Origin of the sequence: Algoriphagus jejuensis (assembly GCF_039523455.1) — a bacterium.
Classification (GTDB): Bacteria; Bacteroidota; Bacteroidia; order Cytophagales; family Cyclobacteriaceae; genus Algoriphagus; species Algoriphagus jejuensis.
The window spans coordinates 55,775-171,117 of sequence record NZ_BAAAFI010000048.1 but is presented as its reverse complement, the minus strand read 5'-3'; the positions used below and the strand labels follow the sequence as shown (position 1 = coordinate 171,117).

104 protein-coding genes, 1 tRNA gene, 1 other RNA gene, 1 pseudogene and 1 riboswitch (2 of these 108 running past the window's edge) are annotated in these 115,343 nt (G+C 46.3%); of the genes and pseudogenes, 58 read left to right on the top strand and 49 right to left on the bottom strand.

What is annotated here, in order from left to right:
- The 3 genes from ABD031_RS20815 to ABD031_RS20805 all read left to right on the top strand — a co-directional run.
- Positions 1–443: the 3' end of an ABC transporter permease gene (locus ABD031_RS20815; RefSeq protein WP_343854793.1), read on the top strand. The gene continues 2,170 nt to the left of window position 1, outside the view; the window shows 443 of its 2,613 coding nt (coding positions 2,171–2,613); the start codon falls outside the window, past its left edge; the stop codon is at positions 441–443.
- Between the two features lie 170 nt (positions 444–613).
- Positions 614–853, top strand: a complete 240-nt coding sequence (locus tag ABD031_RS20810) for a hypothetical protein (protein ID WP_343854792.1) — start codon at positions 614–616, stop codon at positions 851–853.
- Between the two features lie 380 nt (positions 854–1,233).
- Entirely contained in the window at positions 1,234–1,821 is a 588-nt protein-coding gene (locus tag ABD031_RS20805) for a hypothetical protein (RefSeq protein ID WP_343854791.1), read from the top strand.
- 78 nt (positions 1,822–1,899) lie between these two features.
- Here the strand turns inward: ABD031_RS20805 and ABD031_RS20800 are convergent, their stop codons facing one another.
- The 8 genes from ABD031_RS20800 to ABD031_RS20765 form a co-directional block, all read right to left on the bottom strand.
- A complete protein-coding gene (locus ABD031_RS20800) occupies positions 1,900–2,544 on the bottom strand; it encodes a DUF2306 domain-containing protein (protein WP_343854790.1) in 645 nt (214 codons plus the stop codon).
- Positions 2,545–2,821: 277 nt separating this feature from the next.
- The gene (locus ABD031_RS20795) at positions 2,822–3,733 is read right to left on the bottom strand and encodes a helix-turn-helix domain-containing protein (protein WP_343854788.1); all 912 of its coding nucleotides are present in this window, start codon (positions 3,731–3,733) and stop codon (positions 2,822–2,824) included.
- 1 nt (position 3,734) lies between these two features.
- Positions 3,735–4,247 carry a hypothetical protein gene (locus tag ABD031_RS20790; protein WP_343854787.1) on the bottom strand — a complete coding sequence of 171 codons (513 nt, stop codon included), beginning with the start codon at positions 4,245–4,247 and terminating at the stop codon, positions 3,735–3,737.
- Between the two features lie 26 nt (positions 4,248–4,273).
- Entirely contained in the window at positions 4,274–5,224 is a 951-nt protein-coding gene (locus ABD031_RS20785) for an SDR family oxidoreductase (RefSeq protein WP_343854786.1), read from the bottom strand.
- A 246-nt stretch (positions 5,225–5,470) separates the two neighbouring features.
- Positions 5,471–6,145 carry a hypothetical protein gene (locus ABD031_RS20780; protein WP_343854785.1) on the bottom strand — a complete coding sequence of 225 codons (675 nt, stop codon included), beginning with the start codon at positions 6,143–6,145 and terminating at the stop codon, positions 5,471–5,473.
- A 454-nt stretch (positions 6,146–6,599) separates the two neighbouring features.
- On the bottom strand, positions 6,600–7,037 hold the full coding sequence (locus tag ABD031_RS20775) for a response regulator transcription factor (RefSeq protein WP_343854784.1): 438 nt from the start codon (positions 7,035–7,037) through the stop codon (positions 6,600–6,602).
- Positions 7,038–7,222: 185 nt separating this feature from the next.
- Positions 7,223–8,494: a peptidase MATCAP family protein gene (locus tag ABD031_RS20770; RefSeq protein ID WP_343854783.1), complete on the bottom strand. Its 1,272-nt coding sequence runs from the start codon at positions 8,492–8,494 to the stop codon at positions 7,223–7,225.
- A gap of 287 nt (positions 8,495–8,781) precedes the next feature.
- Positions 8,782–11,196, bottom strand: a complete 2,415-nt coding sequence (locus tag ABD031_RS20765) for an ABC transporter permease (RefSeq protein ID WP_343854782.1) — start codon at positions 11,194–11,196, stop codon at positions 8,782–8,784.
- A 443-nt stretch (positions 11,197–11,639) separates the two neighbouring features.
- Here ABD031_RS20765 and ABD031_RS20760 point away from each other — a divergent pair, with 443 nt between their 5' ends.
- From ABD031_RS20760 to ABD031_RS20735, 6 genes are all read left to right on the top strand, one after another.
- Positions 11,640–13,520 (top strand): 7TM diverse intracellular signaling domain-containing protein, encoded by a 1,881-nt coding sequence (locus ABD031_RS20760; protein ID WP_343854781.1) that lies wholly within the window; start codon positions 11,640–11,642, stop codon positions 13,518–13,520.
- A 303-nt stretch (positions 13,521–13,823) separates the two neighbouring features.
- Complete coding sequence (locus ABD031_RS20755) at positions 13,824–16,916, top strand: SusC/RagA family TonB-linked outer membrane protein (protein WP_343854780.1); 3,093 nt, start codon at positions 13,824–13,826, stop codon at positions 16,914–16,916.
- 21 nt (positions 16,917–16,937) lie between these two features.
- Positions 16,938–18,467 carry a RagB/SusD family nutrient uptake outer membrane protein gene (locus ABD031_RS20750; protein ID WP_343854779.1) on the top strand — a complete coding sequence of 510 codons (1,530 nt, stop codon included), beginning with the start codon at positions 16,938–16,940 and terminating at the stop codon, positions 18,465–18,467.
- Positions 18,468–18,581: 114 nt separating this feature from the next.
- Positions 18,582–19,676 carry a LamG domain-containing protein gene (locus tag ABD031_RS20745; RefSeq protein WP_343854778.1) on the top strand — a complete coding sequence of 365 codons (1,095 nt, stop codon included), beginning with the start codon at positions 18,582–18,584 and terminating at the stop codon, positions 19,674–19,676.
- 84 nt (positions 19,677–19,760) lie between these two features.
- A complete protein-coding gene (locus tag ABD031_RS20740; RefSeq protein WP_343854777.1) occupies positions 19,761–21,713 on the top strand; it encodes a glucoamylase family protein in 1,953 nt (650 codons plus the stop codon).
- 60 nt (positions 21,714–21,773) lie between these two features.
- Positions 21,774–23,363, top strand: a complete 1,590-nt coding sequence (locus ABD031_RS20735; RefSeq protein ID WP_343854776.1) for a glucoamylase family protein — start codon at positions 21,774–21,776, stop codon at positions 23,361–23,363.
- 154 nt (positions 23,364–23,517) lie between these two features.
- On the opposite strand, the gene ABD031_RS20730 is transcribed toward ABD031_RS20735, so the two are convergent.
- Complete coding sequence (locus tag ABD031_RS20730) at positions 23,518–24,294, bottom strand: class I SAM-dependent methyltransferase (protein ID WP_343854775.1); 777 nt, start codon at positions 24,292–24,294, stop codon at positions 23,518–23,520.
- Between the two features lie 60 nt (positions 24,295–24,354).
- Between ABD031_RS20730 and ABD031_RS20725 the strand changes: the two genes are divergently transcribed.
- Complete coding sequence (locus ABD031_RS20725; protein ID WP_343854774.1) at positions 24,355–25,590, top strand: GWxTD domain-containing protein; 1,236 nt, start codon at positions 24,355–24,357, stop codon at positions 25,588–25,590.
- The gene (gene rlmB / locus ABD031_RS20720; RefSeq protein WP_343854773.1) at positions 25,563–26,339 is read left to right on the top strand and encodes a 23S rRNA (guanosine(2251)-2'-O)-methyltransferase RlmB; all 777 of its coding nucleotides are present in this window, start codon (positions 25,563–25,565) and stop codon (positions 26,337–26,339) included. Before ABD031_RS20725 ends, rlmB begins: the two co-directional genes overlap by 28 nt.
- A gap of 60 nt (positions 26,340–26,399) precedes the next feature.
- Here the strand turns inward: rlmB and ABD031_RS20715 are convergent, their stop codons facing one another.
- Both ABD031_RS20715 and ABD031_RS20710 read right to left on the bottom strand, forming a co-directional pair.
- Positions 26,400–27,476, bottom strand: a complete 1,077-nt coding sequence (locus tag ABD031_RS20715) for a mannose-1-phosphate guanylyltransferase (protein WP_343854772.1) — start codon at positions 27,474–27,476, stop codon at positions 26,400–26,402.
- A 5-nt stretch (positions 27,477–27,481) separates the two neighbouring features.
- Positions 27,482–28,450 (bottom strand): KpsF/GutQ family sugar-phosphate isomerase, encoded by a 969-nt coding sequence (locus ABD031_RS20710; RefSeq protein ID WP_343854771.1) that lies wholly within the window; start codon positions 28,448–28,450, stop codon positions 27,482–27,484.
- 97 nt (positions 28,451–28,547) lie between these two features.
- On the opposite strand from ABD031_RS20710, the gene recQ reads away from it, so the two are divergent.
- The 4 genes from recQ to ABD031_RS20690 are packed head-to-tail and all read left to right on the top strand — an operon-like array spanning position 28,548 to position 34,061.
- On the top strand, positions 28,548–30,725 hold the full coding sequence (gene recQ, locus ABD031_RS20705; RefSeq protein WP_343854770.1) for a DNA helicase RecQ: 2,178 nt from the start codon (positions 28,548–28,550) through the stop codon (positions 30,723–30,725).
- 15 nt (positions 30,726–30,740) lie between these two features.
- On the top strand, positions 30,741–32,030 hold the full coding sequence (purD, locus tag ABD031_RS20700) for a phosphoribosylamine--glycine ligase (RefSeq protein WP_343854769.1): 1,290 nt from the start codon (positions 30,741–30,743) through the stop codon (positions 32,028–32,030).
- Positions 32,031–32,071: 41 nt separating this feature from the next.
- Positions 32,072–33,613 carry a PSP1 domain-containing protein gene (locus ABD031_RS20695; protein WP_425542811.1) on the top strand — a complete coding sequence of 514 codons (1,542 nt, stop codon included), beginning with the start codon at positions 32,072–32,074 and terminating at the stop codon, positions 33,611–33,613.
- Positions 33,606–34,061, top strand: coding sequence for a gliding motility lipoprotein GldH (locus ABD031_RS20690; RefSeq protein ID WP_343854768.1), 456 nt, complete (start codon positions 33,606–33,608; stop codon positions 34,059–34,061). The genes ABD031_RS20695 and ABD031_RS20690 overlap by 8 nt, the downstream gene beginning before the upstream one ends.
- Positions 34,062–34,072: 11 nt before the next feature.
- On the opposite strand, the gene ABD031_RS20685 is transcribed toward ABD031_RS20690, so the two are convergent.
- Positions 34,073–34,933 carry a nitrogen regulation protein NR(II) gene (locus ABD031_RS20685; protein WP_343854767.1) on the bottom strand — a complete coding sequence of 287 codons (861 nt, stop codon included), beginning with the start codon at positions 34,931–34,933 and terminating at the stop codon, positions 34,073–34,075.
- 479 nt (positions 34,934–35,412) lie between these two features.
- Positions 35,413–35,667 (bottom strand): hypothetical protein, encoded by a 255-nt coding sequence (locus ABD031_RS20680; RefSeq protein ID WP_343854766.1) that lies wholly within the window; start codon positions 35,665–35,667, stop codon positions 35,413–35,415.
- A 326-nt stretch (positions 35,668–35,993) separates the two neighbouring features.
- On the opposite strand from ABD031_RS20680, the gene ABD031_RS20675 reads away from it, so the two are divergent.
- Positions 35,994–37,769, top strand: a complete 1,776-nt coding sequence (locus ABD031_RS20675; protein ID WP_343854764.1) for a sensor histidine kinase — start codon at positions 35,994–35,996, stop codon at positions 37,767–37,769.
- Here ABD031_RS20675 and ABD031_RS20670 read toward each other — a convergent pair.
- Positions 37,766–38,794 (bottom strand): acyl-CoA reductase, encoded by a 1,029-nt coding sequence (locus ABD031_RS20670; protein WP_343854761.1) that lies wholly within the window; start codon positions 38,792–38,794, stop codon positions 37,766–37,768. The genes ABD031_RS20675 and ABD031_RS20670 overlap by 4 nt on opposite strands.
- A gap of 117 nt (positions 38,795–38,911) precedes the next feature.
- Here ABD031_RS20670 and ABD031_RS20665 point away from each other — a divergent pair, with 117 nt between their 5' ends.
- The 5 genes from ABD031_RS20665 to cas6 all read left to right on the top strand — a co-directional run bounded on the left by ABD031_RS20665 (position 38,912) and on the right by cas6 (position 43,039).
- Positions 38,912–39,259 carry a 4Fe-4S dicluster domain-containing protein gene (locus ABD031_RS20665; protein WP_343854760.1) on the top strand — a complete coding sequence of 116 codons (348 nt, stop codon included), beginning with the start codon at positions 38,912–38,914 and terminating at the stop codon, positions 39,257–39,259.
- A 181-nt stretch (positions 39,260–39,440) separates the two neighbouring features.
- Positions 39,441–39,770: a DUF3276 family protein gene (locus ABD031_RS20660; protein ID WP_343854759.1), complete on the top strand. Its 330-nt coding sequence runs from the start codon at positions 39,441–39,443 to the stop codon at positions 39,768–39,770.
- 82 nt (positions 39,771–39,852) lie between these two features.
- Entirely contained in the window at positions 39,853–40,947 is a 1,095-nt protein-coding gene (locus tag ABD031_RS20655) for an AI-2E family transporter (RefSeq protein ID WP_343854757.1), read from the top strand.
- Positions 40,947–42,044: a redox-regulated ATPase YchF gene (ychF, locus tag ABD031_RS20650; protein WP_343854756.1), complete on the top strand. Its 1,098-nt coding sequence runs from the start codon at positions 40,947–40,949 to the stop codon at positions 42,042–42,044. Before ABD031_RS20655 ends, ychF begins: the two co-directional genes overlap by 1 nt.
- Before the next feature lie 98 nt (positions 42,045–42,142).
- Complete coding sequence (gene cas6 / locus ABD031_RS20645; protein ID WP_343854753.1) at positions 42,143–43,039, top strand: CRISPR-associated endoribonuclease Cas6; 897 nt, start codon at positions 42,143–42,145, stop codon at positions 43,037–43,039.
- Between the two features lie 36 nt (positions 43,040–43,075).
- Here cas6 and ABD031_RS20640 read toward each other — a convergent pair whose 3' ends face one another.
- Positions 43,076–44,350: a type IX secretion system plug protein gene (locus ABD031_RS20640; protein ID WP_343854752.1), complete on the bottom strand. Its 1,275-nt coding sequence runs from the start codon at positions 44,348–44,350 to the stop codon at positions 43,076–43,078.
- 37 nt (positions 44,351–44,387) lie between these two features.
- Positions 44,388–46,313 carry an ABC-F family ATP-binding cassette domain-containing protein gene (locus tag ABD031_RS20635; protein ID WP_343854751.1) on the bottom strand — a complete coding sequence of 642 codons (1,926 nt, stop codon included), beginning with the start codon at positions 46,311–46,313 and terminating at the stop codon, positions 44,388–44,390.
- A 93-nt stretch (positions 46,314–46,406) separates the two neighbouring features.
- On the opposite strand from ABD031_RS20635, the gene ABD031_RS20630 reads away from it, so the two are divergent.
- On the top strand, positions 46,407–47,585 hold the full coding sequence (locus ABD031_RS20630; protein WP_343854750.1) for a PQQ-dependent sugar dehydrogenase: 1,179 nt from the start codon (positions 46,407–46,409) through the stop codon (positions 47,583–47,585).
- A gap of 31 nt (positions 47,586–47,616) precedes the next feature.
- Here ABD031_RS20630 and ABD031_RS20625 read toward each other — a convergent pair whose 3' ends face one another.
- The 4 genes from ABD031_RS20625 to ABD031_RS20610 all read right to left on the bottom strand — a co-directional run bounded on the left by ABD031_RS20625 (position 47,617) and on the right by ABD031_RS20610 (position 52,080).
- Positions 47,617–48,936: an ABC1 kinase family protein gene (locus ABD031_RS20625; RefSeq protein WP_343854748.1), complete on the bottom strand. Its 1,320-nt coding sequence runs from the start codon at positions 48,934–48,936 to the stop codon at positions 47,617–47,619.
- 2 nt (positions 48,937–48,938) lie between these two features.
- A complete protein-coding gene (locus ABD031_RS20620) occupies positions 48,939–49,604 on the bottom strand; it encodes a TetR family transcriptional regulator C-terminal domain-containing protein (protein WP_343854747.1) in 666 nt (221 codons plus the stop codon).
- Positions 49,605–49,714: 110 nt separating this feature from the next.
- The gene (gene hslV / locus ABD031_RS20615) at positions 49,715–50,257 is read right to left on the bottom strand and encodes an ATP-dependent protease subunit HslV (RefSeq protein ID WP_343854745.1); all 543 of its coding nucleotides are present in this window, start codon (positions 50,255–50,257) and stop codon (positions 49,715–49,717) included.
- Between the two features lie 173 nt (positions 50,258–50,430).
- Positions 50,431–52,080, bottom strand: coding sequence for a pyruvate dehydrogenase complex dihydrolipoamide acetyltransferase (locus ABD031_RS20610; protein WP_343854743.1), 1,650 nt, complete (start codon positions 52,078–52,080; stop codon positions 50,431–50,433).
- Between the two features lie 110 nt (positions 52,081–52,190).
- On the opposite strand from ABD031_RS20610, the gene ABD031_RS20605 reads away from it, so the two are divergent.
- The 5 genes from ABD031_RS20605 (at position 52,191) to ABD031_RS20585 (ending at position 57,210) form a co-directional block, all read left to right on the top strand.
- Positions 52,191–53,150: a YheT family hydrolase gene (locus tag ABD031_RS20605; RefSeq protein WP_343854741.1), complete on the top strand. Its 960-nt coding sequence runs from the start codon at positions 52,191–52,193 to the stop codon at positions 53,148–53,150.
- A 30-nt stretch (positions 53,151–53,180) separates the two neighbouring features.
- On the top strand, positions 53,181–53,879 hold the full coding sequence (locus ABD031_RS20600) for an SOS response-associated peptidase (RefSeq protein ID WP_343854740.1): 699 nt from the start codon (positions 53,181–53,183) through the stop codon (positions 53,877–53,879).
- Positions 53,880–53,981: 102 nt separating this feature from the next.
- Positions 53,982–54,980, top strand: a complete 999-nt coding sequence (locus ABD031_RS20595) for a 3-oxoacyl-ACP synthase III family protein (RefSeq protein WP_343854739.1) — start codon at positions 53,982–53,984, stop codon at positions 54,978–54,980.
- A gap of 3 nt (positions 54,981–54,983) precedes the next feature.
- Positions 54,984–55,559, top strand: coding sequence for a hypothetical protein (locus ABD031_RS20590; protein WP_343854737.1), 576 nt, complete (start codon positions 54,984–54,986; stop codon positions 55,557–55,559).
- 106 nt (positions 55,560–55,665) lie between these two features.
- Positions 55,666–57,210, top strand: coding sequence for a toxin-antitoxin system YwqK family antitoxin (locus ABD031_RS20585; protein WP_343854736.1), 1,545 nt, complete (start codon positions 55,666–55,668; stop codon positions 57,208–57,210).
- A gap of 320 nt (positions 57,211–57,530) precedes the next feature.
- On the opposite strand, the gene ABD031_RS20580 is transcribed toward ABD031_RS20585, so the two are convergent.
- Complete coding sequence (locus ABD031_RS20580) at positions 57,531–58,052, bottom strand: cupin domain-containing protein (RefSeq protein ID WP_343854735.1); 522 nt, start codon at positions 58,050–58,052, stop codon at positions 57,531–57,533.
- Positions 58,053–58,254: 202 nt separating this feature from the next.
- Here ABD031_RS20580 and ABD031_RS20575 point away from each other — a divergent pair, with 202 nt between their 5' ends.
- Complete coding sequence (locus ABD031_RS20575) at positions 58,255–59,502, top strand: ROK family transcriptional regulator (RefSeq protein WP_343854734.1); 1,248 nt, start codon at positions 58,255–58,257, stop codon at positions 59,500–59,502.
- A 43-nt stretch (positions 59,503–59,545) separates the two neighbouring features.
- Positions 59,546–60,958, top strand: coding sequence for a sulfatase family protein (locus ABD031_RS20570; protein ID WP_343854732.1), 1,413 nt, complete (start codon positions 59,546–59,548; stop codon positions 60,956–60,958).
- 63 nt (positions 60,959–61,021) lie between these two features.
- Here ABD031_RS20570 and ABD031_RS20565 read toward each other — a convergent pair whose 3' ends face one another.
- Together ABD031_RS20565 and ABD031_RS20560 are read right to left on the bottom strand one after the other, a co-directional pair.
- Positions 61,022–61,906: an ROK family protein gene (locus tag ABD031_RS20565; RefSeq protein WP_343854731.1), complete on the bottom strand. Its 885-nt coding sequence runs from the start codon at positions 61,904–61,906 to the stop codon at positions 61,022–61,024.
- 161 nt (positions 61,907–62,067) lie between these two features.
- On the bottom strand, positions 62,068–62,199 hold the full coding sequence (locus tag ABD031_RS20560) for a hypothetical protein (protein ID WP_343854730.1): 132 nt from the start codon (positions 62,197–62,199) through the stop codon (positions 62,068–62,070).
- Between the two features lie 141 nt (positions 62,200–62,340).
- On the opposite strand from ABD031_RS20560, the pseudogene ABD031_RS22435 reads away from it, so the two are divergent.
- Positions 62,341–62,571 (top strand): annotated as a pseudogene (locus tag ABD031_RS22435) (hypothetical protein); the annotation flags it as partial.
- Here the strand turns inward: ABD031_RS22435 and ABD031_RS22430 are convergent.
- On the bottom strand, positions 62,464–62,751 hold the full coding sequence (locus ABD031_RS22430) for a hypothetical protein (RefSeq protein WP_425542814.1): 288 nt from the start codon (positions 62,749–62,751) through the stop codon (positions 62,464–62,466). The pseudogene ABD031_RS22435 and the gene ABD031_RS22430 overlap by 108 nt on opposite strands.
- A 12-nt stretch (positions 62,752–62,763) precedes the next feature.
- On the opposite strand from ABD031_RS22430, the gene ABD031_RS22425 reads away from it, so the two are divergent.
- Positions 62,764–62,982, top strand: coding sequence for a pentapeptide repeat-containing protein (locus ABD031_RS22425; protein ID WP_425542813.1), 219 nt, complete (start codon positions 62,764–62,766; stop codon positions 62,980–62,982).
- Positions 62,983–63,208: 226 nt separating this feature from the next.
- Here ABD031_RS22425 and ABD031_RS20550 read toward each other — a convergent pair whose 3' ends face one another.
- The gene (locus tag ABD031_RS20550) at positions 63,209–63,637 is read right to left on the bottom strand and encodes a hypothetical protein (protein WP_343854727.1); all 429 of its coding nucleotides are present in this window, start codon (positions 63,635–63,637) and stop codon (positions 63,209–63,211) included.
- Positions 63,638–64,082: 445 nt separating this feature from the next.
- Positions 64,083–65,723 carry a M28 family metallopeptidase gene (locus tag ABD031_RS20545; RefSeq protein WP_343854726.1) on the bottom strand — a complete coding sequence of 547 codons (1,641 nt, stop codon included), beginning with the start codon at positions 65,721–65,723 and terminating at the stop codon, positions 64,083–64,085.
- Between the two features lie 136 nt (positions 65,724–65,859).
- On the opposite strand from ABD031_RS20545, the gene ffs reads away from it, so the two are divergent.
- The 5 genes from ffs (at position 65,860) to ABD031_RS20520 (ending at position 69,195) form a co-directional block, all read left to right on the top strand.
- An RNA gene (gene ffs / locus ABD031_RS20540) (signal recognition particle sRNA small type) lies at positions 65,860–65,946 on the top strand.
- A gap of 139 nt (positions 65,947–66,085) precedes the next feature.
- A complete protein-coding gene (gene fsa, locus ABD031_RS20535; RefSeq protein ID WP_343854724.1) occupies positions 66,086–66,745 on the top strand; it encodes a fructose-6-phosphate aldolase in 660 nt (219 codons plus the stop codon).
- A 56-nt stretch (positions 66,746–66,801) separates the two neighbouring features.
- A complete protein-coding gene (locus tag ABD031_RS20530; RefSeq protein ID WP_343854723.1) occupies positions 66,802–67,005 on the top strand; it encodes a fructose-6-phosphate aldolase in 204 nt (67 codons plus the stop codon).
- Between the two features lie 3 nt (positions 67,006–67,008).
- The gene (locus tag ABD031_RS20525; protein ID WP_343854722.1) at positions 67,009–67,719 is read left to right on the top strand and encodes a cell division ATP-binding protein FtsE; all 711 of its coding nucleotides are present in this window, start codon (positions 67,009–67,011) and stop codon (positions 67,717–67,719) included.
- Between the two features lie 78 nt (positions 67,720–67,797).
- Complete coding sequence (locus ABD031_RS20520) at positions 67,798–69,195, top strand: S41 family peptidase (protein WP_343854721.1); 1,398 nt, start codon at positions 67,798–67,800, stop codon at positions 69,193–69,195.
- 306 nt (positions 69,196–69,501) lie between these two features.
- Here the strand turns inward: ABD031_RS20520 and ABD031_RS20515 are convergent, their stop codons facing one another.
- The 5 genes from ABD031_RS20515 to ABD031_RS20495 all read right to left on the bottom strand — a co-directional run bounded on the left by ABD031_RS20515 (position 69,502) and on the right by ABD031_RS20495 (position 74,199).
- Positions 69,502–70,926 (bottom strand): purple acid phosphatase family protein, encoded by a 1,425-nt coding sequence (locus ABD031_RS20515; RefSeq protein ID WP_343854719.1) that lies wholly within the window; start codon positions 70,924–70,926, stop codon positions 69,502–69,504.
- Between the two features lie 188 nt (positions 70,927–71,114).
- Complete coding sequence (locus ABD031_RS20510; protein WP_343854718.1) at positions 71,115–71,822, bottom strand: tetratricopeptide repeat protein; 708 nt, start codon at positions 71,820–71,822, stop codon at positions 71,115–71,117.
- 3 nt (positions 71,823–71,825) lie between these two features.
- Positions 71,826–73,274 carry a CCA tRNA nucleotidyltransferase gene (locus ABD031_RS20505; RefSeq protein WP_343854716.1) on the bottom strand — a complete coding sequence of 483 codons (1,449 nt, stop codon included), beginning with the start codon at positions 73,272–73,274 and terminating at the stop codon, positions 71,826–71,828.
- Positions 73,271–73,744: a hypothetical protein gene (locus ABD031_RS20500; protein WP_343854715.1), complete on the bottom strand. Its 474-nt coding sequence runs from the start codon at positions 73,742–73,744 to the stop codon at positions 73,271–73,273. Before ABD031_RS20500 ends, ABD031_RS20505 begins: the two co-directional genes overlap by 4 nt.
- 119 nt (positions 73,745–73,863) lie before the next feature.
- Entirely contained in the window at positions 73,864–74,199 is a 336-nt protein-coding gene (locus ABD031_RS20495; RefSeq protein ID WP_343854712.1) for a DUF6249 domain-containing protein, read from the bottom strand.
- Between the two features lie 109 nt (positions 74,200–74,308).
- On the opposite strand from ABD031_RS20495, the gene ABD031_RS20490 reads away from it, so the two are divergent.
- The gene (locus ABD031_RS20490) at positions 74,309–74,884 is read left to right on the top strand and encodes an RNA polymerase sigma factor (protein WP_343854710.1); all 576 of its coding nucleotides are present in this window, start codon (positions 74,309–74,311) and stop codon (positions 74,882–74,884) included.
- On the top strand, positions 74,881–75,297 hold the full coding sequence (locus tag ABD031_RS20485; protein ID WP_343854708.1) for a hypothetical protein: 417 nt from the start codon (positions 74,881–74,883) through the stop codon (positions 75,295–75,297). Before ABD031_RS20490 ends, ABD031_RS20485 begins: the two co-directional genes overlap by 4 nt.
- A gap of 52 nt (positions 75,298–75,349) precedes the next feature.
- On the opposite strand, the gene ABD031_RS20480 is transcribed toward ABD031_RS20485, so the two are convergent.
- Both ABD031_RS20480 and ABD031_RS20475 read right to left on the bottom strand, forming a co-directional pair.
- Entirely contained in the window at positions 75,350–75,754 is a 405-nt protein-coding gene (locus ABD031_RS20480) for a hypothetical protein (protein ID WP_343854706.1), read from the bottom strand.
- A gap of 123 nt (positions 75,755–75,877) precedes the next feature.
- The gene (locus ABD031_RS20475) at positions 75,878–76,651 is read right to left on the bottom strand and encodes a hypothetical protein (RefSeq protein WP_343854704.1); all 774 of its coding nucleotides are present in this window, start codon (positions 76,649–76,651) and stop codon (positions 75,878–75,880) included.
- 325 nt (positions 76,652–76,976) lie between these two features.
- Here ABD031_RS20475 and pyrG point away from each other — a divergent pair, with 325 nt between their 5' ends.
- The 7 genes from pyrG (at position 76,977) to lepB (ending at position 84,756) form a co-directional block, all read left to right on the top strand.
- A complete protein-coding gene (pyrG, locus tag ABD031_RS20470) occupies positions 76,977–78,596 on the top strand; it encodes a CTP synthase (protein WP_343854703.1) in 1,620 nt (539 codons plus the stop codon).
- 40 nt (positions 78,597–78,636) lie between these two features.
- Positions 78,637–80,427 carry a membrane protein insertase YidC gene (yidC, locus tag ABD031_RS20465; RefSeq protein ID WP_343854701.1) on the top strand — a complete coding sequence of 597 codons (1,791 nt, stop codon included), beginning with the start codon at positions 78,637–78,639 and terminating at the stop codon, positions 80,425–80,427.
- Between the two features lie 200 nt (positions 80,428–80,627).
- On the top strand, positions 80,628–81,410 hold the full coding sequence (locus tag ABD031_RS20460) for a ParA family protein (RefSeq protein WP_343854699.1): 783 nt from the start codon (positions 80,628–80,630) through the stop codon (positions 81,408–81,410).
- A gap of 2 nt (positions 81,411–81,412) precedes the next feature.
- Positions 81,413–82,321, top strand: a complete 909-nt coding sequence (locus ABD031_RS20455; protein ID WP_343854698.1) for a ParB/RepB/Spo0J family partition protein — start codon at positions 81,413–81,415, stop codon at positions 82,319–82,321.
- A 3-nt stretch (positions 82,322–82,324) separates the two neighbouring features.
- Positions 82,325–82,942, top strand: coding sequence for a DUF5683 domain-containing protein (locus ABD031_RS20450; RefSeq protein WP_343854696.1), 618 nt, complete (start codon positions 82,325–82,327; stop codon positions 82,940–82,942).
- A complete protein-coding gene (gene dapB / locus ABD031_RS20445) occupies positions 82,942–83,664 on the top strand; it encodes a 4-hydroxy-tetrahydrodipicolinate reductase (RefSeq protein WP_343854695.1) in 723 nt (240 codons plus the stop codon). The genes ABD031_RS20450 and dapB overlap by 1 nt, the downstream gene beginning before the upstream one ends.
- A gap of 15 nt (positions 83,665–83,679) precedes the next feature.
- The gene (lepB, locus tag ABD031_RS20440; protein WP_343854693.1) at positions 83,680–84,756 is read left to right on the top strand and encodes a signal peptidase I; all 1,077 of its coding nucleotides are present in this window, start codon (positions 83,680–83,682) and stop codon (positions 84,754–84,756) included.
- Between the two features lie 34 nt (positions 84,757–84,790).
- On the opposite strand, the gene ung is transcribed toward lepB, so the two are convergent.
- Positions 84,791–85,453: a uracil-DNA glycosylase gene (gene ung / locus ABD031_RS20435; RefSeq protein WP_343854692.1), complete on the bottom strand. Its 663-nt coding sequence runs from the start codon at positions 85,451–85,453 to the stop codon at positions 84,791–84,793.
- Between the two features lie 65 nt (positions 85,454–85,518).
- On the opposite strand from ung, the gene apaG reads away from it, so the two are divergent.
- Both apaG and ABD031_RS20425 read left to right on the top strand, forming a co-directional pair.
- Entirely contained in the window at positions 85,519–85,905 is a 387-nt protein-coding gene (apaG, locus tag ABD031_RS20430) for a Co2+/Mg2+ efflux protein ApaG (RefSeq protein ID WP_343854690.1), read from the top strand.
- 166 nt (positions 85,906–86,071) lie between these two features.
- Positions 86,072–86,686: an O-methyltransferase gene (locus ABD031_RS20425; RefSeq protein WP_343854689.1), complete on the top strand. Its 615-nt coding sequence runs from the start codon at positions 86,072–86,074 to the stop codon at positions 86,684–86,686.
- Here the strand turns inward: ABD031_RS20425 and ABD031_RS20420 are convergent.
- Complete coding sequence (locus tag ABD031_RS20420) at positions 86,675–87,292, bottom strand: class I SAM-dependent methyltransferase (RefSeq protein ID WP_343854687.1); 618 nt, start codon at positions 87,290–87,292, stop codon at positions 86,675–86,677. The two genes, ABD031_RS20425 and ABD031_RS20420, sit on opposite strands and share 12 nt — an antisense overlap.
- Positions 87,293–87,294: 2 nt before the next feature.
- On the opposite strand from ABD031_RS20420, the gene ABD031_RS20415 reads away from it, so the two are divergent.
- The 4 genes from ABD031_RS20415 (at position 87,295) to rplI (ending at position 89,478) form a co-directional block, all read left to right on the top strand.
- Positions 87,295–88,224, top strand: coding sequence for a hypothetical protein (locus ABD031_RS20415; RefSeq protein WP_343854684.1), 930 nt, complete (start codon positions 87,295–87,297; stop codon positions 88,222–88,224).
- A 151-nt stretch (positions 88,225–88,375) separates the two neighbouring features.
- Positions 88,376–88,747, top strand: a complete 372-nt coding sequence (gene rpsF / locus ABD031_RS20410; RefSeq protein WP_343854682.1) for a 30S ribosomal protein S6 — start codon at positions 88,376–88,378, stop codon at positions 88,745–88,747.
- The gene (gene rpsR, locus ABD031_RS20405; RefSeq protein ID WP_343854680.1) at positions 88,744–88,995 is read left to right on the top strand and encodes a 30S ribosomal protein S18; all 252 of its coding nucleotides are present in this window, start codon (positions 88,744–88,746) and stop codon (positions 88,993–88,995) included. The genes rpsF and rpsR overlap by 4 nt, the downstream gene beginning before the upstream one ends.
- A 39-nt stretch (positions 88,996–89,034) precedes the next feature.
- Entirely contained in the window at positions 89,035–89,478 is a 444-nt protein-coding gene (gene rplI / locus ABD031_RS20400) for a 50S ribosomal protein L9 (RefSeq protein ID WP_343854678.1), read from the top strand.
- A 54-nt stretch (positions 89,479–89,532) separates the two neighbouring features.
- Here rplI and ABD031_RS20395 read toward each other — a convergent pair whose 3' ends face one another.
- Positions 89,533–89,775, bottom strand: coding sequence for a hypothetical protein (locus ABD031_RS20395; RefSeq protein ID WP_343854676.1), 243 nt, complete (start codon positions 89,773–89,775; stop codon positions 89,533–89,535).
- 518 nt (positions 89,776–90,293) lie between these two features.
- On the opposite strand from ABD031_RS20395, the gene ABD031_RS20390 reads away from it, so the two are divergent.
- Positions 90,294–90,366: transfer RNA gene (locus ABD031_RS20390), tRNA-Gln, on the top strand.
- Between the two features lie 46 nt (positions 90,367–90,412).
- On the opposite strand, the gene ABD031_RS20385 is transcribed toward ABD031_RS20390, so the two are convergent.
- From ABD031_RS20385 to ABD031_RS20370, 4 genes are all read right to left on the bottom strand, one after another.
- Complete coding sequence (locus tag ABD031_RS20385) at positions 90,413–91,150, bottom strand: EcsC family protein (RefSeq protein WP_343854674.1); 738 nt, start codon at positions 91,148–91,150, stop codon at positions 90,413–90,415.
- Positions 91,151–91,261: 111 nt separating this feature from the next.
- The gene (locus ABD031_RS20380; protein ID WP_343854672.1) at positions 91,262–91,432 is read right to left on the bottom strand and encodes a hypothetical protein; all 171 of its coding nucleotides are present in this window, start codon (positions 91,430–91,432) and stop codon (positions 91,262–91,264) included.
- 36 nt (positions 91,433–91,468) lie between these two features.
- The gene (locus ABD031_RS20375) at positions 91,469–91,801 is read right to left on the bottom strand and encodes a hypothetical protein (RefSeq protein ID WP_343854670.1); all 333 of its coding nucleotides are present in this window, start codon (positions 91,799–91,801) and stop codon (positions 91,469–91,471) included.
- 184 nt (positions 91,802–91,985) lie between these two features.
- Complete coding sequence (locus ABD031_RS20370) at positions 91,986–94,703, bottom strand: M14 family metallopeptidase (RefSeq protein ID WP_343854667.1); 2,718 nt, start codon at positions 94,701–94,703, stop codon at positions 91,986–91,988.
- A gap of 267 nt (positions 94,704–94,970) precedes the next feature.
- Between ABD031_RS20370 and ABD031_RS20365 the strand changes: the two genes are divergently transcribed.
- The 4 genes from ABD031_RS20365 (at position 94,971) to ABD031_RS20350 (ending at position 98,575) form a co-directional block, all read left to right on the top strand.
- Entirely contained in the window at positions 94,971–95,897 is a 927-nt protein-coding gene (locus ABD031_RS20365) for a ribose-phosphate pyrophosphokinase (protein WP_343854665.1), read from the top strand.
- 28 nt (positions 95,898–95,925) lie between these two features.
- Positions 95,926–96,498, top strand: a complete 573-nt coding sequence (locus ABD031_RS20360) for a 50S ribosomal protein L25/general stress protein Ctc (protein WP_343854664.1) — start codon at positions 95,926–95,928, stop codon at positions 96,496–96,498.
- Positions 96,499–96,582: 84 nt separating this feature from the next.
- Positions 96,583–97,143 (top strand): aminoacyl-tRNA hydrolase, encoded by a 561-nt coding sequence (gene pth / locus ABD031_RS20355; protein ID WP_343854662.1) that lies wholly within the window; start codon positions 96,583–96,585, stop codon positions 97,141–97,143.
- 61 nt (positions 97,144–97,204) lie between these two features.
- Positions 97,205–97,308, top strand: a riboswitch (SAM riboswitch).
- 97 nt (positions 97,309–97,405) lie between these two features.
- Positions 97,406–98,575 (top strand): trans-sulfuration enzyme family protein, encoded by a 1,170-nt coding sequence (locus ABD031_RS20350; protein WP_343854661.1) that lies wholly within the window; start codon positions 97,406–97,408, stop codon positions 98,573–98,575.
- Positions 98,576–98,629: 54 nt separating this feature from the next.
- Here the strand turns inward: ABD031_RS20350 and ABD031_RS20345 are convergent, their stop codons facing one another.
- The 4 genes from ABD031_RS20345 to ABD031_RS20330 form a co-directional block, all read right to left on the bottom strand.
- The gene (locus ABD031_RS20345) at positions 98,630–99,088 is read right to left on the bottom strand and encodes a CBS domain-containing protein (protein WP_343854660.1); all 459 of its coding nucleotides are present in this window, start codon (positions 99,086–99,088) and stop codon (positions 98,630–98,632) included.
- Positions 99,089–99,398: 310 nt separating this feature from the next.
- Positions 99,399–100,937, bottom strand: coding sequence for an FG-GAP repeat domain-containing protein (locus ABD031_RS20340; RefSeq protein WP_343854658.1), 1,539 nt, complete (start codon positions 100,935–100,937; stop codon positions 99,399–99,401).
- A gap of 7 nt (positions 100,938–100,944) precedes the next feature.
- The gene (locus ABD031_RS20335) at positions 100,945–101,682 is read right to left on the bottom strand and encodes a copper homeostasis protein CutC (RefSeq protein WP_343854657.1); all 738 of its coding nucleotides are present in this window, start codon (positions 101,680–101,682) and stop codon (positions 100,945–100,947) included.
- On the bottom strand, positions 101,679–102,665 hold the full coding sequence (locus tag ABD031_RS20330; RefSeq protein ID WP_343854656.1) for an isoaspartyl peptidase/L-asparaginase family protein: 987 nt from the start codon (positions 102,663–102,665) through the stop codon (positions 101,679–101,681). The genes ABD031_RS20335 and ABD031_RS20330 overlap by 4 nt, the downstream gene beginning before the upstream one ends.
- A gap of 84 nt (positions 102,666–102,749) precedes the next feature.
- On the opposite strand from ABD031_RS20330, the gene ABD031_RS20325 reads away from it, so the two are divergent.
- Positions 102,750–103,511, top strand: coding sequence for a creatininase family protein (locus tag ABD031_RS20325; RefSeq protein ID WP_343854654.1), 762 nt, complete (start codon positions 102,750–102,752; stop codon positions 103,509–103,511).
- Here ABD031_RS20325 and ABD031_RS20320 read toward each other — a convergent pair whose 3' ends face one another.
- The 4 genes from ABD031_RS20320 to ABD031_RS20305 form a co-directional block, all read right to left on the bottom strand.
- Positions 103,512–107,036, bottom strand: a complete 3,525-nt coding sequence (locus ABD031_RS20320; protein ID WP_343854653.1) for a VCBS repeat-containing protein — start codon at positions 107,034–107,036, stop codon at positions 103,512–103,514.
- Between the two features lie 131 nt (positions 107,037–107,167).
- A complete protein-coding gene (locus ABD031_RS20315) occupies positions 107,168–108,889 on the bottom strand; it encodes a RagB/SusD family nutrient uptake outer membrane protein (protein ID WP_343854652.1) in 1,722 nt (573 codons plus the stop codon).
- Between the two features lie 51 nt (positions 108,890–108,940).
- The gene (locus ABD031_RS20310; RefSeq protein ID WP_343854650.1) at positions 108,941–112,222 is read right to left on the bottom strand and encodes a SusC/RagA family TonB-linked outer membrane protein; all 3,282 of its coding nucleotides are present in this window, start codon (positions 112,220–112,222) and stop codon (positions 108,941–108,943) included.
- 475 nt (positions 112,223–112,697) lie between these two features.
- Positions 112,698–114,404, bottom strand: a complete 1,707-nt coding sequence (locus ABD031_RS20305; RefSeq protein ID WP_343854649.1) for a tetratricopeptide repeat protein — start codon at positions 114,402–114,404, stop codon at positions 112,698–112,700.
- A gap of 138 nt (positions 114,405–114,542) precedes the next feature.
- Between ABD031_RS20305 and ABD031_RS20300 the strand changes: the two genes are divergently transcribed.
- Positions 114,543–114,761: a PspC family transcriptional regulator gene (locus tag ABD031_RS20300; RefSeq protein ID WP_343854648.1), complete on the top strand. Its 219-nt coding sequence runs from the start codon at positions 114,543–114,545 to the stop codon at positions 114,759–114,761.
- On the opposite strand, the gene ABD031_RS20295 is transcribed toward ABD031_RS20300, so the two are convergent.
- Positions 114,758–115,343 carry the 3' portion of a glycosyltransferase family 2 protein gene (locus tag ABD031_RS20295; protein WP_343854646.1) on the bottom strand. 416 nt of this gene lie beyond the right edge of the window, so 586 of the gene's 1,002 nt are visible here — the last part of the coding sequence; its start codon lies off the right edge, out of view; it ends in the stop codon at positions 114,758–114,760. The genes ABD031_RS20300 and ABD031_RS20295 overlap by 4 nt on opposite strands.

Here is a 115,343-nt window from a genome sequence, read left to right as displayed (position 1 = left end):
TGTTTGAATATTCCTTTGTGGATGATGAAATCGCCCAGTTTTATACCGCTGAGGACACCTTGCTGAGAGGTATCCAGTTCTTTTCCTTCATCGCCATTTTCATAGGTTGTCTCGGTCTTTATGGTTTGATTTCCTTTATGGTATCCCAGAAGACCAAGGAAGTCGGCGTACGCAAAGTGATGGGAGGTGGAATCGCCCACATCATCTGGCTATTCGGTCAGGAGTTTGTGCGTCTGATCTTGATCGCTTTTCTGATTGCCGCACCGATTGGCTGGTGGTTTATGAGTCGGTGGTTGCAGGATTTTGAGTTCAAGATCCAGCTCGACCTTTGGACGTTTACGATGGCTATCGGCGCTTCATTGGTGATTGCGGCGGTGACGGTTGGTTATCAGGTGATCCGTGCCGCGGTGGTCAATCCTGCGGTGAGTTTGAAGACTGAGTAGGGCTGGCAAATACTTGCGAATCTGTCTCAAGTTCATTTGCTAACCTATTGATACGCAATCACGCCAACTGGCTCGGGAAACGGATTGGTCACACGGAACGGCAGGAAGTCCCAAAGAACCGTCGTGAACTATCAACTTAAAGACCAATATATACTCGCTGTTGCGATTTTTTGGGACTCGGATGGGATCAGATTGCCGTGGGTTGGAAAGTTGCCAATGAAACTGAAGAATTTGAAATAAAGCGCTTTCTTTCAAAAAGAAGTTTATTCACAGAATTCGAGGAGTTTTGGATCGACAAAAACGGGATGGCTTGCGAAGATCTCCAAGCCGCTGATCTCGATGGAGACGGCAAGCCGGAAGCTCATTGCCTCAGGCCGCTCTACCAAGAATGTGAAGATCTACTGGAATAAGAATTAACTGCCATGCCGTTTCGATTCTTATCGGACGAAAAGTGTACGACATCGAACAGCTAAATCAACGACTTGAAGTCGCTCCAATTATTTTCCGACTATTTTCGAAATTAAATTTCCTTAACAATGACGAGTCGATGCAACCTACGATTGCGGCAAATTCCTCAAAAAGTGTCCGCTGGCAGCACAAGCGAACAACAGAGTGACCGACTATTGTACAGGTTTGGTTAAATATCGATAAAATTTTCAGAATCAAATTCCGCAGACTTTTTAAAAAGTTAACAATTATCACGTAATCCGAAATTACAATTCCTTCCTAATCTTCCGATTGGTACGAGCTTCGCAAAGAGACATGCTAAACTCTAAACCAGCAAATGATTATGAAAACTCTATTCACAGTAGCACTCGCAAGCGCATTATCTTTTGGCGCATTCTCAGTACAGGCAAGCGACGACCTGAAAGAACTCTCAACTGTAAACACCAACTATAAAAATGTAAAGATCACGCTGAAAGAGGGAGTCGGCAACGCCAAAGTCTCCATTCTCACTCCTGAAGGCAAGCTTCTGAGCAGCAGAAAGGTGAACGTGCAAGACGGAAATGTGGTCGTCCCTTACAACCTGACCAATCTGCCTGCGGGAGAATACCAAGTGAAGATCGTCACCAATGAGGACGAAGTCTCCTACACCGTAGAAACGATGGATCAGCCGATTCCGGCTTCAGAATTGCCCCTGATGGCCTACGGAAAAAGCTTGGATGAAAACACCGTAAGACTGGCAGTGATCGGCCTGTTGGAGCCTGGCGTACAAGTGAGAATCTTTGCTTCAGAGACAGGGAAAATGATCCACGAAGAGCGAATCGATCAGCCTGAAGGATTCACCAAAAACTTCTCCTTCGACGGAATGTCATCCGACGAAGTCTACATGGAAGTATCAGATGCAAAGGGAAGAACGAAAACGTTGTTTTTCTAATCCGCTACGGACAAGTCCCTCCCAAACTAAACCAACACTTTCAAGCCCTGTTCCTCGGATCAGGGCTTTTTTTGGATTCTAGATGTTTCTGTTTGGCTGCGAAATCGATCTTCTCCTCCGTCTCACGAGCCAAAAAGCTACCAGCATATTGGGAACCCAGCACAACCATGCGACGATGTGATAAGCGGGTAAAAACTCGCCCCGGTGTAAAGCGATTAAGATAGGAAGCCAGATTCTCAATGTCACCGCAGCAAAGGCTGCGGCATAGCTAAAGATCATCCAGTCTTCGTGGGCTTCGTAATCCTGCTTTTTGGCAGTGACCCAGCCCATCATTGTCGTGCAAAACCAGATGATGCCCAAGCTGACAAACCCCAGTATGCTTACTAAACCGCCTGTCGCAAAAAATCCGATGTAAATCCCCGCCAAACTGCTGAAAAACACTGCGGTCACGTAAGCCATGCCGATCCGCTTGTGAAGTTTTCGCCTCCTATCCCGAAAGCCTTTGTCAAATTGAATCCAGCCGATCAGCAACGCAAAGCCCCCGAGCAGGATATGTGTATAGAAGGTGGCATTCCATACCGGATCGGCCAGAAGCACTTCGGACTTTGATCCCAGCAAGCCAAACCTCCGGTCGATCATGAAGTAGATCGCCGGATAGAGTCCGATGGCGATGCCAAACATTGCGAAGATCCACCAGCCAGCTTTTTTTACAATCGCATTCAAAGTCAATCGATTTAATCAGAAAAGTAACGAGCTCGAAATCTAAGACTTTTCCCTGAGCTAAATCTTCCAACTATTCAGATTGGGTGCAGCTGATTCGCACAGGACCCAGACTTTGGGTAAAAAGCGTGCGATTCGAAATTGCTTTTATGCTAGGGATCCGTCAATAAAATGATATTCGTACTCGCTGTAATCCCGTATCCGCCGAGAAAGATCATCTGCTGATGGATATTGCTAAGACGTTTTGGCTATGAGCGGCAGCGTCCTCCAGCGCACGGTATTAATTCATCCTATATTTCTCCCTGTACTCTGTAGGGCTGATGCCTTCTTTCTTTTTGAATAATCTTGAGAAATAAGGCGGGTATTCAAAGCCCAATTCGTAAGCTACTTCGGCGACGGTTTTGTGGGGGTTCAATAAGGCATTCTTGGCCTCATCAATCAAATACAGCTGCAAATGCTCAGTGGAGGATTTGCCCGTTTCTTTTTTCAGCGTATCACTCAGGTAGCGCTGAGAAACAGACAGGCTTTCGGCAAGTTGCTCGATACTGGGAATCCCTTTTACTTGCAAATACCCCGAGGCAAAATACTCGTCTAAGTGCTGATTAAACTGTTCTAGTAGCTCATTGGAAAGCTCTTTTCGGTTGGAGAACTGTCTTTCGTAAAAGCGATTGGCATACTTCAAAAGCGTACCTAATTGAGAGATGATGATGTCTTTGCTAAACTCATCATGATTGTTTTGGTACTCCACGTCGATGCTTTCCACTATTGCTTCCATCTGCTTTTCTTCTTTGGGCGAAAGGTGCAAGGCTTCGTTGGCCGAGTAGGAAAAGAACCCGTACTTTTTGATCTGATGCACCAGTTCGGTTCCTTTTAGAAAATCCTCATGAAAGTTGATGGAAAAGCCTTTTTGCTCGAACACCACACTAGAATCCCACTGCAAGACTTGCCTAGGCGCAATGAAAAACAGCGCCCCGTTGGTAAAATCATATTTGGTTCGTCCGTAGCTCAAATCCCCCTTGACAATCTTCTTAAAGCTGATGGTGTAGCAATCATTGGTGATGGGCGGTGAGCTCTCTTTGGGGCAAGGCAAAAAACCATCGCCTGTGGCCGAAAACACGCTCAACATGGGGTGTTCCGGGCGAGGAAGTTCCAGGTAATCCAAGTAAGCCGACAAGGTTTTGAAATGCTGCATCTTATTTTTTCATGTCGTTTTCTACAGATAACAAGTGCTGATGGTAGGCATCAATCCGGGCGTGGGCTGTGCCGTCAATCAACAAAATAACCACCAACATGGCGATGCTTGTAATCATGCTTGCACGCCAAATCGGGGAATTGACCAAGAAGATGACTAGCGCACAGGCCGCGATGATTAAAGGAATCGCTGTGAAAACAATGTTTTTATATTCCGTTAAGGTAGCTTCTGCACGTGCCAATTCCGATGCTACAAACGCCGAAGCATCGGCATTGTACATCGTTTCAAATTGTGTAATTCTTGATTTATTGGTGAAAAACAATCCCAGACCAATAATCAACAATAATGCACCTGCGACTAAGGTGGGGATGATGTAGGCCTTGGCCATTTCGGTTTTTCCCAATTGCCAGAAGCCTAAGCTTGCGGCCATAAATACCCCTCCGAACAGCATGAAGAAGGGAGTGGAAAAAAGTTCGGCTTTTGCCCAATCTGTGGCTGCTTTTAATATGTCCATGACTTTGTGTTTTACGGTTTTTGAATTTAGAGATTCCATTTCAAGCCTGTTTCCTTTTCTGAAACTTTCCAGAGCTTCTCTGCGACTGGTTTATCCTTTGCGTGTGGCTCTAAGTTACATTCTCCCACCGGGCCAGTCCAGTAATTCCGTCCGGTAGGACCATAAAAACCAGCTTGATCTAGCTCAGGTTCTGTGGCACACATCAACTCTGGGTAGGATCCTTTTTCAGGCGATTGCACCAGTGGGGAAAGCTTCATGAGTTGCCAGATGAACCGTGTCATCAAACTTCCGCTGGTTTTGATCAGCGAAGTAGCGGAAGCGCCCGGGTGGCAGGCATATACTTTAATATCGGTCCTGCCAGCCTTCTTCAATTTGTTTTGCAATTCATAGACAGTCATGATCTGGGCTAATTTGCTCTGGCTGTAAGCATCATTGGCAGTGTAGTCCTTGTCCCAATTCATATCGTCAAACTTGATGGTTTTGATTCCCATCTTGTAGCCTTCGCTACCAACTACCACGATACGTCCTTTGGATTTTTCAATCAGTGGAAAAAGCAATCCCTGTAGCGTAAAGTGGCCGTAGTGGTTCACACCAAGCTGGCTTTCATAGCCGTCAACCGTTAGTTTCTGATTGGGAACCTGGGCAATGGCACCATTACAAATCAATGCATCGATACGGTTCACCTTCTCCAAGATCTCCGCTGCAGCTTTTCGTACAGAAGCCTGTTCTGCCAAATCCAGAAGGACAAATGACACCTCAATTGAATTCCCAATCTCCTTCTTTAGAGTTGCAATGACATCATTGGATTTTTTCGCGTTGCGGTTTAGCATTACCACTTTTGCGCCTTTGGACAGCAATATCCGCGCAGCTTCTAAACCTGTGCCGCTGGTAGTGCCTGTGATCAGGTAGGTTTTACCGTTGAGTGATCCGATTCGCTCGGGTGTCCATCCTTGTGATCCGAAATTGCTGGTATTCATCTGGTCTTATTTTTAATTTGAAAGAATAAGACAAAGGTCGATACCTCACCGGGTTTCAACCTTATACACAATTTCGTATGAGGTATACTTTTTGGTTTTCTTAAGATACCCATAACGGTTGAGGAAAGCGCAGTGCGGCTCGTCTGGCAATCCACGGTACGCCCACCCTATAGTTTCTCAGGAGCAAAAATGCCCGGCTTTATACACTCAGTCAGCATTCCTCTTACTTGATCTTGCCGGTAGGCTTTAAATCTCCTGAACAAGAATCGATATAGTCTCGGTTTCAATGGTTACTCTAGGCTGTGAGCCCTTGTCAAACGTACTGTCCAGATCGCCTTCAAATACCCACTTTTTAACCAACCCCTTTTTGGTAAAATCGGTAGTGAAGTTTGCCAATCCCTTTTGCCTAAGCTTGAGAGCCTTTCCGCCACCACCGGGGACACCATTTATCATATCCCATTCAGCATACACTGTATAGGGTTCAAATATCAGGTGGAGTCCTTCGTCCCCCCGATACATAAAATGACCGCTGTCCGTTGTTCCGGTTAAGATCTTCACTATTTTTTTTTGGGCGTCTTTCGTATCAAAGATTACGAAAGCGTCTGTTCCACTTACTTCAGTACTATCTTGGTGAGGTTCTTTTGCTCTAAAATACAACTCCAGGTATAGCTGGGTTTGGTCATCAGAAATCTTCAAAGTTGCCGTGGAAGATAAGTCACAGTCTCCGTCAAAATTATTGTCTCCTTCTTTTAAAGGTGGGAAATAGGTATGCTGTACGGAAAGTATTTCCTGTTGATCAACACGTAGTGCCGGTTTAATTTCAGGTCTTCTGATAGAATCATTTTCATCTCGATTTTTGCATGCGTTCCAAATGAAACAAAAAAAGCAGATTAAGAGTAAATTGAAAATTTTCGTATTCATTGCGAAAAAAACTATCAAATAACTTATCTATTGACGAAAAAATGTTTGCGGAGGGCGGGATTAAATAGCATTTTACTTAACCTACGCATAAGGATTGTAGAAGGCACAAAAGCCTAAACTACGCACATTAGCCCGCCTTTTCGCAAACATAATGTTAATCAACGTTTGATTTAATTACTCTTTCTTTTTTGAAGACGTAAAGCCCCACACACATCAATGAGCTACATATGAATACCAATGGTATCCAAGGCATATCTGCCCATAGCCAACGAACTTCGATTTCATTACCTCTGAATGGTAAACAGAGAACCATCAGAAACATTGCGATGTACAACAAATTGTTTTTCATACTATTTAAATTTTAAGTAAAAACTGATGCAAACAAAGCCGTTTAAATCAATTTGAACAAACAATTTGGGGTTGAAAAAGGGTTGATTACATCAATTGACTATGATTACCAAGTCTTTGCTTTAGACTTCAATTCACTTCTGCTTTTGATGTTCAGTTTTTTATAAATTTGATTAATATGTGATTTGAGCGTACTCTGTTCTATAAAAAGTTCAGTCATTATTTCTTTGTTTGTCTTCCCTGAAACAATTAAATTATACACCTCTTTTTGCCTCTCCGACAACTCATCAAGTAGAACTTCGATTTCCTCGTTTTTATTCTTAGATTGCTCCCTAATTTGGCTTAAGAGGCTTGAAATTCTTCTACTATTGATTTGAAAATAGGCCGCACCTAAGAACAAACTAACTAGCACCATTAAAAAAATAAGAACCGGGTAATTGTGCAACACTAAACTAATCTTCCCATCACTCCCCCTAATTGAAATAGCAATAGACAGTAACACAAGGGCAATCCCAAGAAGATACTTTTGATATTTGTATAGCATATCTTTTTATTCAAATGTCAGCTAACCTTTGGCTATACGCAATTGTGTATATTTCTCAAATATCCCGGCTTAGTCTCCCCCTATGCCCAGTCGAATTGTCGAACATCGACAAGTACCGCTCGCTCCTTTTATTTTTCCAACCTACCAATTCAGTTTCAAAAAAACGGTGACCCAGCAAGCTTCCATCAACCGTTCAGATTTCTCATTTCATCTTCCAGATCAATGGCTCGTTCCAGTGTCACATTGTCCAGTTTGATATTGGCAACGAAAGCGGAATAAGCCATCGTCGCTGCAAGCCGTCTCAAATCTGTAGCCCAGCCGGGCATATAGGTCGGAGGAAGGAGCCAGCCGTTTTGAAACAAAGGCGCCAGACGAACTGCATCTGCCATAGTCAAGCGTCCGGCAAAAAGGTTTCGCACCAAGTCAGGCCGGTTGTCCCGAATCGCTACCCGTAGAAAAGTATGTACTTCAAATAAGCCTTGGAGATAGACGGCATCTTTGGTAAAGACAACTTTATCCTTTACCGCACCACCGCGAAAAATCCGTTGAGCCGATCTGACCGATTCGATTTCCGACTGCCCGGCATCGAGAAAGAACTTAAACAGATCTATAAAATCTGCACCATCCAAGGCCATCTTCACGGCGATAACCCGAAGCGCTATGCGCCGCAGTCGGGTAATATCGATGGAATTGGTGATCAGCTCGGCCATCACCGCAATGCCTTCCTGCGTGCGGGTAGTCCGCGGCGCTCCGAGACCCAGGGACTTTAGGTTAATTTGCTTTTTCCCATTGAGTTGCGTCGCTGTGTGTACATAGGCCTCATGGTAAAGTAGCTGATCCTTGTCTAGCTCTGAGAAGATTGCGCTTCCTCTGATTCTGATGCGTGTCGCACCGGCGAGCGCTTTGGAGGACATATTCGGATCCAGCACAACTTCTACGGCATCGTGCTCAAAAAACTCATCTACCTCAGCTTTCAACCAACCCGCAAAATCAACAGCTGAAATATCAGTTTCAAGTGGCTGAATGTCTGCATTGCCTACCAATTTATCCGTTACGTCCAAAAAGAATTTGGCTCCATCCACCGCAGTGATTCCCTGCAACTTATACACGGCATCGGGCCTACCATAGATTTTGGTGGAGTAGGCCGTAAACTCCGGCGTGCCGACGTTCAGCAGCATATGTCCGGCATCGGCATAACTCTGGGCAGTATCCGCCAGGAACTTCTCCACCGGATCTTGCTGATCACATTGCTGCACAATCTCTTCCAGTACGGAAACGCTTTTTGTCACATCTGGCGCCTGAATCTTTATTTCTGGTAACTGCGGGCTCCCTTTTTTCCAACCTTCAAGAAATTTATCCTCCGCCTCCGCTGGCCAGGTCAGTGCACTCAGCACTTTGATTTTTTTGCTGGAACTGACGATTGCACTGTCCAGTTTTTGAATTTTTGCTTCATTCATAGCGCCAAGCTTGTTGAGGTAGGATTGGCACTAAAGGTATTGGATTTCCACCAAATAAAAGGAGTAGAAATCACGCGAATCTGGGCTTGGATTTGATTACTTCGAGGTGTCTTTTGTCGGAGAGTTCTCAGAGGAAAATCAGATTAATGGTACGCTATTTTCCTCGTTCCTTGGTTCCCGCACGGATTTCTTGGCTCTTCATTCTTGGCTCCGCTTCTCCGCCCTGCCTGCCGGACAGGCAGCTACGAGCATCTTGATACTTGATATTGGCATCTTGGTACTTTCAATCACTCGTCCTTCAGGCTATCCACCGGATTGGCAATCGCCGCTCTGACGGCTTTTGAGCCGACAGTCAAGATCGTCAGCAGCAAGGACGCCAGCATTACCATGGCAAAAAGACCGACCGAAATCTGTGTTTGGTAGGCAAAAGTCTCCAACCACTCTTTCATCATGAAATAAGCCAGCGGAATCGCGATCCCAAAGGCCAGCAACACCATTATTAAAAACTCCCTGGAAAGCATAAACGTGATCTGGGAGACCGAGGCGCCCAACACCTTACGAATTCCGATTTCCTTCACTTTCTGACCAATCATAAATGAAACCAGTCCATACAATCCAATACAGGAAATCAAGATGGCCAAGCCAGCAAAAATCTTATAGACCAGCGCAAGTTTTTGCTCCGACTCATAAAACTCCGCAATCGACTCATCCAGAAATTGTGCGGTAAAGATCTGCTCGGGATAGTGCTGCTCAAATTTCCCCTGAATCGCAGTGAGCGTAGCTTTATCCGCGGTCTTGTCCAAGCGGACCGCCACTTGCCCGTAGTAGGGCTTAATGGTAGTAATCAACAATTGCTTCATTTCCTCTCTAAGAGAATTTACCGTGAAATCTTTGACTACCCCAGAGATCGGCACCCAACTTCGTCCGCCTAATCGGATCAACTTGCCGACAGCCTCCTCAGGAGTCGTCAGAAGCTTTTTGGCCATCGTTTCATTGATCACCACGTTTCGTATCGTGTCACTCGCAGGATAACCTCTGCCTGCAACAAATTCCATTTCATAGAGAGCAAAGTAATCTTCGTCTGCGAGCTTAAGGAAAGCCGGAAAAGGAAGATCCTCGCTTTTCTGATCAAAATAAAAGTTCGAAGCTGAGTTGTTGTCGGACGATGGCACGTCTGAAGCCTTGCTCGCTGCCATCACGCCGGGGATTCGGAGCAATTCCTGTTTGAAAGTCTCCATGTGATTGGTCTCTCGAGAATCAGCGGGCACCTCCATGTAGTAGATCGCCTCTTTGTTGAATCCAAGGTCCGTTTCCTGCACCAAATTCATCTGTCGTACGGCGATTAAAGTCCCAATCATCAGGATCTGCGCGATGGCAAACTGTAGCACCACCAAACCTCTACGGATGGGAACACCGCCGATCTCCGCACCCTGAAACTTGTTTTTCAAAGCCTGAATCGGTCTGAATCTGGAAATAACCATAGCTGGATAAAAGCCCGAAAGTAGCGTAAGCACCAGGATCAGCGCTACCATAAAGCCCATGATCACCGGCTGAAAGAAGCTGATATCAGCAGGCACATCCGCGATCTTGTCCAAGGATGGCAGCAGCAGATTTGCCAAAACCAAAGCCATCCCCGCAGAGATCATGACAGACAAAAAAGTCTCCCCGAGCGACTGAAACGCAATCTGTGATCTGGAGCTGCCCATGACCTTGCGGACCCCGATTTCCTTGCTTTTGCCTACCGCTAGCGAAGTGGTCAGATTCACAAAGTTGATCGAGGCCATAATCAGGATAAAAATCCCCACGAGGATCAAGGTCTGAATGGTTGACTTGCGTACTAACCGCCCGCTCAGTGGCTCCAAGTCAGAACTAAAGTGAATGTCCGCCAAGGGTTGCATCCCGTGTGATTTGACGGTATTGCCCCTGCCCTCAAAATGTTTTTTAGAAAAGCCATCCAATTGACTTTGTGCCGAGGCCATGTCAGTGTCCGGATTGGTCAGCACATACACTTGAAAATTGCTTCCTGTACTGCCCCATTCCTTCAGGTCAAAGTCAAATTCATCAGGATGGGATCTGATGGACTCGTAGGAAGCCATGAGGTCAAAGTCAAAATTGCTGTTGCCTGGAATATCCTCGACCACCGCTCCGACAAGCAACGATACACCATTGGTCAACTCGATGGTTTTCCCCACTGAGTTTTCCCAGCTCCCAAAATATTTATCTCCTTCTGTTCTGGTCAATACAACTTGATCCGGCTGATCCAACACATTTGCATCTCCAGCTAAAAAATCCACCTCAAACAAATCGCCGTATTCTGAAGTGGAGAAAAACAGAGATTCAGCTTTGTACTTTTCGGGGGTTTGGGAATCTTCTGCTTTACGGATATTGACCTGCACCTCTCCCATCACCATCACAGGAACTACCTTGTCAAAACTGAGTTTTTCCGCCATCAGCGCATCCGGAAAGGGGTTGGCGACTCCAGGATTGGTTTCCAAGCCATCTTCAATCTTGTCTTGGGTGTAGATTCGATACACAGAATCGTAATTCGGCTGAAAGGAATCGTAGCTTAATTCATACGCCACCACCACAAAAAGTAACAAGGCCGCCGTGATCCCGATCGTCAGCCCAACAATATTGATCACCCCAACCCATTTGCTTCGGGTCAGGCCTCTCCAGGCGATTTTAAAGTAGTTTTTGAGCATATTTTCTTTTGAATGGAAGATTGAAGAAGACAAATCCCACCCCCCTTGACTATAAGCCGCATTCAAATACGGGTTAAAAATAAAGGGGGAGTCGGATCTGTTCCTGACTTGCGCTTGTTATTTAAGGTCTAGGTCTTGGTTCTTGTTTCTGCGCTTTTGATTCCAGCGGCTTCTTACGCCCTATACCTTCATCCTATTCCATGCCAGTCAAAAACGCAAAAAAAGCAGGCCCTCGTTGCACAAAGACTCATTTGGCTCTAAACATTTCGGACAGTTTCGTCCGCCAGTGGGCAAAACGATCGTAGCTGAGGCGCCGGCCCTTCTTTGTATATCATAAACCTGGTTCTTAAATAATACGTCTTGTGTCTTGGTACATGATGCTAGCGTCATGGCAGTCCTTTTCGGTAACTTTGCCGCTACTAAACCAACAAACCCAACTAATCATGAGCAGGAAGTATTGTGCGATTGGTTTCCTTCTTTTTTTCACCACCTCGGCCCTTTCACTCGCCCAGCGGATCTCCGGATCATCGACGTTTCGGATTGAAGACGATCTGGAGGAAAGGATCTTTGCAATCGATCAGCTGGAGTTTTTCGAGGATACGACTAATCTGCTTGACTTTGACGACATCCTCCAAACTAGATTTCAGGACAATTTCAAGATCCGCCCGGAGTTTGACAAAAGCAATTTCAACATCGATCACACCTATTGGGTCAAGCTTTCGATTGAAAATAACCCCAATAGCTCCAAGAAATGGCTCATCGAATTTTACGACCAGAGCATTGATTTCCTCACCGCTTACCTGCCTGACCGGGATGGAAACTATCAGAAAACTCAGCTCGGAGATGCTCTTCCTTTTGAGGTCCGGTCTTTCAAGCACAAAAACTTCGAACTGATCATCGCAAACGAGACACAAGGCATTTCCAATTACTATTTCAAGATCAGATCCTCCCAAAAGGCAGACATCAGGATTGCTGTCCGGTCCGTGAACCGCTTTGTCTATTATGCCCTCAGCGAGTACTTCGCCTATGGTATTTTCTATGGAATGATCGCAATCCTGGCACTGTACAATCTGTTGATCTATTCCGCCATCCGCGAAGTCAAATACCTTTTTTACACCTTTTATCTGGTCAGCGTAGGCATTTACGCGATGTGTGTGGACGGCATCGCTTTTCAATATCTGTGGCCAAACAGTCCGGCGTTAAACCAAGTCGCCAACGGGGTTTTTAGCTACTCCATCGTCCTCTGGGCCATTCTTTTCTCCATCAAATTCCTAAACACAAGAAACCGCTCCTACACCATCCATCTGATCCTTTTGGGCATGCTTGCTTTGAAAACCCTATTGTTTTTAGGCGGTTTTTGGGTGGATCAAAAGCTCTTTGAGATCAAATATTACGATGTCATTCCCTTCTTTTTCATCTTTGCTGCCAGTATACACATTTGGAGCAAAGGCTATAAAGTCGCTCGATTTTTTGTGATAGCGTATGGGGTTTTGTTTATCGGGGTGGCTATCAAAGCCCTGGTTAATTCTGCGGTCATTCCCCATCATACGCTGCTTTACTATAGCCTTCATATCGCGTTTCTGATGGAGATGCTCCTACTGACCTTTGCTCTGGCAGATCGGGTGAGAATCCTCAAAGACAACCGTGACCGAGCGATGCAGCGAACGATCCGACAGATCGAGACCAATGCCGAGCTGAAAGAAAAAGTCAACCGGGAGCTGGAACAAAAAGTGAGTGAAAGAACACGCGAGCTGGCAGAGAAAAACCAACTGCTAGAGGACTATGCGATGCAGGTGAGCGAACGTGACGAGGAAATCAAGCGAATCAACTCCTTGCTCGACAAGGACAATTACAAACTGAAAAGCAGCATCAGGGAATCCTTCCAGGCCCGACTCAGCAACAAGCTACTCACCCTGGAGGAGTTCAGAAAGATATTTCCGGATCAGTCTGCCTGCCTGCGGTACTTGGAGGAGTTCAAATGGGGTCAGGGTTTTGAATGCCGTTATTGCGGCAATCTAAAAAGTGCGAAAGGCCCTAAGCTTTTTACCAAACGCTGCAGCAAGTGCGGCCATATCGACTCGGTCACCGCTGGCACGATTTTCCAAGGCATCAAATTCCCGCTGGACAAAGCGTTTTTTATCGCCTACAACACAATCACCCAGCATGAAAAGAAAACGCTTGATCAGTTGGCCGAGCAGCTTGAACTAAGGAAAAATACCGTGTGGGCATTCCGAAAAAAAGTCACTCAAAGCCTGCAAGAATCTGAAATCCTACAACCCAAATGGAATGATCTGTTAGTAATTCAGGATTTCTCAATTAGTTGATACCGCAGTGGATCGTGCCTGCTACAGCGCAAAAATCAAACTAGGAATGCTCTTTTTCCAGACTTAGTATTTATGCGGGATGAAAAAGCCAAAAAACGACTTTTAGCATGAATTAAGCCACTTTTTACCGAGACTAATCAGGGAAATTTGGGGTTCTAAATTTTTGTTAAAACCAAATTTTTACAGCCTTAGTAATATCGAAATAATCCTCAACTCTATTCTCTTTTCTACATTCAATCTTCGCTCTCGGAAAAGCCGGAGACTACCACAAATTCTTTTAGTCAAACCCAAAATTTCTTTCGTATGAAGATGCCTTTACCATCGAGTAAGGAGGCATGGATGTCGGAGATTCGTTCTCTGGCAAAATTATCCATGATGACGGCCCTGCTGATCTGGTCCGTTTCACTTACGGCATTCGCCCAATCCGCTGAGGTCAGCGGCAAGATTCTCGACCCGACGGGCTTTGGCCTCCCGGGAGTCACTATCCTTGAAAAAGGAACCAACAACGGAACCGTTACAGATGTGGACGGGAATTACAAAATCTCTGTCAGTTCACCCGAAGCTATCTTGGTCTTTTCCTTCATAGGATACGAGACACAAGAGATCCCGGTAGGAAACCAGACCACCTTGGATCTGACCTTGCAGGAATCGATCGGTTCACTGGATGAGGTCTTGGTAATCGGCTACGGAACCCAAAAGGAAAGAGACCTCACTTCTTCGATCTCCACATTAAAAACCGAGGACATCGTCAAAACCCCCGCGCCGAATGCCATGCAATCCCTGCAGGGCCGAGTGGCTGGTGTGCAGATCGTCAGTAACGGTGCACCGGGTGCTTCTCCTACGGTCAGAGTAAGGGGAGTTGGATCCTTTGAAGGAAATGCAGCGCCGCTTTATGTGGTCGACGGGATGTTTTTTGACAACATCGACTTCCTCAACCCCAATGACATCGAAAACATCTCTGTCTTGAAGGACGCCTCAGCCGCTGCGATCTACGGGGTACGTGCTTCCAACGGGGTAATCTTGGTCACCACCAAGTCAGGAGCTTATGAGCAAACGCCAGAAATAGTATACGACGGTTACTTTGGGATGCAGGTCCCGCAGAATGTATTGAAGATGGCCAACACGCAGCAGTTTGCCCAATACATCCGAGAAACAGGCTCCGCACCGGACATCGCCTTTTTGGAAAATGCGATCCAACGCTATGGACGAAGCCGAGTTGACCCAACTATCCCGGACGTCAACACCGACTGGTACTCGGAGATCATGAGTCCAGCGTCCATCCAAAATCACAGTCTAACCTTTAACGGCGGATCTGCAAAAACCCGATACTCAATCAGCGGAAGCTATTTCTCTCAGGACGGCTTGCAGAATGAAATCCGAAACGAATTCAAACGTCTCAACCTTCGGACAAAAATAGACACTGATGTAAAAGACTGGCTGACTGTCGGCGGGAATTTCAACTTTTCGGTATCCAGACAATATGTGGGTGAAGACGCGGCTTGGTTCAGAGCCTACTTTGCGGTGCCTACTATACCGGTCTACGACCCGCTTAACACCGCCGCAAATCCGGAGATGCTTTCCAATGCCCAGCAAGTGGGTTACAGAGGAAGCCAAAATCCATTTTATCCACTCCTCTACACCGACAACAGAAACAACGTCGCAAAGGTAACGGGTAACATTTACGCAGATATCAACTTGATCCCCAACAAGCTGGAATTTAGAACTTCCTACAACTACAGCCTGAGCATGGTCAATTCCCGAAACGTGAATTTCGCCTACAACGATGGAGTAACAGAATCCCCTTCCGCTCTGAGGAGACAAAATGAGGCTCGATTTAACCAAATCATCGACAACTACTTCACCTATAACAACAATTGGGGAGATCATATCCTGACCGTTACTGCGGGACAGTCGTTTCGAAGTGAATACGGGGAAGTGCTCTTTGCCAGAGGCACCGGACTCAGCCCCAATCCCACCTGGGAAAACGAGGAATTCTGGTACCTGTCCAACGCTCAAAACCTGGATCTCAATGGGATCGGCGATGTCAACGACAATACCATCAATTCACAACTGAATTACCTTTCCTTCTTTGGCCGGGTTGCTTACAACTATGACGAGCGATACCTCCTTTACGGTACTTATCGCCGGGACGGAAACAATAAATTCCAGCAGAAATGGGGGGATTTCTTCACCCTGGGTGCCGGCTGGGTGATTTCCGAAGAGGAGTTTTTCGGAGTTGACGCCATCAATTTCCTCAAATTCCGTGCGTCATGGGGACAACTCGGAAACGACGGAATCCGGCCCTCTATCGGCGCTCCCACATTGGAAGAAACCAGCACTGCTTTGGGAGATATCCGCTACATCGGCAGAAGACTCAATCCTACCTTTGATCTGATCGACCGATGGGAGACTACTGTCGAAAAGAACTTTGGATTGAATGCCAAGCTATTGGAAAACAGGTTGTCCATTGATGCGGATTACTTCATCCGGGACACCAAAAACCTCGCGGTTAGCATTATCCCTCCGGTATTTAGATCTACTGAAAGACGAAGTGTCGGGGAAATAAGAAATCAGGGCTTTGAGTTGAACCTCACCTGGGCAGATGACATCAACGATGACTTCTCCTACTTCATCGGCGGAAATTTCGCCACCCTGAAAAATACCGTGCAAAGCCTTGGCGGACCACCAAGCTTGGACGCTGGTTCCGCAGAATTCAGACAGCGCTCAATCGTAGGCGAGCCTTATCAAGCCTTCTTCGGCTACGAAGCGACAGGCGTTTTTCAGAATGAGGAAATGATCCAAAGCAGCGGCTACACGGCAGAGTTTATCGATGAGCGAAATTTGGTGCCTGGCGATCTGATCTTCAAGGATCAAAATGGAGATGGGGTCATCAACGACCAAGACAGGGTTGTCCTAGGTTCATTTCTTCCAAAACTGACCTATGGAGCCAACCTCGGATTCTCTTGGAGAGATCTGGAATTCTCTACGCTGATTCAGGGCCAGTCTGGCCACAAGATCCTTAACAGAAAGCGCGGTGAGATCATCTTCACCAACGATACCAATATCGATGCGGATCTGGCGACCAATCTGTGGCGAGGAGAAGGAACTTCGGATAACTATCCTTCGGCAGCTGGACTGAGAAAAGGCTGGAATCAGAATTTCAGCACCTATTTCGTGGAAGACGGCTCGTATTTCCGGATCCAAAACGTTCAGTTAGCATACACCTTCCGGGATATTTTTGAAGGAAAAGTTCCTGTCCGACTGACTTTCACGGCTGAGCGCCCGCTGACGGTATTCAGCTACAACGGCTTCAGTCCGGAAGTTGCAAATGGCATCGACCGCCAAACCTATCCGATTCCGGCGGTTTACACGCTAGGTCTGAATGTCAAGTTTTAATCCCAAAACAACCGAGAACTCATGAGATTATTCAAAAAACTATCGATACTGGCACTGACATCGGCATTTTTACTTCCGATGGGCTGTTCCGGACTTCTGGACGAGCCACTCCAAAACGTCCAAAAAGTCGAAGAGACGGACTACACCGAGACCGAAAACATGATGTTGCTGGTCTATGGCTCCTATGCTCAGCTCAATGACCTGCAATGGGAGTCTTTCCCAACCATCTCCCTGCGTGGCGATGATGTGAACCCGGCGGGAGACCAACAACCGTTGATCCAAACGGATCTCTACGCATACGACCGAAACTTCTGGCTTTATAATTCTACCTGGCTCAACCTCTACTCCGACATCATCTATTGGCACGGTGCGATGGAGGAGCTCATGAAGTATCAGGAAGCGGGAGCAAACCCCGCCCTGACCAACCAGTACATCGCCGAGATGAAAGTCATGAGATCCTTCGAGCTGCTGCTGCTCGCCCGACTCTGGAGTGATATCTTGATCCCGACCAGCTCCCAGCCCAGAGAGCTTTACAGCGTGGAGTTGTCCACCTTCGACGAAGTGATGCAGCACATCTCTGACCAGATGGACGAGGCAATCCCCAACCTCGCAGCGGTACGCCCTAACCAACGAACCGATGTCCCCGGAGGCATCTCCCGATACACGGCACTCGCTGTCAAGGCCATGGCCAATCTCGAAATCAAAAACTTCCAGGCCGTGGCAGATGCAACGGGAGAGATCATCGCTGATGGAAACTTTTCCCTTCAGGATGATTACTACCAATTGTTCAAAATCCCCGGAAAACTGAGCGGAGAAAACCTCATGGAGCTCCAATACTCCGACTACGGCACTGCCACTGGAACCGTGAACAGATACCTCTGGGACTTTTTTGGCCCGGCTAGCTGGACACCTGATGTATCCGGCGCAGGCGGTGGATGGGGATTCTGGGAGCCAACCGCCACGTATGTTAAATTCATGCTGGACCGAGGTGAGCGGGAAAGACTGGAAGCCACCGTGCTTTTCACTCCTGACGGCATCGCCCAGATCAAATCTGATCCTGCCTATGCCACCCTCCCATCTTGGATTAGCAACACATCCAAAGACGGAGATGTGTTTAACAACCACCCGAGATACAAGTTTCTCAGTGGAAAATTCTACCTACCGTCTAACCAACTTACCCCTGGACGGTTCAGCTATGGAGAAAACAAAAACATGCCCGTCATCCGGTACTCAGAAGTACTGCTGATGCATGCTGAGGCACTCACCAGTGGAGCGACGAGCTCTGTGATGACAGCCGATGTGGCAGTGAACACGGTTAGAAATCGTGTCGGACTTGGAGCTCTTTCTGGAGTGACTCTGGATCAGGTCTTGGATGAGAAATATGCCGAATTCGCGACGGAGTGGGGAATCCGATTCTTTGACTTGGTTCGCCATGGGAAAACCGCGCCTCTCAGCTACGAAGGTAGGACCTACACGGATGCAGATCGATTCCTCCCATATCCGCTTCCGCAGGAGGATATCCTGCCACAGCTAAAAGCGGATCAACCTTGATTAACACAAACAGTCAAACCCAAAAGCAATGAAATCGAGCATAGTGAAGAACATCAGACACTTGGATGCCCCGGTTGCTATCGGGATGACTTCTAAAAAACAAAATACAAACAGATGAAACTTAATTCATATTTAACACTGGCAGGCTTGCTTCTCTTAAGTTTCGCCTGCAAGGACAGCTACATCGACGAGATTACGCCGGTTGCAGCAGGTCCCGACGAGACTTCGCCCGAAGTCACCGTTTCCTTCCCTTCGGAGGGCACCATGATCCGTGTCACCGAGGATGTGACTGCCATCGACATCAAGTTTGAAGTCAGGGACGATATCGAGATTGGTGATATCAAAGTCCAGATGGACGGCACGGAGATTGGTGCTTACTCGGATTTCAAAGACTATCGCCGAGCGGTGATTACGCTCCCCTATGATCAGCTCGACAACGGAGAACATGCCTTGAAAGTAATCGCAACCGATCTCTCTGGCAAAACCACGGAGCAAACCGTAAACTTCCAAAAGGCAGAGCCCTATCAGCCCAAATACGAAGGAGAGATCTTCTATGCGCCATTTGATGCGGAGAATCTCGAGCTGATAACTCTTACCGAAGCTACTGCAGTAGGAAGTCCTGGATTTACCCAAGACCGCGTATCCGGCACCAATGCCTATGCCGGAGCGACCGGAGCGTACCTAACGTTCCCGACTACAGGGTTGCTGAACGGAGAATTTAGCGCCGCGTTTTGGTACAAGATCAACGCAAGTCCAGACCGCTCGGGAATCCTGGTGATCGGTCCGCCTGACCCTGCAAAACCCAACGCAATGAACAACCGAACCTCCGGCTTCCGAGTGTTCCGTGAGGGCTCTGCCACCCGACAGGTGATCAAGCTCAATGTCGGCAACGGTACGGCGGACTCCTGGTTTGACGGAGGAGACGCGGCCGCGATCAATCCAGGGGTTGACACAGACTGGATCCACATCGCCTTTACCATCTCCAGCACCGAGGCGGTGGTGTATATCGATGGCGAAGTCGCCAAGCAAGGAGCCTTTACCGGCGTAAGCTGGGCAGGCTGCGACATCCTCTCGGTCATGTCTGGTGCGCCTAGATTTGCGGAGTGGGGACACCTCTCTGACAGGAGCTACATGGACGAATTGAGGATATTCAACAAAGCCTTGAGCCAAGAAGAGATCCAAACTATCATAGCCGACGAACAGCCCTAATCATTCATCAGCCGGAGTTGTCAAAGTTGTATTTCCTGTCCGGAAAAATAACAGTGACAGCTTCGGCTTCCTGACCTTTTCAAAATGAGAACATTACTTTTTTGCCTGGGATTTTTATTGATGTTCACGGCATGCAAGGAGGAAGAAAAACCAGAATTAATACTATTGGAAGCCTCGGCAGGCGAATTTGAAATCCCCTTGGATGGCAGCCCTGCAGACGATATTCCCATAGATCGGACGATCAGCTTAAGGTTTTCAGAAAATCTCGATCCCGAGACCATTTCCGGATCTGTGATTTTAAGAGCAAACGGTCAACTGTTTCAAGTCAATACGAATCTAGTTTCAGGTAAAACCCTCACAGTCCAAGCCCAAGGCGGATTTCAAAGTGGACAAACCCATCAATTGGAAATTCTCAGTTCCTTAAAATCTTCTTCAGGGGTCACCTATGGTGGCAAGACACTTTCTTTTAAAACTTTGAGCGGCGCGCTAGCTATCAATACCTTCACACTCAGTGGTGGAGAGTCACTCGCTAACGGTAGAATTCAAAATGTAAGTTTACCATTTGAAGCCCGGGTGGCTTTTAACTTCCCTCTGAATCCAGGTACCATCCAAGCGGCTCTTCAGCTCGCTGGCCCCACCACTCCAGCTTTGACTTTTGAATTGATAGAAAACCAAAAAGTCCTCCAAATCCGATCCGCCACTCCGTTGACAGACCTTTCGCGATACAGTCTTTCCATCGCAAAAACGCTCTCGGGAGCAAACGGAGAATCTTTCTCCGGATGGCAGCAGGAATTTTACACCGCCATCGATTCCAATCCCAAGTTTGCCCTGATCTCCGATGAGGAGCTGCTGACCAAAGTTCAGGAACAAACCTTTCGCTACTTCTGGGATTTTGCCCACCCTGCCAGTGGCATGGCAAGAGAAAGAAATACATCTGGTAATACAGTCACCACAGGCGGCAGCGGGTTTGGTTTGATGGCGCTGATCGTGGGTGTAGAGCGAGGCTTTATTACCCGAACCCAAGCCGTGGAGCGATGGGTTCAGATCATCGGATTTTTGGAAAATGCGGATCGTTTTCACGGGGCTTGGCCACACTGGCTCAATGGAGAAACGGGCGCTACCATACCTTTCAGTGCCAAAGACAATGGCGGAGATTTAGTAGAGACCGCACTTATAGTACAGGGATTGCTGGCGGTGCAAGCCTATTTAAATCCTGACAATTCGGTAGAAAAAACTTTGATCGATCAGATCATCACCCTTTGGCACGAAGTAGAATGGGACTGGTACACCAAAAATGACAGCGGCGGGCTCTTTTGGCACTGGTCACCAAACTACGCCTGGGAGATGAACCTGCCCGTCAGCGGCTACAACGAAGCGTTGATTGTATACGTCTTGGCAGCCAGCTCACCCACTCATCCCATCGACAAAACCACCTACGCTCAAGGTTGGGCAAGGAATGGCGCTATCCGAAACGGGAACAGTTTCTACGGGCAAACACTGCCGCTCGGAGTTGACTACGGAGGACCTTTATTCTTTGCACACTATTCCTTTTTGGGACTTGATCCGCGAAAACTCCAAGACCAATATGCCAACTATTGGGAGCAAAACGTCCAGCACTCGCGGATCAATCAAGCCCATGCCATAGCCAATCCGCGAAGCTTTGTAGCCTATTCGGATAATAACTGGGGTTTCACCGCGAGTGACAACAGTAATGGATACAATGCCCATTCCCCGACCAACGATCTTGGTGTCATCACTCCAACCGCCGCACTTTCATCCTTCCCCTATACTCCGGGTGAGTCGATGAAGGCGTTAAAGTTTTTCTACTATTCACTGGGAGAAAGAGTCTGGGGAGAACATGGATTTTATGATGCTTTCAACATCACCGAAAGCTGGTATGCAGACTCTTATCTGGCCATCGATCAGGGTCCAATTGTGATTATGATAGAAAATCACCGAACAGGTCTCCTTTGGAATCTTTTCATGAAGAATCCCGAAATCAAGGCCGGGCTGGACAATCTTGGTTTCACATATTAACCCCGAAAGGATCTCCAAATATCCCGAGACATTTTCATCCCTTTTAAAACCCAATGAACCATGAAAATAAAGTCAAAAAACCCATCTATTCCGGTTTTCGCACTGAGTCTCCTATTCTTTTGGGCTTGCTCCAAACCGAACGCGGACCAACCTAGCCCTGTGATAGCCAAAGGCTATGCCCGCCACGTCGAGCTTCAATGGCCCAAACAAGCCGGCATTAGTTCCTATGAAATCTGGGTCAGCACCGAAAAGAATAACTTCGCCAGACGGGCGACCGTCGAGGACACTCTTTATATGGACTTTGTCAATGATCTTGGCAAAAACCTTACGCTCCAGTACAAGGTCGTAGGAATAGACGGAACTGGAGGCTCCTCAGATCTGGGTGTGACGCAGGCTACCACTCGTGAATTTTCAGATGAAGAGCTCATCAACATGGTGGAATTCTACACCTTCCGATATTTCTACCAAGGTGCTGAACCCAATTCAGGCATGGCTCCAGAGCGGATTCACATCGATGGAGAATACCCCCAAAACGATCAACTAGTGGTGACCACCGGAGGAACTGGTTTTGGCATCTTTGGGCTGTTGGCAGGAATAGAGCGCAATTGGATCAGCCGTCAGGAAGGTGCGAACCATTTTGAAAAGATGGTTAATTTCCTCGAAACCGCAGACCGCTTCCACGGCGTGTGGCCCCATTGGCTGTACGGCGACACAGGAAAGGTAAAGCCCTTCAGCCCCAACGACAACGGAGGGGATCTCGTCGAGTCGGCGTTTTTGATGCAGGGTCTACTGGCGGTGCGGGAATTTTATAAAAATGGCTCTGAACAGGAAAAGGCGATTGCCGTCAAGATAGACCAACTTTGGAAAGAGATGGAATGGGATTGGTATACCCAGGGCGGCAAAGACGCGCTCTACTGGCACTGGTCTCCAGACAAAGAATGGCAGATGAACTTCGCCCTGGAAGGCTACAATGAGTGCCTCATTACCTACGTACTAGCAGCATCCTCTCCCACTCACACCATCCCCACAAGTGCCTATCATAAGGGCTGGGCAAGAAGCGGCGGGATCAATACGGATGTGGAAGCATTCGGATACCAGCTGAAGCTCAAACACAACGGTTCGGAAGCCATGGGCGGACCGCTCTTTTGGTCACACTATTCCTACTTGGGTCTAAATCCGAAAGGCCTCAAAGATCGCTATGCCGACTATTGGGAGGAAAACCGCAACCACACGCTGATCAACCGCGCCTGGTGTATAGAAAACGAAGGCGGCCACAAGGGATACGGGGAAGACCTTTGGGGTCTGACTGCCTCGTACTCCGTGAAAGGCTATGCAGCACATCGACCTGACGAGGACCTTGGGGTAATCTCCCCCACTGCCGCCCTTTCCTCGATGCCCTACACTCCCGAAGAAAGTCTCAAAGTCCTCAAAAATCTCTACTACAACTATGGAGAAAAAGTCTTCGGTCGCTACGGTTTCTACGATGCGATGAGCCCGGAGGCGGATTTCTACCCTAAAAGATACCTGGCTATCGATCAAGGCCCGATAGTGGCCATGATCGAAAACCACCGCACCGCATTGGGTTGGAAGCTTTTCATGGGCGCGCCGGAGATTCAAGATGGATTGGAAAAGCTAGGGTTTGAAAGGTAGTCGACGAGATGTCGAAGGAGCTCAACACTCAGTAATGACAGGTATTGATATAAGGCGAAGAGTTGGTGGATCTTGTAAACGGGCAGAGGTTAGTGGTAAATAAACCCCCAATATCCCCAAGGTCTCTGCCTTATTGGCCCTGTGCCCCTGCGCATTACTTTTTCCAAAGCACATAAAACAAATCCAATCCATCTACGGGATTCTCCACCAAAGGGAAATCCTCGTGGGTGATCTCTACAACGGAGTCCCCTTGTTGTTTGTGTAGTTTGTTTCTGTTGAGTCGGTTGAGGATCTCATAGGGCATTCTCAAGACCGCCGCCGGCAACTTGTGCTGCAAGCCGAGCACATCGAAACGCATGATCTTGTTCACCGACTTGCGGTTGGCTTCGTGGTAGGCCCATACCTTCTCATTTCCACCCACTCCCTTAGCCTCCACTTTGTCAAAAATGGAAGCCGAAAGGTCTATCAGCTGCTGCGGCGTATACTCGCGCTCGTGCCAGGGGTTTCGAGAAAGGGTGTGGTTGATATTGGGTGTGGATATGATCGCCTTTCCTCCGGGCTTTAGCATTCGGTAGATTTCCTTAAGAAAGAGGTGGTCGTTGGCGATGTGCTCAATCACCTGAAAACTCACAATCGTGTCCACCGAATTGTCGGCAAATCCTACAAAGGGCGGAATCACCGCCTGACGAAAATCCACGCCAGGAAACTTGGCTTGCAACATCGAGATGACCTCACCGATCTTGTCCAGGCCGACATAGCTTTTTGCCAGCGGCAACAATTCTTCCACTCCTCTGCCCTCTCCACATCCCACTTCCAGCAAATCCCCTGATATCCAGGGCTTGGCAGCAATGTAGGCTTTGAGTAGCCGCTGATGGATGGGATTGTCGCTGATTAACTTATCGGAGGCGATTTCCGTAGTGTAGGTAGCCATTCGGAATTTTAGTATTTTGGCAAAAGTAAGTCTAATTTTTAAAACCGAGATGAAGACCCAATGAATCGAATTACCACACCGTACCTCTTTTTTTTGTTCGCCTTCCTTAGCATCCCCTTTATTTCTCTTGCGCAAAAAACGCTTTCGTCCACCGATCAAGCGCTTCGCTATTCGCTATACTCTCGTTTGGGGTTGAAAATTTTCCCAATAAAAACTGGCAACGTAAATTTCAAGGTCCAGTATGTAATTGAGAAAATTGAGGAAAATCCTGACTTTTCCAATTTTGCGTTCAGCTATTCCATTCTAAGCTCCTACGATCAGGAAATCACCCCCGAGCAAACCGTCGTCTTTACTCAGGATGATCTCAAAGCCGATACCGAACGGCATTGGCTCTTTGAAAACACCGTAGAAATCCCCGTCGATCAGGATACAGCCATAGCTGTATTAACCGTCTTAGATACCCGGCAGGGCGATGAGTACGTCTACCATATCGATCTCAAAAGTCCCTATGTACTTGACCAGCCCGATTTTGGAGCTTACTACGCCAACGAAGTACCTTTTGATCAGACCTACCTAAACAAAGAGGAATCGCTGCTTTTCAAAACGGTCAACACACCATCCATCCAGGCCTTCTATTATCCGATGGTTTTTGACGTCCCCTTTCCTCCCATGGAGACGCGTCCCGCAGACATTCCAAAGGAGCTAAACATCATCAAGATGGGGGACTTTCTTGCGGACGTACCAAAGCAGCTTGTCGACGAGGGGTACTATTTTTTCCAAACAGATACCACTGCATCCACAGGAGTTTTGTTAAAAACCGCCCACGAGTCTTTCCCGAAAGTTAAAGACTGGGAAGAAATGGTACAGATGGTTACCTACATCTCCACCCGCAAAGAGCACGAAGCGTTGCTCCTGGCTGAGGACAAAAAAAAGGCGTTGGACGAATACTGGATATCGCTGACGCGAAATCCCGAGATCGCCAAGGAGCTTATCCGCAACTATTTCCGGATGATTGAGTTTGCCAACATTCTGTTCACCGATTTCAAAGAGGGTTGGAAGACCGACCGGGGAATGGTCTATGTCGTGATGGGCCCGCCACAGGAAGTGAATTTCTATCTCGACCGGGAAGTTTGGTCATACGCAGGCATGGACGAGAGCTCGAAAATTAGGTTTACCTTTGCCCGGGCTAAGACCATACTCAGTCCACATTTCTACACCCTGAACCGTTCCCGTGCCTACCAGCCTGTTTGGTTCAAAAACATTTCCCAATGGAGAAGCGGAAGGATGGCTTTCTGATCGAAAAGACAGCCACTGACAAAGATTTTATATTCGGTACCCGCGCGGTGATGGAATCCATCAATGCAGGCAAAGACATCGATAAAGTATTGGTTCAAAAAGAATTGAACAATGACCTGATCAAGGAATTGCTCAAACTCTGTAAGGAAGTAAAAATCCCTGTAGTCCGAGTGCCAGACGGAAAGCTGAACCGGATCACCCGAAAAAATCACCAAGGCGTCATCGCCCAGATGTCCTCCATCGAATATGCCTCTCTGGACAATGTGATCGACAACTGCTTTGCAGTCGGCAAGTCACCCCTGATCTTGGTACTAGACCATATCACTGACGTGAGAAACTTCGGAGCCATCGCCAGAACAGCGGAATGCGCCGGAGTAGATGCGATCGTGATCCCGGAAAAAGGTAGCGCACAGATCAACTCTGATGCGATCAAAACCTCCGTCGGAGCTTTGAATTTCCTTCCCGTCGCACGTGTCAGAAATCTATTTTACGCCTGTCGCGATCTGCAAAAAATGGGATTGACGCTCGTAGCTATTACCGAAAAGACCGAAAAGGTGATGTACGAAGCGGATTTTGCGTCTCCCGTCGCATTAGTGATGGGCTCAGAGGAAGATGGCATTTCTCAGGAAATCATGGGCATTGTCGATGACCGGGTCAAAATCCCGATGGCGGGGAATATTGAAAGCTTGAACGTGTCAGTATCTGCTGGCGTGGCGATCTACGAAGCGATAAGACAAAGAAAAAAGTAGCAGATCAGTAGCAAGTCCCTAGTATCAAGTAGCAAGAGAGGCTAGCCTAGCGGGAGGATTTCAGATGAAGTCCTCCCCTTTCTTTTTGGCGTTTGCCACAAAGTCTCGGAACTTTTTCTCACCGTCAAGCTTGCAGATCAACAGCACATTTTCCGACTCATTGATCAGGTAGTGATCGAGACCTTCCACGACAACCAGCTTCTTACTATCCACTTTGACATAGCTGTTTTTGGTATCGTAAAGCAGTACATTTCCATCCACGACATTATTGTGTTCGTCCTTTTCGCGCAAATCATGGAGCCCGTGCCAAGATCCAAGATCCGACCAACCGTAGTCCCCTAAGATGACATAGACGTTGTCGGATTTTTCCATGATCCCTAAGTCGAGTGAGACATTCTTCACCAATGAATATGCCTTGAAGACAAATTCCCGCTCTGTGGATTTTCCGAAGTGATTTTTACCTTCTTCAAAAGTCTCAGCGACATCAGGTAAATTTTCACTCAATGCTTCTAAAAGGCTGCCCACTTTCCAAACAAACATCCCCGAGTTCCAAGCGAAATCGCCGCTTTCCAGAAATGTCTTGGCAAGCTTAAGGTTAGGTTTTTCGGTGAAGGTCTTGACCTTCAACGCAGAGTCGCCATTTTCACTTTCGAGGTATTGGATATAGCCGAAACCGGTGTCCGCACGATTGGGCCTAATTCCCATGGTGACCAGTCTTCCCTTCACCTGCGCAGCCTCCACAGCTTTCTCGATTGTTGCTATGAACCGATCTTCTTTCAAGATCAACTGATCTGCCGGAGTGACAATCAAGGTCGCTTCGCGATCAAAAGAGTGAATTCTATAGGCAGCATAGGCTGCACATGCCGCGGTATTTCTTCGAAGTGGCTCGGTAAGAATCTGCTCGGGCTTTAGATCCGGCAGCTGCTCTTTGACCAGTTCCAGATACGCGTGATTAGTCACGACAAAGAACCGGTCAGGTTTGGCGATCGCCAAAAACCTATCATAGGTCATTTGGAGAAGTGTGCGTCCGGTACCCAAAATGTCCAAAAATTGCTTCGGGCGATTAGTTCTGCTATAGGGCCAAAATCTGGAACCTATTCCTCCAGCCAAAATCACAATATAGGGTCTATGTTGCATGAGGGTTAAACTATACCTTCTTTCATCAAATCATGAATATGGACAAAACCTGCGATTTTCCCCTCATCCAAAGCGACTAATTGAGTGATATTATGATTGCGCATCAGATTCAGGGCACGAATGGCAAATTCATCTTTAGAAATGGTTTTCGGCTGCACGGTCATGATATCCTTGGCTTTGAGTGTCTGAATGTCCAGAGTTTTCTCCAGCATTCTTCGCAGGTCTCCGTCTGTGATAATCCCCGTCAAATTTCCTTCAGCGTCATTTACCGCCGTGGCACCGAGGCGTTTTCCAGAGATTTCCACGATGACTGCCCGGAGATCGGCAGCCTCACTGACCACCGGAATCACGTCTTTTGAGATCACGTCTCCCACCTTTAAATATAGCTGCTTTCCAAGCGATCCTCCCGGATGATACTTGGCAAAGTCATCAGAGGTAAAGCCTCTCGCCTCCAAGAGACAAACCGCCAACGCATCGCCCAAGGCCATGTGTGCGGTGGTACTTGTGGTCGGTGCAAGATTATGCGGACAGGCTTCCTCCCCTATGGTCGCATTGAGTACAAAATCAGCCTCCTCAGCCAAGTATGACTTGGTATTGGACACCAGAGCAACCAAGACCGATCCCAGTTTTTTCAGCAAGGGAACCAGCACTTTGATCTCCGGAGTATTGCCTGATTTTGATATACATACGACCACATCATCCGCCTGAATCATCCCCAGATCCCCGTGAATCGCATCAGCAGCATGCATGAAAAGTGCGGGAGTACCGGTGGAATTCAAGGTGGCAACAATCTTATTGGCGACGATGGCGCTCTTGCCTACACCTGTGATGACAACCCTTCCGGTGGAGTCAAGAATTTTTTCCACACAGGCCTCAAAATCGCCGTCTATGCAATCGATTAGATTTAAGATAGCGTTTGCCTCATTTTGCAAAACACGCGTGGCTGTATTTCTAATATTTTTAGCTAAATTCAATTTTACCTGTGTTAATCACTAATTTTGGACAAAGGTATAAATCTAATCGTTCATTCCTGATTTCAGGCATTTATCACCTACTAAGCCGCTTCTTCTCGTGGAGGAAAAAGTCAAAGCAGATCTTAAGAAAATCTTCGGTTTCAGCCAGTTCCGCGGAAACCAAGAACGCATCGTAGATAACCTGCTCAACCGTCGAAATACCTTTGTGATCATGCCGACCGGCGCGGGCAAGTCGCTCTGCTACCAACTCCCAGCCGTAGTCACAGAGGGGACAGCCATTGTCATATCCCCGCTGATTGCCCTGATGAAAAATCAAGTCGACCAGCTGAATGCGGTAGGCGTCAATGCTCATTTCCTCAATTCCACACTCACGAAGTCCGAAGCAACCCGGGTGAAAAATGAGGTATTGGCAAAGCGAACCAAACTCCTATACGTAGCACCGGAATCGCTTACCAAAGAAGAAAACATCATCTTCCTTAAGTCCGCCCTGCTGAGTTTTGTGGCAATCGACGAAGCACACTGTATCTCCGAATGGGGACATGACTTCCGTCCAGAGTACCGAAAAATCAAGACCATTGTCGCCCAGATAGCTCCCAATTTACCTATCATAGCGTTGACAGCTACTGCCACTCCCAAGGTGCAGCAAGATATCCAACGCAACCTTCAGATGGAGGAGGCCGATTTATTCAAGTCTTCATTCAACCGAACGAACCTGTTTTATGAGGTTCGTCCTAAGGTGAAAAATGAATCCAAGACCTCTCTGATCAAGTTCATCAAGCAGCACAAAGGCAAGTCTGGAATCATCTATTGCCTCAGTAGAAAAAAGGTAGAGGAGATTGCCGGCCTATTGCGGGTCAACCAAATCAATGCTGCTCCCTATCACGCCGGATTGGACTCTGCCGTGCGCATCAAAACCCAAGATGACTTCCTGAATGAAGAACTGGATGTCATCGTGGCGACGATCGCCTTTGGCATGGGCATCGACAAACCCGACGTGCGGTATGTGATCCACTACGATGTCCCAAAATCCATCGAAGGATACTATCAGGAAACCGGACGTGCCGGACGAGATGGATTGGAAGGCCATTGCCTGATGTTCTACCGCTACGAAGACATTGTTAAGCTCGAAAAATTCAACAAAGACAAGCCGGTCACCGAGCGGGAAAACGCGAAGATTCTCCTCCAAGAGATGGCGGCATATTCCGAAACCGGAGTTTGCCGACGGAAATTTATCCTGAACTATTTCGGAGAAACCCTCAATGAGGATTGTGGATTTTGTGATAACTGCAAGCGGGAACGAGAGACGTTTGAGGGAATGGATGACCTCTTGGTTACCCTGGAAGCAGTCAAAGAAACCGGTGAGCGATTCAGTCTGGAGCACCTGGTCAAGGTCATCCTCGGAGAGATGGACGACTACGTGCAGAGTTACAAGCATGACCTTCTGCCGGTCTTCGGCAAAGGCAAAAACGAATCTGCCAAGCATTGGACCTCTGTGATTCGCCAGGCGATGATCACTGCCCTGCTCGAAAAGGACATCGAAAACTACGGCATCCTTAGGCTAACTCCGAAAGGGACTGATTTCAAGGATGCGCCTTATTCTGTGGCTTTGTTCAAGGATCACGACTTCGAAAAACTCTCCGAATCCGAAACAGTAGAGCTCCAGATCAGCACAGGCCCCGCCTATGACGAGAAACTCTTTGAATTACTCAAGTCTGAGCGAAAGCGCGTAGCCAAGACCAAAAACCTTCCTCCGTATATTATCTTCCAGGATCCCTCACTGGAAGAAATGGCAACCGTATACCCTACCACAAGGGAAGAACTTGCACAAATAATTGGTGTAGGAATGGGAAAAGTTGTCAAATTTGGGGCACCGTTCCTGAAGCTGATCACTGCCTATGTGGAGGAAAATGAAATCGAAACTGCAACTGAGGTAGTTGTAAAAACCGCAGGAGCGCGATCCAAGGTGAAAATTTCGATTATCCAGCAGATTGACCGCAAGATCGACCTGGATGAGATTGCCGAAAACCTCAACATACCATTGAATGAACTGCTTCAGGAAATTGAGCAGATCATCTATAGTGGAACTAAACTAAATATCGACTACTACATTCAGCACATCATGGATGACGAGCGGGAAGACACCCTCCATGATTACTTTATGAATGCGGAAACCGATCACATCAAGTCGGCACTGGAAGAACTCGGCGACGAGGACTTTGCAGAAGATGAACTCAGGGTCTACCGGATCAAGTTCATCTCCGAACATGCCAATTAAAAACGAAACGAGTCAATGAATATACTCTTATTGGGTAGCGGAGGCAGAGAGCATGCCTTTGCTTGGAAGATCCTACAAAGCCCGGAATGCTCGCGGCTTTATGTCGCGCCCGGGAATGCCGGCACCGCCGAAATCGCTCAAAACGTCCCTCTTTCTATTATTGATTTCAAAGGCATCCACCAATTCATTCTGGATCAAGCTATTGATTTGGTCGTAGTCGGGCCGGAAGAGCCACTCGTCAAAGGTCTCGTGGACTTTCTCCAATCTCAGCCAGACACTTCCTCCCTTCCTATCGTCGGCCCTTCGCAATTGGGTGCGACATTGGAAGGCAGCAAGGATTTTTCGAAGCGATTCATGCAGCGGCATGGAGTGCCCACTGCTGCCTATGAGACCTTCTCGGCAGATCAGATCGAGGCAGGTTTGGCTTATTTGGAAAGACAAAATCTCCCCATTGTACTCAAGGCCGATGGACTGGCTGCCGGGAAAGGCGTCTTGATCTGTGAAACCTTAACTGATGCCAAAACCTCCCTGAAGGAAATGCTACTTGACGCCAAATTTGGGGATGCGTCTTCCAAGGTTGTCGTAGAAGAATTTCTCTCGGGAATAGAACTGTCGATCTTTGTGGCGACAGACGGCAAAAGCTACAAGATTTTGCCGGAGGCAAAAGATTATAAACGTATCGGAGAAGGTGACACGGGACTTAATACCGGTGGAATGGGCGCTGTGAGTCCTGTAGTTTTCGCAGACCATGCATTCATTCAAAAGGTCGAAGAGCGAATCGTAAAGCCAACCATTGCCGGATTGGAAAAAGACAATATCGACTACAAAGGATTCCTCTTCATCGGCTTGATGAATAAGGACGGTGATCCCTCCGTGATCGAATACAACGTCCGAATGGGCGATCCTGAAACTGAGGCCGTGCTACCTCGGATTCAAAGTGACTTCCTCGGCCTTCTCAATGGTATCGCCACGGGCACACTTGCCGAATATCAGCTGAAGATTTCCCCGGAATATGCCACCACTGTAGTCATGGTCAGCGGTGGATATCCCGGATCCTATGACAAAGGCTTTCCGATTTCGTTGCCTTCCTCGGCAGAAAACAGCGTAATTTTTCACGCCGGGACTGTGCAGAACTCCGCCGGTGAGATTGTCAATCAAGGAGGCCGAGTGATCGCAGTGACAGGATTTGGCAAAGAGCTGCAGGACGCAGTAGACAATGCTTTTGCAACGGTTGAAAAAATAAGCTGGAACAAAGCTTACTACCGCCGGGATATCGGTCAGGATATCCTGAATTTGACGAACTAAACCCAACAGACTAAACGAGGCGAAAGCCCTGCATATATATTATGGCTGGATGTACTACCTGCTCCACCTCCTCAGGAGGTACCGGAGGCTGCCAAAGCAACGGCAGCTGCGGCACGAGCGATTGCAATAAAATGAACTCCTTCGACTGGCTCTCCCACATGGGAATTCCTCAGGTCGACAATTTTGACATCGTAGAAGTAAAATTCAAAGGGGGTAGGAAAGAATATTTCCGAAATGTCGACTACTTAACCCTCCACACTGGTGACCCTGTCGTGGTTGATGTCCCAAACGGGCATCACATCGGGTATGTATCCCTTCAGGGGGAATTGGTTCGCCTGCAAATGCAAAAGCGTAAGGTTCGAGACGATGACAACATTACCCGAATCTATCGCGTAGCGACTCAAAAAGACATGGAGAAGTGGGAAGAAGCCCGAAACCGGGAAATCCCAACACTCTACCGCTGCAAGCAAATCGTAGATGAATATCGCCTTCAGATGAAAATGTCTGACGTCGAATACCAATCCGACAACTCGAAAGCAACATTCTATTACTCTGCCGAAGATCGGGTCGACTTCCGTGAGCTCATCAAGGCCCTGGCTGGGGAGTTTAAGATTCGTGTAGAAATGCGCCAAATATCGCTTCGTCAAGAAGCAGGAAGACTAGGTGGCATCGGTGTCTGCGGACGTGAGCTGTGTTGCTCTACTTGGCTGGTAGATTTCAAAAACGTGACCACCTCGGCGGCCAGATATCAAAATCTCTCTCTGAATCCAGGCAAACTCAGCGGACAATGCGGACGCCTGAAGTGCTGTCTCAACTATGAGCTAGACACCTACATGGATGCCATTAAGGACATCCCCCAGGTCGAAAAACCGCTCCAGACCGAGTCGGGGCCAGCAAAACTTCAGAAGACGGACATCTTTCGTAAGCTGATGTGGTTCAGCTACAATCACGATAACGACTGGCACAGCATCACTTGCGAGCGAGTGCGGGAGATCCAAACCCTGAACGAGCAAGGGATCAAGGTATTCAATTTGCAAGTGGACAAATCAACTGACCTTGAAGATCTGGCCGCACAGTCTACGAGAGAACTTGAGCTTTTGGATAAAAAGTTTGCCAAAAACAAAAAGAAGAAAAAACCAAGGAATCGGCCATCGGGCGATTCACAGGCATCAGATGCGACTCCCAGATCAGCTGCCCAGCAGCCAAAGTCTGCTTCTCCAAGATCCCAAGGACCTCGACCTCAAGGCCAACGTCCTCAAAACAGACAGAACCAGCCCCCGGCCAATACTCCTCCAAAAACTCGGGATGATCAGGTTCCGGCAAGACCGGAAGCGAGAGAGGGCAACGATGCCAAAAAACGCAGAAACAAAAGCAGGAATCGTCCTAGACCAGCGCAAAATCAAAAATCTGGGCCCAAACCTGAAAACCAACCTGCTGCGTCAAAGCCGGAACGAAAGACAAACCAGCCCGCTGCCCCTAAATCTGAAACTAAAGCAAGCCAGCCTAACGAGAACAAGACTGACAATAAACGAAGATTTCCCCCTAGGAGAAACCAGGGGCCAAACAACGGCGGAAATGACTAAATGGAGGGGTTTGATAGGGATCCTTTTCTTGGCTCTGAGTTTTTCCTGTTCGGGAGATCGGGTATTCGAGGAATTCTATGCCTTTGATTCCCATTCATGGCATGAGAAAGACACCGCAGTTTTTATGTTGAATGAAATGACTGAAAAGACCGGACAGAAACTCATCGGCATTAAATACAGCGAAGAGTACCCCTTTTCCAATTGCTATATCCGGGTGATCAGCAGCGATACCACAGGCATGGTTTTGGACAATGTATTGATCAATGTCCCCCTCTTCAATTCTAAGTCGGGACAGCCGATGGGCAGCGGATTTGGTAACACCTTCACAAGATACGATACCCTTCCCTTTGAGCTTTCTGAGCAAACGAGCGAAGTGCGGTTTATTCAATACATGAGGCAAGAGCATCTACCGGGCTTGGATGCCGTCGGACTTAAAATCCTAAAATAAAAATGAGTGCCTCATTCGAAGGTGCTCATTTTTTTTGCGTGTTGTCGAATCGTGCGATCTAACTCTTTTGTCAACGGCTTGAGGTAACCGAACAAGTTCTGATTTTCTTCGTCCAACTGCTTGGCGTCGATCAAATCCAGTAGGCCAATTATGGATGAAAGTGGCCCTCTTAAAATATGAGAGGGGCTTAATGCCAAATCTCTCAGACGCTCATTTTCGCGGCTAGTCTTGAAAACCTGCGATTTGACCTCGCTCACATCAAAGACCTGAATCAAAATACCCGATGAGGATCCAGCGCCCTCTGGCAAGGGCCTAACGGACGCACTCCAATACTCAAATACCCGACTGGGCTTCAACAGCTTGAGCTCCAAGTCACTTCCCAATCCCTTTTTTGCATCTTCAATCGCCCTTAAGAGTTTTGAAAAGCGATTGGGTTGAGTGGGAAAAGTCAGGGAAAACCCTTCGGAGTAGGCTCGTCCCTTCCAGATACGCCCCAAGGTCTTCGCCGCCTCATTTTGCTGGCACAGCTTCCCTGCTTTGTCCAAAACGAATACTGCTCCCGGTAAAGCAGAAAATACGTTTTCGGGAATTAATGCCCTACTCTCTTGAACTTGAGCGGGTGTTTTCCTCGGTACCAAACACAACTGATATCCCTCAGGTATGGCGGTCACTTTAAACTTTCTATCCAAGATAATCTCTCCGAACCCCAAGACATTTATCAGATTGGTCCAAGGCAGCTTCTGCTCCAAATGCTGCAATTCTACTCCGAACCCAATTACCCCGGACAGATCCATTTCCAGATCAGTCACGACAGAGAATCCCCACCAAACTCTGGCTTGTTTTTCGCCGTCCGATGCCGGATGGTTGAGCATCAAATGCTGCGTCAATTTAGGAGCGCTTAACACCGACTCTAGTGAATAAATGAAATCCGCTGTGGACGCAGTAGTCAAAAAATCACAAAAATCGGTGCCTGTCACCTTTGGATTGAGCTCAGCAAAACACCGGTTGTGCTTTAATACCTTACCCTCAACACTAAGTATAACAAGGTGGAAAAGATCGGACTCCATCAAGAAACCCGGAATCAGATTCTCAAGAGATTTAGTACTAATCAAAACGCTAGACGGGAATCACAGGGTGAATTTCCAAATTTCACAAAAAATTTTAATGTAAAAAAAATGGTACTGTCTAAAACTAGTCGCAATTTTCAGTGAAAATCAACACACTATTCCACAACCACCATTAAAATGGAGGTCTTAAAATAAAAAATGCTTTTCAATCCAAAAACTGCCTTAAAAGCGGTTTAGGAAATAACCAAGGTTTTTGAAAACCTGAGTGAGTCGCCCGTCCAATTCTAGGCTGGATGCAATCTCACTTGCGAAAAACTAGGGTAATTAACTTCTTTAACCATCAAAATCAGGGCATTTGCCAAATCCTGCTTGCAGATCGACACTCTGTATTTCCACTCGTCGCGTGTAGTCAACTCGACCTCTGACGAACCAAAAAGTCGCTGAATCTCCTCTAACACCTCTGAATAGATGAATACGCTGCCCCACTTGCCCTCGTTCTCTTCTATCAAAAAATCACATATAGAAGTCTGAATTATCATAGCGCACTGAAATTTGATCAAAAATAAGGTTAGAATACGTCATAAAAATACCCTGTATTGGGTATTTTTTACTTCCAGGAAAAAAATCACAGTGAATAGTGAACTCTACATAGGCAAACCTGTCAAAAAAATCAGTGTTCCTCAGCATTTGTTTTGGTCGATCGGCGTCTTGACAAATGACTGAGGATCAATATCTCCGAAACATATCATGGAAGGATTTTTACAAAATGGATTAATAACGTATTTTTAAATTTAATTTATTCGTTTATTATTGACCCATAAACGCTTCGAAACCCGAAAAATAGCTGTCTCCAGATTTTAGTTTAATGGAATTTATATTGAATCCATACGCACTGACCCTGATCCTATCAAGTCTATTGGTTGGGGGCCTTTCCCTATATATCGGCCTGAGATTGGACGACTCGGTGAGGTGGATCGCATTTACCATGCTGTCTATTTCTATTTGGGGACTTTTTTACGGAGTAGAGCTGACCGTACAGACCGTCGAAGACATGCTGTTCTGGGGTAGGTTCGAGTATATAGGACTGACGTTGGCGCCTGCGGGTTGGCTGGTATTTTCGCTGAAATACACTGGAATTGACACAAAAAGAAAAGCCTGGATTTATCCCAGCATCTTTATTTTGCCTATTGTCACCTATCTGATTGTATTGACCAATGCGTCCCATCACCTGCATTACAGAAGCAATTGGCTTATCACCAGTGGCCCATTCCCTGTCCTCGGCATCGAAAAGGGCGTCTGGTACCCGGTGTTGGTTATTTATTGCTACTTTTTCTATCTCTTGGGCACGTTTCTATTGTGGAAGAGATTCCAATATGCAAACTCCCACTTCAAATGGCAGACACGCTTGTTGATCTTCGGTGGCATGTTTCCACTGGCTGTCAATATTATCTACCAAATTTCCTGGTTTCAGCCCTTTGATGGGCTGGATATGACCCCATATGCTTTTTTGCTGACTTATATATTGATCTCGGCAGCAATCCTGCGGTTCAACCTATTTAATCTAAAGCCGATAGCTAGAGAAAAAATCTTGGAGGTCATGACTCGAGGAGCGATTATCTTCGATCATCGGGGCAAAATCGTCGACTTCAACTCGGCTGCGAGAAATTTCTGGAAAGATTCCAACGACCTCAAAATCGCATCCTCAGCCAAACAAATCTTTGCATCAAAACCCGAAATCCTGGAACTGCTCCAGAAACAGGAACACGAATTCCTGCACTGCCAGTTAGAAATTGAAGGGGATGTCTGGGAGGTAAAGGTAGAGGCGGTCCCTATATCAGAAGCCAATGTAATCACCACAGGAGTTCTGTTGCTTTTTGAAAACATCACCACCCAGGTCAGAACAAACGAGCAACTCAAGAAACAAACTTTAGAACTCCAGCAGTTAAACGACCTGAAAGACAAGTTTTTCAGCATCATCTCGCATGACCTCAAAGGGCCCGTTTTTGGGGTCAAGGAGCTGATTCACCTAACCGAAAATGGAATTGTTACCGAGCAGGAGTTTTTGGAAATGCTGCCCGAAATCTCCAAAAACATGGAACACGTAGCCATACTTTTGGAAAATCTACTGGCGTGGACCAGTTCACAGCTTCGGGGAGAGCATGTTCAGCCCCAAGACTTGGATCTAAACAAACTGATCAATAGCCAAAAAAACCTACTTGATCGGATCGCGCTGAAAAAGTCTATCTCATTGGAACTACAGGGATTTGAAAACCTTCGAGCCAATGCAGACAAAAACATGCTGGAGCTGATCATAAGAAACCTGATCTCCAACGCCATCAAATTTTCCAGTCCCCATTCCAAAGTGTTGATAACGTGCGAGGAGTTGGAAAAAAGGCTTAAGCTTTGTGTCCAGGATTTCGGAATCGGCATCTCTGAAGAAAACCTACAGAAACTCAATGCAGGAATCTCGTTTACCACCAGAGGCCAATCCAACGAAAGCGGAACCGGTTTGGGATTATTACTTGTAAGGGAATACATTATGAAAAGCGGAGGAACGCTGACAATCGAATCTGCCTTGGGCGAAGGAACGCGATTCTGCGTCACCATCCCGAAGGCAAAACAAACCGTGCTGATCTCTTAATTCAATTCCAGCAGAAATTTCATCGTGTCCACCCGGTCAGCATAATCCCAAGGCTTGGGATACTGAGCCTTACCAAATCCAATCGAACCGGGTACAACCTTCGGATCACCCACGGTCACTTGGATCTTGGAAGCCAAGGCATGCAGCTTCGATTTAAGACCTTCCTCATCATCATAGATTTCATAAAATAGCACCGCTATCGGAGAAACCAACTCGCTGCTTTCTTTGAGGATTAAAAAACCGTTGTCCAGGTGGGGATCGCGATTGACCAGGTAGATGGACTTATTGTACTCATAGTTGTTGAGGTATTTGTGGTTTTGGGCGACCCAATCAAACCCATCCAAAACCCGCAAAAGCTGCTGAAGTTGGGCTGTATTTTTCAAAAAAACCTTGGATACATTTCTGCAGCCCAAGCCAAAATAGAGAAAAATATCCAGGCCAAGCTGCTCAAGCTGGGCATCAGATTCCCCCCCATTCAACACTGCAACTGACGTTCGATTGGCCCGAATGATGCTTGGGTACTTGCCGAAATAATAGTTAAAATACCTAGCAGAGTTATCACTTCCTGTCGCGATGTAGGCATCCATCCCTTTCAACATTTCCTCGATTTGGATCAGTTCTTCAAAAGCCGGTTCCAGCTGGATAATTTTATCGATGAGCCATCTGATAAAAAATGCATCCGATGAACTCAGCTTCGCAACGGCAATATTACCGGAAATCAGCACACACATCAGGTCATGAAAGCCCACCCCGGGAATATTTCCAGCCATAAGAATTCCAACTCTCCTTGGCGGGAAAACTTTTTGTAAATCATAGATTTCCAACCACTTAAATAAATTATTGGGTTCCAAGAGCTCTACAAGGCCGACTAGTGCGGACTCCATAGAGACTGAAGTAAACCAGCTATTCTGATTGTGTGCTCTACGAAAAACTTCCTCTTTCTCCGCAGGGTCGAGATTCCCTATCAGTTTGCCCAGCTGAATAAAAACTGTAATCCTGTCCTGAGGCGATAATCTTGCTGTCATGCCGCAAAGGTACCAAAACGGGCTAGCTTAGAATAAAATTAAATTAATTAGTATGACAACTTTTTATTGCCTTGGAGCTTATCAGATTGTACTTTTGACCTTCAAATAGATTGAACCATGGCAATAATGATCACAGACGAATGCATCAATTGCGGTGCATGCGAACCTGAATGTCCAAATACAGCGATTTACGAAGGTGGTGTCGAATGGACTTGGGCCGGTGGCACCAAATTGAATGAAGTGACCCTAGAAGATGGCTCTGTCGTATCGGCCACCGAAAAGCAAGAGCCTGTGTCAGATGAGTTTTACTACATCGTGACGGCAAAATGCACCGAATGCAACGGATTTCATGAAGAGCCTCAATGTGCTGCCGTGTGTCCTGTCGACTGCTGTGTCGACGATCCGGATCATCCAGAAACTGAAGACGAACTGCTTGCCAAGAAGGCATTCATGCACGGAGAATAAGAGTGGCGCAGGCCACTTTTTTTATTTAACACCTTCCGTTCGTTGCTGATTTTAATCTCTTTGCTTCTGTTCATTAGCAAGTTTCTAAAAAAAGTAGCTGGGAACTGTGATTTCTATTTAGCTTTTTGTTTTATCTTAGGTCGCTGATAAATACAACCCCAAACCTAAATTCAGAAGTGCTGTGGAAGATAATAGAGGATATGACAGAGAAGAAATTTTCTCCAAAAAAGTAAAAGCAGGAAAACGAACCTATTTTTTTGACGTCAAGTCAACCCGTGCCAATGACTTCTATATCACCATCACGGAAAGTAAACGAAGAGTGAACGGCGACAGCTTCACCTACGAGAAGCATAAAATATTCCTCTACAAAGAAGACTTCTTCAAATTTGCAAACGCCCTGAATGAAGCGGTGGATCACGTTAAGAACGATTTGATGCCTGAGGTTGATTTCGCACAGTTTGAACAAGAGGATACAGAAAACGAAGTCAACGACGAACTGAAGTGGGAGTAAAATCCTCCAAGGTAAGCAGTTGCTTATCCGCAATTGATTAAAGTATATTTGAGGAGGCAGGTGTCTCCTCTTATTTTGTTTTATGCAGCGGTTTTTTATTTACCTCGTTCTTTTCATCGGAGTATTTCTATTGTTTGGTTGGTATTTCTCCAATATCACGCTCTACATGATCCTGTCGTTGATCATTGCGGCACTCCTCCGACCGCTGACCAATCGATTAAACGACTTTCATCTGGTCAAGCAGCACATCCCGAGGTGGATGGCAATCCTTATCTCGTATGCGTCCATCATTTTGTTGCTTTTTCTCTTGAGTTTGCTGTTTTTGCCCCTGATAAACAATCAACTGATCATCCTATCAGAGATGGATTTGGAGGGAATCTACCTTCAGGTTCAGGAACCTATTGAACGTATCGAGCGGGTACTTTTTCGCTATCAGCTGTTGGAAAACAAGCCAGGTTCTCTTTTCGAAGAAGTGAAGAGTTCAGTCATTTCTTTTATCAAAACCTTCGACTTTGGTGGGTTTATCAGCGGTCTGGTCGATGTGACCAGCAGTTTGCTGATTGGAACGATGGCGGTTGGCTTTATTACTTTTTTTCTCCTTTTGGAAAATGGGCTACTCCGAAGAAATCTCCTAAATCTCATTCCCAATGCCTATTTTGAGCTATCAGTAGCCACATTTACCAAAGTTGAAAAGTTACTTTCCAACTACCTCTTTGGACTTTTGATCCAGATGCTATTTATCTTTTCGATAGCTAGCTTGGGCCTGACCTTTGCAGGAGTCGACTATGCGCTTACTATTGCTTTGTTTGCGGCAGTTGCCAATCTCATTCCCTACGCCGGACCGATCTTGGGTGCAGCATTTGGCATCATCGTAGGTATCTCTACCGGAACCTTTGCCAGCGACGCCGAGTACACCTACTTTCTCATCAAGATAATGTCTATTTTTGCGGTCGTTCAACTCACTGACAATGTGATACTTCAGCCAATGATTTTCTCCAAGTCCGTGAAGGCGCATCCCCTTGAGATATTTGTTATTATCTTTGCCGGGGCAAAAATAGCCGGCATTGTGGGGATGATCTTCGCGATTCCGGTTTATACCATCTTCAGAGTCTCCGTGATGGAGTTCTACGAAGGGTACAAGGCCTATAGAATCTTTAAAATTAAAGCAACGAATTAATGGCATTACAATGTGGCATTGTTGGACTTCCTAATGTGGGAAAGTCTACCTTGTTTAATGCGCTTTCCAGCGCTAAAGCTGAAGCAGCTAACTTTCCCTTCTGTACCATCGAACCCAACGTAGGGGTAGTTTCCGTTCCCGACAAAAGACTTCAGGTCTTGGAAGGCTTAGTCAATCCGCAGCGGGTGGTGCCGACGATCATCGAGTTTGTGGATATTGCGGGATTAGTGAAGGGTGCTTCCAAGGGAGAAGGTCTGGGAAACAAATTCCTGGCAAACATCCGGGAAGTAAATGCCATCATCCATGTCATTCGATGCTTTGAGGATGACAACATTGTGCACGTAGCCGGTGGTGTTGACCCGGTCTTTGACAAGGAAGTGATCGATACCGAGCTTCAGTTGAAGGATCTGGAATCAGTGGAAAAGAAGATTCAACGAACTGAGAAGATTGCCAAAGCTGGCGATGCCAAAGCCAGGGTGGAACTCGAGATTCTCAACCGATTCAAGCAAGGACTGGTGTCAGGACTGAATGCCCGTGCGATCGAAGTTGACAAAGAAGAACTGGAAGCGGTAAGAGATCTGCACCTGTTGACGATCAAACCGGTATTGTACGTAGCCAATGTGGACGAAGCCAGCATCCTGACTGGAAACAAGTTCGTCGACCAGCTGAAAGACAAAGTGAAGGAAGAAAATGCGGAAGTAATCTTACTTTGCGCCGCATTGGAATCCCAGATCGCTGAGTTTGAAGATGGAGACGAGATTGCGATGTTTTTGTCTGAGTATGGCCTGGAAGAAAGCGGCATGAACAGATTGATTTCCGGCGCTTATACTTTACTCGATTTAATTACTTATTTTACGGCTGGAGTTCAAGAAGTTCGTGCTTGGACGATCAAAAGAGGATGGAAAGCACCGCAGGCAGCTGGTGTAATCCACACCGATTTTGAAAGAGGCTTTATCAAAGCAGAGGTAATCAAACTCAAGGATTATACCCAATTCAAAACAGAAGCAGGTTGCCGTGAAAATGGGAAAATTGCAATTGAAGGTAAAGAATATACAGTACAGGACGGTGACATCATGCATTTTAGATTCAACGTTTGACATTTTTTGAATTTTATTTGTACTTTTGACCCTTGCTTATACACCCCAACACGTAAGTATTTTATTCACCATTTGTCTCATTTTATTTTTAAATCACCGTGAGAGTTAGACTTATATTTTCACTTAAAAACAAAGGCTCCTATTTGCCTTTTCATCATCAGTACATCCTGGCGCAATTCCTCAAGGGGTTAATTGTAAAAGGGGGAAGAGAAGAATTCTTCAACTACAACTATTTTAATTTTTCGGGCCTAAAAGGTCAGACAAAAGTAAGTAGAAGTGGTTTGCATTATTATTCCAGCTTGGTGACGCTTGTCCTTTCTTCACAGAGCGAGGACTTCATGGATTATTTGCTCGAGCAGGTTTTTGCTACGCCAAAGATCGAACTCGGCAACCTGATCCTGTCTCCGGAATACACTGAATTGGAGTCCGAGCCTACGCTGGAGACCAACAACAAGTTCGTGTGTATCTCCCCGCTTGTACTGATCACTCCTGCTTTCAACGAGGAAGCGGGCAAACGATTCATCAATCCAGACAGCGATGAGTTTTCTGATTTGCTCTATGAATCTACCCTAACCCGGATGGAAAAATCGGGGTGGTACACGCCCGAGCAGATGGAATCTTTCTTCAAGTTCCAAGTCGTTCCTGACATGGTCTATGTCAACAAACTGAAGGATCAACAGAAGAAATTCGCCAGAATCTACGCAGTGTATGACATGGACGTGAAGTACGAGGTGAGAGGCTATACCTTGCCATTCACTCTCTATGCTGCTCCGGAAGTACAGGATTTCGTGTTCAAATGCGGTCTTGGTGCGTTCACCCACAAAGGATTTGGAATGCTCGATTTGGCAAATCATGCCTCTGGCACTCGAACCACGACGTACAAGTTTAAACGTGAGGGGTTTGTTCCCTACAAGCCGACTGAGCGGGTAAGACAGAATGTCGCACCAACCAACGAAGAAGGCGAAAACGAGCAACCACCACAGGAAGAACAATAAGATCAAAATCCTCTCAAATCGAGAGGATTTTTCCTTTTATAGCCTTCTCCTGTTAGGATGTAAATACACGTATCCGACCAGCTGATCATATCGAGAGCCCAAAGCCCGATAGTAGACCAATACCTCGTATTCATTTTCAGTTTCAAAAAAGCTTCCCTCGATGGGGTCTGAATCATATCCGTCTGCAGTCGCGAAACCATACTGGTAATCGTACCAGCCTTGCTTCAGTAGAAGCGATGTACTATAGTGACCTGTCTTCGGATCATAGGTCATCTTAGCCTCAGGCCTATTCCCCCATGCTGTCAAGGCTCCCAGCATTAGGATATTCCGTCCCGGATCAGCTTCCAGATAGAAGGTTGTGTACATGTATTCACTTTCGACTTCTGGATTGCCTCCTGGCCGATCATTGGTATACACCATGTACTGCCCATTCAGATCAAGATACTGAGAATACACTCCGCCGGGTCTGGGTTTTTCCGCGAGGGCGTTGGCAAGGATGACTGTCTCCTCCACGATTACTTCGGCGACATTTACGCCGGTTGCCCGTATGAACCTGAGGTCGACAAACCGAAATTCATTTCCGGCACGAAACGTACTCGATCCATCGAAGGGTTCATAGCGGATACTTTTCGAATTCTGATTGAGGAAGGTCGGCTTCACCAAGAGCTTGGCGTTATCCCAGCGTTGATTCTGTCGGAGTAGCACCTTCACCTGTGTTGTGGGATCTGAGAGATCGATTTTGGAGTAATTTACCACCACGTTGATCTGCTGAAGTGCTCGGCGGTCTTCGGTCTCAGTCGGAGGAACTATAGCCGCACCTACCGTAAACAGCTCCTCATACACCATGAATCGTCGGGTCAGAATCACCTCGTTTTCATTTCGGTTACGATAGACTTTCAAGACATAGTTTCCGGATTTGGTAACTCTAGGTACAGGAAAAGTATAGTGTATATATGGGATACGGGTATCGATTGAATAGCTATACTCCTGAATATTGTATTCGTTAAACGACACGGAAAAATCGTTATCTCGCAGTGCAGACTTCTTCCAGTTTGCATCGCAATGGATAAGCTTGACCGAGTATTGCTCCGGGTCGTAGGCGATGTCATCAAAGAGTAACACCAAAGGTCTGGAATCAGTGATGGCTATCACAGGAGCATCCAGTTGGCTTTCCTGCTGCAATCCCATAGGAAATAGCCTTACCGATTGGATGTGTTCTGAGTAGACTTTATCCTCTAATTCCTGAGAAAACAGTGTATCTGCACCGCACAAAATCAGAAGAAAAAGAAGAAAAGAGAGCTTTTTGGACATGGGTTCAAAGTAAAGAATTTAGTCCAATTCCCTCCAATTAGCCGGCCAATTCCTGCAGTGATGAGATCTGATCGACGAGTTGCTCCCAATGGGCATTGGCATCGTCCAGGCTTTTCTGGATTCGTTGATAGCCTTCCTGCACCTTTTGAGCTTTCGCTTCATCTTCATACATCTCAGGATCGGCCATTTTCACTTCTGTTTCTGTCTTTAGCAGATCAAGAGATTCAATCTCCTTTTCGATTTTCTGAAGTTGCTCTTCAAGCTTCTTCAGATCCCGCTTCGCCTGCTGCGCCTCAGGAGTGTTTTTCTGCACAACTGGCTGAGGTTTTTTCTCTACTTTCTCTGCTGCAGGAGCTGCTTTTACTTCGATCTGTTGGCTTCGCCAGAATTCATATTCATCGTAAGTTCCCGGATACTCCTTGATCTCGTGATCTTCGATGTACCAAATCTTATTCGCGACACCCTTGATAAAATGACGGTCGTGAGAGACAGTAATAAATGTCCCTTCGTACTGTTGCAAAGCCTGAATCAGGATATTGACCGACTGAAAATCCAAGTGGTTTGTCGGTTCATCCAGCAGGAGAAAATTCGCCTCAGAGATCAGCGTTTTTGCCAACGCAACCCGGGATTTTTCACCTCCGGAGAGCACTTTGATCTTTTTGAAGACTTCTTCATTGGAGAAAAGAAAGCATCCCAAAACACCACGAAGCTCCATCTCGGACTTTTTACTTCCAGCTTGGGACATTTCCTGCATGATCTCGTTGTCTAAAGTCAGCGCTTCCAGCTGGTGCTGCGCAAAAAATGCTTTGATCACATTGTGTCCTTCCGTTCTAGTTCCGCTGGTCTGCTCGGGGCCGGCGATGATGCGAAGCAAAGTTGACTTCCCTTTTCCATTCGCACCGATTAAGGCGATCTTATCTCCTCGTTCGATCCGCGCAGTCGTATTCTTCAAGATCACCAGATCTCCATAGGATTTGGACACGTGATCCAAGACCACAACATCGCGTCCCGACTTCTGCGAAAATTTAAACTTGAAGTTTACAAACGCTTCGTCGTTGACTACTTCATTGACTCTGTCCAATCTATCAAGAGCTTTAATTCTCGATTGAACCTGATTGGATTTGGTCGCTTTGGCCCGGAAGCGCTCAATAAATTTTTCAGTTTGCTTGATCATCTGCTGCTGATTCTCATAGGCGTTATTCTGGAGTTCCATTCGGATTTTTTTCTCTTCCTTATAGAAGGAGTAGTTGCCCGGATAGGAAGTAAGCGTCTGATTGGCCACTTCGACGGTCGTGCTAATGCAATTATCCAAAAAGGTCTGATCGTGGGAAACAACGACCACTGCACCCTCGTAATTTTTGAGGTAGTTTTCCACCCACTGAATGGAGGGCAAATCCAAGTGGTTGGTAGGTTCATCCAGCATAAGCAGGGATGGTTTCTCCAAAAGAAGCTTCGCGAGCATCACCCGCATCCTCCATCCTCCCGAAAACTGCCGGAGAGGTTTGCTTAAATCCTTGGTCTGAAAACCGATTCCCTCCAACACTTCTTCAGCTTTCGCCTTGATCGTGTAGCCTTCATTGCTTTCGAAGCGATCCTGTAGAAATGCGAGCTTGTTGATGATTTCGTCCGAATAGTCAGTTTCCATCAACTTCAGTACTTTATCTATCTCATCTTGCAGTGCCAACGTCTCTTTGAATGCCGCGAGAGCCACGTTCAAGATACTCTCGTCAGATTGATAGGAAAGCAAATCCTGATTCAAAAATCCGATGGTACAGTCTTTTGCTTTTTGAACTTCACCTGTCGTCGCCTGGTAGTCTCCGTGGATGATCTTGAGCAAAGTGGATTTTCCGGTTCCATTTTGACCTACAAGCCCAATCTTGTCTTTTGGCTTGATGTGGAGGTTGGCATTTTCGTAAAGCGGGCGACCGCCGATGAAGTAAGAGAGATTGTTAATCGAAAGCATGGCGCAAAAATAACCAAAGCCGCGTTTATACCGCCTCTGCTCGGAAAACAATCTCTATTTGATTAGCTTATTTGAGTAAAAATGAAACAACCCATGAATCTCGTAAAACCAATTCTCCTGAGTCTTTGTATAGGCATCCTTTGTCTGAATGCAAATTGCCAGGGAAAAATTTCGGCCACAGATGGCAACAATAAACTGGACATTCGAGACGCAAAAGCCGATGTCAACTTAGACCAGATCAAACTTCAGCCCGGATTCAAGATCGACGTTTGGGCGGCAGATGTCCCAAATGCCCGGTCAATGGCCATCTCAGACAATGGAGTTGTTTTCGTGGGGAGCCGCCAAGAAGGCTCTGTTTACGCGTTGGTTGATGAAAATGCAGACGGCAAAGCAGACTCGAAATTCATCCTCGCCGAAGAACTCAATATGCCCAATGGGGTGGCAATCAAAGACGGCAATCTGTATGTGGCTGAAGTCAGCCGAATCATTCGATTCAAAGACATCGAAAACAACTTGGCCAATCCGAAGTTCGAAGTCGTTTTTGACGGCTATCCAGAAGAGCGTCACCACGGGTGGAAATTCATCGCTTTCGGCCCGGACGGAATGCTCTACGTGCCCGTCGGTGCTCCGTGTAATATCTGCGAAAGCGAAAACCCCGTATTTGCCAGCATAACCAGACTGGACGTCAGCAAGCCGGGAACAAAACCTGAAATCTATGCGCACGGAGTCCGAAATTCCGTTGGCTTTGACTGGCATCCGGTCACCAAAGAATTGTGGTTTACCGACAATGGTCGCGACATGCTCGGCGACGACACGCCGGATTGCGAACTAAATCACGTAACATCCGCAGGACAACACTTTGGCTATCCTTATTGGCATGCAGGAACTGTCAAGGATCCTGAGTTCGGTTCCAAAGGAAAAGATGCCTCAGATTATGTAGCACCTGCGGCGAAACTCGGCCCGCACAATGCGCCTTTGGGAATGAGATTTTACGTTGGCAGCATGTTCCCCGAGTCCTTTAAAAACAATGCGATCATCGCAAAACACGGCAGTTGGAACCGAAGCAAAAAAGTGGGCTATGAAGTCGTGATGGCAAAAATAGACGCTTCTGGAAAAGTAACCGGTCAGGAAAAATTCGCCACCGGTTGGCTGGACGATGCCAGTCAGGATGTATGGGGAAGGCCAGTTGACGTGCAAGAATTGCCCGACGGGAGTCTGCTAATATCAGATGACATGGCCAATTGCATTTACAGGGTGACCTATTCGAAGTAAAAGCACAAAGGGAGGCAATCGCCTCCCATTTTTATTTTAACCATTGCGGTTTAGTGGTATCCACCTCAGCCTGAAGCTGATTGAGCAAATTGTAGAGTCCGAAGTAGGTCCGATTGATATATAGCCCATGGCGTGATCCCCTCGCCTGTCGGGACTTTTTAAACATCTTGTCATTGGAGATGCGATCGCCCAACTGAAAAATCTGCTCAAAATACGAATCATCGGCAAAATCAAACCGATCCACATGAAACGGCTTCCCCAGTAAGGAAATCATCTCCTTAAACACTCCTTTGAAGTATACTTTCTCTTCCTCCGAATCTTTATCCGAAATAAAATCAAGCGCATAGAAGGTTTGATGCAGCTCCTCTTCCTTCAGAACCATACCTTTTTTCATCAAAGGAAAATAGCCTTGATAAAAATCCTCCGGAATGACTTTAACACATCCAAAATCAATAATCCCCAAGGTATCGTCCTTTTCAATGATGAAATTCCCCGGATGAGGATCGGCATGAACCTGCTTCAGATTGTGAACCTGATGGTGATAAAAATCCCAAAGCGCCTGCCCCACCTGATTTTTGGCTTGCTGACTAGGAATTGTTTCCATCCATTCCTTGATGTGTTTTCCTGAAATCCAGTCCATGGTAATCACCCGATCTGAGCTAAACTCTTCGAAGTAAGCCGGGAATTTGAGGTTGGGAATATGCGCACAAGCTTCAGAAATCTCACGGGAGCGCTGTACTTCGAGGAGGTAATCAGTCTCTTCCAACAAACGCTCCTCCACCTCTTCCATGTAATGATCCAGTTCCTTTTCATTCATATTGAGGAGTCGAAGGGCAAAAGGCCGAACCAGTTTTAGATCAGAACTCACAGAATCCGCCACGCCGGGATACTGGATTTTCACTGCGAAAGTCTTTCCGTCTTTGGTCGCCTGATGCACCTGACCGATGGATGCCGCATTGACCGCTGATCTGGTAAAGGTTTCAAAAACGCCTTCCGGAGATTTACCAAAATATTTTTGAAAGGTCTTCACCACCAAAGGATACGACAAAGGCGGCGCTGAATACTGCGCCATCGTAAACTTATCCTGGTAGGCCCTAGGAAGTAGGTTTTTGTCCATGGACATCATCTGCGCCACTTTCAAGGCAGATCCTTTGAGCTCGCTCAATGATTTATAGATATCTGTTGCGTTGTTGGAATGAAGCTCCTCTTTATCCATCGATGGATTGACCATCTTCTTGGCGTAATGCTTCACATAGTTCCCACCGACCTTAGCACCCGTTGAGATGAATTTGGCAGCTCGCTGTACTTTGGAAACCGGAATCGATTCCTGTTCTTTTAGATCGCTGGCCATGGTTATTTAGTTTGATAAAGAAATTTGGCAAAGTCTAAAAAAGAATCGAGCGCGCTTTTCCCCATCAAGTCAAACGCCAAATTGACGGACTTTTCGATTGCTGCATCGGTCTTTTCAAATCTCGGACTTTGGTCATCCAACCAATATCTGAAGACAAAAGCAACCTGAAGCCAAAGTGCTTCGTCGTAGCGCTCCGTGACTACCGGTCGGCTGGCAACTTCCTGAGTCTCTTTTCCCTCTAAGATCAACTCTCCGGCAAAATCCTTAAACCTTGCTTTAAACTCCTTGGTGTCGAAAGGCAGGGACCTAAACGACTTTGCTTTATCCTGATAGAGGCTGAGCAGATAGGATCTGCTTTTTTTTAATTCTTCGATCCAAGTGAAAAGGAAGCTGAGAAACTTTTCTCTCACGCTGTATTCCTTAAAAACCTCCTGCGCTTCCATCTGTTCGAGGGTGGATTCATAGATCGAAACCCAAATCGCAGATTTGATAGATTCAAACGAAGTGAAGTAGGTGTAAAACTCCTCCTCCTTCATCTTTAAGTCTTTGGCAAATTTGAAAACCGAGGCCGGTTCCGAACCATGCTCCAACACATGATTCTTAAAGCCGTCCAAAATCAGTTTTCGGTAGTCCTTCTTCGTAGTCTTCTTTACAGTAGTTGCTTCCATAGGATTGATTCAGTTACGATTAGATAACTCCCAATCCCGCCTTCAGGTTTATTTTAAATGAAAAAAAGCCGAAGAGTGATTCCGGCTTTTAAGAAGGAGCGTATGCTACTTTAGTTTTTCACCTGCTCAATCACCAGATTGTGGTTGGTGTAGATGCAGACGTCGGCTGCGATGTGGAGGCTTTCCCGGACCATTTCTTCCGCTGAAAGCTGCGGTGCAAATTTCTTCATCGCCCGGGCCGCTGATTGGGCAAACATGCTTCCAGAACCAATCGTGGCAATCTCCATATCCGGCTCGATCACATCACCGTTTCCAGAGATGATCAGGATATCTTCCTTGTCTGCGACGATCATCATCGCCTCCAGCTTGCTCAGCATCCGATCGGTTCGCCATTCCTTGGCCAGCTCGACAGCCGCGCGTTTCATGTTGTTGCCAAAAGCGCCGAGTTTCTCTTCGAATTTTTCGAGGAGGGTAAAGGCGTCTGCGGTAGATCCGGCAAAGCCGGTTACAATTTTCCCACCCTGAAGCACTCTGAGTTTTTTGACTGTGCTCTTGGCAACTGTATTTCCAAGCGTCGCCTGCCCGTCTGCTCCGATGACTACCTGACCATTGTGACGAATGGCAACGACGGTGGTTGATTTTATTTTTTCCATAATAAAAGTGATTGCTTTTTTGGTGATTGAATTATTGAGGTAGTAGAGAAAACTCCAGATTTTCCTTTTGGACTAGGAATACAGCCACCCCGTCACTCTGCGACTCCTTACCAATAACCGTTCTAATGCAAAAAGTCCTGACTATGCAGGACTTTTTGGCAGTTGTATTTCAATTAGATTAAGATCCTGACGGGATCTTCAAGGAGACCTTTGAGAGTCAGCAGGAATGCAGAGCCTACCGCTCCGTCCACCACTCGGTGATCGCAGGAAAGTGTCACTTTCATTACGTTACCGATTTGCATCTGGCCGTTTTTCACAATCACGGTTTCTTTAATGCCACCGACAGCCAGAATACACGCATCGGGTGGATTGATGATGGCTGTAAAATCTTCTATGCCGAACATACCCAAATTGGAGATCGTGAAGGTGTTCCCTTCCCAGTCCTTAGGCTGGAGTTCTTTGGTTTTTGCTTTGCCACCGAGTGTTTTTGCCTGATTGGAAATCTGAGACAAAGACAGATTGTCCGCAAATCGGATCACTGGTACGAGCAGACCGTCTTCAACAGCCACTGCCATTCCGATGTGGATATGGTCGTTGTAGCGAATCTTGTCTCCGAGCCAGCTAGAGTTTACTTTTGGATTTTGGCGAAGCGCAGAAGCAGTAGCCTTGATCACCATGTCGTTGAAAGAGATTTTCACCGGAGAGATCTCGTTCATGCTCTTTCTCGCTTCGATCGCCTTGTCCATGTTGATCTCCATGGTCAGGTAGAAGTGTGGTGCACCAAACTTACTTTCAGCCAATCGCTTCGCGATGACTTTTCTCATTTGAGAGACTTTCTCTTCACGGAAGCTTTCCTGACCCACGGCAGGTGCAGAACCTGCAGCGGATGTCGAAGCTGCTGCGGGGGCAGCAGAAGGCACGAAAGTTTCGATGTCCTTCTTCACGACTCTTCCTCCTTCGCCTGAGCCACTTACTTGACGGATATCCAAGCCTTTATCTTCGGCCATCTTTCTTGCCAACGGGGAGGCTTTGACTCTTTCTCCATCAGCAGTTGGCGCTGGTGTACTTGACACTGGCGCTGCAGCGGTAGGAGCCGGTGTATCCGTTTTCTTTTCTGGCGCAGATTCCGCTTTGGTATCAGCCGGTTCTGTGGGCTTGCTCGCAGCCTGCTGTGCTTTAAGCAAAGTCTCGAAGTCCGCACCTTTTTCGCCGATCACCGCAATGACGCCATCGACTGCAACACTGTTGCCAGCCTCGACACCTATATGTAGGAGCACACCGTCCTCGTAAGACTCGAGTTCCATGGTTGCCTTATCTGTCTCGACTTCGGCGATGATTTCTCCAGACTTCACCGAGTCGCCGACCTTTTTCAACCAGGTGGCGATGGTTCCCTCTTGCATGGTATCACTCATTTTTGGCATGGTGATGACCGTCGCATTGATGCTGGAAGTATCTATTTTCTCCGCGGGAGCTTCAGCTTTTTCAGATTTCTCAGGTTCCGCTGCTTTATCTTCTGATTTGGAATCTTCTTTTTTAGAGTCAGCGGGGGCAGCAGACCCGGAGAGCAGCTGCTCATAGTCTTCACCTTTTTCCCCAATGACGGCAATGACACCGTTTACAGGAACGGAATCTTTCTCCTGAACTCCAATATATAAGAGGACACCTTCTTCGTAGGATTCCAACTCCATGGTTGCTTTGTCGGTTTCCACCTCAGCCAAGATATCCCCCGGCTTGACAGTATCTCCCACTTTTTTCAACCATGCAGCGATCACCCCCTCCTCCATTGTGTCACTCATTTTTGGCATTCTGATTATTTCGGCCATAGGTAATTTCGAGCTTGTGCGTTTTTAAAGTGACCAAAAATAGTTTTTAAAAACGCTTTATTCAAATTTATAACCTGTATTTTCCGAGCAGTTTTAGGTCTTTTTACCCTATGCCACTTACTACTGAAAGCTCCTATCAACGGTCTAAATTGCTCTTTAGCGGACACTTAGAAACCATTTACCCCGCGCTTTTCCGAAAGGTAGAAATTCAAAAACCTGTGCGTGAACGGATAGAAACCCCGGATGAAGACTTTCTGGATCTCGATTGGTTTAGGTCCGGCAGTCGCCGTTTGGTGATTATCAGCCATGGTCTGGAGGGAAACAGCACTCGGCCCTACATGCTCGGGATGGCTCGAAAGTTCATCCTCGCAGGCTTCGATGTCCTCACCTGGAACTTTCGGGGATGCGGGGAAGAGCTGAACCGCAAAGCAATCTTCTATCACAGCGGGGCTACCTACGATCTGGAGACGGTCGTAAACCATGGACAAAAAAACTATCAGGAAATCTACCTTCTGGGATTTAGTCTAGGCGCAAATCTCACCTTGAAGTACCTTGGCGAAAAAAAGTCTAGCAATTCAAAGCTCAAAAAAGCCGTCACTATCTCTGTTCCTCTTGATTTAGCCAGTTCTTGCAAAAAGATCTCCACTGGAGAAAACATCATTTATTCAAAACGCTTCCTGACTACCCTCAAAGCGAAAGTCGTCGCCAAGTCTCTGATTTTCCCTCAAGAGCTAAACCTAAAGATGCTTCAAAAAACTAAGACGCTCCGGGATTTTGATGATTTCTACACGGGTCCCCTGCACGGATTCCAGGATGCTGCCGAATACTACGAGATCAACTCCTCGCTTCAGTTTCTTGACCGCATCGAAATCCCCACGCTGGTGTTGAATGCGCGGAATGATCCCTTTTTGAGCACCGCCTGCTTCCCTACAAAATTGGCAAAAAGTCTGGATCTGATACATTTCGAATTCCCCAAGCATGGAGGTCATGTCGGCTTTTCCGGGCCTTCCCGAGAAAAAAGCTACTACTCTGAACAACGGGCAGTTGAATTTATAACCCATGATCTCTAACTTCCCCTCAAATAATTTAACTCTCTGACCATGTGCGGAAGATACTCCCTCAGCAAAAGTAAAGATGAATTGGAAGAACGATTCCAGGCGGAAATGCTGACGGACTTCAAACCGAGGTTCAATATTGCCCCAACGCAGCTCGTGCCGGTGATCACCTCAGACAGCCCAAAAGGCTTCTCATTCTTCTACTGGGGACTTACTCCGGATTTTGGAAAAAACAAACCGGTCTCTCAGAAGTTGATTAACGCAAAAGCTGAGTCTGTTCACGAAAAAATATCCTTTAAAAATTCGTTCCAGAGAAGACGCTGCCTGATTCCCGCCGATGGCTTTTTTGAATGGAAAAAACTCGGCAAGAAGACCAAAATCCCCTATCGATTCACGCTTCGGGAGGATGACCTTTTTGCATTTGCGGGAATATGGGAAGAATACGAAACAGTCTCCGGAGAATCTCAGCACACGTTTTTGATTTTGACAACCACGCCCAATGAAGTCGTCGAAGAAATTCACGAACGTATGCCGGTGATTCTCAACCGAAGTCAAGAAAAACTCTGGCTAGACAAATACGCTTCGGAAGAAGCCTTGCTAAACCTACTCAAGCCCTATCCCACCGAATTGATGCTGAGTTATACAGTTTCTTCCTTGGTAAACTCCGTGCAAAATGATTCTCCAGGAATAATTCGCAAAATCTCGCCGATGGATCAGTTTGGGAACTACACACTTTTCGGATAGATTCAAAAACGAGAAACCAATTATAAGCTTATTGTGGAAATTCGAGGCACTATCACTATGATCAGTCAAAAGATTTTCCCGAAAACATAGACCTAAATAACAATGAACAAGTCTCGAATTCTCGGTGCAGGCCACTACGTCCCTGAACGGATTGTGACCAATAAGGAACTATCAGAAATGATGGACACCAACGATGAGTGGATTGTCGAACGAACCGGAATTCATGAGCGGCGCTGGTATACTCCAGGTGTCGACACCGTGACCAATATGTCGGCCAAGGCCAGCCGAATGGCAATGGAACGCGCAGGAGTATCCTCCAAGGAAATTGACTTCATCGTTTTTGCGACCATTACTTCCGACTATTTTGTACCCGGCAATGGCGTCTTGCTTCAGAAAGAGCTGGGACTGCCAAGCATTGGCGCGCTGGACGTGAAAAACGCCTGCTCAGGATTCCTATATGCGCTTTCTGTGGCTGACCAGTTTATCAAAACGGGGATGTACAAAAAGATATTGGTGGTCGGCGCTGAAATCCAATCCTCCGGTCTCGACAAAAGCAACGAAGGCAGATCCAGTGCTGTGATCTTCGCCGATGGTGCGGGAGCCGTTGTCCTTGGTGCTGTCAAACAGGATGAACCGGGCATTCTCAGTTCGCATTTGCACTCCGATGGTTCCTTCGCCGAGGAACTGTACTGCATCGCTCCAAGCTCGAGCGGAAAGATCCGGATCTCTCAAGAGATGGTTGATCGCGGTGATTTTTTTCTCAAGATGAATGGAAATACGGTTTTCAAGCACGCGATCGTCCGCTTTATGGAAGTGATTAAAGAATCGTTGGAGCACAATGGATATGCTAAGGAGGACATCGACCTTTTGGTGCCGCATCAGGCTAATCTGAGAATCAGTCAGTACATCCAGCAGAAACTCGGTCTTCCTGACGATAAAGTCTTCAACAATATCATGTATCTCGGAAACACCACCGCAGGCACGATTCCTATCGCCCTTTCCCAAGCGTGGGAACAAGGTCGGTTAAGGGATGGTGATTTGGTGTGCTTGGCCGCTTTCGGCTCGGGTTTTGCCTGGGCATCAGTTCTTTTGCGTTGGTAAAAAATGGATGACTCTATTCGCCCGCTTGACCTCAACCTGTGGCTAGACGTAGACCTGATTCGTCAGCAAAACTTCCTTAAAAGTCAATTCATCAGCATTTTGGAAGCGGTGGCAAACTCCGTTCCGCTGCGGGATCTGGAAGGCATTTCCCCCAGAGTACGAAGCTCCAAAATTTCCAAAGGCAACGATCTCTTGGGACTGCCATACCAGGTCTTGGACGTAGTCCGGGATTTCGACTCCGTCGACGGAGTAAACATTCGGCTGCTCAATTGGTTTGGAAATGGATTTTTTGTAAGTATTTTGATGGGCAAAAATCGGAAAAACCCAATCCTTCAGCTGCTACAGCAAGGGTTTTCTTTCGGACTGAGTGAAAATAAATGGGACTATCCAGACCTGATTTTGAATAAAAATCTAAGCGATGATCCAAAAATAATTCAGAGATCTGACCTCGATTTCCACCTGTGGATCAAATCGGTAGAAATCGAAAAAGACCCCAAAGCTACGGTTGCATCGCTCTGCAGGGAGGTTAAAAAAATCCTAAGTATGCTGGAGCTTCCAAGCGAACAAAGCAGGAATTAGCTTAATTTTAAACAGGAAAAAGATTCGCACGTAGAAAGTATGTCGAATCTCTTCTTTAGATCGTTTGTCTTGGGTTCCACTAGAACCACACCCAAATCTACCCAACATGAGAAATTTGCTTCTGGCAGCTTTTATTCTTCTTTACTTTTCATCCCACGCACAGGAACCCCAAGTGATTCAGCAATTCAACGCTGACTCCACGCTCATGGCGACCGGAGTAGTTGCAAAAGGACAACGGGAAGGGCTCTGGAAATTCTACAATCAAAAAACCAATACTCAAGTTGCAGAGGGCACCTTTGTCAACGGCAAAAAAGATGGGGTTTGGACCAATTTCCATTCAAATGGCAAGCGACGTGAAGCCCTTGACTATCGGGACGGAAAACTTTTCGGCCCTGCTTACTTCTATGATATCGAGGGAGCCCTCAAAAAACAACTGATCTATCAGGACAGCGTGGTCGTAGGGAAATACACGGAGTTTTACGGCAAAGCCGGTAATCCTTCCTACGTCGACCCAAGTCAGGTTCTTACTGAAGGACAATACGAAAACGGCCAAAGAACTGGCCAATGGGCAAGCTATTATGAATTTGGCGAATTGGCTGCGAGGGAATTTTACTCCAAAGGTCTCCGTGAAGGGCCATACCTAGAATACGATCCAGATGGAAATGTCACCGTAGAGGCGACCTATTCCAACGGCCAACTAGAGGGAGCGTACAAACGATACCTCTATTCTGTTCTTCTGGAAACAGGTAGCTATAAAAACGGTGAGAAAATTGGTCCTTGGAAAAGATATTTCCCACAAACCAAAACGATAGAAGCTGAGGAGTACTTTGATGAAAGCGGCAACAAGACCGGTGATTGGAAATATTATTACCAAACCGGAAGAATCGCAAGAAATGAGTCCTACGAAAACGACATTGCAGTCGGAGTCTGGGAGGAGTATTTTCCTGACAAGTCACTTTCCAAACGCAAAACTTACGAATTGGGAGTTCCCGTCGGAGAATATGTCGAATACCACAGTTCTGGAGAAATCTCCGTGCAAGGCTCTTATGAGGGAGGCGCCAAAAGCGGAATGTGGAAAAGCTACTTTCCAGATGGGAAAGTCTATTCCATCGGCGCTTACAGAAATGATCTAAAAACGGGTCTTTGGAAGTTTTTCAACAAAATCGGAATCCTGATCGCTGAAGGACAATACATCCTTGGGATGGAAGACGGACAGTGGTTTTATTATTACGATGGCGGGCAACTCAAGTCCGTCGGCACTTACAAACTCGGGGTGGAGGATGGGATTTGGGGTCTATTCTATGACAACAAGCAACTCACTCAGGAGGAATTTTGGGATGGGGGCAAACTTATGGACGTCGGGGACTATTTCAGCTACGACGGAATGACCAAGCTTGACAAAGGCACACTAAATGATGGGGAAGGGACGCGTATCACCTACTACATCACCGGACAAAAAGAATCCGAAGGGACTTTCAAATCCGGAAAAGCAGATGGAACTTGGATTTTTTACCACGAAAATGGTCGCAAAGCCTCGGAAGGAAACATGGTGGATGGGCTAAAAGAAGGACATTGGAGGTATTACAATTCCGCAGGGCGGCTTGAAGACCTCATTGTTTTCGAAAAAGACGAAATTGTCGAAGCAAAATAGCACGTGGGCCTGACCGCTGCCCCGGTTACCAATTTATTCTCTACCCTACTCGATATCATAAACTGCTAAGTGACTCTGGATTTCTTAGCCGACCGAAGCATGGTCGACCCCGAGGGCCGACTCTTTAAAAAATTACTTCACACCATTCCTGAGTATTTTTGAATCAAGAAAATTGGATTTCAAATTATTATTCGTAAATTCCTATACTTCTTTCGGCTTGTCCGCAGTAGTTTTTTAAACTTGAGTAGTTTATTTTAAGGGTGATTGAACTACGGACTAATCGTTAAATTTTTGAAGCTCGGGGAATTCCCCGGGCTTTTCTATTTTCTGGAGTAATCATCCTGAAGGCGTACGATATCATCCTCGTCTGAGGGACTTCCTGGATCTGAATGCATCCAAATCTCCGCAACCACACCCCAATTGTCAGCACCAATAAGACGATGACGTTCTCCTTTGTCTAGTGATACCACCACACCGGAAGTCATCTCCTCTACAGGTCCCTGCTCATCCGAATGGCTTCTTGATATAGCAGATTTTCCGGCGATCAGTTTCCAAAGTTCCGCTCTTCGAAAGTGGTACTGCCAAGAAAGTCTTGCGCCAGGAGCAACAAGTAAAAACTTAGGACTCAACTTCTGCTTCAACTGCTCCTCTGACAGTTCTACCTCTGCAAAAAATGCAGTCTTAAACTTCAGAATCTGAGTTTCATCCAAGACAAAAAAACCACCCCAAGGTCGGTCTACATCTTTGGCAGCGACCTTGAATCCAAGTTCGGTAAGCTTATCCTCAACTTTTTCAAAAACTTCTGCTTTGCTCAATTGAGCTCCTATTTCAAGATTGTCCATTGTCTAAAATTTTTGCAAATTTAGCGAAAGTTCAACTCCCCAGAAATCACAGGGTTAAATTTTCAAATCTTTTCTAAAAACTAATCCCGGATTTGGAATAATTTGAATTTCCCTTAATCATCATTCGTCTATTATTCAATTTTTTTCAGGAAGTCTTTTTTGAAACCTAAAATTTCCCTTAATTCAGGCATTCCTTTATGCTATGAACCTAATTAACCCGCAAGAACTGATCTCCAAGATGGAGGGGGTGGTAGAAATAAAAAGCTACCTGAATAAAATCAAAATCATCAAGAACCTCTACCTAAAAGGGGCCAATACCGCCAGCGAAATCTGCAACGAAGTCGGTATCTCACTCCCAACCGTCAATGCACTGCTCGCAGATCTGATGAACTCCGGCGAAGTGATCAAGCAAGGCCGGGCAGAATCCCAGGGAGGCCGAAAGCCAGACCTCTATAGATTGGCCGAAAATGCCTTCTACGTCCTCTCCGTAGATTTGTCCAAGTTCAACATGCACTTGGCGCTGTACTCTTGTACCCATGAGTTGGCCTATGAAAAGGAAGATCACAAGATTATTCTAAACAATGAAAAGGAAACATTCGACCAGCTGTGCGATTTGATCGACCACTACCTGGCGAGTACCAAAATCCCCGCAGAAAAGATTATCGCAATCGGGTTTTCGATGCCAGGATTGGTGGATTCCATCGGCGGAGTCAATTACACCTACCTGAGATTTGGAAAAAAAACCTTGTTGGAAAATCTGGAAGAACGCTTTCACAAAAAGATCTTCCTTGAAAATGATGCCCGCGCAATGACGTTGGCCGAATTCAAATTTGGCTCTGTCCACAACCACAAAAATGTCCTCGGGATTTTCATCGGCTGGGGAATCGGCCTCGGCATCATCATCGACGGCAAAATCTACCACGGTGCTTCTGGATTCGCAGGGGAGTTTTCTCATTCGCCGATTTTCGAGTCGAGAGATGTGACCTGTACCTGCGGAAAGAAAGGGTGCCTAGAGTCAGTCTCCTCAGGCACGGCAATCGTACGCATGGCGGAAGACGCCATCAAACTTGACAAGGACAGCATCTTGGCCAGAATGGTGCGAGATCATCAAGGCGAGTTGGAACCGGGATTGGTTGTAGAAGCAGCCTTGGCTGGCGATCAGCGCGCCATCACCATCCTATCCGAAGCAGGACTGGACTTGGGCCGAGGGATTTCTATTCTCATCCAGCTCCTCAATCCCGAATTGATCATCATCGGCGGCTCTGTGGCAGAGGCCAACCAATACTTGATCACGCCGATTCAGCAGGCTCTAAATATCTACAGCATGGCCAAATCCCGTGAAAAATCGCAATTGGCACTCTACCAGCTAGGCAAAGATGTCGGGCTTTTAGGTGGCGTCGCAGTCGTGAACGAGAAGCTGTTTGACGATGTCATCAATCGGCTAAGCTAGGCCTGCCCTAGTTTGAATCCTTATCTCCTCAACTTCAAGTTCCATGTTTGCGCTTTTCTATTCCCTTTCGATTCTGGCCAGTCTACTTTTTTTTACTCCTTCGGAAAAAGTTAAAGATCAAAAACCCAACATCATCCTCATTTTTGCCGACGACATGGCCTATGGGGATCTGGGCGTGTACGGTGCCAAAGGTTGGGAAACCCCGAACTTGGATCAGCTTGCGGAAGATGGGGTACGCTTTACCCAATTCTACGTTCCTCACGCCGTCTGTACTGCTTCGAGAGCTGCGCTGTTGACGGGCACTTACGCCAACCGCCTCGAATTGTATGGTGCTATTGACCATTCGGCCAAACATGGGCTAAACCCAGAGGAGACGACAATCGCTGAGATGCTCAAAGCCACCGGCTACCAAACGGGAATGGTCGGCAAGTGGCACTTAGGCCACCACACTGAGTTTCTACCCACAAACCAGGGCTTCAACAGCTATTTTGGACTTCCATACTCCAATGACATGTGGCCCAATCATCCCGAAGTAAAAGGATATTATCCTCCGCTCCCATTGATCGAAGGAGAAAAGGCGATAGCCTATCTGGAAGACCAGCGAGAGTTGACTTCCTGGTACACCTACAAGTCCCTGGAGTTTATCGAAAAAAACCAGGGTCAGCCCTTCTTCCTCTACCTCGCGCACAGTATGCCACATGTGCCGCTTTATACTTCAGACAAATTCCAAGGGAAATCCGCGCAGGGAGCATATGGCGACGTCATGATGGAGATCGACTGGTCTGTCGGCGAAATCCGAAGCAAACTGAAGGAGCTCGGTTTGGACGAAAACACACTGATCATCTTCACTTCAGATAATGGACCTTGGCTTTCCTATGGAGGCCACGCTGGCTTACAGGCTGGATTGAGAGAGGGAAAAGGAACCTCTTGGGAAGGCGGAATCCGCGTACCGGCAATCATGACCTGGCCGGGGAAAATCCCCGCGGGACAAATACAGGATCAAGCGGCAATGACGATTGACATCCTGCCTACCTTGGCCAAGGTCACCAACTCCCAACTTCCGACACTTAAAATAGACGGTTCGGATATCTGGCCTTTGACTCAAGGACAAAACGTACCGTTAAAACCCTATTTCGCTTACTACAACAAAAATGAGCTCCAAGCGGTCATCTATGGCAAATGGAAACTGGTATTCCCTCACACCTACCGGACTATACCCGCCGGAACTGAAATGAGAAACGATGGGATTCCAGTGAAATACATCAACGTCAAGCTTGAAAACCCCTCTCTATTTGATCTCGCAAAAGACCGGGGAGAAACTACAGACGTTTCCTCCCACAATCCGGAAATACTGGCGAAGCTAAACGGCTTTGCGGATCAGGCAAGGGCTGATCTTGGAGATGCTTTGACGGGAAATGAGGGAGCAAACAATCGGAAAGCCGGGAGAATTAAGTAAACTATTCAACTGGCTAGTACAAATCAGAATTTGTATAATCATTCGTAAAGCTTTCGGAAATTTTCAATCTGCTGTGATCCCCGCAAGAAACGGATGACAAGCCCCGATCATGGCTGCTTTTTCTTCCAATGCTGAGATGCGGATCTGAACAGGGCATCCTACCGATTCCAGATACGCATGGGTATGAGGCAAAAAGTGGGTTTCAGCTCTGGCAATTTTTCCTCCGATCACCACTCCCTGGCAATTCATCTTGACGATATACGGAGACAAGAACTCACCCAGCGTTCTACCAAACTCGGTCATAATCTTACCAACTATCTCAGGGTCAAAATCTCCGAAAAGCAGGTCTTTCAACCCAGAGATCGTTATTCCAAACTGCGCTGACGCATACTGCTTAAACCAACCTGTCCCCAGATAATCCTCTGCGATGCCGTCTCTGAAGGATGCCGTCCAGAGTTTTGCATCGGTGACTTGCGCTCCGATTTTAAATGCAGAACCTAAGCCCGTACCCAGCGTCAGGCCAATAGAATTATCAAATCCACGACCGGCACCGGCCAGGCTTTCTCCCAAAAGAAAAGCCTCGGCATCGTTGACAAAAACAATCCGAACAGGGTCAATTTTTAGGCTTTCGGCCAACAGATTTTTCACAGAAAGGCCATAGAGCGACTTCATCTTCCCCTGGTCTTTGATCAGGGAAACACCGTTGGGGTAGTCATAGGGTCCCGGCATCGCGATCCCAACCCGGATCTCGGTGCGCAGTCCAACAGACTGCCTAATCACAGCAGTCCAGTCCGCGATAATCTCCTCAACACTGCGATACGTATCCACGTCTCCTTCATGAAAGGCACTGATTTTCGCCGATACTCCATCCCAAGCAATCTGGGCTCCAGAAATATGCGAGCCCCCGATATCAAATCCATATGTCGTCATAGGTTCAATCTTTAACATCAGTTTTTTGGTTCAATGTACTGAAAAGGGTATTTAGGAGTGTTCTGGTATTGTCTTCGGACATTTCCCAAAACATTGCTCCGCCCAGCCCTTGTTCTTTGATAAATTTCATCATTAGCCCTAGGCACTCCCCATTCGCGCAGATAATCCAGGTAGAATCCTCACCACATGCGGCCGTTGAAGGGAACTCCCAAGACAATTTTCTCAGCGGAAATATTTTTGGAATTAACCGTATTCCAGTCGGCGACATAGCCGATTACGTGGATTTCACAGGCTATCAGAAAGAATTTCATGCGGGGGACTTAGAAATGGAATGGGGCAAAAATATAAAATCTGCCGCCACCTAAACGTACCGATCCAGTTAAATCCCTATCAATTCTCATCTTATTGTTATAAAATTGGGCCATTAAAGCTGTTGGAGTTACTCTAACTCAATGGATCCCAGAGCAATCGCAAATCCTGAAAAAAAAAACACTCTCGCCAGCAACCTCATCTCTTTTAGATCCAGAATTGAAATGCCATTTTCCCGAGAAAGAACCTTCCAAAACCTGTTAGCATCAAATTTTGAAATCGGCGAATATGAATCCTGCACCTTCGTCGGCTGTACTTTTTCCGGCCTGAATTTCCAGGGTTCCAGCTTCGAAAATTGTACCTTCAAAAACTGTGACTTGAGTAATGCCAAGGTCTCTGGGGTATCCTTCCAAACCGTTCGATTCGAGGCTTGCAAGATTCTCGGAGTCCATTTCAACGCCGCCAACCCCTTTCTGTTGGAATTCAACTTCCAAGGCTGTCAGCTGGATTACTGCAATTTTTTTCACCTGAAGCTGAAGAAATCCATCTTTCAAAAAAGTAGACTGTTGGAAACAGACTTTTCGCAAGCTGATCTCAGCGGGTCAAATTTTTCAGGCTCTGAGCTTAGCGGAACTGTTTTTGACCAAACCAATCTGGAAAAAGCCGACTTCCGCGAAGCCGTCAACTACCGCATCGATCCCGAAAGAAACAAGATCAAAGGCGCACGTTTTGACTTGGAAGGCTTGCCTGGATTGCTTGGGAAGTGGGGTATTAGAGTGGGATGAAACGCTAACATTGCAAAAACACTTGCCCCTTTGCAAACTGGATAAGGCCCAATACAATTGCCCGACAGTTTTCTCGTTCCTTTTTTATTCAGAAGCATAATCGGACTGCCATTTCCTTTGCGACTGCAATATGTAAACGGATAATTAGGAATCATCGATGATGAAATCCTACAACAAACCCTATGGACGGCGCTCAACTATAGCCGATAAATACCCGCCTGGAGCCTCACTCTTCTTTTCCGAAAATTGCAAACTTGTAAGTGCATGGATCTACCGAACAATCATACATTTCTATTAGGGCATGAAATCTCCCGGTCCACTTAGGGGTCACTTCAGCCAATGCAAAATCCGAGGAATCTTCATCACACCCGATAGAATTTTCATTCTCATCATGGATGCAAAGATCTATATCGGTACAGTCGTTGTCGCAGACTAAAACGAATTTATATGTCCACCCCTCCTGTAACGTAAAAAAGCGATTTTCGTCATCTGATTCATCCAAGGAGCCCTCAATTATGGTATGCGTCAGTTCATAGCCATCGCTCTTGATCAACTTTTCGGCATTAGCCAGTTGACGATCCATCACCTGACCGCTGGCCAAATTGCAAATGACAGACAGGAGGTAAACTCCAATAAATTTAAGAAAACCTTTCACAGTGTTTTAGTTGATAATTATAGATAGAACCTGAAACGTACACTTGTTTGCACCTTCGTATCCCAACAGACTGACTGTCAAAACGAACCATAACGAATTGGAGTATTCAATAAATCTTCAGAAACTGGGTGCAAAAAATGGTCTGGAAAATCTAACAACATTCCAGTAAAGTTCCTATTCAGTGTAAAAACTTGGCTCATTTTCGCCTATATCTTACTTTTTTTTGTAAAGCAAGTGTCAAAGATCAACCTCATCTTGCTGACAATGTCTATAGCGAAGTCTTTGATAAAAAGCGCTTCGGAGTCTTAACTCCAACTGGACCGGAAAATTATTCGGAAGCGGTCAGAGAAAGTTATCCTACATATACTAATAGAAGAAGCTGTCCCGACAAACGAAGACAGCCTCTAGTTATCACATCGAAAGGATTAAATACTACGCATTACTCTCACTTTTTCATATACTCCTCCCTAACAGCCTTGAATTCCGAGTTGGCTTTCCAGCTCGGCCACTTATCCGAATTGGCCAGTGACCGACCCACATTGTAAAGCAGCTGCACGTCATCGGCTGCGCCGTCCAGATTCCAACGCGCGGGGTCATACTCTTCGTTAGGCTTGTGGTAGTAGTTGGCCGTGTAGTCCTCCTGAAGTTGTTTTCCGTACTCTTTGCCTTTTTCGACGTGATCTATCCCCGTCCCAAAATACAAAGCAGGAATTCCGACTTTGGCAAAATTGAAATGGTCTGATCGGAAATAATATCCGGCGACTGGATTAGGTTCGGGAGCACTGTACCGTCCGAGTTTTTCCAGTTCCACATTGAGCAGATCCTCCATCTCAGACTGACCCACGCCGATGATGGACACGTCCTTCATCTTGCCGTAGGGATTGATGCCATCCATGTTGATGTTGGCGACGGTTTTTTCCTTGGGGTAAATAGGGTTTTGCGCATAGTAGGCTGAGCCCCAAAGTCCCTGCTCTTCGGCCGTAACAGCCAGAAAAACAACCGTTCTTTCGGGCTGGGCGTCGGTTTTGAAGGCCTTTGCCAAAGCAAGAAGTGCGGCAGTCCCGGAGGCATTGTCCAGGGCTCCGTTGTAAATTGAGTCGCCGGTCTCATCGGGCTTACCAATCCCAAAATGATCCCAATGGGCGGAATAGATCAGGTATTCATCTGGGTTTGTCTTGCCGGTCACCTTGGCCACCACATTTTTGGAGACATTGTATTTTGCTTCTACTTCAATAGATCCTGTCGCAGAAATCCCCATTGGGACCGCCTCAAAGTCTGCCTTTCGAGCTTTGGCAAGCATTTCCGAGTCCTTCATCCCTCCCATTTCAAACAGTTTTTTGGCAGTCGGAAGAGTAATCCAGCCCTCAAACCCAAGTTTGTAAGGTTCCTTTCCCCGGTCATCAAGGTAAAGTTTGGATGCCTTCCAGCTGTTTTGAATGACGTTAAACCCGTATCCGGCAGGAATGGTGTTGTGCACGATTAGACAACCTAAAGCGCCTTGCCGAGCAGCTTCCTCGTACTTATAAGTCCAGCGGCCATAGTAGGTCATCGTGTTTCCTTTGAAGAGCGACGCGTCCTCCGTTCCAAATCCCGGATCGTTGACTAGGACGACAACGATTTTCCCCTTCACATCAATGTTTTTGTAGTCATTCCAACCATATTCCGGCGCCACAATCCCAAATCCCGCAAAGATCACTTCGGCATCTTTCACGTCCACCAGCGTATCGGTTCGCTGCGTCCAGATTACAAAGTCCTGGAGACCTTCGATAGACGCATTTTCATTGTTGCTTTTGAACTCCATGGTCTCTGCCGGACTACAGGTAATGGATACCATGGGCACGTCCTGAAAATAGGAATCGCCATTGCCAGGCTCCAAGCCCAGACTTTTAAATTGGGTTTCCAAGAAATCAGTCGTTATTTTTTCGCCTTCGGTAAAGGGCATCCGCCCCATAAACTCATCCGAAGAAAGGGTGATCAGATTGGGTTCAATGTCGTCAACTTGAAACTTGTAAGTTGGTTTGACTGGAGCGTGGCAGGCCGAAAGCACAGCCAAGACGGCAAATGAAGCAATTCCTGTATTTTTCATAAACTTTGTTTAAGGTTGGGGAAGATAAACTCATTTGGTGCCCCAAGATAAAAATTTACCGGTTGATTTACTGAGGCATAGGTACCAATTGGATGCGGAGCCTTGCGCGGAGTGAAATTTACTTTACCTTTGTGACCTAGCGGCACGACCAGCTCCTGCTGAATCCCCCAGGTCCGGAAGGAAGCAAGGGTAGGCGGTTGTAGCGGTGCGATGCCGCTTCTTTTTTGCCCTAATTTTTCCAAATTGGCTTCCCCTAGGAATTCCTAATCCTGATTTATCTTCTAACTTTGTCCGTTAGCCTATTATAAATCAATCTCAACCTTAAGCCTTTTTCAACAAGTCTTAACAAAAAACCTATTCCCATGAAATTCTTTATTGACACTGCCAATCTCGATGAAATCCGCGAAGCCTATGATCTGGGTGTATTGGACGGCGTGACTACCAATCCGTCTTTGATGGCCAAGGAAGGCATCAGCGGAGACGCCAACGTAAAAGCGCACTATAAGGCCATTTGCGACATCGTTGATGATAAAGTAAGTGCGGAGGTGATCTCCACCAACTTTGAAGGCATGATCAGCGAAGGCAAGGAACTTGCCAAAATCGATGACAAAATCGTCGTGAAGATCCCAATGATTAAGGACGGGGTCAAAGCTTTGAAATATTTCCACAGTGAAGGCATCCGTACCAACTGTACATTGGTATTTTCCGCAGGTCAGGCGATCCTTGCCGCCAAAGCAGGGGCCAGCTACCTCTCCCCGTTCATCGGCCGATTGGATGACATCTCTTATGATGGACTGGAATTGATCGCTCAGATCGCCCATATATATCAAAACTACGGCTTCGAAACTGAAATCCTCGCAGCATCCGTACGCCACACCATGCACTTGATCAAGTGTGCAGAACTCGGTGCGGATGTGGTCACCTGTCCACTCAAAGTGATCACCGGACTCCTCAAGCATCCGTTGACGGATTCGGGTCTGGCACAGTTTCTGGCTGACCACGCTAAAGCAGCCGGAAAATAAAAAACCAAAAGAGGCTGTTTCTTCACCGATTCAGCCTCTTTTTTTATCCCCACAGCATGTATATCATCAAGGTAAAAGGAAAAGCCAAAATTCCTGACTACATCCAGATTCGGGATGAAAATTTCGTTTTGGTCGCCTACTTCCGAGCCGACAGACCTCTGAAAAGTATTGAAAAATACGGGTTGGCCGGAAAAGAAACCGAGCTGGAGGATGTGATCAAAAATCTCCCCTTCGGAAAACTTCAAAAACTAGAGCTTTAAACCATGGATTTCAGTACCAAACCTGTACTTCAGGTCACCCAGGCTACCATCTTTCAGGGAGATAGTCCCGTATTGTCTGACATCAATTTTGCGGTGGAGCAGCATGAATTTGTATTCCTGATCGGCAGAACCGGCAGCGGCAAAAGCTCCCTGCTCAAGACCCTCTATGCCGATCTTCCGTTGCAATCAGGTCTGGCAGAAATCGTCGGATATTCGCTTACCAAGATTAAGAATAACGAAATCCCCTATCTCCGTCGAAAGATCGGTATCATCTTTCAGGATTTTCAATTGTTCAGCGACCGAAGTATTAGGGAAAACCTCTCTTTCGTGCTCAAAGCAACCGGCTGGACGGATGCCGCGAAGATTAAGGAACGGATCAGCGAAGTCCTGATTCAGGTTGGCCTGACCGATGCGTTGCAAAAAATGCCCCATCAACTTTCGGGCGGTGAACAGCAGCGCGTGGTCATAGCAAGAGCTTTGCTCAATGAACCTTCGATCCTGCTTGCCGATGAACCTACCGGAAACCTCGATCCCGATGTTGCAGATGGTATTTTCAGACTTTTCCAGGAAATCAACAAAAAAGGCACAGCCATCCTGATGGCCACACACAATCACGAGTTGCTTCGCAAATTCCCCTATCGGGTGCTGAAGTGTGAAAAAGGAAAACTGCTGGATAGTCAAGTTCACGACATATCCTTCGGCTCATCTTTCTGATCCGAAAATCAAAAATCTCCCTACCGACAAAACAAGATCCAGCCAAACGACGTTTTGCCTGTAACCAATAATTTAAGCATGAGGCTTTCAAAACCATTCTATATACCTCTCATCGCTGCTCTAGCCTTTTCCTGTCAGAATGAAGACGATCAACCTCAACTTGATCCCGCTTCAAATGCTGCTGTCAACGAATGGATATCCAATGTGATGGACGAGGTATATCTCTGGCTGGATGATCTCGGAACACCTATTTCTAAAAATGCTGAGCCAGAAGACTACTTCGAAGCCTTACTCAATCGACCCACAGACCGATTTTCGGTGATTTATCCTGACTACCAGGAACTGATCAATTCGCTCAATGGAGTGACGCTCGAGTCCGGATACGAGTTTATACTCTATAGAGGAAATCCCGACACTAGCAATGTCGTAGCCGAAATCACCTACGTCAAAGCAAACAGCCCTGGTTCCAACGTCGATCTGAGACGCGGCGACGTGATCACCAAGATCAACGGAACGCTGATGACCGTAAGCAACTACCGGCAGCTGCTTGGCGAGCTGGATGAAATGCATACGATTTCGTACATGAGGTTTGACGAGCTCAGGGAGGCATTTGTGGCAATGCCTGACGCGACGCTTACCTCGGTACAATTGGCAGAAAATCCAATATTTCTGGACACTACCTATACCATCGACAATGAAAAAATCGGCTATCTGGTATACCATTTCTTCTCTCCCGGGCCAAGCTCCAACAGCACCGCTTATGACGATGAGATAGATGCCATTTTTTCCAACTTTAAAGCAGAAAATATCGATCACCTGATTGTGGATTTCAGGTATAATGGCGGCGGGTTCGTTACCTCTGCGGTTAATCTTGCCAGTTTGATCGCTCCGGGAGTGACCGCTGCGAATATCTTTTCGAAGACAAAATACAACAGCTACCTCATGGACCAGTTTTCAAATCTGAACAACGTCCAAACACCATTTTTTGCGAAATCTCAGAATATCGGACCGCTGAGCGAAAATCGAGTCTACATTCTCACCTCGGCGAGAACCGCATCTGCTTCGGAGTTGATCATCAATGGGCTAAAACCCTATATGGATGTGTACCTGATCGGCAATGTCACCACTGGAAAAAATGTCGGCTCGATCCCGTTTGAGGACGAAGAAAATGCACAAAATCACTACGGCATCTTGCCGATCGTCTCTCAGAGTTTCAACAGCCTGGATCAATCGGATTACACGCAGGGATTCTCCCCCAATACGATAGCATTGGAGACAAGCGAACGTTTACTACCCTTAGGAGACGTGAATGAGTTGCTCCTACGGACAGCCATTTCTCAAATCACCGGAGAGCCGTCGCCAGCGAGATTTCGTCAGCTAGACCGCGTAGACATTGGCAGTACGCTGGACGGGAAAATCAGATATGGAACTCTGATCGAAAATCAGGTGATCAAGGAATCCGTCTCACAGCACTAGAGAAGCACTATTTCCAAAAAACCTGTCAATCCCCTATCCGAAACACCGTTCAATCTACAGGTTAACAAATTGTTAAGTCTATCCCGATGGGTTTTTCCTAAGCCTAGTCTCTCTAAATTTGGCGAATGGAAACAGCAGCGACTTTCTTAATTCTTTTGACCGTGTACTTTATGGGATGCTTAGCTATCGTACAGCAGGCGATAAAACCTATAAAACGCTTGGTTCGCAGTCAACCCAGTAGCGAAAAACTCCATTGGGAATCCAACTATTCCAAAATACTGCTGTTGAGCTTCCTCCTTTCCCTGATCACTTCCACGATTGCCGTAATGATTTTCCCTTAAGATATTCTTTATAGGGAATGGTATTGGAATGAGTTTTTTCTGGAACTGCATTGACTCTGAGTTCAATAAATTGATTCAGATCGTTTTCTCCTTTTACCAATTCAAATGCATCATACAGCTCTCCCACCGCGGTAAAGGATTCAAATTTCAGTCGATTGCCTTCTAGCGTAATCACTTGAAAAAGCTGGGTATTTTCGGCAGTACGGTCACGCTGTCCTCCTTTTTCGGTCCAATCATCCCCGACATCGTACATTTTCCCACCAGAGACTGACACGACATACACCGTCCCGGTGACATCCTTCATATTCAATCCATTCATTACATTTTCTCCCGGAGCTACTCTACCCCGAGCGTAAGCATGGTCGTGTCCCTGGAGTGCCAAGTCCACTTTATATTTATCAAAAATCGGCTTCCAGAGATTTCGCAGGCCCTCGTTGTCCCTCCCGTTGGAAGCAGAGAACAAGGGATGGTGGTAGCTCACGATTGTCCAGCTTTTGGGGTTTTCCGTCAGGATATCTTCAAGCCAAGATGCCTGAAGCTCATGATCCCTATTGGAATCCAAGAAAATAAACCTTACGTCCTGATAATCCATGTAGTAGGCGGTCTCTTCCAGCCCTTCCGGCCCATTGAGTGGCAATGTAAATTGTGGCTTCCATTGAACAGAGAGGCTCCTTACTTTCTGGTCTGTCTCCTCCTGATTTTTTGCGCGGTATTCATGATTGCCGGGTACTGGCATCGAGGGAATCATGCTATGAATAAAACCTCCCGCAGTAAACCACTCATGCCACTCCTGCTCCCGATGCGCCGTATTGATCAAATCGCCGGCGTGGATGATGAACTTCGAATCCGGAGCCTTCCTGAATCCCTCCCGAATCAATCGAGACCAAAGTTCCAACACGTAATTTTGAGCATCTCCTACATAGAGAAACGAAAACTTGTCATCTGCTTCGGCTGAAGCCGTCTGAAACTGAAACCACTCACTCCAACGCTCCCCATCTCCTACCCGATAGGCATAAGTCGTGTCAGGCAATAAATCTCTGAACTCAACTGAATGGTAATACGAAACCACCTCAGCCGTCGGAACTGCACCGGCATCCATCACCTCCGTCTTCGCTTCAATGGTTTTTCCATTTTTCCAAAACCTAGGTGCTGCCGTGGCTATGGCTATTTCCGCAAAGGCCGGTATGGTATCCGAGTTTGTTCGCCAGGTCACGTTAACCTCCGAGGAAGGATTCTGCCCAAAGTTTAACACAATCCGGTCAGCATACTCGGACGGCTTAGACCAGTCAAAATGAAATTTAGGTTCTTTGTACTCCTTTGTCTCTTGGGCAAAAAGCTGAGTGGTGAAGAAAAATAAAAACGAAGAAGCGAGTAGAATTCTGGAGGACATGAGTAAGAATTGGGTTAAGCAGAAGAGTCGACGATACGGCTAGGACTTCAATCTATTCATTTTTTACGCTTTGTCGAACCGATTCATAAAAATTTACACAGGCTTAAAAATCTGATGACCCTGAGGTAACCTCAACAAAAAAACCGGCGCGAGGCCGGTTTCTATACTTGAGACTTTTTAGCTACTGATCAATTCGTCTTTTTCAGGTTTTCCTTCGCCTGATCAAAAGCCGGATCCAAGGCTATTGCTTCATTGAACGCAGTCTTAGCTTCGGCTTTAGAGTTTTGATCCAAGTAGATCAAGCCTTTTAGGTTAAGGGCGGCAGCTTTCATGCTGATCTCCTGAGTTTCGGTTTGGGACTTCGGAAATCCGATTTTCTCGTCCGCTTTGGCATTTTTCACCAGCATAGTCACCGAGTTCATCGCTTCCTCGTAGCGTTTTAAATTGTACTGGATAAACGCCGATTTGTAAAGGCTGAAATTATCCCCGGTCAGGAGGTAAAGGCTTTCGAAATGTGGCAAGGCCCGATCCAAAGCGCCCAATTGCTCCAGTGAATAGGCGGCAATTTCCAGCGCACCGGTGTTTTTGTCATTGATCTGAAGGATATCCATCGAGACCAAAGCTGCAGAAGGATACTGCTGTGAATCGAAATACAAATTTGCAAGCGCCTCTCGGTAACGGATGACTTCTGGATTGCGGACCATCAGATCAAACAGCTTGGTCTTTGCAATTGTCGGATCGCTGTACGACATCGCGATTTGATAGGCCGCCTGATCCATCGCATTCAGCGTCGCCTTCAATTTCGGGTCCAGTTTGGGCAGTGAGTCATTTGCGGTTTGGGCAGCAAGATTTCCGGCACAAAAGGCCAGTAGCAGCAGGATGAATGTGCGCTTCATTGTTTAATCGTTGTTTTCTTGATGATTTGATTTGTTATCGACAGGAGCTATGCCTTTCTCTCGGGCAATGTCAAACATTAGTTTTCGGGCGGCTTCTGGATTGTTTTGAATTTTGCCCTCCAATATAGCTTCTTTTATTTCTTCCTTGATTTCCCCGACGATTTTAGAGGGAGAAAGACCAAAGATATCCATGATTTCCTCTCCACTGACCGGCGGTTGGAAATTGCGGATCTGATCCTTACCCTCTACTTCTTTCAGCTTTTCTTCGACTTTGTCGAAATTCTCGAGGTAGCGCAAGACTTTTTTGTTGTTTTTGGAAGTGATATCCGCACGGCAAAGCTTCATCAGATCGTCGATGTCATCGCCCGCATCAAATAGCAGTCGCCGCAATGCCGAATCAGTCACTTCTTCTTTGACTAGGGCAATAGGACGAAGGTGCAGCCGCACGAGCTTCTGTACGTATTTCATCCGCTCATCCATTGGCAGCTTCATTCTGCGAAAAATCGAAGGAGTCATGCGTGCACCCTTATCCTCATGGCCGTGAAAAGTCCAACCCACCTTGGGATTGAAGCGTTTGGTTGCCGGCTTGGCGATATCGTGCATGATCGCCGCCCAGCGCAGCCAAAGATCTTCAGTCATCGTGCAGACATTGTCCAGCACCTGTAGGGTGTGGTAGAAATTGTCCTTGTGAGACTTGTCGTCCACCGAGTCTACTCCTTGGAGTTCGACCATTTCGGGAAAAAACTCATGGAGCAGTTTGGAGGCAAAAAGTAACTTGAACCCGTAAGAAGGCTTCGGAGTTTCTACGATTTTGTTGAGCTCGACAATAATCCGCTCGGCGGAAATAATCTGTAGGCGAGGTGCATTCTCTGTAAGCGCAAAAAAGGTATCGGCATCGATGTCGAAGGTGAGTTGCGAAGCAAATCTTACTGCCCGCATCATTCTGAGCGGATCGTCGGAAAAGGTGATTCCAGGCTCCAGTGGCGTCTTGATGAGTTTCCGCTTGATATCACCCACTCCGTCGAACGGATCGATCAATTCCCCATAATTCTCCGGATTGAGCGAAATCGCCATGGCATTGATCGTAAAATCGCGCCGCTCCAAATCCTCTTCCAGTGTCCCGTCTTCGACGATGGGCTTTCTGGATTCCAGTCGGTAGGATTCTTTCCTTGCTCCTACGAACTCTAGCTCCCAGTCTTCCAGTTTGAGCATCGCTGTGCCGAAGTTTTTGAAAACTGACAGCGGAACATGTGAATCAAAAGATCTGGCAACTTCTTGAGCTAAACTGATGCCGCTTCCAACGCAGGTAAAATCAATATCCTTACTCGGCCTATTAAGAATGAGATCTCGGACAAATCCTCCGACCAAATAGGTTTTGATACCCAAACGAGCACCCGCCGCTCCTACTTTTTCAAAAATATCATTCTCGTCTAACTTTGATTTGAAATTCATCGAGCAATCATTTTTACTTCTCCCTCAGGCCCCAAAAACATCTCTTTCGTAGAAGGCCCCAAAAGTGGAAAATACAACTCCGTATGAAAATCAGCTTGCTCCAAGTTCGAATCTATCTTCGAAAGAACCGGCTGTGAGATCGCGAAAAGCAATTTATTCCAGTTGGGCTCTCTGATCAGCGAAAATTGGACATTCCCGTTTTCGCTTGGGCAGTTTTTGATAACCGTATTCACCGGACTGTGGAAAATCGTTGGCTTGTTTCCAAACTCCACGATATCCAGTGAAACTTCCGAAAAAGGCATACATATCGAGCGAATCTGAAACAGGTCAAATAAAAGAACGATCCAATTCTCGCCCATTTCTGGCTTCCAGGCGTCCATCTTCAAAAGTCTCAGGATTTTCCCATTTCCCTCTTTGATAGTTACCTCTCCGTTTTCACGGAAAGTCTTTACAATAGCTTGCTGATCCAAAATCTCAAATTTTGGTGTAAAAATAATCAGATTATCTGTCCCGAGCGGCTAAAATCTGAAACACAAAAAAACCTCCCCTTGATTTGAGGAGGTTCTTTTGAATTCCGAGTTGGTTTAGATTACTCTTTCTCTAATTTTCTGCTGACAAAAAAACTAGTCACTAAGCCCAGTCCGCCAAAGATGAAAATGCACGCTGGAAAAGAAACATCCCCATTCATTCCGCTACTTTCAAGACCTGCACCTACCAGGACACCAATCCCGATACCGATGGCCAATAAGGCCAAATTGAGTACAATTGAACCGATTCCGCCTTTTTTCCCAGTATTGAATAGGGAAGCGTCTGCTCCTTTTTCAATGAGCGCAAGCCGCTCTTTGTTGCGCGTGGTAAGGAATACGTAGACCATTCCGAATATGGCGGAGAAAATGATCAGCGGTATTAAGATTTCTTCTTGCATGTTTTTATGATTTGTTTACCCATTGGATGCGTTCCGGAAAACAAAGGTTACATATGGAGCTAAAAAATATTTTGTAACTTTTTCTGTACTACCTGCATCTAACCACTAAATGCAATTCCTGGAAGACGATCATTACATTACGCTTACCCGCGAGGGTGACATGCAGGCTTTTGGGCAATTGGTACAAAAGCACCAACGCCTAGTCTATACCCTAGCCGTAAGAATGCTAAAAAACCCGGAAGAAGCACAGGAAGCTGCACAGGACACATTTGTAAAGGTCTATCAATCGCTGTCCGGATTTGAAGGCAAATCAAAATTCACCACTTGGATGTATCGCGTGGTCTATAATGAGTGCCTTGCAAGGATGCGAAAAACCAAAAGAAATTTTACCCTGATCGAAGACATTCTGGAAAACGAGCATGACCCTCCTGATTTTCTGGACGGATTGGAGCTCTTACAACGTGCCGAAAGGGCGGCCCTAGTGAAAAAAGGAATTGAAATGCTCAATCCCGCCGAGGCAGCGGCCTTGACCTTGTACTACCTCGACGATCAATCTATCAAAGAAATTTCAACAATTACCGGTAACTCTGAGTCAAATGTGAAAGTCCAGCTTTATAGAGGAAGAAAGCATTTGGAACAAAACCTAAAAAAAATAACCAACAAGGAATTAATTGGGCTGCTATGAATCCTAAAAAAAACGATCCACTTGATTCAATGAAAAGGTGGGTTACAGAAGTCGGCATGGATACGCCAAGAGAAGATTTTCATCTTTCTGTTTTGAAAAAAATCGAAACCCTACCTCCGACGACGGATAGCTATCAACCTGTCATTGCTCCGCTCGGGTGGAAGATGATCTTGGTTTTCATCTCATCTATTGTCGCATGGACGATTTTCTCATCACCCGATTCACGAGAAGCAGGTACACTACTTGATAAATTCCCCCAACTCAAACTTCCGATGCTTCACTTCGATGCGTTTGATATTAACTTTCCAACGCTTGATTTAAGTATTCAATTCCAATTGGGACTTGCTATCTTTTTCATAATGAGTTTTCTAGTATTTGTAAGTAAGCTACGAGACAATCGAGCCGGGGCTTAAACAAAAAAAGACAGCATTTGCTGTCTTTTTTTGTAGGATACTTTCAATTCAATTAGCTCTTCAACCAGTTAATAAAGGTTTGATAACCAACACCAATTTCTCTTGCAAAAGCTGCTTTGGTCTTTTTACCGGCGGCTTCTACCTTTTGCCACTCTTCTACAATCTTGCTTTTCTCAGAATCAGAAAAGGTTCTTCTTTTACCCGAACCCTTTGAAGATGATCCACCGCTCAATGTTGCAATAAGATCAGTCAACTCTCCAACGAATTTTCCATCTGTCAAAAACAATCCAGCTGCCTCAAGCTTTTTGATTACTTCATCTTTTGGATTTACTGGAGTCACTGCAATTCCTCTTGCTGCTGCTTCATGAAGGTCAATTTTTTTACCGTCTGCAGTTACATAGATAAAGCCATCAGTTCTTTTTAGATCAGCAATAGCTTCTTTAATTAGTTCTCTCATTTCTGTGAAGATTTATTTGTGTCAATAAAGATCTGTGCAAGATATAAATAGATTTTTATTGAATAAATAGATTTTAATAAATATTCACAAAATTAAAATTCCACGCTATAGCTAACTCGATAATTAATTCAAAGAGTAGGTCTCTAGCCAAGACTCAATTAGATTTTTTGATTTGAATTCCTGCATCAGTGTGTTAAAATAAGTCTTTTCGAGATGAGGATCCGAAAATGCAGCCTGATACCCTATAAGGTCTATATTCGCCAGAAGTTTCAATAGCAATTCGGGAAATGACCTGAATTCCGGCAAGGAGTTTTCAGTATCAAAGACGAATTGCTCAGTCGACACCTTCAATGAATCTTCAAAATTGAAAGCAAACGTATATTTCACTTCATCGTCATACTCCAACCGAAACAAAACAATAGAATCATGAGCTGAGGTCAGCGTCCCTATCTCTTCCAAACCCTCGGTTAGCTCGATATCCGCCAACAGTGACTCGATCAAAAAATATACAAATTTCTTCCACGCCCGGATTATCTCTCCTCCCAGACCATAACTACTATCAATGTCGAAAAGATAATTTTTATAAACTTCTAGTTCATAATCATTTGCTTTACACAATGTTGTCAATTCAAACCACTCACTACCAAATTGCTCAGAAAGTGGCCAGAAGCAAGCTAATTTTTTATTGGCTAGCACCACCTCTTCAAAAACATGAGAATAGATCTTTTTAATAACATCGACATCATCCTCAAACCTCGTCCAGTCCTGTTCCATTAATAACTTTTCCGGATCCAATGTGACCACCTCGCAACTGTTCATAATCAAGATAGAGGAAGCTTTAGATTCCTTCCCCTGAAGTTGGTCGACTAATACGATACTTTTGTTTCTTAAGTTCATAGCTGTTTCTCCTTTATTTTATTTCTTTTTCTACATTCCAACATTCCGGCTTTCTCTTTTTTGACCTAAATGAATTATATAAAAAAAACTCATCTCTGACTATCCAACTCGCTTGAGATCACTAGGCTAAGATAGATTGGCTAAATCAAACAAAAAATTAAATGACACGTATTGTCGCAAAACACATTGTACTCGACTAGCGTGCACCTCGACTGATAGTGAGATATTCCTCAAAAATGAAATCAGAGAACGGAAGTCAAGTCAGGAAATTTCCCTAATTTTGAGCCCCATAAGATTCCAATCAAAATCACCCGTCTCCATTCTTATGGGCTCATCCACCAAGTACATTTTCATCACCGGAGGTGTTACCTCATCCCTCGGAAAAGGCATCATTGCCGCCTCATTGGGCAGACTGCTGCTAGCCAGAGGATTTTCTGTAACCATCCAAAAATTCGATCCCTACCTCAACATTGATCCTGGGACGCTCAATCCATACGAACACGGGGAATGCTACGTGACTGATGACGGCGCAGAGACCGATTTGGACTTAGGCCATTATGAGCGTTTTTTGAATGTGACTACGTCGCAGAGTAACAACATCACCACCGGCAGGATCTATAACAACGTCATCACGAAAGAGCGAAAAGGTGAATTCTTGGGAAAAACTGTTCAAGTGATTCCCCACATTACCGACGAAATCAAAACCAGTTTTTACAAATTAGGTGAAGACGGCAAATACGACGTCGTCATCACCGAAATAGGAGGATGCGTCGGCGACATCGAATCTTTACCATTCATCGAAGCAGTACGTCAGGCACGGTGGGACCTTGGCCCAAACAACTTTTTGGTGATCCACTTGACGCTGATTCCCTATCTCAGCGCTGCCAAAGAACTAAAAACTAAGCCTACGCAGCACTCTGTAAAGCAACTGCTGGAAGCGGGAATTCAGCCAGACATCCTCGTCTGCCGTACAGAGCACCATCTACCGGTAGATGTCAAGAAAAAACTCGCGCTATTCTGCAACGTACAGCTAAACAGCGTAATCGAGGCGATGGATGCCGAATCGATCTATGATGTGCCGCTTTTGATGAAAAAAGAAAAGCTTGACGAGCGCGTCATGTCAAAGTTGAAACTGACTTCAAAAACCAACACAGACCTGGACCAGTGGAAGGATTTTTTGGGCAGACTTAAAAATCCAACTCAGGAAGTCACCATCGGATTGATCGGCAAATACGTCTCCCTGCCAGATTCCTATAAATCTATCATCGAATCTTTCATCCACGCCGGCGCGGCTGTAGAGTGCAAGGTTCATTTGAAACTCATTTCTTCAGAAGAAATTCATACCGACAACTTCGAAACAAAGTTCAGCGAACTGGATGGTATCTTAGTCGCTCCTGGATTTGGAGAAAGAGGGTTTGAGGGAAAGATTGAAACGGTGAAATATGCCCGTGAGAATAAGATTCCATTCTTTGGCATCTGTCTCGGGATGCAAGTAGCTGTCATTGAATTTGCCAGAAACGTCCTAGGACTACAAGGCGCCACCTCTACCGAAATGGATCCAAACACGGCGCATCCCGTAATCGGCCTCATGGAGGAGCAAAAGAAAATCGATCAAATGGGTGGAACTATGCGATTGGGTTCGTATGCTTGCGACCTCAAAAAAGGAAGCAAGGCGGCTCAGGCCTACGGCAAGACCAAAATTCATGAACGCCACCGCCATAGATATGAGTTTAACAACGCCTACTTAGAGCAGGTAGAAAATTCAGGATTGTTTGCCACCGGCAAAAATCCAGACACTGGACTGGTAGAAATCATGGAGCTGAAAAACCACCCTTGGTTTATGGGTGTTCAGTTCCATCCAGAATACAAAAGCACCGCCCTGAATCCTCAGCCGCTGTTTGTCAAGTTCATTCAGGCAGCCATAGACAACAAAAAAGTAAAGTAATTGAATTGCGCTAAGTCATTTAGCAAGGAAAAAAACATCCATGGATAAAAATCAAGCAACTGGTTTGATACTCTTCGCAGCGGTCATTCTGGTCTATTCGCTCTTTTTTGCGAGCAGCCCCGAACTCCCGGCTGTGGAAGAAACCCTCCCCCAGACTGAATCACAGATTTCGGCGACCGTTCAGGATTCACCTACAGACGTACTTCCAGATAGTTTGATAGACGCACAGCGTACATCAAGATTTGGATTGCTTGCTCCCCTCACAACAGGAACTGCGTCGGACATCGTACTGGAAAACGACAAAATAAGCGTCACACTCTCCTCCAAGGGCGCCGAGATCAAACAGGTCATCCTCAAGGAGTACAAAAGCTGGGATCAGCAGCCGCTTGCGCTACTGGACGAGCAAAGTTCCAACATGAGTTTCACGCTGGAAAGCACCAAAGGAAACGTAAACATGGCAGATCTCTACTTCAGTCCAGAACTGACTGAGGTAGCAAATGAAGGCGTCAAAACCCAGACCCTTACTCTTTCGGCAAGGACAGGCGCCGGACAGATCGTCCACACCTTTTCCCTCGAAGATGGAAGCTATGTCGTAAAAAAGAGGATGGAAATCGATCGTTTTCAGGGGCTCTTTACTGGCAACGCCTTAAATCTGACTTGGGAAGATCAGGTCAAAGCTCAGGAAAAAGACCTTGGAGAATCCAGGCGACAAACAAGACTCAACTATTACCTAGCGTCAGAATCATATGAAAATCTCGGCGCGGGCAATGACCCAGAAGAAGAGCAGGCTGCTGAACCCGTGAAATGGATCGGCTTTAGCCAGCGCTTTTTCACCGCCGGCATTATCGCAGATTCTGTGTTCCAAAATGTAAGTCTGGCCCAAACCACTCCGACAGATTCTTCGATCGTCCGATCTATGAAAGCTTCGTTGGCCATTCCTCTGGAAAATGGCAGGGCAGATTTTAGTTTCTATTTCGGCCCGGATAAATACAACACCCTGAAAAAAGTAACCGATGGCTTCGAAGAAAACGTCGACATGGGCTACTTCTTTGTCAGCTGGGTCAACAAATACATTGTCGTTCACTTGTTCCAGTTTCTGGAAAAATACTTCAACAACTACGGAATCATCATCATCCTGATCGTCTTGATGATCAAGCTCGCCCTGTCCCCGCTGACGTACAAATCCTACATCGGAATGGCGAAGATGCGGGTGATCAAGCCTGAGATCGACGAGCTGAAAGAGAAATATGGAGATGACGCGACTAAGATGCAGCAGGAGCAGATGAAGCTCTTCTCGCAGCTGGGTGTAAGTCCGATTTCAGGATGTCTTCCTCTGGTGCTGCAGATGCCATTTCTGTTTGCGATGTTCTTCTTTTTCCCAAATGCCGTAGAACTCCGTCAAGAATCATTCCTGTGGGCTAATGACCTGTCGACTTACGATGAGTTTATCAAGTTGCCGTTCACTATTCCGTTCTATGGATCCCACGTCAGCTTGTTCACTTTGCTGATGACTGTCTCACAGATTATTTACACCCATTTCAACAATCAGTTGACGACCGCCACCGGGCCAATGAAAAACCTGGGCTATATCATGCCAGTGATGTTTATGTTTATCTTAAACTCCTACCCGGCCGGATTGAGCTTCTATTACTTCGTCTCCAACGTCGTTACATTTGGTCAGCAGGCGCTGATCAAGCTCTTTGTGGATGATGCTAAAATCCGTGCGAAAGTGGACGAAAGCAAGGTCAAAAACGTAAACAAGAAGAAATCTAAGTTTCAACAGAAGCTGGAAGATGCAATGAAAGCTGCAGACAACAACCGAAAAAAATAACAAAAAAGGAGCTTTGAAAGGAGCTCTTTTTTTTGCGCAGCGATCTATCGAAATGCCTCAAAATGAATCCCGCTAATCTTCTGTCTTTAAATATTTTAACGGACTCTCACCTCGCCCCCAGGCCAAAAAAAGAAAAACCTACCAAAGGAAAAGACCTGAATTTGATTAATATTGAAGTCAAATTACCCTCTAACTAAACCATGGGAAAAATAATTGCCATAGCCAACCAGAAAGGCGGAGTGGGTAAAACCACCACCGCCATGAACTTGGCCGCCAGCCTAGCTGTATTGGAGTTCAAAACCCTGGTCATCGATGCTGATCCTCAGGCCAACACTACCTCAGGCCTAGGACATGATCCAAAAGCGATCGACACCAGCATCTACGAGTGCATGGTCGATGGGACAGACGTCAAAGACATCATCCTCAAAACCTCCATCGATCACTTGGAGCTCGTTCCCTCTCACATAGACTTGGTCGGTGCGGAAGTGGAAATGATCAATATGGAAAACCGGGAGGAAAAAATGAAAGAAGTCATCTCTTCGTTGAAAGAGCTCTACGACTTTATCATCATCGATTGCTCGCCATCCTTGGGTCTACTTACTATCAATGCGCTTACAGCTGCCAATTCGGTAATCATTCCGGTGCAGTGCGAATATTTTGCCTTGGAAGGTTTGGGTAAATTGCTCAACACGATCAAGATCATTCAGACTCGACTTAATCAAGATCTGGAAATAGAAGGTATACTACTGACCATGTATGATGTCCGTCTGAGACTATCCAACCAAGTAGTGGATGAGGTAAGACTACATTTCAAAAACATGGTATTTGATACGATTATACCTAGAAATGTCCGGCTCTCCGAATCTCCAAGCTTTGGCTTGCCGGTCATTGCGTTTGACGCTGAAGGAAAAGGTTCCATCGCGTATCTTAATCTGGCCGGGGAAATAGCCCAGAAAAACGACCTTCAAAAAGTGATTAATTAAGCATGGCAGATAATAAACCCAACCGAAAAAGTGCATTAGGAAGAGGACTTGGAGCACTGCTGGAAGACAGCCCGGCAAAGCACAAATCCTCGGACATCCTCCCAGAGATCGCGCGAGCAGGTATTTTCGAAATTCCACTTACAGAAATTCAAGTCAATCCTTTCCAGCCGAGAGTTTATTTCGATAAAGACGCGCTTCAGGAATTGGCGGACTCCATCCTCGTGCAGGGGATCATTCAGCCGATCACTGTCCGAAAGCTGGCTCCCAACGAGTATCAACTGATCTCGGGAGAGCGTCGTTTTCAGGCGTCCAAGCTTGCCGGTTTGACTCAGATTCCTGCATATGTACGCACTGCCAACGACCAGCAAATGTTGGAAATGGCACTGATCGAAAACATCCAACGGGAAAATCTGAATGCCCTTGAAATCGCGCACTCCTACCAGCGCCTCCTTGCCGAGTGTAATCTGAAGCAAGAAGAACTCGGAGATCGGGTCGGTAAAAATAGGACCACCGTCAACAACTACCTCCGCCTTCTGAAGTTGCCTCCCACCATTCAGGCAGCTATCCGAGACCAGCAACTCTCCATGGGCCACGCCCGAGCGCTGATCAACGTGGAAGATGTAGACAAGCAATTGGCCATCTTCAATAAGGCCGTAGAGGAAGAATTAAGCGTCCGCAAAGTTGAAGCGCTGGTAAAGGCGCTCAGTGAGGGCAAGCAAAAAGAAACCTCGGAAAAAGGGATCGACCCAGTCCGCAAATACGAGATAAACAAAATCCAACAACGTCTGGCTTCTCACTTTGGGACTAAAGTGGGTTTGAAAGCTGATGATAAAAACCGCGGAGAGATCAAAATACCATTTAATTCGGCTACAGACCTCAACAGGATCCTCGAAATCCTCGAAATTATTTAAAGATTGGACGCCTCGTTTTTCGATACTGGATCAAAACTCAAGACCCCATGGATTTTCCTGGGGCTTTTGCTTTTGGTAATTTCCCTGTCAAGCCCGGCGTTTTCCCAAGATCAGACCGAAGCAGATACGGCCGTGTCCAGACAGAGCGAAAAAAAGGAAAAGCCTGATTATTCCTCACTTCCTAAAAATCCAAAAAAGGCTACAATCCTCTCTGCGATTCTTCCAGGAGCCGGCCAAGTGTACAATGGGAAGGCGTGGAAAGTCCCTCTGCTCTATGCAGGCTTTATGACAGACATCTACTTCATCGGCTACAATAATAAGCGGTATCAGACTTTTCGAGAGGCACTTTTTGCCTATGACGACGGCGATCAAAGTCAATTCCCCTCACTCAATAGAGAGGCTTTGGTGCGAAACGTGGACTATTGGCGGCAAAATCGAGACTTGACGATTTTATTACTGCTAGGCATCTACGCGCTAAACCTCATCGATGCCAATGTCGACGCCCACCTCTCGGGATTTGACATTTCCGATGACTTAGCTCTTAAATTTGAACCAAATGTGGGTACTTTCGCATCGTCAAGCACTACCATGGGACTAACACTGAAATTACAATTCAAATAATGAACATACTTATCCTCGGATATGGCAAGATGGGCAAGATCATCGGCGAAATCGCTGAGTCAAGGGGTCATTCGCTAGCAGCCAAAATCAATATAGATAACCGTGACGAGCTGAACGATCTAGATGCATCAACGATTGACGTCGCGATCGAATTTAGCCAACCCGAAGCCGCCGTCGAAAACATCGCCTGGGCCATGGAGCGCGCAATACCGGTCGTTTCCGGCACCACCGGATGGCTCTCACGCAAGACCGAAATCGAAAAATTGACCGCCGACCAAAACGGTGCTTTCTTCTACGCATCTAACTACAGCATTGGAGTCAACATTTTCTTCAAGGTCAATGAGTTTTTGGCCAAGCTGATGAACGAAACCAGTGGCTACAAAGCAACTTTGGAAGAGATCCATCACACGGAAAAAAAGGACGCTCCATCCGGCACGGCAATCACCCTTGCCGAAGGAATATTCAAAAACGTGGAGCAGCTAAACGACTGGCACTTGGTCGGACAATCGACCGAAAATGAACAGTCTTTGCCCATCACCGCCAAGCGGATCGACCCCGCTCCAGGAACCCATATTGTCCGCTACAGCTCTGAAATCGACGAAATTGAGATCACCCATACCGCGCATAGCCGACAGGGCTTCGCCCTTGGCGCAGTTTTAGTTGCTGAGTGGATCCAAGGCCGAAAAGGAGTGCTTTCCATGGACGATTTTCTATCTTTCTGAATCAAATAGTAACTCATGAGTCAATCTAAAAAGAAAAAATCAGCAACCCGCGAATGGCTGGATGCGCTGGTTTTTGCCGTAGTCGCAGCAAGCTTAATCCGTTGGCTCCTGCTCGAACCCTTTACGATTCCCACCGCCTCCATGGAAAAATCCCTCCTGGTTGGCGATTTCCTTTTCGTTAGTAAGATGCACTACGGAACCAGAATTCCGAAAACCGTCCTTCAGGTTCCTTTGACCCACCAGAAAATCTGGGGAACCGAAATCCCCTCTTATTCCGAAGCCATTCAACTGCCTTATTACCGGCTTCCTGGCTTCAGTGATGTGGAAAGGAATGACGTGGTCGTGTTCAACTACCCGGTGGAGTTCCAATATCCAAGCGACTTAAAAACCAATTACATCAAACGTGCGGTCGGAATCTCCGGTGACATAATCGAAGTCAAGGAAGGCGAATTGATCGTGAACGGTGAAGCATCCCCGAAACCGGAGGAGATGCAATATTCCTACGACTTGATTTCAAACCGTCCCCTAACCTCCGAGTTCCTTGCAGAATACGGCATCAATCCCGATAGCTTCATGGCCTTTTCCAACGGCTCCGGCTACATGGTTTTTGGCACAGATCAAATGATCGAAAAACTGAAAAAATCACCCGTAGTGGAGTCCATCACCAAGCGCCTTGAAGGTCCGGGAATGAATGACTCGATGATCTTCCCAAATGGCTCCAATTACGGTTGGAATCGAGACAATTTTGGCCCCCTTCAAGTCCCAGCTTTAGGTTGGGAAATAGAAATGACGCCTGACAATGTGCTCCGCTATGGTTTTACAATTGAAAGTTACGAAGGACACGAGCAGGTTGACATCCGAGAGGGCGAGCTGTTTATTGACGGACAGAAAGTCGAAAATTACACCTTCACGCAGAACTACTATTTCATGATGGGTGACAACCGACATGATTCCCTGGATTCAAGATTCTGGGGTTTTGTGCCCGAAGATCACATTGTAGGCAAAGCTTGGTTCCTCTGGCTTTCCTTGGACAAGTACGAGTCCATGTTTGGAAAAATTCGCTGGAACCGATTCTTCAAAGGAATCAACTAAACAAAAGTCCCGGAGTGATTCGGGACTTTTTTTTTCACCACTTTATCGGCGCTATGCCCTTTTCCTCCAAGTATTGATTTGCCTGCGAAAAATGCCGGCAACCCATGAATCCCCGATAAGCAGACAAGGGACTCGGATGAGGAGCTTTGAGAATCAGATGTCTTTCGGAATCGATCAGCTCTGCCTTCTTCTGTGCATAAGAACCCCAAAGCATGAACACCACATTTGTCCGATGTGAATTGATCACACGAATCACGTGATCGGTAAACAGCTCCCAACCTTTGTTTTGATGAGATCCGGCTTGATTGGCACGGACCGTAAGTGTAGCATTTAGCAGAAAAACACCCTGCTTAGCCCACCTGGTCAAATCCCCATCGGGCGGCATCTCCATACCAACATCTGTTTGGATTTCTTTCAAAATATTCCTCAGACTTGGCGGAAAAGGAACACCAGCCTTAACCGAAAACGATAGGCCGTGTGCCTGTCCGAGCCCATGATAGGGATCTTGTCCTAATATCACTACCTTTACCGACTCTAGGGGGCACAGCTGAAAGGCGTTGAAAACTTCACTGCTAGGCGGGAAAACCAGTTGATCTTGATATTCGTTTTGGACAAAAGAACTCAAACGCTTAAAAAAATCCTCTTCAAACCGTTCTTGGAGTGAGTTTTTCCAACCATCTTCAATTTTAACTTCCACGTATATTGATTATCGATTTTGTCTACAAAATTGTAAGTTACTGAACTGCTAAGCGTAAAACCAACATGGTCGTCTCTGTCACACAAGGAATTCAGGTGAGCATAGAAGTCACCTATCAGGCTGAGTTTTCAAGTCCTCATCAGCATCATTACGTCTTTACATACAAAGTAATCATCGAAAACAAAAGTCAACACACCTACCAACTGCTGCGGAGAAAGTGGGAGATTTTTGATGCCGCAGAATCACCAAAACTCATCGAAGGAGACGGAGTAGTTGGCCAACAACCTACTTTGGAGCCGGGAGAATCTCATACCTACGTATCTGGCTGCAATCTCAAATCGGGACTCGGCAAGATGAGGGGCTCCTACACAATGGAGAAGCAGATTGACGGGAAACTCATCGAAGTTGATGTCCCTGAATTCCAGATGATCGCCAACATTTTTCATAATTGATTTGAGAAACTTTTTCTTCTCAGCCCGGGTACTTCTTAGGTATTGGTTGCAAAAAGAAGACCGGTTCAGCCAGCAATCCTCATTTGTTTTCGACAGGTACGCTAGAATGCTTCTCTTTCTAAAGGAAAACAAACGAGGAAATTCTGAAATCGAAAGCTTTCGGAAAATGCTTTTGGGTGATCAGCAAAATATTTGTGTTCTTGATCTGGGTGCCGGCTCAAAAAAAGTCCCACAATCCCTCCGTTCGATAGCCAAAATTACACGCTACTCCACCAGCGGAATCAAATTTGCGCAACTCTATCAATACTTCTGTAGTCTGACACCGGCAGAACATGTCCTAGAGTTTGGCACCTGCGTTGGCATAGGGACACGCTATCTGAGCCTGGCTACGAAAGGGAGATTGTACACCTTCGAAGGCTCCGCCGAAATTCAAAAAGTGGCTCAGCGAGCTCCAGTCCCCAAGAACATTGAGTTTGTGCTAGGCCCGATCGCCCAGACTGTTTCAAAGGTATTGGCATCCATCCCAAGTGTCGATTTCGCATTGATCGACGCCAACCATACTTACGAGGGGACGCTAGAGACGTTTTTCGCATTGCTGCCGAAGACTCATTCAAAAACCATCATTGCGATTGGAGACATTCACTGGTCACCGGAGATGGAAAAAGCCTGGAAAGAGGTCCAAGCTCATCCTGCTGTAAAATTGACCCAGGATTTTTTTGAATGTGGAATCATCTATTTCGACTATCCAGGAGAAAAATCCCACTTGATCCTAGAAGTCTAATTTTTTCAGATTGATAAAAAGTTCTGTCCCCATCCTAGCTGGAATTGAATTGACACAGGGTTCAAACTTTTCAAACTCAAAATACGGCTCAAAATAAGCTCGGTACTCCTCAGCCGATCCTCCAAACGGCGGCCCGTCAACTCCAAAATCGCGATCAAAAAGAACTCCAACCAACCGCCCACCCGGTTTGAGCAGGCTGTGCACCTTTTTAGCATATTCCGGCCTCTTAGCTGGATCCAAAGCACAGAAGAAAGTCTGCTCTAATATCAAATCATACCAACCCTTATGTTCAAAAAAATCCTGATGATAAACCTGAGCTGCTGGAAAAGACGGATGCTTTCTTAAAAAATCCTGTATCGGCAAAAGAGAAATATCCAGTAAATGAAGTCTTTTGAATCCCAGCAGCCACCCTGCCGCTACCTCATGCGCGTTCCCAGCCCCGGGAACGAGTACATCAGCGGACTTATTGTCAAGTTGGCAAAGATATTGATAAAGTGGTGGTGAAGGGTGTCCAATGTCCCAACCCGTAGCTCCGTTTTTGTACCGGGAAGACCAGAAAGTTTCATCCAAGTGTAGCATATCATAAGCATCAATAAAGATCAACAAACATGAGCACAAATTTCGAAAAGGAATCAGATCAGAAGAAAGACCAAAGTAAGAACATTATTATCATTGTCCTTATCCTTTTGGTCATCATCAGTGGTATCAAACTCTATACAGACTACGTTGACCGCACAAAAAAAACGGAGGAAATCTTACTCCTATCGACTGAAAACAACGAGCTGAACATGCGGCTTGATTCAGTCACCTACCAATTGGATCTCCGAATAAAGGAAATCGAAAAACTAGGCGGAGACGTGCAGGCGCTAGAGGCGGTGAGAGATCAGATGATCGCAGAACGAAACTCCACAAAACAGCGTAACTCCTCTGAAATTGCAGCACTGAATGGCAAGATCACTAGCCTCAATGGAATGATCGCCGAGAAAGACCAAGAGATTCTCGAGCTAAGAGCAGCCAACCAACAGCTCTTTACAGAAAATCAGGATTTGAAAGTGACTCAGGCAGAGATCGAGGAAGAAGTGGCCCAGCTCAATATCCAAAAGCAGGACCTCCAAGCCAAAGTGGACGTCGCCTCGATGCTCAAAGTCGAAAACATCAGCATCGCAGCTGTGAACTCGAGAGGTAAGGAGCGGATCGAAACAACCAAAGACTTCAAAAACAGACAAATCGAGCGTCTAAAAGTAAGCTTCAACCTTGCTGACAATAAAGTAGCCGAAAAAGGCCCAAGAAACGTGTATGTGCAAGTATTGGGACCAAATTCCCAACCGATCTTCGACGTGGCTAAAGGCTCAGGGACATTCATGATCAACGGTGCCGAGTTGTTCTACACTGTAAAGCAGGACATCATCTTTGACAACTCGGAGCAGGAATTGGTATACTATTATGAAAAAGGATCAGACTACGCTTCAGGCACTCATGAAGTAAAAATATACGTCGACAACTATCTAGTTGGCGGAAAGACCTTTACGGTGAAATAGTCTTCTATTCTTGAAGAGCAATCAAAGCCTCCCTGAGCGGAGGCTTTTTTGTTTTATACACCCAGAGATTATAAATCAGGATTAGGATTCCAGCCTCAAACTCCCTACTTTTGCGGTCTGTTTATTCAAATTCCTTAAACACATTAAAAAAATGTTCCAAAGAAATTATGAGACGGTATTCATTTTAACTCCCGTTTTGTCTGATGTTCAGATGAAGGATACTGTCGACAAGTTTGTGAACTTGTTAAAAGAAGAGGGGGCAGACGTTATCAATGTGGAGAATTGGGGTCTTAAGAAGATGGCATACACCATCGACAAGAAGACTACCGGTTTTTATGTATTGGTTGAGTTCAAAGCTGATCCGACTATCATCCGCAAATTTGAACTTGAGTTCAGACGTGATGAGAAAGTAATGAGATTCCTGACGACTGTACTGGATAAGCATTCCATTGCTTATGCAGACAGAAGAAGAAAAGGAGAATTTAACAAAAAAGTTGAAGCTAAGGAGGAGCCAGCACAATGACATTATTCAACGAACCAATCAACAGAGGCGAAATCAGAAAGAAATATTGCCGATTCAAGAGACACGGTATCAAGTATATCGACTACAAGGATCCAAACTTCCTTTTGAAATTCGTCAACGAACAAGGTAAAATCCTTCCTAGAAGACTTTCCGGTAACTCCGCAAAGTACCAGAGAAAAGTAGCTCAGGCTATCAAAAAAGCAAGACACTTGGCTCTTTTGCCATTCGTAACCGATGGGTTGAAATAATTGGCTCTTGTATCGTTCAATCACAAAAGATCATTACAAATGGAAATCATTCTAAAAACAGACATCAAAGGTCTTGGATATAAAAATGACTTGGTAGACGTAAAGCCAGGATACGGAAGAAACTACCTGATTCCTCAGGGTTTCGCCGTATTGGCGACCGGTTCTAACAAGAAGATCCTTGCTGAAAACATCAAGCAAGCAGCTCACAAAGCTGAAAAAATCAAGACTGAAGCAGAATCCACTGCTACTAAGCTTGCAGAAGTAACATTGGAAATCAAAGCGAAAATCGGTGATTCCGGAAAAATCTTCGGAAAAGTAACTACGCTTCAGATCTCTGACGCTTTGGCAGCCCAAGGTTTCGAAATCGACCGTAAGAAAATCGCCATCTCTACTCCGGTAGAAGGTGCGGGAGAGTTCACCGCAGACGTAGATCTTCACAGAGAGGTGAAAACCAAAGTGAATTTCGTTGTAGTAGGAGAATAAACTTCTTCTCAATACCAATAAAAAAGGCTCGCATCACTGCGAGCCTTTTCTGTTTTAAGCCAATGCTTTTTCTAACTCATCCACCAATTTCTTGGATACAGATTTAGCGTTCTTTTCACGGGCTTCCTTTAAAGCAACTAAGGCTTGATTTGCCTTTTCAATCACACCTGTGGAATTTTGATCATTTTGGAAGCTGACCCAGCACCAGCTAAATTCAGCCGCCAGTTCCGCTTGCTTCAATTTTTCTAATTTCTCGACAAGTTCTGTTGCCAATTTTTTCATTTTCTCGACCTTCATAGCACTAAGTGTTTTGTTTTCAAATTTCGAAGCAAATCACTGCATTTATTTCCAAAAAGACAACATAACAACTTGAATATTAACAAAAAGACAATTTTATTTCATTTATTTCATGCCGTATCCGTGAACGAAGACCACCTGATGATTGCTGTAAAAAACCTCGTTCTAATCCCAGGACACGACAAACCTCCCTTAGCACACCAGAGAAGATGCAAAATTCACCCCATGGTGTAGTTCTATCAATCACCAGAAAGAATCGAAAAATCAACCTATGGGCAGAAAGTGGATTCGACGCTGTTCGATACGAATTGCAGCAAAGCCCGACAACAATGCGACAAACCGCCTTCTTGTGCAAAACTTTCAACTCGACAAAACCGTTAGGGTCAATTTTTCTAGCTGAATTCAAGGATTTTACAATACCGAATAGAAAATCTTCGAAGGCCTGTTTGGAAAAAAAGAAGCAAGACTTTACCTTTGTGACACTTTAAAGGAAGCCAAATTTTGCTTCCCTACAAAATTGGCTGATGGTGTAACTGGCAACACGTCTGATTTTGGTTCAGAAGAGTCCAGGTTCGAGCCCTGGTCGGCCAACAAAAAAGCTTCCAAATTGGAAGCTTTTTTGATTTTTGGGCCTTGTTCACATCAATAGCTTGGAATCCTTTTTTGATAATCGAAGCCTGTACGCATTCATGGCATATTCTCCCAAGTGCTCGGTGAGTTTGTAGTTAACCACCGCACCTACCGGCGCTCCGATTATAGGCACTAGCTGCGCCAGCTTTGCCAAGTCGATATAATCTCTATAATCCAGCTGAAAAGTCCTCCAATCAAACTGGCTGAAGTCCTTGGGCAACTCTTCCTTGTAGCTCTCCCAGTTTTCCAACAATCCGATGAGGTCATTCCTCCGAGACTGACTGGAAAAGCTCAACTGAAAAACATACAGCAAAAACAGCCGCTCATGATATTCTTTGGTGTTGGCGCCATAGAGCGCAGCGATATCAAAAAGCATCTTCATCTTGATCGTCAGGAAAGCCGGGAAGTCCGCGAAGCCCAACAAAATCCCCCCCGCACCAGTCAAAGCTCCTTCTGCAGATGCGGTATTCCGATACCATTTGATCCGCTTTCTGACCTTGTCTTCCCGCTCTTTCAGCGTAATCGGCTCTTTCACCTTCGGTACGATCCACCCCGAACCCGTCAATACCGCTTTCACCATATTCTCAATAGCAAGGGTAATCGCCTTGTGGACCTTCTCCGGAATGATCGAATTGATCTTGCTCTGAACGCCCTGTGTCATCCGACCCAAAATCCCCGGAGTCTTTTTGGTCTTGAGAAGCCAAACCAACAGTTCTGCGTTTACGATACTTTGATAAGTACTCATGCGTTGTTTCAAATTTTTTTAAACTCCAAAATACCGCTCAGGTTACCATTAGAACAATTGCCTATTGACCCTGCCAATTCCGACTTTTCAGCTGGAAAGTGTAAAAGCGGCTCATTGATCAAAACCTGGCCTGGCAAATTGAAGATAGTTTGGAACCAACGCCGTGAGCAATATTCTTGATTTTTCTAAAATCACCAGCAAGCTCAGAATCGAATCCTGTTCATCTTCCAGGGCATCCAGTAAGATTTTCCATGCCTGCATACTTCGTTCGATGGAGATCATCGCAAGCTTGGCAGAACCCTTGCAGCTTTTCTCCTCTCAACCCTTCCCATCAAATAAATAGCAATCAGTAAGTACAATCAGCGGATGCTCGTCCTGGATTTTATCCTCCTCCTGGATAGTCGTGCCGTTTTTACTTTCTGCAATGATTTTTTCGATATCCATCCCCTGTTCTTTCGCCAGCGCATGAAGCATCTCCATGGTCTCCTTGAAATTCTCCGCCAAGGCGTTCCAAAAGTCCTCCGGAGACTTCAAATCTCTTTCTTGCTCGCGCTCAAACACCCTGCATCTTGCTGTAACGTCACAGCGCTCGCACCAGCGATCACACCAGTTGTATATTCCCGAAATAAATTGAGCGTCATTGCTATCCATAGATTACCATTGATCGATTGGAATAAGTTACGGTGAAAAACTGATGTAAAAAGAATTCAAACTAGTCAGGAAATTCTCGTTCGGTTTTTTGGGTAAAAGAGCGAATATATCCACACCTTTCCATTCTCAAACCGAAAAAAGCCGCCCTTGGGAGGCGGCTTCTGGTTTCCAAGAGCTTGATTGGTTACTTATAGAGATTGTTAAACAACATCTTAAAAGTGCCGTGTGACTGTGCTCTGAAGGTGATCTCCGGCCCGTAAGCGTAGAGTTTACCCTTGCCTATTTGGGCTTCAAAAGCCGTCACGCCGTTTTTCAGATACTGCTGACCCCAAGCCCAGCCGCTTTTCAATGGCGGCTCAGCGCCAAACCAAGCAAGCGGCTTGATTCCTTTTGACGCTGCATCCGGAGATAGTTTAAATACCGGGCTGTTATTGAAAAGCACATTGGCAGTTGCACCCATGCCATAGTTTGCCGGTGCAGATTCGTCGACGTACATCTCCAACACGCTGCCAGGAATGTAATATTTCTCTCCAGTAAGGGAAATCTCATCTCCATCGGAAATCTCCACAAGTGCATCCGAAATCGGCAAGTCTAACAAATAGGCTAGCGAAGTCGCTGCGCCAACTGTTACGATCTGACCTCCATTTTCCATAAAACTCTTCAATTGAGGAACTGATTTATCGACGGTCAAACTCCCCATCATATGATGATACTCGGAAGGAATCTCTTCTTTGCTGACCGATCTGCCACCACCATACCTTCCTCCACCGCCCGGTATTCCAGGGCCAATAAATAGGATCACGTCGTACTTTTCTGTCAGGTCGCCTGCGTCGATCTCCTCAGGAAAGACCACGTTATAGTCAAAATGAAACTGCTCCATCATCCATCTTACCCAGCCGGAAGGCATCGAGCCACCATAATAATCGTATAGGGCTATTCGTGAAGGTTTGATTTCTTTGGCTCCGGAGGGGATTCCGGACGCTGCGGATACCTTTACTCCGTATTTTTTAGCGACTTCTGTCAACGATTTCTTACCAGACGAAGCAACATAAAATGAACCAGCAGGAAATCCATTTGCAGCGGTGGCTGTTCTAAACACCTTTACTTTTGCTTTCAACAGATCATTCACCGCCAAAAAGGAGTCATTGACTCTGGCATCGAGCATGTAGCCTGAGCCCGATGGAACAATCGTCGGATCTGGAGACAGCAACTGTCCATAAGCGACGCGCTCAAATGGCCCTTCTATACCTTCCATAATTCTGTCAAACTCGACTCCCATCTGGAAGGCCAATGTCCAGCCTGCCGCATCGTAAGGTCTGATGGGAGGGCCTCCGGGATAAAGAAAGTCATTCGGGTGATCCTGAGGCTCAAACATATCCAGCACGTGTGGTCGGAAAGCTTGTGCAGCTTTCACCACATACGAGCCTTTGGGGTAGGATTTTCCACTGAGAGAAAAATCAGCCGTAGCTTTCTCTACCAACACGCCAGACTTGATCAGGGCATTCAGAAACTTGATTGCTGTAGAAAAATCAGGCTGATCAGCGGAAAGGACATAGCCTCGTGAATCTTTTCTCGAAGGATCTTTATACACCGAGTCATAAAACTGAAGCGGCAGACCTGAGCGGAAGCCGAAGCTTGCCATCTCTGGGTCGTCGGAATCTCTCTTTTTCTTCGAAGCGTCAAATTCCTCCTGTACCGCCTGAGCGTACTTCGGATACTTAGTCCATGTATCCGTATTTCCTCGGTCAACAGAGTTTTTACCCATCAGATAAAAATTATACAACAACTCATCACCATGTCTCACGGCATGATTGAGAATTGAATAATTCAGCGACACAGAGTATTCAATCGACCTTCTAAATGGCCAAGGGCCCGGAGTAACCGGGTACGGAGTTCCGTTGTTTGGAATCAGCCTATCCGGTACCAAAGGGATAGAAAAAGGAGAAGGGTCACCCACAATCTCGGTCAAAATCCCAATCATGTTATGATAATAAGGGGTAGTTCGCAAGCCACCATTCCACCAAGTGGAGAATACCGAGCCGTCGAGTCTGGTGTAACCCGGCTTATCTTCGACATGGAGGCGGTTGATCATGGCCGCACCAACTGCATCGAGGCTAGTGATAATTAAAGGATCAAAAACATGATTGAATGGGTCTCTGTATGGAGGCCCCGCAACAACAGTCCCCGAAGGGCCACTTTGATGGTGATTATACACAATTTGCGGAAGCCACTCCACATATTGCTGAAGGGAGATATTGGTCGTCTCCTTCATATTATTCATGTAAAAGTCGCGGTTGTTGTCATGCCCCACATATTTCTGGTACAGCACCGGAATATTCTTGTTTCTCTTCTCCTGATCTTCATTCCTCATATACCAATCGGACATAATCTCCATCCCGTCTGGGTTGGCATGAGCCAAGAGTATAATGACTTCATCAAGGATCTTCAGCGTCTCCTCATCATTTCTTGAAGCCAGCGTATAAAGGGTCTCGATTAACTGTTGCGCACCTACCACCTCGCTGGCGTGCAGGCCACCATCGATCCAGACGACCGGTTTCCCTTCTTTAGAAAGCGCTTTTGCTTCTTCGGGAGTGAGCTCTGCACGGCCGAGTTTCTGGGAGATTTCTTTGTACTTCTCCAGCTGCGCAAAATTCTCAGGAGCGGTGATAATCAGCATTGGCTGCTCTCTACCAAACTCCGTCTTTCCGATGCTGGTGTAGCGTACCCGATCGGATGCGGCATCTACTTTTTGGAAATAGGCTTCAGTTTGTGAAAAATTAGCGAGCATGTACGGATCGCCGATGTCAAACCCAAAATGCGATTTTGGAGTCGGAATGGATTGGGCATCTGCCGCAAAGGGCAATATCCCAAGGAAGAGGACTAAGCATAAAATTCTTTTCATGAGGTCGGGGTTAATACCAGTTCCCGGTAAAAATAAACCATCTACTAGGTAATCAGCGACAAACACCCCCTTAAACTCCAAAAATTACAGGATCGGTAAGTTGACAGGAAAATCGCGGAAGTCAAGACACAAACTGTTTGCGATCGATTTCAAAATTCTCGCATTATTGCTTGGATGAAATGCCCTGCTTCTAGCCCATCCGTCAAAAATCCTTACTTTTGCCATCGATTCCATTCTTTTCTCCAACCTCCAAAAAACCAATCCACCATGTCTGAGGTCAAAATATTTGCAGGTACAAACAGCCTCCACCTGGCAGAAAATATCGCCAAAAGCTACGGCAAGAAGCTCGGCGATTTGACCATGTCCAAATTCAGCGACGGAGAAATGTCCCCGAGTTTCGATGAGTCAATTAGAGGCTGCACTGTATTCATCATCCAAAGCACCAACCCCCCAAGTGACCATATTATGGAGCTTTGTCTGATGATCGATGCGGCGAAGCGCGCCAGCGCATACAAAGTCTGCGCAGTCATCCCCTATTTTGGCTATGCCCGCCAAGATCGAAAGGATCGACCTAGAGTATCCATTGCCGCGAAGTTGATCGCGAATATGATCACCTCAGCCGGTGCAGATCGGATCATGACCTGTGACCTGCATGCCGGACAGATTCAGGGTTTTTTTGACATCCCTTTGGATCACTTGAATGGATCAGCTATCTTTGCACCCTATTTGGAAACGCTCAGCTTGCCAAACTTGATTTTTGCTGCTCCAGACATGGGGGGCGTAGGTCGAGCAAGGTCATTTGCAAAGCATTTTGAAGTAGAAATGGTCGTCTGTGATAAGCATAGAAAAAGGGCCAACGAGATCGCATCCATGCAGGTAATCGGAGATGTGGAAGGGAAGGATGTGATACTTGTGGATGATTTGGTCGACACCGCCGGGACACTTTGCAAAGCTGCCCAAATCATCATGGAGAAGGGAGCCACCTCAGTCAGAGCCATAGTCACGCACGGAGTGCTCTCTGGAAAGGCCTACGAAAATATTGAAAATTCCGTTTTGGAAGAGTTGGTCGTCACTGACACCATTTCTCCCAAGATGGCGTCTCCTAAAATTAAAGTACTGAGTGTGGCGGAATTGTTTGGAAAAGCCATCCATGCAGTGACGGGCAACACCTCAATCAGTGCTCTCTTTATTTAAAAGAAACCATTTTAAAATACAAATACTTATGAAAACACTAGAGGTTATAGGGTTTAAAAGAGCAAATCTCGACGGTGCCGCTTTGAACGAAATCAGAGACGCAGCCAATGTTCCCTGCGTAGTTTATGGACCAGGTATCCCTGAGCAAGTTCATTTCTATTCTCCAGCGATCCTTTTCCGTGACTTGATCTACACTCCAGACGTTCACTTGGTTGAGCTGAACATTGAAGGAACGATCATCAAAGCCGTTTTAAAGGACGCACAATTTCACCCGGTAAGCGAGACTTTGCTTCACGCAGATTTCATGGCTTACACGGAAGACAGACCGATCAAATTCGAAATTCCTGTGAAAATCGAAGGCAGTTCTCCAGGTATTGCAAAAGGTGGAAAGCTGGAGTTCAAAACCAGAAAATTAAAAGTAAAAGGTACAGCAGGAAATCTTCCTGACTACATCTCTGTAAATATCTCTGATTTGGACTTGGGCAAATCATTCAAAGTTAGCGAGTTGCAAGTAGAAGGATTTGAAATCCTGACTTCGCCAAACGTATCCATCGTGACTGTTGGTATTCCAAGAGCACTTAGAGGCAAGAAAGCAGAATAATTCAACGCTTGTTGATTTTACAAATCCTGTCCCTCACCGGACAGGATTTTTTTTTTAATTTCAAAGCACTGAAAAGTATCACACATGAAATACCTGATCGTGGGACTGGGCAATATCGGCCCGGAATACGAACTCACCAGACACAACATCGGCTTCCTCACCATCGATCGACTTGCCGACAAGGCTGGCACCACTTGGAAAAGTGACCGGCTGGTCTTCAAATCCGAGATGAAACACAAAGGCCGGACATTACACCTGATTAAGCCGACTACCTACATGAACCTCAGCGGAAAAGCCGTCAATTATTGGATGAAAGAGCTGGGAATCACTAAGGAAAATGTTTTGGTATTGGTAGACGATGTCGCAATCCCATTTGGCAAACTGCGTATGCGGGTCAAAGGCAGTGCAGCCGGTCACAATGGCCTGAAAAACATCGAAGAACTCACCGGCGGACAGGATTACCCCCGACTTCGGATGGGTATTGGAGATGATTTTCCGAAAGGACGACAGATCGACTTTGTGTTGGGGAGGTTTACAAAACAAGAGTTTGATGAACTTCCGGAGATCATGGACAAGGCGATCGAGATGGTTTTCGGCTTTTGCACCATCGGAATTGCTCAGACGATGACACAATTCAACGATTGATTGCAGACGGGATTTGGAAATAACCAATTCTCGCTTTTTATTTGCAGCACTTCAGGAGACTGATTTATAAAGAAGAGGCGAGAGAATAGGCTCGATGACCCTCTGGCAACCATCCCTGCCAAGGCGAAAGGTGCCAAGTCCTACCCTTTGCGGGAACTATAAATTGGCGTATTAACTACTGCCTCAATTCTGGTTCGGATTCTGCCTCTGGGAAAATTCTTTTTCAATCCTGGACAACAACCGTATTCAAAACTCCCAGACTATGAGTCATTTCGAAACCGATGCTATCCGTATCCAAAGCCGATCCGATCAGCGAGAGCATTCCTCTTCCATCTGCCTGACCTCCAGTTTCACCTTCGAATCTGCGGAAGAAGCACGAGCGATGTTTGCTGAGGAAATCCCCGGAAATATCTATTCTCGCTACGCCAACCCCAATTCCACGGATCTGATTGAAAAAGTCTGTGCAGCAGAAGGCACCGAAGACGGGATTGCCACCGCTTCGGGAATGGCGGCGATGTTCTCCAGCATGGCATCGCTACTTCAGCAGGGCGATCATGTATTGGCTGCGCGATCCCTATTTGGCTCCACGCATCAGCTGCTGACTCGGGTATTCCCGAAGTGGGGCATCACTTCGACCTATGGTGATATCTCCGATTGCCAAAACTGGGAGAAGCTCGTGCAGCCCAACACCAAGATGCTCTTTATCGAAACTCCGTCTAATCCTGGCCTGGAAATCATCGATCTGGAGTGGGCGGGAAAATTCGCCGCAGCGCATAACCTCATCCTCGTGGTGGACAACTGCTTTGCGACTCCCTATCTTCAGCAACCAGCAAAATGGGGAGCACACATCGTCGCCCATAGCGCAACAAAATTTATTGATGGTCAGGGAAGAGTGATCGGAGGTTTGATCTTGGGAAAAAAAGAACTGATCAAGGAAGTGCAGTTTTTCACCCGCCATACCGGACCCTCGCTATCGCCTTTCAACGCTTGGGTTTTGTCAAAAAGTATGGAAACACTGGCTGTCCGTATGGACCGTCACTGCGAAAATGCACTTAAGATTGCAACCTATTTCGAAGGAAATTCAGAGCTCGAAGCAGTGAAATACCCCTTTCTCAAATCACACCCGCAACATACACTTGCTTTGAAGCAGATGAAAGCCGGCGGGGGCATCATCACCCTGACGCTGAAAGGCGGCGGAGAAAGAGCACAGCGATTCATCGATCAACTGCAGATGGTTTCGATCACTCCAAATCTCGGTGATGCCCGCAGCATCGTCACCCACCCAGCGTCGACCACCCACAGCAAACTCACTCCTGAGGAGCGTGCCAGCGTGGGAATATCTGATGGCTTGATCCGACTGTCCGTCGGACTGGAACACAACGAGGACATCATCAAGGATGTGGAGCGCGCAATCGAAAAGTCCAAGTACTAGAATCTTAGACGATAAAAAATCAAAAGGGCCCGAAATTTCGAGCCTTTTTAGATTTTACCAGGTGGTATGTTTGAGTTTCGGAAAAGCCCGGATCACGTCGCTGAGACTGATCTGCCCCACTAGGTGACCATCTTTCAAAACCGGAAAACGTCTAATTTTGTGTTCGAGAAACTTTTGCGCAGCATCAAAAAGTGACAAATCCGGCGACACCGTGATTACTTCAGTACTCATGTGTTCTTTGACTTTGGCCGGAAACCGGATCGTGTTCGTATACTTCCCACGGATGATCTCGGCCAGACAATCCCATTCCGAAATGATCCCAACCAGTCCGCCGGCTTCGTCTACCACGGGACCGCCCGAGATTTTCCGTTGAGTCATCAGCTCCAACACTTGGTCTATCGAATCCTCCAATTTGAAAGTAACCAAACTCGTGGTCATATGGTCTCTGACCAAAATCTGTTGGATCGGGGTCTTTGGCTCCACCACTCGAACCCCTTGAAAACTTTTTACCATAGCATGTTATTTTAAGGAATGATAATAAGATACTGATTTCTAAAGACAAGAGAAATAATATCGTGAAAAATTAACCGTTTATTGGTTTTTATTTCGAACACTAATGAAATAGCAAACTATTATATGCGTATTTATATCAATCCGTGAATATGCTGAATCCTGCCAATAGTAGAATTAGTTCGGGGAACTGTCAATCACATAAACACTGAAATTTGAAAGTTAGAAAACGAAAGGTGAAGGGTCGAGCGGTTTAGGTCTTTGCTGCAGTAGAATAACCAGTTCAAAAAAAATGATTCAAACCAATTGACCGCTAATTCAACTTGTTTCTCAAAACAACAAAAGGTGTCCATTTTTCCGTTGGCATTCTATACAGTTGGTCAAATTCAAATGAACCCACCACGATATCCAAGTCGCCATCCAGATCCAAGTCGCCTTTGGAAACGGTCAACCAATGTAAATCGGGGACGCTGGCCAAAACGTAAGGTTCAAATTTCCCCTTCGTCGCTTGCTGAAAATAGATCAGATCCTGCCTTGGGTTTTGATTCTTCTCCGGAAAAAAGGCAATCGCAATCAAGTCGGTTTTCCCGTCCTGATCAAAATCTCCGACTTCCATTCCGCTTGCTCCATGCATGGGGTAGAACCATTTTTCCTCAAAGCTCCCAGACCCGTCATGCTCAAAAATCCGCACACCGTGATAATTTTTCAAGATCTGAGATAGATCTGCATTATCGCCATTGACCAAAACCAAATCCGGAATGCCGTCGCCAGTCATGTCTGCGTATCGGAAATCACTCGAGCCAAACGCCGGCTGAAATGCAAGCAGTGTCCTTTCCCGGAATTGACCTTCGCCTTGGTTTTCAAAAAACAAAACCGCTTCTCTCGCCTGAGTCATCAGCGCGAGAATATCCATATCTCCATCCTGATCAAAGTCCACCGCAATAGACCTTCTGGCGCCTGGATCTTGCTTCAAAATTTTCTCGGTAAAACCCATCGAGTCAGAAAGGTAAAGGCTCAATTTCCCCAGGTGATTTCCAAAATGACTGATCAAATGATCTTCTTTTCCATCACCATTCCAATCTGCAAATTCGACATGGACGGGCCGCATGAGCTTTTCTCCCATCGATTTTACAGACATGGTCTGCCCGGATTTAGAATACTTCTCCAATGCGCCTAAGGAATCATTGGCGGGATCCATGAGTCCCATCGAAAGCAAGTCAAATGACTCGTCCGATCTCCATTTAACCTCCACCGGCGCAACCGGGGTCGCAATCGAATCGAGTTGACCAAACTTATTTTTGGAATCCAAGACAAAAAGCGACCGAAACCGATGTCCTGCCCAAAGGTGCCCGGTCTGAGGATGTACCCTCAGCATCGTCGTCAGATTGGAACGCACCATCGAAAAACCCGGCACTTCGAGTTCGAATCCAGGAATACCGATTTTGGGACTTGCCTTTTCGATCTGAGGAAGTGGTTGTTCAGGAGCATTGTCGAGGTAGTAGGTTAGTAGTTTATTCCAGTTTTCCCGGGTGATCATTGGGCCTTTGGAATAAATCCCTTCCGGCACCCCATCGTCCTGAGGCAGAACCGTTCCAAAATCCTCCTCCAGGTACAGCCCCATCCTCTTGCGCATATCGGGCAGCACCTTGGTTTCCCAAGTCATTTTGTCCAAAATCTCTGGCTCGGGCTTTAGGTGACAGGCAGCGCAGTAGCCATTAGCCAATTGCTCACCGGAAAGATCCAACTCCGAATTGGCCAACTGCTGCAAACTCAGCGGCGGCTGCTTCCGCTCGGATATCTGCCCGCAACCCAACACCAACAAACCCAAAAGACAACCTAAATACTTCCGCATCCCGATATTACAATACTGCTTTGAACTGCTTTACAAGTTCCTGATCCACGCCGAAATGTTGGGAAAAATCCAGGGGCGCGCCAGAAAATGAAAGATCAGGATTGATAAACTGATTGGGAGAGGACTTGGCCAACTTGCAGGATGCGTGAACTTCGCGCAGCAATCCGCTCTGCTTCAAGACAGGAATGTGTTCCGCCTTTGTGCCACCGCCAGGCATGATGACAATCTGATCACCGGCTTTCTGAAGTAAATCCTGAATTACAGGAAGTCCCTCAGTCAATGAATTTTTCCCACCGGAAGTCAAGATCCGCCGAAAACCCAAATGGATGATCCGTTTAAGCGAATCGTCCAAATCCGATGAGGCATCAAATGCACGGTGAAAGGTGCACGGCTTGTCTCCCACTGCTCGTAATAGCAGCTGGCAGGCGGTTTCATTGACCTTGCCTTTTTCATCCAAAACCCCAAAAACAAAGCCGTCTGCCCCCAGCTCATTCAACAACTGAATGTCCTGCTTCATGACGATCAGTTCCTTTTGGGAATAGACAAAATCTCCACCCCGAGGCCGGATCATGACAAAGACAGGAATATCAACCTCGCTTTTCAAAAATCGCAGCATCCCAGCACTGGGAGTTTCTCCACCTTCGGGAAAATTTGCACACAGCTCCAGACGGTCTATACCAAACTGCGCCGCTTCTATCGAACCCTGCAAATTGAAAACCGGAGCTTCTAAAAGGATTTTGCTCATGGCTTGAAATGAGACTTGGAATCAACCATGAGATTGCCTGAAGTACTGGCTTTAGCAAAATTGAACCCCGGATGCACGGCATAGGCTCCAGTTTCGCCGTCCTTATTGATAGCCAAAAATCCAGCCTGGATGTCTTTGATGTTTTTATTTTTCGAAATCAATCGCTTCACCGCTTCCTCGCAAGCCTCCTGCGGAGTCCTCCCCTGGCGCATCAGCTCCACGATCAAAAAGCTCCCACAAATACGAATAATCGACTCTCCAAGACCAGTAGCAGTCGCCGCCCCGACTTCGTCATCAACGAAAAGACCCGCGCCAATGATAGGACTATCGCCTACCCTGCCGTGCATTTTATAGGAAAGCCCACTTGTGGTACAGCTTCCCGCCAATTTCCCATTGGCATCTAAGCCGATCATCCCGATAGTGTCGTGATTTTCGATATTGATGATCGGTTTGTATTGACTAGTGACTTTCCATTTGTCGTAGGCTTTTTGCGCCTCAGGACTCAACACTTCTTCCTCTATAGGAAATCCCTCAGCTATCGCAAACTGCCGAGCACCCTCACCGACGATCATCACGTGTGGGGTTTTCTCCATCACCGCTCTAGCCAAAGTGATGGGGTGCTTAATCTGTCGCACAAAGGCCACCGAACCGCAGGCACCGTCTCCAGTCATGATCGAAGCGTCCAACGTGGTGATTCCTTCCCGGTCAGGTAGACCCTGAAGACCCACCGAAAGATTGGTCAAGTCTAGCTCTGTATTTCTCACACCAGCTTCGACAGCGTCCAGGATGCTACCGGTTTCTTTGAGCTTGGCCCATGCATCAGCGTTGGCGGGCAGGCCGTGATTCCAGGTGGATAGGATCAGTGGTTTTTCGCCCGCAACTGATCTTTCAGCTGGAGTAGCGGTGTAGGCAGACGTGACTCCCGGTAAAAAAATAGCGGAACCCAGAATGGATTGCTTGATAAACTTTCTTCTTTGAGACATGAAACGTATTTTAGAAATGGCTTTCAAATTATGAATTTGACCCCTAAAATCCCTCACTTCTTCCTAAATCCCAAAAACAATTACATGAGACCCTATATCCTTAAAGAAGCAAACTGGAAAGATCTGAAAACCTTCAGATATGAGCTGGCCATCCTCCCATGGGGAGCGACCGAAGCTCACAACTACCATATGCCCTATGGGACAGATGTTTATGAAGCGGACGGAATCGCAGCCGAAGGAGCCAGAAAAGCCTGGGAAAACGGGTCAAAAGTCGTGGTGATGCCCTGCATCCCATTTGGAGTCAACACTGGACAAAGCGATATCTATCTGGACATCAACCTCAATCCCAGCACCCAGCTGATCATTCTTAGGGATATTATAGAGGTGTTGAACCGTCAGGGGCTGAAGAAGTTTCTGATCCTCAATAGTCATGGAGGAAACAACTTCCAGCCCATGCTCCGTGAACTGGGATTGAAATTTCCTGAAATGATGCTTTTCACCTGTAATTGGTTTCAGGCTTTGGACAAATCCAAGTACTTCGAAGAAGCTGGGGACCATGCTGACGAAATGGAAACCTGTCTGATCCAGTACCTTCATCCCCAACTGGTTTTGCCGCTGGAAGAATCTGGCGCCGGGGCGGAGAAAAAATCTGTAATCCGGGGAATTCGTGAGAAATGGGCTTGGAAAGAGCGGGAATGGTCAGAAGTCTCCGCGGACACAGGGATAGGGAATCCAAAAAAAGCCTCCCCTGAAAAAGGGAGGCGCTATTTTGAAGATGTCACCGACAAGGTCGCTGGGCTGATTCAGGACATTTGCGCAGCTAAACCAGGCGAGCTTTACCGCTGATTAATTTCTGGTGAATATCTCGACTGGAATCATCTGCCCCTTATAGTCGATCATTACTGCTGATTTGGCATTTTTGGGGAAAGTGATTTCTCTGGACGATTGCGATCCAAAACCTGATCCCAGGCTGAGGTCGTAGCGCTGCATCCTGCCACTTTCCAATTCGATAATCAAAGCCATGGCCTCTTGGTCAAGTGAAAGCGTCTTACCTTCTTGATTTCCGACTTTAAACGCCAGCAGTTTGCCTCTATTTTGCGAAGCGAAATAGATCGGAGCACCTCGCGCAGAGCTGAGCTTCACCAGTGCTTTGGCATCACCAGGAACCACGAAGCCGCTTTCCATTGGACTGGAAGGTACAAAGCCACCTTTGCCATCGCCCAAAAGTAGCAGGCCAACTGACGCATCCAGTCTGCCGATGAATATCTCATTTCCATAGTCGTTGCCGACCAAGAGGATATCCGTGAAACCGTCCCCGTTGACATCATCGGTGACGATGCCATTGGTCGGTGCGATCTGAGCCATCACCGGCAATTGATGTACTTCAAACTTGCCGTTGCCGAGGTTCTCAACCCACACCGTCCGATCATAGTTTCCGGTAAGAATCTGGACGTCTTTTTTCTCGTCTTCGGTAAAAAAAGACTGCTCAGTGCTCAGCGCATAATATTTATAGCGTTCAAACTTTCTTCTGAACATCGGGCTTTGACCGTTTAGATCATCCCAAAAGTGGCTTGGAAAGGAATTGTAGGCCCCACCCTGTTTTTCCTTATAGTATGCAAAAGTCACCGGATCCATGCTTCCATTGTTGTCAAAGTCCTTGGCATAGATTTTCAGCGGACGAACCGATGTCGGGCTGTGGGAATTGTTGGCGCCAAGATTTCCGACGACCAGATCCGAGTCCCCGTCTTGGTCAAAGTCCGCCGAAGTAACGGAATTCCACCAACCCAGATGGTTCTCAAGTCCGGAATCAGCCAACTTTTCCAAGGTTCCTCCTCTGTTGACAAAGACCGTAATCGGCATCAGCTCACCAACCACAATCAAGTCGACTTTGCCGTCCCCGTTGATGTCAGACCATATGGCATCTGTCACCATTCCGATTTCACGCAGACCAGGAGCAAGCTGATCCGTCACATCGCTCATCTGCCCGTTTTCATTTCTCAGAAGAAAGCTTTTCTCAGCGATCGGAAACTTCCCGATCGGGCTTCGCCCTCCGACAAACAAATCTATGAATCCGTCTCCATCAAAGTCAGCGCCTCGGACCGTGCTGCCGTTCGCTTTTACGGCAGAAAAATTTTGATCCAAGGTAAAGTTTCCACTGCCATCATTGAGGTAAATACGATCGAGGTATTCTGCCGCATCAGGCAAAAATTCTGCACTTCCACTAACCAAGTACAGATCGAGATCTCCGTCATTTTCCACATCCAACAGGAGAATCCCAGTTTCCTCGAAAATCGGATTTTGGCCGGGAAGCAGCTCTTTTTGAACAAACCCTCCCGACTCCTGCTGCGCATACCACACCGGGGAAAATCCCGACGAGGAACCGACAACCAGATCCTCCGTTCCATTTCCATCCAAATCTCCCACAGCCAGCGCGGGCCCAAACTGGGTCAATTTATGAGGAAGCGTCCGCTGAACATTAAAGTCAATTTTATCCTCCTCTTGGTGCACAAATGATATCCCCAGCTCTTCTGCAACTTCTGAAAGTATATGGGATGAGCTGCCCAAATCGATGATAGCAACGGAGTGTTGACCTGCTTTTGCGTCAGCATAATCCACTTCGATCACTTGGTTTGCGCTTACCTCGGTGAGCACTGACTTCTTTCCATCCGGCCAGATCACCGCCACCTGAGCCACAGCGGTCACCGAATCCAAACCAAAATGAAGTACCTCTTCGATGGACGACATGTACCCCCTCGCGACTTGCATTTCCTGAAAGAGCCGAATCCCAGCCTTTGGCGTGACCAGCACTTTGGCACCTAAGCCTTGCGGGTTTTTCGCTGATCCCTTAAGGTCCACCCGAAGGTAATTAGGAGACTGCTTCTGCTCGTTGAGTTTGTTTTCAAAGACAAAAGCCGGGTCATTGATATTGTTGACGACGTAGTCCAAGTCACCGTCCAGATCCAAATCCACCAAAGCGGCGCCATTGGAGAAGGAAGGGATATTCAAGCCCCAAATCTCTCCGCTATCTTCAAAACCAAGATTTCCGGTGTTTCGGTAGGAGTAATTGGGGATCTTGACAATCGGAATGGAGTCCAGCAGCTGCCGCGTCGAAGCAATGCTTCCTACATCCGACCGGTAATTGGCGAAATCCTTGTCCGTAATATCTCTCGGGAAACCGTTGGTAATGAGAAGGTCCCGTAGCCCGTCATTATCCACATCCCCGAAAAGCGGCGCCCAACTCCAGTCTGTCTGATAGACTCCTGCCATCATTCCGACTTCCGAAAATGGGATTTCAGGCCCGTTGTTCAGGTGCAGCATGTTACGGACGTATTGGTATTCGTATCCAAACTGCTCATTGTTGATATAGGTCTGATAGACATTTTTGCCAATGGTGGTCTTCTTGCGAAAGTTGTCCTCGCCAAGCATATCGATGGTGACGATGTCAGGAAGACCATCGTTGTTAATATCGGAAATATCAGCTCCCATGGAAAACTGGCTCTGGTGTCTCAGATTCTGCTTGGTTTTGTTGGAAAAAGTACCGTCTTGGTTATTGATGTAAAGAATGTCGTTGGTGATGTAGTCGTTGCTGACATGGATATCCGGCCAGCCGTCGTTATTGATATCCGAAACAACCAAACCAAGCCCAAATCCTTCAAAGACGATTCCAGCTTCGACCGTGACGTCGGTAAAGCTGCCATCTCCATTGTTGCGATAAAAACCATCATTGTTGACCGCAGAACCGTCGATTACCTTGGGGCGAAAATTGGTAGGCTTAGCAGTCAGCTGTTCGTTGTTTAGCACATAGAGATCCAAATCTCCATCCAAGTCGTAGTCCAAAAATGCCGCTCCCATGCCGTTTCCTGGATCTGCAATCCCGTAGTCCGCAGCCATTTCTTTAAAGAAAACAGCACCGGACGCATTTTTTCCCTGGTTGACAAAAAGCAAGTTGTTGCGCTCTCCAGGCCCCTTTTTCATGGCGGTAGCGACATAGATATCCGGCCAGCCATCGAGATTGATATCGACGACAATGCTTCCCGTACACCATCTAGTTTCTGCCATTATACCCGATGCCTCAGATATGTCTTTGAATTTGAACTCGCCCTCATTGAGATAAAGACGATTCGCTACTTGATTGCCCGTAAAAAACAAGTCAGGAAAGCCGTTTTGGTCAAAGTCAGCGACGGCGACTCCCCCGCCGTTGAAGATGTACTCGTCGGTCAGGATATTGAAGGAGTCTGATTCTATGATTTCGTTGTTGAAATTTATTCCGGTCTCGTCCGGAGAGGTTAATGTGAAAAGCTTTGAATCCTTTTCACAGGAGGAAAATAACGCAATAAAGCAAAGGGCAAATGGGGTGATGCAGTACTTCATGGGGGTAATTTCGGGTAAGGGTAGGAACGTTCAAATTAGCATTTTCCCGTCTGTAGAAAAAAATGATTGGTCGTAAAAAAACAAAAAAGAGGAGGCAAATGCCTCCTCTTTCAATTTTAATCAAGCTCTAATTAGAATCCGGGGTTCTGAGTAAGAATGTCTGAACCAACCAAGTCAATCTGGTCTTGAGGGATTGGCACCCACTTGTACTTATCAGTGTATTTAGCGCCACCAAGAGCAGCAGGGAGTTTCGCAGCATCATACGCAAAGTAAAAGTCCAACTCTGCCTGGACAGTACCCCAACGCTGCAAGTCATAGAATCTATGGCCTTCCATTCCTAGCTCAAGAAGTCTCTCCATACGAACTGCAGAACGCGCCACGTCGGCAGAAGCCCATGGTGAACTATAGGTGTTGATTACATAGTTCGCGGCCATAGTACCATCCGCTCTTTTAAGTTTGGAGTTCATTGCACGAGTTCTAACCATGTTCACATACTCACGAGCTTTCTCCAATCCGCCAGTTTCGATTTCAGCTTCAGCTGCCATCAATAATACATCAGCAAATCGGATGATCATGTAATTGATCCCTGTGTAGCCTGGGGTCCAAGAGGAGTTATCCAGGAAGTTAGCTTTCTCTGCTACTTGATAGACATACTTTTTAGGAGTATAAGGTCCTCCATTTGGCTGGTTTCTGATCCAAGCATTGCCTGGGTGATCTTGCCAATCCAAATAAGGAAGGCCTCTTCTGCCTACGGTATGATCCAAACGTGGATCCAAAGGACCAGCATCTGGGGTAAAGGCAGCATTTGAGGCCACACCCATGTCGCTTTTTACTTCATTGGCAGCACTGTTGTAAGACTTATCCAATAATGGCAAACCATTGGCAGTTCTGAATGCATTTACGAAAGTAAAGCTAGGCTGGAAGAATCCACAGCATCCGCCTGGGCCACCGTTGTAGGGGAAGTTCAAGTCGAATTCCGGGTTGGCGTTGTTCACAGATCCTGTACCGGCTGCAGACTGATATGCCCAAACGGATTCCTCATGGTTATCATTAGCTCCACGGAACATGTCATCGTAGTAGGGAACCAAGCCATACTTTTTGTTATTTGATGTCACACCATTGGTGATTACGTCAGTGAAAAGCGTTTTGGCTTCAGCGTACTTCTTCTGATACAAGTAAACTTTTGCCAAATAAGCTTTGGCAGCCCATACGTTGACCCTACCTACTTGCGCTTGAGTAGCTGGCAAGTCTTTTACGGCATCCTGGAGATCCTTTTCGATAAACGGCCATAATGGCTTGTCATTTTTCACATCTTCTAGTCCACTGCCGTAGTCGACAGTTTCGTCAACATAGGGAGTTTGGTTGTAATCACGAGCCAGTTCAAAATAGAAGTGTGCTCTTAGGAATTTTGCCTGAGCAGTTATTCTGATCTTGTCAGCTTCCGTCACATCGGGACCGGCTTTGGCCAAAAGTCTCAAAACTGAATTTGCTCTAGCAATTCCCTCGTAGCAGACATTGTATTTAGAACCCATTTCGCCCCCAGCAGCATTGTTTTCAAAGCGTTGGATGGGGTTGATAGTACTAAAATCTCCGGGGTCAGTTCCTTTGTTGGCCTCGCCTCCTCTGATACTTCCCCAAACCCAGTTGGAAGGGGAACCTAGTCGGTTTGCACGACCATTTACCTGAGAATACACCGCGATCAAAGACGCATCAAGTCCAGCCAAAGTGCTCAACTGGCTTTCAGACAACTGCCCAACTGGCGGTATTTCCAGAAACTCCTCGCTACAACTCACCGCAACCATCATCGCCGTGGATGCAAGTAGGGCACCGATTTTTAATTTAAAATTCTTCATTTGTTTAATCTATTATAGTGTCTATAAACGATTCAAATTTTCTTGTACAGCTTAGAAGCTTAGGTTTACACCGAAGGTCCAACCACGGGTAACTGGGTAGTTTCCTACGTCAATTCCAAAGGTAAGATCAGCGTCACCACCTACAGCAGGATCCAATCCTTCATAGCCTGAAATTGTAAACACGTTGTTTACAGAGGCAAATACTCTTGCTCTTTCCATCTTCCATTTTTGCAACAGCGCTGCTGGTGCAGAGTAACCCAAAGTCAGATTCTGCAATCTCAGGTAAGAACCATCTTCCACGTAGAAAGAGTTGGCTACGTCAGAAGTGGAGAAGTTAGCAGTTCTTTCCACGACAGGAATGGTGGCATCCAGATTCTCCGGAGTCCAAGCATTTTTCAAACGCTCAGAGATCGCAGCTCCTTCAAATGTCTGGAAGAAATCAGTGAACCACTTAGACTGGTTCCAGATTTCGTTTCCGATAGTAGTATAGACGTAAGCTGACAAATCAAATCCTTTGTAACCCAAGGTAAAGTTCAAACCTCCAGTAAAGTCCGGAACTGGACTTCCCAAGAATACTCGGTCATCAGGAGTAATAGCACCGTCGCCGTCTACATCTTCAAACTTGAAACGTCCAGGGGCTTTACCATCCTGTGTAGCGTGAGAATTCACGTCTTCTTGGTTTTTAAACAATCCCAATACATTGTAGCCAAAGAAAGATGAAAGTGGCTGGCCTACTGCATTTCGGATTGGCTGGATTCCTCGGTAACTAGGGTTCACAGTGGTAATGAAGTCCAATCCTTCAGAAAGAGATACGATCTCATTTTTCAGGGTTGATCCAGTCAAAGTCAATTCATAAGTCAAGTCTGTGGTCAAGTTACCTCTCGTGCTTACCAAAAGGTCAAGACCTCTATTAAGCATCTGGCCTACGTTAACCGCTGGTGCCGCTGCATTTGAACCTGCTGTCAAAGGAATTGGAACGGTGAAAAGCAAGTCCTTGGTGTCTTTTTTCCACCAATCAAAAATCAGATCCAAACGACCATTAAAGAAGGTACCGTCAAATCCGACGTTTTGAGTAACGGCTGTTTCCCACTGCGCGTTAGGGTTACCAATACGTGATCTTCTGAAACCGATCTGAGCTCCTGAGTTGGAACCTGTGATGTCATAAGACGACGCTCCTACGTTACCCCCAAACAAGGAATATTGGTTGTTGGGATCCACGTTATTTGAGTTACCCATTTCACCCCATCCACCACGAACTTTCAGGTCGTCAATCCAAGTAGCACCTTGCAGGAACGACTCAGAAGAGATCCTCCAAGCTGCGGAGAATGCTGGAAACACCCCGTATTTGGCGTTTTCACCAAATCTAGAGGAACCGTCACGACGAACTACAGCACTCACGATGTACTTGTCGTTGTAGGTATATCTCACAGAACCAAAGTAGGAGTTGAAGTTTACACCTTTGAACTGGTCTGAGTTTACCTGACGAGTACTAACCGGCAAGTTGGTAATTGTAATAAAATCGGGGTCAGTAGAAAATGGATTCTGCCCAGATGCAGAAATGTTTCTACCCGCTCCTGAGTTCAAAGCTTCCTGACCCGCCAATACGTCAAAGGCATGTTTGTCAAACTTCTTTTTCCAAGCTACCGTGTTGGTAAAGGTCCAACCAAATGAATAACCGGAACCTTCACCGTAACCGAATGCGGAGTTGTTCTCAGAGTTTTCATATTGACGTCTGGTGTAGTCATAGTAGTAGTAATTGTTATACTGACCACCGATCGATGTTCTGAACGTCAGATCATCAATAATATCCCACTCTCCATAGACGTTACCGAAAGCGTTGGCATTAAAGCTTCGGTTATCCAAAAGGCCTTCCCTGTTGGCCACAGGGTTTCTTGGGTTGTTGAAACCTCTAGATGCAGTACCCGCATATCCTCCGAATTCATCATAAACCGGAATCATGGATGGCATTCGGAAAGCCTGAAGGATGTCATTTTCATCATCCGATACACCTCGTCCGCCTGTTCCGCCTTGCTGGCCCAATACCTGACGGTAAGTGCCCTGGAAGTTTTGGCCGATTCTGATTCTTTTGGTTACATCAAATTCAGAGTTTGCGCGCAAGGAATATCTCTTGAAGGTGTTACCAATCATGATTCCATCTTGCTCTTGCAGGCCTAAGCCGATATAGAAACGGCTAGTTTCAGATCCACCATTAAAACCAAGTGAGTGTCTGTGTAACGGTGCTGGTGCCGTGAGTGCTCCATACCAGTCAGTACCGTCGCCTGTAGCTGCTCTGGTAAGTTGAACGACCGCTCCTTTCGAGGGATCTACATTATACCATTCTGCTTGCTGATCAAGCTGAGCTTGGGAAAGTGGACCTGGCTGACCTGATGCTACACCGTAGGCTCCCGTTACCGGATCTTTGGTGATGACACTCAGGTAATAAGGCAATACAGGAGAAGAACCTGTACCCAATTGGGCATGGCCATAGTTAGGAGCCACATTGTTTTGCTTGGCAGTGTTAGTCTCAGCCAACCAGGTATAATCCGCATAATCCTGCGGATTCATCATATCCAGGCCCTCGCCGGGATTGGTGATACCATACATACCATTGTAGTCCACTCTCAACTTCTTGTTTCTAGAGCCACGCTTGGTCGTATAGACGATTACACCGTTAGCTGCACGAGCACCGTAGATAGAAGCTGCTGCTGCATCTTTCAATACCGTAGTAGATTCGATATCATCTGGGTTCAAGAAATCAGTAGAACCAGTTGGCAATCCATCTACAATGTATAGCGGCTCGTTACCACCGAAGGCACCGAAACCACGAACACGGATAATAGAAGACGTACCTGGCTGACCGTTGGTAATTACAGTCACACCGGAGACACGACCCTGAAGGGTCTGCTCCACGTTACCGGTCGGGATTACTGTCAGATCTCGTGGATCCACCGTAGCAATCGCACCCGTGGTCTCTCTTCGTGAATCGATAGAGTAACCGGTTACGACTAGTTCGGTCAGGGTCCTTTCGTCAGGCGCCATACTCACGTCGATGACGCTGCGGCTTCCCACAACCTGCTCGATCGCAGAGTATCCAATAAAAGAAAATACCAGGGTAGCCTGGTCATTTGGGGCATTGAGGGAATACTTTCCGTCAATGTCTGTCGCGGTTCCGGTAGTAGTACCTTTCACGAGGACCGAAACCCCTGGCAGGCCTACCCCATACTCGTCCAGAACCGTACCCGTCACAGTTTTTTGCGCAAAGGCAGTACCTGCGGATAGGACTAAGAGTGTGAGGCACACACTTAGAATTTTGTAAACATTTTTCATAAACATAGATAGATTGGGTAACAAGATTAATCTCAATAACTTGCTAGTTAATTGATTATGCAATCGATTTCGATTGCTCTCAAGATAATTGCTACGGGCATAGCTGCGTATTTCACGATGCCATTGCGATTATACCTTGGTCAGAAAGACCGACTAAATGAAAACCTGTAGGTTTGAGCGCATCGGCTGATGCTGATTGAGGGTAGGGTAATATTCTAAGTAAAATAGATCATAGGCTTGAATTTTGGGTTTAATTATTATTTGAAAACCTTCAATGTTAAATAATCTAAAACACATTTCAAACCAGTACGGCTATTAAATATTCCGAATATGCCGAACAAAGCGAATTTTACGCCCTATTTATTACGTAAATGCACTAAAAAACTATAGCCATTTTTCGAAAAAAGAAATTTTATTCCATTTTCTCTACAAAGTGAATAAGGAAAGCAGCGAATCACCACTCAATTTGCAGTCATAAACTTCAATTTATTGCCAATTCTGTAAAAAACTCTGGACTTGTTCGGAGCTCTTCGAAAAGTGGATCTTGGAAGGCCCTTTCTGAAAGTTGACGATTGGCAGAGATCGCCTTCTTAAGCTGTATCAATGCCACTTCTTTTTGCCCAGCCGCAGCGGCGATCATTGCTAACCCATAAAAGCCATAGCCAAAATCACGTCCCTGAATCACAGACTCTTCAAATGCGATATTTGCATTTGCGTAATCCGCCACCATATAATAGGCTAATCCTTTGTTGAAATAATCCTTGGGATCTGTAAAACGGTAGTTAAATCGCAGCGTTGCCAGCTTGTAATCTCCCCTGAGAATGTCCAATGCGCCCCGCAGAGCCTCGTTGTGTTGGAGAAAATCCGGATTCTGCGTCATTGTGGATGCATCTGACAGTTTTTTGTATGCCTCCCAATAATCCCCCATCAACGCAAGTATTTGCCCCTGATTGTGGAGCGTGTGCGGATTGGATTCGATCCGATTGGCTTGGGTCAGCAACCGCAATGCTTCTTCCCACAAGACATCCTTGGAACCCGGATCCAGAGTTCGCTGAGCTTGACGCATCCGAACTACCGCCATATTGTTATAAGGCATCGGCGATCGAAAAAACTCCGTCATCTTAGAATAGATAGCGGCCTTTTCTTCGAGGCTCTGCGTAGCCTCTGCCGCCAGTGCCCATTCCGCAAGAGACAGCGCATTGGTCCCGTCAGTTCGGGACAATGCTTCCTTCAGCTTGATGGACTGCTGCATATCCAGACCAGCTCGCGGCTTGGAAATAATCTCTACTTTCGCCACCCGCAATTTTGGATAGAGATCCTGAGCCACCTGGGAATATCCAGGTACTTTTTTTAGTCGTTCACTTTGTTCCAAATAGGACTCTTCGTTCATCAGAATTGCGTAAAGTTCCTCCTTACGATTGGTGGATATCCCCTTATATTCTCGGAGCAGCAAGCGTAGATCAAACCAATCGTTACTTCTCGAACTCAATTTAAGGCGGGATGCCGATAAGGAATTTACTCGAGAGCCGAATAACTGCTTAAGCGCAACCGCTCTATCCCTACCGAGCGTATTTGCTTTGCCCTCAGCACTCTCAGGAGATTGAATACCGGTGATTTTGAATTCCTGCACATCTGGATTTGCCTCTAAGAATGCATCCATCCTCTTCAACGTAGTGGCATTTACCGCGCTGGATTTATAGGTAGACGAACTTGGGTCAAACTGAAACACAAACTCTTCGTTTCGGACGATTTCCCGATCCAAAGCCCCGGAAGTAATAAACAAACCCACAACTGGAATTGGCTCATCGGGGTAAACCTCTCCCAATTTGACCATAAGTTGGGGAGCAATGACCCCTTTGGCAAGCACTTGTTTTTCGAAGGCAGGCTGGTTTTCTTTTTTCCCCTGGAAAAAGAAAAGCTCCAGCGTAGCACCCGCCATCCAAGGCTCATACTTCAACGAAAAATCCTTTTCGTATTCATACTCGGCGACATTTCTATTCAGGTCAATTTCACCAAACTCGATCAAATTCCCTTCTGCATGATAACTCAGCGTGACCTTGGGATTTCGGGGAGTCAGTACCGATTCAATGGGAATGGAGCCCTTTACAGTAAAGCGGATCGAATCGCCTTCCAGTTTTAGCTTGCTTGGGACTAGCTGAGCATCCTTCAAAAATTTGTTTTCGGGCACCATTGTTGATTTCGAAAATCCGTGCTCGCCCGAAAATAAAAATAGTATGAGCAGAATGTTAAACATTCGGTAATTGAATTGATTAATAGAATTCAAACTCATTTTCTGTTAATTTTAGATCGAAAATACTACCACACCATGGAAAAATTGAGACTATTCTTTGAAGAGAGGGCCTTTGGGGTTTGCTCTCGCCTGGGAGAAAAACTCCACTTTCCCATCGACAGCATCCGGCTTTTCTTTATCTATGCTTCGTTTGTGACTTTGGGCTCACCGATCATACTCTATGTGAGCATGGCGATGATGCTGAAAATCCGAAAATATTTCCGCAAGATGAACAATCCTGTGCTTTTTGATTAAAGCTTAGAGAATACCCGCTTTCGCAAAAACAGGTAATTCCAAACTATAAAACGTATAGGGCCAGACGTGGACTTTTCCATTTCTGGCTTTTTTGATGACTTTTTGATAGTGCGAATTCTTGCAATGAAGTCTCGATAGCCCCGCATCATGGCGAGCGTAAAATCTTTTTTCCCCCGCGCCAGATAGCCAAGTCCAACCGCCATCTCCAGCACGCCTTTAGCCACAATTATTCCAAAAAACCGAAACCCCGAAACATTCTTGTAAATCATGCTCAGGTTGTTTCGGATATTCAGATAAAGCTTATTAGGATTTGTGCGAGCCAAGGTCGCTCCGCCCTGATGAAAAACCGTGACTGACCCAAGATATCCGATTTTCCTACCGGTCCTTCTCAACCTCCAACACAGATCTATTTCCTCCATGTGCGCAAAGAAATGCGCATCAAACCCCTCCTGCTCAAAAAAATCTGCCGCTCTGACAGCCATGCAAGCGCCCGAAGCCCAATCGACCTCTACGGGATTATCATATTGTCCGTGATCCTGCTCCACGGTTTCCAAAATCCTGCCTCGACAATAGGGATAGCCC

What these genes read in the sequence shown, in the direction of transcription:
- ABD031_RS20805 (WP_343854791.1), top strand. Translation starts at nt 1,234, where the DNA reads ATGAAAACTCTATTCACAGTAGCACTCGCAAGCGCATTATCTTTTGGC.
- ABD031_RS20795 (WP_343854788.1), bottom strand. Translation starts at nt 3,733, where the DNA reads ATGCAGCATTTCAAAACCTTGTCGGCTTACTTGGATTACCTGGAACTT.
- ABD031_RS20790 (WP_343854787.1), bottom strand. Translation starts at nt 4,247, where the DNA reads ATGGACATATTAAAAGCAGCCACAGATTGGGCAAAAGCCGAACTTTTT.
- ABD031_RS20785 (WP_343854786.1), bottom strand. Translation starts at nt 5,224, where the DNA reads ATGAATACCAGCAATTTCGGATCACAAGGATGGACACCCGAGCGAATC.
- ABD031_RS20780 (WP_343854785.1), bottom strand. Translation starts at nt 6,145, where the DNA reads ATGAATACGAAAATTTTCAATTTACTCTTAATCTGCTTTTTTTGTTTC.
- ABD031_RS20775 (WP_343854784.1), bottom strand. Translation starts at nt 7,037, where the DNA reads ATGCTATACAAATATCAAAAGTATCTTCTTGGGATTGCCCTTGTGTTA.
- ABD031_RS20770 (WP_343854783.1), bottom strand. Translation starts at nt 8,494, where the DNA reads ATGAATGAAGCAAAAATTCAAAAACTGGACAGTGCAATCGTCAGTTCC.
- ABD031_RS20765 (WP_343854782.1), bottom strand. Translation starts at nt 11,196, where the DNA reads ATGCTCAAAAACTACTTTAAAATCGCCTGGAGAGGCCTGACCCGAAGC.
- ABD031_RS20760 (WP_343854781.1), top strand. Translation starts at nt 11,640, where the DNA reads ATGAGCAGGAAGTATTGTGCGATTGGTTTCCTTCTTTTTTTCACCACC.
- ABD031_RS20755 (WP_343854780.1), top strand. Translation starts at nt 13,824, where the DNA reads ATGAAGATGCCTTTACCATCGAGTAAGGAGGCATGGATGTCGGAGATT.
- ABD031_RS20750 (WP_343854779.1), top strand. Translation starts at nt 16,938, where the DNA reads ATGAGATTATTCAAAAAACTATCGATACTGGCACTGACATCGGCATTT.
- ABD031_RS20745 (WP_343854778.1), top strand. Translation starts at nt 18,582, where the DNA reads ATGAAACTTAATTCATATTTAACACTGGCAGGCTTGCTTCTCTTAAGT.
- ABD031_RS20740 (WP_343854777.1), top strand. Translation starts at nt 19,761, where the DNA reads ATGAGAACATTACTTTTTTGCCTGGGATTTTTATTGATGTTCACGGCA.
- ABD031_RS20735 (WP_343854776.1), top strand. Translation starts at nt 21,774, where the DNA reads ATGAAAATAAAGTCAAAAAACCCATCTATTCCGGTTTTCGCACTGAGT.
- ABD031_RS20730 (WP_343854775.1), bottom strand. Translation starts at nt 24,294, where the DNA reads ATGGCTACCTACACTACGGAAATCGCCTCCGATAAGTTAATCAGCGAC.
- ABD031_RS20725 (WP_343854774.1), top strand. Translation starts at nt 24,355, where the DNA reads ATGAATCGAATTACCACACCGTACCTCTTTTTTTTGTTCGCCTTCCTT.
- rlmB (WP_343854773.1), top strand. Translation starts at nt 25,563, where the DNA reads ATGGAGAAGCGGAAGGATGGCTTTCTGATCGAAAAGACAGCCACTGAC.
- ABD031_RS20715 (WP_343854772.1), bottom strand. Translation starts at nt 27,476, where the DNA reads ATGCAACATAGACCCTATATTGTGATTTTGGCTGGAGGAATAGGTTCC.
- purD (WP_343854769.1), top strand. Translation starts at nt 30,741, where the DNA reads ATGAATATACTCTTATTGGGTAGCGGAGGCAGAGAGCATGCCTTTGCT.
- ABD031_RS20695 (WP_425542811.1), top strand. Translation starts at nt 32,072, where the DNA reads ATGGCTGGATGTACTACCTGCTCCACCTCCTCAGGAGGTACCGGAGGC.
- ABD031_RS20690 (WP_343854768.1), top strand. Translation starts at nt 33,606, where the DNA reads ATGACTAAATGGAGGGGTTTGATAGGGATCCTTTTCTTGGCTCTGAGT.
- ABD031_RS20685 (WP_343854767.1), bottom strand. Translation starts at nt 34,933, where the DNA reads ATGCTCAACCATCCGGCATCGGACGGCGAAAAACAAGCCAGAGTTTGG.
- ABD031_RS20680 (WP_343854766.1), bottom strand. Translation starts at nt 35,667, where the DNA reads ATGATAATTCAGACTTCTATATGTGATTTTTTGATAGAAGAGAACGAG.
- ABD031_RS20675 (WP_343854764.1), top strand. Translation starts at nt 35,994, where the DNA reads ATGGAATTTATATTGAATCCATACGCACTGACCCTGATCCTATCAAGT.
- ABD031_RS20670 (WP_343854761.1), bottom strand. Translation starts at nt 38,794, where the DNA reads ATGACAGCAAGATTATCGCCTCAGGACAGGATTACAGTTTTTATTCAG.
- ABD031_RS20665 (WP_343854760.1), top strand. Translation starts at nt 38,912, where the DNA reads ATGGCAATAATGATCACAGACGAATGCATCAATTGCGGTGCATGCGAA.
- ABD031_RS20655 (WP_343854757.1), top strand. Translation starts at nt 39,853, where the DNA reads ATGCAGCGGTTTTTTATTTACCTCGTTCTTTTCATCGGAGTATTTCTA.
- ychF (WP_343854756.1), top strand. Translation starts at nt 40,947, where the DNA reads ATGGCATTACAATGTGGCATTGTTGGACTTCCTAATGTGGGAAAGTCT.
- ABD031_RS20640 (WP_343854752.1), bottom strand. Translation starts at nt 44,350, where the DNA reads ATGTCCAAAAAGCTCTCTTTTCTTCTTTTTCTTCTGATTTTGTGCGGT.
- ABD031_RS20635 (WP_343854751.1), bottom strand. Translation starts at nt 46,313, where the DNA reads ATGCTTTCGATTAACAATCTCTCTTACTTCATCGGCGGTCGCCCGCTT.
- ABD031_RS20630 (WP_343854750.1), top strand. Translation starts at nt 46,407, where the DNA reads ATGAATCTCGTAAAACCAATTCTCCTGAGTCTTTGTATAGGCATCCTT.
- ABD031_RS20625 (WP_343854748.1), bottom strand. Translation starts at nt 48,936, where the DNA reads ATGGCCAGCGATCTAAAAGAACAGGAATCGATTCCGGTTTCCAAAGTA.
- ABD031_RS20620 (WP_343854747.1), bottom strand. Translation starts at nt 49,604, where the DNA reads ATGGAAGCAACTACTGTAAAGAAGACTACGAAGAAGGACTACCGAAAA.
- hslV (WP_343854745.1), bottom strand. Translation starts at nt 50,257, where the DNA reads ATGGAAAAAATAAAATCAACCACCGTCGTTGCCATTCGTCACAATGGT.
- ABD031_RS20610 (WP_343854743.1), bottom strand. Translation starts at nt 52,080, where the DNA reads ATGGCCGAAATAATCAGAATGCCAAAAATGAGTGACACAATGGAGGAG.
- ABD031_RS20605 (WP_343854741.1), top strand. Translation starts at nt 52,191, where the DNA reads ATGCCACTTACTACTGAAAGCTCCTATCAACGGTCTAAATTGCTCTTT.
- ABD031_RS20600 (WP_343854740.1), top strand. Translation starts at nt 53,181, where the DNA reads ATGTGCGGAAGATACTCCCTCAGCAAAAGTAAAGATGAATTGGAAGAA.
- ABD031_RS20595 (WP_343854739.1), top strand. Translation starts at nt 53,982, where the DNA reads ATGAACAAGTCTCGAATTCTCGGTGCAGGCCACTACGTCCCTGAACGG.
- ABD031_RS20590 (WP_343854737.1), top strand. Translation starts at nt 54,984, where the DNA reads ATGGATGACTCTATTCGCCCGCTTGACCTCAACCTGTGGCTAGACGTA.
- ABD031_RS20585 (WP_343854736.1), top strand. Translation starts at nt 55,666, where the DNA reads ATGAGAAATTTGCTTCTGGCAGCTTTTATTCTTCTTTACTTTTCATCC.
- ABD031_RS20580 (WP_343854735.1), bottom strand. Translation starts at nt 58,052, where the DNA reads ATGGACAATCTTGAAATAGGAGCTCAATTGAGCAAAGCAGAAGTTTTT.
- ABD031_RS20575 (WP_343854734.1), top strand. Translation starts at nt 58,255, where the DNA reads ATGAACCTAATTAACCCGCAAGAACTGATCTCCAAGATGGAGGGGGTG.
- ABD031_RS20570 (WP_343854732.1), top strand. Translation starts at nt 59,546, where the DNA reads ATGTTTGCGCTTTTCTATTCCCTTTCGATTCTGGCCAGTCTACTTTTT.
- ABD031_RS20565 (WP_343854731.1), bottom strand. Translation starts at nt 61,906, where the DNA reads ATGTTAAAGATTGAACCTATGACGACATATGGATTTGATATCGGGGGC.
- ABD031_RS20560 (WP_343854730.1), bottom strand. Translation starts at nt 62,199, where the DNA reads ATGAAATTCTTTCTGATAGCCTGTGAAATCCACGTAATCGGCTATGTC.
- ABD031_RS20545 (WP_343854726.1), bottom strand. Translation starts at nt 65,723, where the DNA reads ATGAAAAATACAGGAATTGCTTCATTTGCCGTCTTGGCTGTGCTTTCG.
- fsa (WP_343854724.1), top strand. Translation starts at nt 66,086, where the DNA reads ATGAAATTCTTTATTGACACTGCCAATCTCGATGAAATCCGCGAAGCC.
- ABD031_RS20530 (WP_343854723.1), top strand. Translation starts at nt 66,802, where the DNA reads ATGTATATCATCAAGGTAAAAGGAAAAGCCAAAATTCCTGACTACATC.
- ABD031_RS20525 (WP_343854722.1), top strand. Translation starts at nt 67,009, where the DNA reads ATGGATTTCAGTACCAAACCTGTACTTCAGGTCACCCAGGCTACCATC.
- ABD031_RS20520 (WP_343854721.1), top strand. Translation starts at nt 67,798, where the DNA reads ATGAGGCTTTCAAAACCATTCTATATACCTCTCATCGCTGCTCTAGCC.
- ABD031_RS20515 (WP_343854719.1), bottom strand. Translation starts at nt 70,926, where the DNA reads ATGTCCTCCAGAATTCTACTCGCTTCTTCGTTTTTATTTTTCTTCACC.
- ABD031_RS20510 (WP_343854718.1), bottom strand. Translation starts at nt 71,822, where the DNA reads ATGAAGCGCACATTCATCCTGCTGCTACTGGCCTTTTGTGCCGGAAAT.
- ABD031_RS20505 (WP_343854716.1), bottom strand. Translation starts at nt 73,274, where the DNA reads ATGAATTTCAAATCAAAGTTAGACGAGAATGATATTTTTGAAAAAGTA.
- ABD031_RS20495 (WP_343854712.1), bottom strand. Translation starts at nt 74,199, where the DNA reads ATGCAAGAAGAAATCTTAATACCGCTGATCATTTTCTCCGCCATATTC.
- ABD031_RS20490 (WP_343854710.1), top strand. Translation starts at nt 74,309, where the DNA reads ATGCAATTCCTGGAAGACGATCATTACATTACGCTTACCCGCGAGGGT.
- ABD031_RS20485 (WP_343854708.1), top strand. Translation starts at nt 74,881, where the DNA reads ATGAATCCTAAAAAAAACGATCCACTTGATTCAATGAAAAGGTGGGTT.
- ABD031_RS20480 (WP_343854706.1), bottom strand. Translation starts at nt 75,754, where the DNA reads ATGAGAGAACTAATTAAAGAAGCTATTGCTGATCTAAAAAGAACTGAT.
- ABD031_RS20475 (WP_343854704.1), bottom strand. Translation starts at nt 76,651, where the DNA reads ATGAACTTAAGAAACAAAAGTATCGTATTAGTCGACCAACTTCAGGGG.
- pyrG (WP_343854703.1), top strand. Translation starts at nt 76,977, where the DNA reads ATGGGCTCATCCACCAAGTACATTTTCATCACCGGAGGTGTTACCTCA.
- yidC (WP_343854701.1), top strand. Translation starts at nt 78,637, where the DNA reads ATGGATAAAAATCAAGCAACTGGTTTGATACTCTTCGCAGCGGTCATT.
- ABD031_RS20460 (WP_343854699.1), top strand. Translation starts at nt 80,628, where the DNA reads ATGGGAAAAATAATTGCCATAGCCAACCAGAAAGGCGGAGTGGGTAAA.
- ABD031_RS20455 (WP_343854698.1), top strand. Translation starts at nt 81,413, where the DNA reads ATGGCAGATAATAAACCCAACCGAAAAAGTGCATTAGGAAGAGGACTT.
- dapB (WP_343854695.1), top strand. Translation starts at nt 82,942, where the DNA reads ATGAACATACTTATCCTCGGATATGGCAAGATGGGCAAGATCATCGGC.
- lepB (WP_343854693.1), top strand. Translation starts at nt 83,680, where the DNA reads ATGAGTCAATCTAAAAAGAAAAAATCAGCAACCCGCGAATGGCTGGAT.
- apaG (WP_343854690.1), top strand. Translation starts at nt 85,519, where the DNA reads ATGGTCGTCTCTGTCACACAAGGAATTCAGGTGAGCATAGAAGTCACC.
- ABD031_RS20425 (WP_343854689.1), top strand. Translation starts at nt 86,072, where the DNA reads ATGCTTTTGGGTGATCAGCAAAATATTTGTGTTCTTGATCTGGGTGCC.
- ABD031_RS20415 (WP_343854684.1), top strand. Translation starts at nt 87,295, where the DNA reads ATGAGCACAAATTTCGAAAAGGAATCAGATCAGAAGAAAGACCAAAGT.
- rpsF (WP_343854682.1), top strand. Translation starts at nt 88,376, where the DNA reads ATGTTCCAAAGAAATTATGAGACGGTATTCATTTTAACTCCCGTTTTG.
- rpsR (WP_343854680.1), top strand. Translation starts at nt 88,744, where the DNA reads ATGACATTATTCAACGAACCAATCAACAGAGGCGAAATCAGAAAGAAA.
- rplI (WP_343854678.1), top strand. Translation starts at nt 89,035, where the DNA reads ATGGAAATCATTCTAAAAACAGACATCAAAGGTCTTGGATATAAAAAT.
- ABD031_RS20395 (WP_343854676.1), bottom strand. Translation starts at nt 89,775, where the DNA reads ATGAAGGTCGAGAAAATGAAAAAATTGGCAACAGAACTTGTCGAGAAA.
- ABD031_RS20385 (WP_343854674.1), bottom strand. Translation starts at nt 91,150, where the DNA reads ATGAGTACTTATCAAAGTATCGTAAACGCAGAACTGTTGGTTTGGCTT.
- ABD031_RS20380 (WP_343854672.1), bottom strand. Translation starts at nt 91,432, where the DNA reads ATGATCTCCATCGAACGAAGTATGCAGGCATGGAAAATCTTACTGGAT.
- ABD031_RS20375 (WP_343854670.1), bottom strand. Translation starts at nt 91,801, where the DNA reads ATGGATAGCAATGACGCTCAATTTATTTCGGGAATATACAACTGGTGT.
- ABD031_RS20370 (WP_343854667.1), bottom strand. Translation starts at nt 94,703, where the DNA reads ATGAAAAGAATTTTATGCTTAGTCCTCTTCCTTGGGATATTGCCCTTT.
- ABD031_RS20365 (WP_343854665.1), top strand. Translation starts at nt 94,971, where the DNA reads ATGTCTGAGGTCAAAATATTTGCAGGTACAAACAGCCTCCACCTGGCA.
- ABD031_RS20360 (WP_343854664.1), top strand. Translation starts at nt 95,926, where the DNA reads ATGAAAACACTAGAGGTTATAGGGTTTAAAAGAGCAAATCTCGACGGT.
- pth (WP_343854662.1), top strand. Translation starts at nt 96,583, where the DNA reads ATGAAATACCTGATCGTGGGACTGGGCAATATCGGCCCGGAATACGAA.
- ABD031_RS20350 (WP_343854661.1), top strand. Translation starts at nt 97,406, where the DNA reads ATGAGTCATTTCGAAACCGATGCTATCCGTATCCAAAGCCGATCCGAT.
- ABD031_RS20345 (WP_343854660.1), bottom strand. Translation starts at nt 99,088, where the DNA reads ATGGTAAAAAGTTTTCAAGGGGTTCGAGTGGTGGAGCCAAAGACCCCG.
- ABD031_RS20340 (WP_343854658.1), bottom strand. Translation starts at nt 100,937, where the DNA reads ATGCGGAAGTATTTAGGTTGTCTTTTGGGTTTGTTGGTGTTGGGTTGC.
- ABD031_RS20335 (WP_343854657.1), bottom strand. Translation starts at nt 101,682, where the DNA reads ATGAGCAAAATCCTTTTAGAAGCTCCGGTTTTCAATTTGCAGGGTTCG.
- ABD031_RS20330 (WP_343854656.1), bottom strand. Translation starts at nt 102,665, where the DNA reads ATGTCTCAAAGAAGAAAGTTTATCAAGCAATCCATTCTGGGTTCCGCT.
- ABD031_RS20325 (WP_343854654.1), top strand. Translation starts at nt 102,750, where the DNA reads ATGAGACCCTATATCCTTAAAGAAGCAAACTGGAAAGATCTGAAAACC.
- ABD031_RS20320 (WP_343854653.1), bottom strand. Translation starts at nt 107,036, where the DNA reads ATGAAGTACTGCATCACCCCATTTGCCCTTTGCTTTATTGCGTTATTT.
- ABD031_RS20315 (WP_343854652.1), bottom strand. Translation starts at nt 108,889, where the DNA reads ATGAAGAATTTTAAATTAAAAATCGGTGCCCTACTTGCATCCACGGCG.
- ABD031_RS20310 (WP_343854650.1), bottom strand. Translation starts at nt 112,222, where the DNA reads ATGTTTATGAAAAATGTTTACAAAATTCTAAGTGTGTGCCTCACACTC.
- ABD031_RS20300 (WP_343854648.1), top strand. Translation starts at nt 114,543, where the DNA reads ATGGAAAAATTGAGACTATTCTTTGAAGAGAGGGCCTTTGGGGTTTGC.